Below are 115030 nucleotides of genomic sequence, written 5' to 3' on the forward strand. Positions count from 1 at the left end.
AACTGTTCAGAATTGTTCCGACAGTTCTGGGGGTTCGTGTCGTGCAAAGAATGCTGGACGAGGAAACACGCGTGGAGCCTTTCTTTGGCTTTTCAACCGGTAACCTGGTATTGGGCAAGCATCCGTTCTAGTGTTATTTGTCATATGAGTGCCTGCGACTTTACATCTTTCGTCGCAGGCAGGGCCCACCGATAATAAAGCCGAGGTGGTCAGATGAATCCTTGGCATGACGTCGACATGGGCGAGAACGCACCAGAACTGGTGAACGCTCTTATTGAAATTCCCAGATTTTCCAAAACAAAATTTGAACTTGATAAAAAATCCGGTCTGCTGATGGTGGACCGGGTTTTGTACAGCTCTGTTCATTATCCGGCCAACTACGGCTTCATTCCCCAAAGCTACTGCGGTGACCATGACCCTTTGGATATCCTGGTTCTGGGCCAAGCAGAGGTGTATCCGCTGTCCATCATGAGGGCTCGACCCATCGGGTACATGCACATGATGGATCAAGGGGAGTCAGACGACAAAATCATCGCCGTGCATGCCGATGATCCGGAGATGGTCACCGTGAACTCCATCAACGAACTGGCGCCGCACATCCTGAAAGAGATACGGAACTTTTTTGAAATTTATAAAAATTTGGAAAACAAATCTGTCGAAGTGCGGGATTTTTACGGTAAACCCGAGGCCTGCAAGGTGATCCTGGAGGCCCGGGATTTATATCAGAATATGAAAAGTGAACTGATAAAATAATGACTTATAGAAACAGGAATCCGGCAGAGATCACCACTCCAGAATAAAGCAGTGTGATCAGGCAAAATCCCATAATGTCACGGGCACCTAGTCCCGCAATTCCCAAAGCTGGTAACGCCCAGAAGGGTTGAATCATGTTTGTCCAGGCATCACCCCAGGCAATGGCCATGGATGTTTTCGCAATGGACACTCCCAACTCTTGCGCGGCGGGTAGCATGATCGGCGCTTGCACCGCCCACTGTCCACCACCCGAGGGAACGAAGAAGTTCACGATGCCGGCGGCGATAAATGTAAAAAATGGGAAGGTGGTTTGTGTTGAAATATCCACGAAGAAATTCGACATCGCACCGGCAATAGAGACTCCGTTGTCACCTTTGACCACCATTAATCCCATAATCCCCGCATAAAATGGAAACTGCAGGATGATGCCACTGGAACTGGTTGCAGCATTGCGGATGGCGATCAAATAACGGCGAGGAGTTCCGTGCAGTAGCACACCAGTGAACAAAAAGATGAAGTTCACGATATTTAAATTCAGATCCAGACCCTTCGTGAAAAAGTAATTCACGATATAGATCAACGCGATCCCTGCCAGCACCAGCGAAACCCATCGTCCATTTTCAATGCGATCCGCCCAGGTCGCGCCACTTTCATCAATGTCCATGTTTTCTTCCACTAACAGCTTCGGGTCCACCGTGACCACTTCATCAGCGCGCGGATGCATAAAGCGATTCAGAAAGGGAACTGTCAAAAATAACGCAATCACAATGAACAGATTGTAGGTCGAGAACAAAGTGTCAGAGACAGGGATTGCTCCGCTGACCACATTGTTGGAGGCTTTGGCTAAAGCACCATCGGTGGCAATGGTTAGCGGGATGGAGCCGGAAAGTCCCCCGTGCCAGATCAGAAATCCCGTGTAGGCAGAGGCAATCAACAGGCGGTAGTCGACATTCTTAACTTTCCGTGCGATTTCCTTCGCAAAAATGGCGCCGATTACCAAACCAAAACCCCAGTTGAACCAGGAAGCTGCCAGAGAGACGAACGACACCACAAGGATGGCTTGTGAAGGGGTGTGTAGTTTTGAGGCTATAGCGGACAGTGCTCTGGCGCAGGGGCGGGAGTTCGCCAAGGCGTGCCCCAGAACCAGCACTAAAATCATTTGCATCGAAAATCCCAGCAGACTCCAGAAGCCCTCATACCATCCGTTGATAATCTGCATGGGCCCCATACCAGTCACCGGGAATGCTGCGATAAACACGATAAAAGTAAGCAGCGCACAGAATATGAATGGATCAGGTAAGTATTCATTTACGACTTTGACAGATAAACTGATCAGCCTGCGAAAGATGCCATTGCGGGGGGATTTTGTATTCATGGTGCAACCTCTTATGTGAATAGTTCTATTAAATATTTTTGTTCAAAGTCTGTCATGCAGGAAGTTGGTGGAGTTGTTTGTTACGAGTGTTAATTTGCAGGACCAACCATCTCTTTTATTCACAAAGGATCCTCATGATTAAGTAGACTGATGTACGATAGAATAATTGCAAGTCTCGCGTTGCTGTAAAATTCCCATAAAATCCCTAAAGTTGGCTCGGCATCAGCCCGAAGTTTTTTTGACATCAATACATCAACGAGGAGTCCGACGTGCGCAGCCGAAGTTTAAATTTCAAAATCATGGGTATAGTCGGAGTTATGACCGTGGGCGCTCTGTCGATCACTGGTGTGGGTTACTGGGGTATGGCAAGTTTGAATGAAATTCTGGAGCGGGCCACTCAAGTGACGGCGCAAAGAAGTCACAAGGACCATTCTTTAAACTCATTATTTCAGGATCAATTGATTCAGGAACGCAATTATTTGTTGAATCCGTCTGCTGAGGCTCGTCGCGAAGGTAAAACCAAAATCACAGATGGTGATAAGGCCATTCGCGACATGGTTGAATCCCGTAAAAAAATATCAGGTCCTGGTGGTTTGAAAGACCTGGCTGATTTTATGGCCCCCTATGAAAAATGGGTTTTGCTAAACCGCGAAATTATTAATCTGGTCGATACGGATCGCGCCTCCGAGGCTGTCGCCTTGCTGCTGGAGAAGGGTCGTCCCATCCGTATTGCTACCACTGCAGTGACTGACCGTATGATCGCAAGTGCGGCCGAAGATATGGCCGCCGATAATAAAGAAGCGGAAGAAGAATACGCTCGCGCCAATTCCTTGATGACCGTGGGCGCGGCCGTTTCAATTTTGTTGGGTCTATTAATGTCAGGCTTGGTGCTGCGTGCGATTGGGCGCTCTATCAATCGAGTGATCTCGGACCTTAACTCCAACTCAACGCAAGTAGGACAGGCTTCGCAACAGATTGCCAGCACCTCTTCTCAGTTGGCGGAAGCTTCTTCAGAGCAGGCGGCTTCACTTGAGGAAACCGTGGCGACTCTTGAGGAGCTGTCTTCAATGATTAAGACAAACGCAGCCAACGCAAATCAAGCCGCCAAGATGTCAGCAGACACTGAGGTTATTGCTGGCAATGGCGACAAAGCGATTAAGAAGCTTAAAGAATCCATGAATGAAATCTCCAAGGACTCAAGAAAGATTGAGGAGATCATTACAGTCATTGATGATATCGCATTCCAGACTAATCTCTTGGCGCTGAACGCGGCCGTTGAAGCTGCCCGTGCTGGGGAGCAGGGAAAAGGTTTTGCAGTCGTGGCTGAAGCCGTTCGTGCTCTCGCGTCCCGCAGTGCCACCGCGGCCAAAGAGATCTCAGAATTGATCAAAGGCAGCGTTGATAAAATTGAAGTGGGTTCCAGCGAAGTGAGCTCCAGTGCGGAAATTCTGCAGGAGATCGTGGCTTCTTCCCATAAAATGACCGAAATCAGTCGTGAGATTGCCTCTGCCAGTGACGAGCAGGCCAACGGCGTCGCCCAAATTGGCAAAGCGATGAATCAGCTGGATCAAGTGACGCAAGTGAATGCGGCAACATCTGAAGAGGCCTCGGCGGCTGCGGAAGAGTTATCAGCACAAGCAGACCAACTGAATCAAATCGTGGACCTTTTGGTAACGACGATCAAAGGCGGCGACGCGACTATCGAGATCAAGGCGGAAGGGACTTCGTTTCATTCCCAAGAGCCGCGTGTGCATGCAGAAAGAATTGCTGCCTAATTAGATTGATCTTCTTTTAAACATTGGAAATCATAGAAACATGGATTCACCTGTTAATGATCTCCTTTGGATCGAAGAGCTTTTGCCGCCCGGATACGATGCCCATCCCAAACATGGCGGCATGGCATATTACGTTGATATGAAGCTTGTGATGATTCTGGTGGAGCGTCGCGGGCTTTATGAACACAAAGGTGTGTCTTATCCTTTCGAGCTTTGGAACGGTGTGATCTTTCCTGTCTTAAAAAAAGCCCAGAATGCCTTTTTTCTGAAGTATCTGTTTTTGGAGAATCATCCGGCCAATAAAGATTGGCTGTATATTCCTGCGGACCAGGATGACTTCGAGGATCAGGTCAAGCAGATGATGCGTGAGATCTCGAAGGCAAATCCGTTGTTGGGACTTCCGGTAAAAATGGATGCGCCTGATTCCGCGGAAAAGTCAGCAGCAGCCAAGAAGAAGACCGCCAAGAAAGTTCGCGCCACCAAGAAAAGTGAAAACGCGTACTTTCTGTCTATCGCCAAGAAGCCTAAATAATTCAAACTAAGTCTTAGCCGCCAACAAACAAATCTTTTCCGCCAATTCATAGGATTTTACAAATGAAGGGATTGGCAGAAACTCGTACTTTGAATGAAAGTTCAAAGCGCCGGTGAAAAAGTTGGGCGTCAGAATCCCTTTTGCCGACAGGGCCGCACCATCGGTGCCTCCGCGCATCGGGATGACTTTGGGCTCAACGCCAATTTCCTTAAGTCCGGCAAAAATCAAATCAATCGCCCTGCGGTCTTCGCCCAGGGCACTGCTGATATTGCTATAAGTGTCAGTGATCTTACTGCTGACCGAAGCGGTCGGGTATTTCTTCTGAATTTCTGCTGTGGCGTCGGCAATTTTCTTTTTGCGCATGGCAAAACTGTTTAAGTCAAAATCGCGAATGGAAGCGGTCAGCTTGGCTTCTTGCTGAGTGGCCGTCATTCCATTAAACCAGATATAACCCTCGCGACCCGCGGTGTTTTCCGGGGTTTGGCTGCGATCAAAGAGGCTGATAAAATCCTGAGCCATTAATATTGGATTTACCAAAACACCCTTTGCTGACATCGGGTGAGCGGTCACTCCAGTGAACGTCAAGTCGGCCGTTGCGGCATTGAAGTTTTCATACACAACCTCGCCAAGTTCACAGCAGTCAATGGTGTAAGCGAAGTCCACATCAAACCGGGACAGATCCATGGCCTTGGCTCCTAAGAGTCCGATCTCCTCGTCAGGAACAAATGCGACGACGATATCGCCGTATTGCTGTTCCTGGGAAAGATTCGCAAGCAACGTCATCACCACCGCAACAGCGGCTTTGTTGTCAGCACCCAGAACACTGGTGCCATCACTGAAAATGACGTCCTGATTTTTGTAGGGCAGGATCTCGGGGTGTTCGGCGGTGCGCAGCCAGATATTTTCTTTTTTATTCAGGCATACATCCTCACCCGTGAATTTCAGGATTTGCGGATGGATGTGCGGACTCAAACCCACGTCAACCGTGTCGATATGAGTGATAAAGCCAATGCGTGGGCCGCCCTTTTTAGTGCCGGGCTTTACCGCCGTCACCGTGGCATTTTGATCGATCACAATGTTTTGCAAGCCCAATGATCGAAGTTCATCGGCCAAAAGTTCTGCAAGCTTTTGTTGTCCGGGAGTGCTGGGAAGTGATGACGCATTGTCATCGCTCTGTGAACTGACGGCAAGATATCTAAAGAAACGTTCCACTAATTGTTTTTCAAGGTTCTGAGTCATGTCGATATTGTGGATTGTCTTTTTAAAGACTGTCAACGGGGAGTCTTATACAGAAGACGACCCCGCTGTGGAAATTTAAATTCTTATTGGATTTTACCGCGGATTTGGCTGGCGCGTTTTTTATCTGAAGACAGCGCAGCAGCTTTTGTGTACATGGCATTCGCTTTTACAGTTTGCGACTGCATCGAATACGCATCCCCCAAATGTTCGGCGATAATGCTTGCCGAGGATTGCTGCGCAAAGGCTTTCTCCAGCACTTGCACGGATTCAGCAAATCTTTTTTGCTTAAACAACACCCAGCCCAACGTATCCATCACATAGCCGTCCTGCGGGTTCAGTTCCAAAGCACGACGGGCAAGTTTTTCGGCCTCAGGCAGTTGTTGATTCATTTCCGCCATTGAAAACGCCAGGTAGCTCATGCTTTGCACGTGATCGGGCTCCAGCTCCAACACTTTTTTCATTTGTTCAATCATGGCAGTTTTTTGGCCCAGTCGATCCAATATCAAGGCATGCTGAAACAACAAGCCGACGTTGTGGGAGTACTTGGAGAGACCTTTTTCCAATACACGAGCAGCCCCCAGGTAATCGGCCTTGGCATCAAGCAGGGAGGCATACATCGTATACATCTGTGCTTTGCCGGCATTCGATTTAAGACCATTTTCAGTCAGAGTCAGGGCCTGATTAACCTTGCCCTGGCCTTTGAGTAAATAAGCCGCATGCACGATCGAGTCACTGAAGTGCTCGCTGGTTGCAGGGACCATCATAAAGTTGCGAATCGCGTTTTCCGCATCCCCCAACTCCTCATAGACAGCGGCCAGGTAATAACGAGCGGCATGGGCACTTGGGCTTTGCGCCAGAATGTGCTTCAAGCTTGCGATGGCCTGAGGGTGGCGTTTTTGTTTAATCAAAATAAGCGCCATTTTCATCTGTGCTTCCAAAGAGGAGTTGGCACCTCCGGCAATGACTTCGAATTGTTCATAGGCTTTATCCATATTGCCATCGTCGATATAGATCTGCGAAATTTTGTCGGCAACACTGGCCACGAAGCCATGTTGTTTTTGGAAATCAAGGCACAAAGCAAGGGCTTTGCCGCGGTTCTTCTGTTTTAAATAAAGATCCGTCAGGGAGACCAGGGCATCTTCATAGTCGTCTTTGGACTTTAGCGCTTTTTTAAATGCCGCTTCAGCCGCCGCTTCATGCTGTGCACCTTTTTGCTCCAAGCGAATCAGACCCAGATAATAGTGAATTTCATGAGGGGCCGAGTACTTTGAATCCTTTAACAGGTTGTTGTAGTACTGCTCTGCCTTGGCGTATTCTTTTTTATCAGCATAAAGTGCACCAATATAAACGGGCGCATCAGTATTCTTTGGATCAAGTTTCAACACCGTGTTGTATTCAGAGATGGCCTTGTCATAGTTTTTTTCTGCAGAATAAAGCTTCGCCAGAACCAGGCGTGCTTCGATATTGTTGCCATCTTTTTGAACGGCAAGTTCGGCGTGCTTAAGGGCTTCTTTATTCTTTTTGGTTTTCTGATACTCAGTGGACAGGCGCAGATGAACGGCTGCGGAGTTTGGATCCAAAGCTGCCACTTTCTCGAAAAATTTAATGGCTTGCGCGGGTTTGCCCTCGCGGCTGTAAACATCACCGACAATGAATTGATAGTCAGCTTGGGCCCGCACATTTAAAGGATCAACAGGCGAGTTGGGAGCGTTGATGCTTGCTAGTTGCTGGGACTCCAACGATTTCGTGGACATTCCTGCGCAAGCGGTAAGGGTAAGCAAAAGACCAATACTTGCATTTGTTTTAACGAAAGAAAGCATCTGTTCTCCTTGTCAGGATACAGTGTAAAGAACTTTGCAGATTTATAATAAATTTGTTCTAGATCGGGGAAAGTCCTCGTCTTTTAGCCCGCTCTTTGTCGCCTGAAACTGGCCATGGGTGCGGTTTGCGTGGTTTATTGTGAGGGATGCTGTAGTAATGGTTCGGGTCAAAGGTGGTGTGTTGACTGTATGGACAGTCAGGAACTCTTTGCAAATGATCAGAACTTAAAAGGCCATAAGAGCCGGATTTGGTGTATTGTGCCGGCTTTAATATGACTCCCGATATGAGGTGATTTGTGTTTCTAAAATTTATGGTGGCAGGACTTTCTTTGAGTTTTGGTTCAATGGCATGGGCTCAGTCCGGTGTGCAAAATTTTGTAGAGAACTACGCGAAACTGCCCAAGTCCTATGATGCAGTTCAGTTTCGGTCCGAAGGATCCAAGCTTGGTAAAGGGTGCACGCTTTCTATGTCGGGCGGGTATCTGCTGGACGGAATGAAGTACCTGCAACTTGCAAATGATTTGGGCGAAACGGTTTTTGTCGCGGTTGACTCCAAGCAGACTTATTCGGGGAACACACTGAAGCTAAAACAAAGGGACGAAGAGCCAAATGAGTTCGGCGCGCCTTATCAAGTTATCAACTCTCTTAAAATTAAAGTTGATGATAGTGGCTTTCCGTTGAAAGCTGAAGGCCGAATTGATCGTCAATTCCCATATCGTGACACTAAAATTTCCTGCGAAGGTTTTCAGATTCGCTAAAAGGCACTATGAAGTTAATGGGCCACCGAGGATCCCGCGACCGGGCTCCTGAAAATACGATGCGCTCCTTTGAGGCGTTGCTTAAATCAAAAGTCACAGTGGTGGAGTTTGATATTCACCAGTGCGCCGACGGGGTGTGGGTGGTCCATCACGACGACACCCTGGATCGCACGACAACCTCATCCGGTCCTGTCGCTGTTAAGTCCTGGGAAGAGCTTTCCCAAGTTCGCACCAAAGAGGGTGATAAGCTGCCAAAGCTCGAGGACGTGCTACAACTTTATAAAAGCTCCGCCATGGAGTTGCAGATTGAAGTGAAGTCCCCAGGTAATTTTGCGAAGCTTGGCGAGTTGCTAAAACAACGGTTTGATATTTCACGGGTGACCGTCATTTCCTTTAACCATAATTGGTTGCATGAATTCAAAACCACGAATCCGGAAATTAAAACCACCTGTTTGCTTTTTGGATTACCGATGAATCCGGTGGAAATCGTTCGCGCGGCAAAAGCTGACGGGATTTCCCTGAGCGTAAACTGGATTGATGAGTCCGTTGTTAAGAAATGTCATGCACAGAACCTTAAGGTCACCGCTTGGAATGCCAACGACATTGAAGTCTTCAAAAAGATGAAAGCCCTTGGTGTTGATTTCCTTGGAACCGATACTCCATTTACTGCCATGGAGTGGGGTTGATCCCTGCCTGTTGAATTTCAGTTAAGAAATGGTTCAGTATGAAGGCCTGGTCCAGCTAGGTCTTCGTCCAGCGATTATCGTCTAGAATATAAATCAAAATAAAATCAGTATGTTATGCGACAGGGAGAAATATGAGAAATTCTAAACATGAGGTTGGAAACAGTTTGGATTACGTTCTTTGTTTGTTTCTTAACAGCAGGTGAGAAGGCCTGGGCGGTAGCTATTGAAGTTTCCAGCGGCGACACCCTCAGCGCCGTTGCGCAAAGATACAAAAACGACAGCGAGCGGATTTACGGTAAACATGGCTTCCTTGCACAGATTCTTTCCTTAAATCCTCATATACAAAATCCACACAGCATTGCACCGGGCACTCGAATCACATTACCAGAATCCGTCAAGATGACTCGCATGGTGGCCGCTGAAGAGAAATCAGCAGAGCCGTCACAGCCCGAATCGCAACCTCCACCGCAGATACAACCTTCACCTCAGCCTCAAGTCACAGATTTTGTATGCAAATCTGAAAAGACGCTGGATCGGGATGTCGCTTTTGCTTTGGGGATTGATTTTGTATATTCCAAAATCGAAGCTCGTGATGTGTTAAGTGGTGGCAAAGCAAGTTACGTGTCTGATTTGATGAATCGATATCGTCTGTCCCTGGTTATGGAGATCGTTCCACAGATTCTATGGAAGACTGAATTCTCCATTCAAAAAAACAAATACCTTTCACCGGACGCGACGATCACATTGAACGATGCGCCAGATACCAAGCGCGGTGAAGTTTCGCTTGAAAAAATCTGGGACAGCGGGTTTCACGCACAAGTTTCAGGTGGCATTCGTCAGCAGATATTTGTGCGCAGAGAATCCGCGAGCCTTTATCAATGGGACCTTTCAACTATACCGTTTATTGGATTGGGAATTGGCTATGATTTCGCCAATTGGCGAAACCATACATTGGGGGTTTCAGGTCGTTTCAACTATCTTATGTCTCAAGGGTCGGGAGTTCAAAAAATTCAGGAAGGAACTCAGTCCGAGTTTGATCTTCATCTGCGGACACAAAAGAACGGTCTTCTTTTGCAGCAACATGTGGGGGTTTCTTATGAGTCCCAGGATTCTGAAATAGTTGAGCAAAAGATGACCGAAGTGCTTTTCGGATTTTCATTGGGGTATGCATTCTGATGAAATATAAATTCGGTACATTTCTTATTTTAGCTTTTGCAATTACCGGATGCAGCAACCCCCTGGGGGATTCATCGAAAGCCGATACTGCATTTTCCCCCGGTTACGAGTCGCCGGCGCCAACACCGACACCATCTCCAACTCCCACACCATCTCCAACGCCTGTGGCGGTGGCAGTTGCCGTGGTTACGGATCCGACCGACGCAGTTGCAGATAATAATTTATCCATGACTGTTCAGATGAAGGACTCTGGCGGAAATGATATCGCTACTTCCGGAGTCGTAATTACCGCAGCCCTCAGTGCGGGGCCATCCGGTGCGGTTTTGGAAGGAACGACCACCGCAACTACCAATGCCTCGGGACAAGCGGTGTTCACCAATCTGCGAATTAAAAAAGCGGGAAGTGGGTACGTACTCACTGCCTCAAGTTCTGGTTACACCTCAGATACCTCATCGACATTCGCGATTTCACCGGACGCGGCCTCAGCATCGACTTCGTTAATTTCCGCTTCTGTAGCGAATATTCTTCCTGACGACGTCGATGCCTCTGTCGTGACCGTGACCTTAAAGGACGCCCATGGAAACACTATCAGCGGGCAAAGTGTCACTCTTGCGACTGGTTCAACCGGAGCAGCCCTCACTCAGCCGTCCGCAGTGACCAATGCCAGTGGGGTAACCACAGGATCTGTCACGGGCACCACTGCCGGAAGCAAAGTCATCAGTATCAGCAACCCGGTGGGATTAAGTTCACTCACAGCGACGGTGACGGTGCAGGCTTTAAGCCTAAATCAAACGTGGAATTTTAATTCCGCAAATTCAGCAAGCTATACACTGTCTGATACAAGCCTTGAGTACACGGCTTCCCTTTTAAGGCTTCGGGATCTCAGTGTCGATAACAGCAATGACACCTCTTTCGGATTTGGTGCTGCTGCCAGCACCACGAACACGACATGGACCAGCCCCAATGGGTTACACCTAAACGCCACCGGAATGAGCAGTGGCTCAGGAAGTTTGACCTCGCGACACTTTACTTCGGCAGCGAACATGGCATGGACAGGGCTTTCGTTTACGTCTCTGATTCCCGCCGGTAAAAAGCTGCCCAACAATCGTGGTGTGGAGACCGGCTATGGCTCGGGCAACGTCGATATGAGCAGTAACTTATTGCTGCTTCATCTTGATGAAAGCAGTTGGGCCGGGGGGACTACATACGATGTCACGGACAGTTCCGGTCGCGGGCACACTGCCAAAATTACCGGAGCGGTATCGGTCAGTAACAGTGGAAAGTTTGGAAACTCGGCAAACTTAAACGGCGGATACATCGAAGTCCCGGCGCACACAGAACTCTCGGGAATGGCTGATATGACTTTTGAGGCGTGGATCAAACCGGCAGTCGGCGCAATCAATGGAAATCCAGCGCCACTGGCATCGTACCGCGTGGGTTCGGGTGGTACGAACTACGCATTTGCGATCTTTGCCTATACCAGCAAGTACCTGAATATCGACATCAACTCATCGACCAATCGCTACACTTCAACCTATGTGGTTCTTGAAAATGTTTGGCAGCACATCACCGTGACATTTAAAGGGTCAACGAAAGTGCTGACGTTATATGTGAATGGCGTCAGTGTCTGGACTCAGACGACGTCACAAAGTGCGATTTCGACTCCGGATCCAACACAAGCCTCTTTTTATATCGGAGCGATGAAAAGTAATACCAACTACTATAAAGGTCTGATTGACGAAGTCGCATTCTATTCCCGCACTCTGGGGTCAACCGAGATCCTGGATCGCTACCAGCGGGGCGCCATGCGATCCAAGTTCCAAGTTCGGGCCTGCACCAGCAGTTGCACCACAGAACCTTTTGTGGGACCGGATGGTTTGTCGACCAGCTTTTATTCTGAGTTTAACAACACCACGCTGTCGAACATCACCAATTTAACGATACCGGGATTTACCGCCGAAAAAGACTTTCAATATAAAGCGACTCTGGAAACAGATTCGGTTTCGTTGACTCCCAAAATCAGTTCGGTGTCGGTGACGCCAGTGGTGTACAGTATTTTAAGTCCATCGGTAACCAGTTCTGAGATCACTTACAGTTACCTGCACAGTTTTGCCGCCAGCAGCTCGGGCACTGGGGGAGTGAAGTATCAGTTACTTCGCAATGGCAATCCTTACTATCATGATGGCAGCGGCTGGGTTGCCGCCTCGGGAAGCTTAACCGCAAACACGGTGTCCGAAGTGAATGCCAACATCAAAAGTTTTCATCGTGAAGTGGGCACGGGGGCTTTAAAGATCCGCGCTTATTTTACCTCGGGAGTATTTGGCACAGACCCGATGTCCCTGTCGAATGCAGTGGTTACGGGGATTCCGTAGTTTCCATGGCATCTTTAATCGCGCGCAACAGATCTGATTTATTGATTGGTTTTGTCAGGTGGGCATTGCAGCCGGCTTCCAGGGATTTTTCCACTTCCTCGCGCAGGGCATGAGCCGTCAGGGCGATGATCGGTTTCTTATATCCTTGCTCACGCAGCTTGGCGGTGGCCTGCAGTCCATCCAACCCCGGCATTTGAATATCCATCAAAATAAGATCGAATTCCTGAGCTGTTGCCAAGCGGACCGCTTCAAAACCGTTGTTGGCAAAGGTGACGTTGAAATTATCAGAATTCAAGTAGGCACGAATCAGGATTTGATTGTCTGGTGTATCCTCGGCCAGAAGCACGCGAACTGTCTGACCGGCAAAATCCGCCAAGGTCACTGTTGGTTTTGGTTTTTTAGTTGTTGGGATATTCGCAGAGTTCAGGTTCTCTTCGGCCTCGGTGGTCAGAGTGAAAAGGAAGGTGCTGCCAACTCCCACGGTGCTTTCAAGTAAAGACAAATTTCCACCCAGGGCGCGGGCAAAGTGGCGTGACAAGACAAGTCCCAGTCCGGTTCCGCCGAATTTTCTGATGATCGAAGAGTCCGCTTGTCCGAAGGCCTGAAAGATCTGTTTTTGTCCGTCTTCAGAAATACCGATCCCGAAATCCTGCACTTCAGTGAGGAGGCGGACCTTGCCGTTCAGTCGTTCAGCTTTCACCCGGATCTGAATGGGACCTTTTTCTGAAAACTTCACGGCATTGCCAATCAAGTTTACCAGGATTTGGCGCACTCGCACGGGATCCGAATAGATGTAAGCAGGGAGTTCTCCCGTTTTTTCAACTTCAATGGTGATTCCCTTTTTTTGCGCAAGCAGGGAAAGGGATTTTGTCACATCCTCGACCAGGCTGTAATAGGGCATCAGGGACTTTTCAATCGGCATTTTGCCGGCTTCAAACTTGGATAAATCCAAAATGTCGTCAATGATGCGCAGTAAAAGAGTACTGTTGTTTTGAATGCGGGCCAGAAGGATTTCCTGTTCGGCATTCAGTTTCTCTGCTCCCAATAAATCTGCAAAACCCAGAATCGCATTCATCGGTGTGCGAATTTCGTGGCTCATATTAGCCAGGAAATTCATTTTGGCCTTGGTGGCATCCTCGGCTTGTTCTTTGGCTCTTTTTTCCCGAATCAGAGCTTGCTCCAGATCAGCAGTGCGTTGTTGCACGCGAGTCTCAAGCTCCGCCTGTGTTTCCAAAAGTCTTTTCTCAATTTCTTTACGATCTGTGATGTCCTGAGTGGTGCCGACAATTTTCAGGACGTTACCTTGCTCATTCAGTACAACCTGGCCACGAGTTTGCACAAATTTAGAGACGCCATTTGGAAGTCTGATTGCATGATCGAAATTGAAAGATGTTTTGCTTTCAACAGCGTTGTGTATGGCCTGGCGAATATTTTCCAGGTCCTCGGGAGCAAAGTGTTCATTGAAGGAGTGCGAGTTTACCGTCGTGTTTTTTTCGAGCCCATAAATATTGTACATCTCTTCGGACATACTGATCGTGGATCCATCGATACTTCGCTCCCAACTTCCCAGTTGGGCAATCTGTTGCGCCTCTTTTAATAAAATATCACGGCTGGAGATCGCTTCACGGGCTTCTTTTGCTCTGCGGACCAGGATTCGCGCAAATCCGGAGGCGATCAAGGCTACAAATAAAATCATGAAGGTCGCGGCAATAACCACGTTCGCAACCGATTGCGTTCCAAGGACCACACCTTTGTGCAGAGGAGTGAGCTTGTCTTCGTAAACGAACTCAGCCGCAGCCATTCCCGTATAGTGCATGCCGGAAACTGCAATTCCCATCAGCAAGCTTGAAAACACATGCAGCAGATTGATTCTTTTTGTGGTTCGGAACATCAGCGATACGCCCAAGGCGGCAAACGACGCCAGGGCCGCAATCAAAACCGAAAGAGCGACTAGGTCCATGCGCCAGATAATTCGTGCGGGCATTTCCATCGACGCCATGCCGATGTAATGCATTCCCGAAATTGCGACCGCCATCGAAAGGCCACCTAGAATCAGGCTCAGGATTGAGACCTTGACGCGGTTGACGATGTAGAAGGCCACCAGGGATGCGCCGATTGCGACGACGACGGAAAGAATGGAAAGTCCCAGATCGTAGCCGATGGTGACCCCGGGCATCTCCATGGCCAGCATGCCGATAAAGTGCATACTCCAAATGCCCAATCCCATAGCAATGGCGCCACCCAGCAGCCAAAGGGGATTGTTTTTTTCTAGGGACTCTTTGATTCGAAGAACGACATTCAAGGCAACAAAGGCCCCTAGCGTCGCAATCAGAATGGATAGGGCGACGAGCTCCTGATTGTAGGCGTGGGTCATGACTTCTCCGAACTTAAAACCGCCGCACAAAATGAACTCCTCGATACTTTGTTGTCTTCATTAAATTAACCAAATGAACACGGGTAATCAAACAAGATAACATTTGATTCATGTAATGAATGATCCGCCTAAACTAATCCTTAGTACGGGACCTTTATAATGGTAGTGAACTGCTTTGAGGTAGCTATGACGGACGCATGAAGATGTCTTCACATCGGAGCGGTGCAAAACCGAACCGAATGGCTGGTCTTGAGACGAGACGGTACCTGTTGCTTTAGGAGACAGAGACCCTCTCTGGGGGGCTAGCTGATGCCAAAAAAAAAGCCGCTGGGTTCCAGCGACTTTTTTGTTTTCATATTTTTCCGGCGTTCCTGCAGAAAATTATTTGCAGGAATATTTTGCCCAAGTCGTTCTGTCATAGATGCTGCCAAGTTCCACCATATCAAGAATAGATGCAGAACCTTCGGAAGTTGCAAACCAGTGGGCAGTTGAAAACGTCATGCATTTCAAGTTGGCCTTACCATGTTTGGACATGCCATCATAGGTGATTCTAGTGCCGTAGTGGCCATCAGTGCCCTGATACTTAACCTCACCGATACAAGTCCCAGTCGTCTCACCTTGGTAAGCAATCATGCCGTCTTTAAATTGAATCAGAATTTCTGCATCAGCCTGGACTGTGCGATCAGCCATTACCAGAGAGCATACATAGTACGGCTTGGCAGCAAGAGCGGTAGAGCTAAGTCCCATCATCAATAGAGCGCAAAATAACTTTTTCATTTAGAACTCCTTTTTTAATATTTTGAATTGAGCCAAGTGCAATATGCCCTGGGAGTTAGTCTAAAAACAGATAGATGTTCTGAATTAATGTACTAAATGTTCATATTTGGTGTACAGTTGTCTAAACTCTGATCATGGAAGGGCTCGGGCTCTGATGAATATATTTGAATACAAGTCCTATAAGACATTTTTGAAGGCGTATTGTGAATCTGAACGCGGGGCCCTTACTCGTTTGGCGGATGCGGCGAACACGCAAAAGTCATATTTGTCGGGCTGCCTAAGGGGGAAAGGGCAGTTAAGCCTGGATCAGGCTTTTGGGATTGCGGGATACATGAATCTTTCGGACCAAGAGCAGGATTATTTTTATCTATTGGTCGAAAAGGAGAAGGCCGTTGCTCCGGCACTTCGACGGCGCCTTGAGGGCAAGGCCAAGGATATGAGTCGCGAGGCCTTTAGGCTTAAGAATCAGCAAAAGGACTCGTTGATTGTGAGCGAAGGGGATTCAAACATGGGTCTCTACTATGCAACCTGGATGTCCATTGCCGTGCACACCCTTGCTTCTGTGCCTCAGTTTCAAAGTATGGCAAGTCTGGGGAAAAGATTAAGTTTGAATCAGGAAAGCATCGCCATGATTGTGAACTACCTGGAAAAGATGGAACTTATTAAAAAAAGTGGTGATAAGTACCGCTGGAATTCTTCAAATTTACACTTGGATGATAAAAGTGTGTTGATCAGTGGGCATCATACGAACTGGCGGGCCCGCGCCATCGACAATATTCAAAAAAATGACCGCGAGGCCACTCATTACAGTGCCGTTCAGTCTTTTTCCGAAGAGGATTTTGAGAAGTTAAAAAAGAAAATTGCGTTATTTATCAACGACTTCAATAAGGTTGCAGACCCCTCGGAGCCTGAAGACGCCTTTTGCTTGAATATCGATCTTTTCCGCGTGTAAACGAAAGTCTCAAATTGAGACACGGCTCCGGCACGTCCTTTGTATTACCTTTTGCTAGAGAGCTTAAAGTAATGCAAAGGACTTTATGATGGACTTCAGACATTGTGGCGCAAAAATTTTAATCACCTGTGTGACGCTTTTTGCCTTTAATGCATTGGCGGAAGAACCAGCGCTAAAGCCAAAGATAACAGCCCCTGAGGCGGGTCCTAAGGCGGCGATGATCCTTGATAACTCTTTAAGTAAGAATCTGAAGGACCTTAAAATGAAGCCTCCGGTTGAGGGGCCTCGGTCCGGCGGGGGAGGAAACTCCTGTGCGCTGTCAATTCATCAAAACACGGAGAAGCTAATAAGCCTTCTTGCCGATATGCCGAACCTTTTGACTAAAAATCAAAAGGATACTCTTTTGTTCAAGATTTCAGAGGCCAAATTCTATATCGCAGACAGCCTGAGCTTGGATGGGCAGCTTAAGGATGCGATTAACTATCCGAATACCAATGAGATATTCATCACCAACAGGCTTTGCGGTTTGGATTTGCTGGAAGTTCAAAGCCGGGCGATGGCAATTCTTCTGCACGAGTACCTGGGACTTGCACGAATCGATGATCGTGAATACCAGATCTCAGGCGCATTCCTGCAAAACTATGATTCTTACGTTGCCAAAGGTTATTCTTTTACGGCGAACAATTCGTACATTGCGAGTACTGGCCAATGTGTTCAGTCGGTATTGCATATTCAGCAAATTGGAAACAATCTGATTGTTGCCTCAACGTCAAAGTCCAGTGCCAGAATCCTGGCGTTGTCCAAGGATAAAGTGGCAGAATTTAGAGCGTTGGCGAAGCGGGTTGCGGGTGCGCCGATTTCGGTAAAAGTTGAAGATAAGTCCAACGATATGGAATTGGAATTCACCAGCAAAAGCTGTGGCAATACCAGATGTGACTTTTTAACAGTCCAGAATTCCGAAGGCCTACTCGGTGTATTCAAAAATGCTCTCTATGGCTTGGCAGTGGTTGATTGCAAGTGATTGGAAGCCTTTAGAAAGTCCAAGGACCGCCAGCTTGAATATAAAAAACTGTTTCTTCCGGGCCGCGAGCCACATCCAAGCCCATTTGGAATCCAAGCAGTCTGGCGATCAGGTAGCGAAAGCCCAAGCCATAGGAACTTGCTGTTTCAGCCGAAGATAAATCACTAAATTCATCACCCGCTTTACCTACGCCACCAAATCCCAGAATTTGCCAGCGAGGGTGGGGACTATAGCGGGCCTCTCCTTCCAAGGAAGTTGCGACATCGCCTTGATAGCGCATTTTGGGGATGCCACGCAAATTTATAAATGGCTTGGCATAAAAGGGCCCATTGTCATCAATCCAGTTATTCAGCCAACGAGTCGCCAAGCCCCACTGGGGATTGACGCGAAAGTATCCCTGCAAATCCAAATCTTGCGTATGATAGTTCAGATCACCACCCAGGTTTTCGCTATAGATATTGTAGCGATACTCGGCAAGAAATCCATTGTCTGGGGAGAGGGTGTTGTTGCGACTGTCATAACTGATCAGTACCGAAGCGCCCCCATTTCGATTTTCTTGCTCTGGGTCCAAGGCGGCAAGGGGAGGCGGCACGTTCTCAAAACTAACGTTCAAATCAGAGTAAATATAGCGCAGGCCCAAAAAGAAGTTGCTGTCTTCAAAGCGTCGGCGCAGGTCGTGAAACATAAGCCAGCCCTTCAAATTGTATCCTAAATCAAATTGCCGTTGGCTTTGGAATCCGGAGTTGCCATAAAAATCCAGGTTGATTGAAGCTGCCATCGCGGCCCCCAAATATCGCCAATGATCATGATCCCAGTTATGCATAAAAAAGCCGCCCCCTAATTGGGTGCCGTTTTCAGTGGCCGCACCCAGAACTCCGTAGACCGTAGGAGCGATGAATTTTTGCGCGGTGCTGTTTTTAGAATCCTCGGTCTCATGCATGAAGACGAGCGCAACCCCTAAGCCATAGCCAACAGCGGGCTCAGTAATAATAATCGGTACCGGCAAAAAGCCCTTGTGCTTCAGCAGCCACTCGCTGCCATCCAGAAAGCCATCCTGGGGATCGATAAAAATAGATTGGGCCTGAGCTGTTGAAAAAAACGTAAGAAGCAAAAGAGCCACTATGAATTTCATGAACGATCTCCCCTGCTTCAGTGCTGAAACATATTGGAATAAAACCCAGGGGAAACCGCAAAAAGTATTGTGGGATAGTGGCAATAGTCATTGGGGGATTATTGGTGTGGGTTTTGTTCGGCGAGTCTCTGGAAACTAAACAATAAACTATATTTTCGTTTTAAATGGCTTACCATTTATCAATGAACTACTTCGTGTGTATTTTACTTTTCTTGGTATCAAGTGTTTCTGTGGCTCAGGATGTTGGTGTTCTTTTGGGTTTTGGGAAGCATCGTGGTGATAGCGGATATGCCTATGAAACCTATTGGTTGGGCATGCGGGACGGAAAGGCATTTGTTGCGGGGCCGTTAAATGATTTGTTGGTTCCATCTGGAAAAGGGTTTTACCGGGTTGGTACCAAGGCAGGCTGTAATCTTGATTTGAGTATCGGCAAAAGTCAGTACCTATATGTCGTACCCAAGGATGAGCAGCCAGTGGTGTCACTACTATCCTGCGCGGAAGCAGAAAGACTTCAAGCAAAAGCAGAAAAGAAAAGAAAGAAGAGAGCCGCAGCCGAAGGGGAGGAGTGTCTAGATTGCGATGCGCCAGGCACCTATGAGATGTCTACTTGGATTAATTTGGTCACAAGTAAGTCAGTGCTGTATGCCGAATCAGTATACTATGACGGCGGTGTTCATCCTGATCAAAGTTTCGACTATAAAGTTCGGTCCATTGGAGCGGATAAGTCAGGATATTTTGATTCTATCGGCGGCAATGAATTTCTTAAAGAAGCGAAATCTATAAAGCCGGGCGATGAGAATGATAAGGAATGTCTTGCTAATGCTGAGTACGATAACATTGGTTGGAGCGTGAAGCGCAGTAAGTTCACTTGGGAGTTTGAAGGCTATTTGCCTACGCATCGATTATGTGGCTATGGAACCGACTTTTCATCCAAACGAAAGGTCGACACACTAGAGGTGGGTCCACTGGTGCCGGAGGGATTAAGATCACAACTAAAAGGCAAAGAAGATGCTTTTATTTCCCCGGATGGACAAACTGTGATCGGCGTCGGCAAAGCAGGATTTGAAATATTCACCGTTAAAGATGGCAAGCTTGTCGCTAGATTCAAAAAGTCCACCAAGTTGGGGAGAATCGTTCTGCAAGAGTGGGCGTCCGGTCAGTATGTCGGCAAATGGGATAAGATATTTGCGGACCTGCTTAGAAATAAATGGAAGGAACCCAAATACGAAAAGTACGATCCTAAAATCCATCTCGGACAGTGATGGGCATTCCGTGAGCTGGCATTAGAATTTCGATCTCACAAAATAAAAAACCACGGTTAGAACCCGTGGTTTTTTACATCAACATGAGTATGTAAAATTAGTGGAAGCGGCAGCCAGTGACTTCTGTGCTTTGCATTCTTGACAATGAGAAGGACGTGCCTTCCATTGGGTAGACCTCATCTGACATGCCATCTGATCCTTGGGTTGCTCTATCGATATGCAGAATGTGAACTCCATGTGGAGCACCCAGGTCAAATTTCACGGTGATATAGCGATAGTTCACAGAAACATCCAGAACGGTTGTGTTTTTCTCGTAAACGCCATCTTCCGAAGTAACTGGGTCTCTATAAGTTACGATGTCACCTTCGGAGAAAATTTGTGAGCTGTCACCGCGGTATACTTGTTTGCCCGTGATAGTGATATCAAAGAATGGCTCTGTGAACGAACAATTGATTACTGGACGGCTGCCTACTGCGGGCTCTGCATACTCTCCTTTGGCGAAGGATGAAATGCCCAATGCCATAACAGCTGTGAAAAGAACTGCCTTTGCTACTTTCATAAGAACTCCATTTTTAATCGTTTAAGTTTGTTTGTCTCAACGAATGGAGTTGTAGCACGGGCTTTTAAATAACCGCTAACTTTGAAGTCGCAAAGTGCGGCAGATTTGCCGCACGTGGGGCGTTTTATTCAGCTGTGAATTGCTCAACCGGGTAAAGACCTAGTTCTGTAGCCTCTTCAATCGACATATCGAATTCTGGGTACAAGCCTTTAGACATTGTACAAACCACGTCTACGTTCGCATTGCCTTCAGAAGTGTTAGCTTGCAAAGTTCCTTCGTAAGATCTTGAGGAACGATCGAACCTGGCTTCCAAGCGACCAGAGGCACCATTGCCTGTTGCCGTTGCACGGATGTATTGGCCTTCTTGAACATCACTTGAAGTTACTTGCATCGCGATTTGTTTGCTGGATCCGCCACTCACAGTAACAATAATATCGCTTACGATTTGATTGCCAGACGTGATCGCATCCGCTTTGAAGTTGTACCAGTAGTAAGAGCCTTCGCAGTGAATTTGCGCAGCCTGCGCCAAACCACCAACCAATAAAATCGCACCAGTCAAAAATAGACTTTTCATAAAACCCTCCATGAACATGCACTAAAGGTGACCGGACTAGAGTAAAAGGTCAAAGAAAGACCATGACTCCGCGCTCAATACAAATGTTTACTAAACTGGTGGTCTTTTGCAGCATAGGAAAGTTGTATTTCTGATACCGCTTTGATTGAAAGCCTGAGTCGAAAGTTCATCCGGGTTGGTGATTTTAGAAATCCACCTTGGCTCCCATCGCTTCAATTAAAACCAGGGCTTCGGGCACAGAAAATTGAGCGTCTTTGATTTTTGTGAATTTGGGATCAATAAAGTAACTTCTGGCTCCCCTGAAGTCAGCTTTCTCAATGTTGGCATTTGAAAATGAAGTCCCCGAAAGATTTGCTCCAGCAAAGGAAGACTTTGTTAAATTGGCTCCCGAAAAGTCGGCTTCTCGAATTACGCAATTATTAAAGTTTACACCGCGAAGATCCACAGACTGGAAGCTGCTATAATCAAGTTTGCAGGTTAGGAACGAAAAGCTGCCGTTCTTGCGAACTTCAGTCCAATTGATGCCCATTAAATTGCAATCTTCGAAATCCACACCTCGAAGGGCGATGTTTAAAAAAGAGCAGTTTGCAAAGTTGCAGCCGGTAAATTTGCAGTCGATAAAGACGGCACTTTTCAAATCCTGCTCTGTCAGATCCAATTTTTCAAATTCAAAGCCAGAGATTTCGGATCTGCTTTCTGCAAGCAGATTGATCAAATCATTTTCGTTCGCCGAGGTGTATTTCATGTGGCCTCCTTCTACAGGGTTAGCATTGAAAGTCGATGGGGCTAAGGGAAATATTTTGAGAACGGGGACTGCGAAGGAAAAGGATGGTCATAGGTAAAGACTTGGTGATTTTAGAAATGCCAACCGCTCTAACTTCCCGAATACCGGGTTTTTTGCACCCCACGATTTGCGCCGATCTCTGGTTTTAAAAATAACTGCAGGACGCGGGCTTTGTGCTTCATTAAAGGGCCAAAAAAAAGATATGGGAAATGTCGTTTTAACACAAAGCGTGTTAAGTGACTTGTAAGGTGTTGATAGGTAAAAGTTGATATGGGTGGAATAAGGCCAAAAGAACTCAAAAGCTCTCGTCTTTGCCTTCGTCAGGAAATGAATGGCGATGCAAGTCCTTTGTTCCTTCATTATTTCGGTTCTATGGAGTCGTCAAAATTCCTGGCGCGGCAACCGTATCGTTCGGTGGAACAAGTCGAAACATTTCTAAAGAAATGGACTCGTGATGCGTGGGTTTCACCGGGTGAGCCTTTTGCATGGGTCATTTCAAAGATCGACGGATCTGAGCCCATTGGTATTTTTCTGGTATTCATTAAACTGCAAGAAGCAGAAATACATTATGGAATCTCTGCTGAGCACATTGGATGTGGATACGCCTCGGAAGCTTGTAGCCTCGCGACAAACTGGCTTCTTGAACAAGATGAAGTAACATCTATCAGCACTGCGGTGGATATTGAGCATATTGCCACTCAACGAGTGTTAGAGAAATCTGGTTTCCTCAAAGTTGAAACTTTAAAAGACCGACTGGTGCTTCCGGCATTTGGATCAGAGTCTCGGGATGCTATTTCTTATCGTAAAACGACCAGATCAAAAATCATATAAAGTTTCAAGGCATTGAGCCGGTCGATTTTTAAGGGTCTTAAAACTAAAAAACCACCTTGCGGTGGTTTTAAATGGATGGGGTAGCAGGACTCGAACCTGCGAATGACAGAATCAAAATCTGTTGACTTACCAACTTGTCGATACCCCAACAAGATGAACGGTTGAATCGCTAAACTACGGATTTTGCGTGAAGATTGCAATCAGTGACGCGGTGCGAACTGTGGGATAGCTTAAGAATCCGGTCGAAGAGTGGGGATTTTTCCAATAAAAAAGCCCGCTAGTGCAGGGATTGCTGCAAGAGCGGGCAAAACTGTCCTTGGGTTTTGAAGCCGCCTCCGGTTTCAGAGCCTCCACAAATGGTTCCGAAACTTGGCGTGTGAGCAGGGTTCTTCAAACTCCTGGTGAGCGCGTTTGTTTAATACTCGTCGCTGCCGTAATCGCTGCCTGGCGCCTTCTGGCGTTTCAGGTTCACTAGGGTTTCGCCCATGGACTTTAATTCGTTTTCATATGCTTCAAAGACCATATCCTCGATCATCTGGCGCGTTTCCTGGTTTAGGGGATGCGCGATATCGCGGAATTGGCCGTCTTTTCTTTTTTTGGAGGGCATCGCGACGAACAGGCCGCTGGTGCCTTGGATGACTTTCAGATCGCGGACCACGAAACAACCATCAAGCGTGATGGAGACGTAGGCCTTGAGGCGATCCTCGTTGACCGGGAAAACTTTCACTTCGGTGACTTTCATAGAGTCCCTTTCTAGGTGCTGATCTTGTTGCTACCAATGGAGCCATACTATGGTCCGATCTCTATTTCGGACGGTGCTGCGAAAACCTGAAGACCTAGGTCGAGGAAAGTTCCAAAATATCGGGTCTTTGATAGATTTTGTCTCAGCTTGAAACACTTTCCCACTTACAAAAGGGCGATCGTTAAGCATCTACGTCTGGAAGCGGTGTTCAACTTGGTTTGGTGATGGGGACAAGCCAGGGGAGGGTTTGGGCAACTGGCAATAAATTCAGACGCCTTGGGGGTAACGTGACTGAAACAGGGTTGTGTGGGAATTCTTACCGTATTCAAGTACACATTTTAATTCGGAGTAAATCATGAAAACGCTTTTGGCTTTATTGTTAGTTGTTGTTGCGACATCTCAAGCTCACGCTGCAAGCCCGTCCCTGGACTGTATGCAAACTCACACTAACGATTCGTTTTTGCCAAATCACGTGACCCTGTATCCGGCTCAGGATGGCAACATAGTTCGTGCAAAATTCTATATCGAAAATGATCAACGCGAAGTGATCGCAAACAAAGTTGCAGAGGACGAACAAACCATCCAATTCGGCCATGTTCGTTTGCTTGAAAATGGCGCACCTAAGGGCGGTCCTATCGGGATCAAGTACTCCCTTAAAAAATCAGCGTTTTCTCAACGTGGCGAGCTTACCTGGAAATACTTTGACGGTTCTGAAGCGACCTACAGCTGCTCTTCCAATTAATTTTTTTCTGACAAGATGAAAATGAAAAATCCCCGGGTGATGAGTCGGGGATTTTTTATGTTCGAATGATGCCTTCGGTTAAAAGCCTCGGAAATTTCTCAGGTCAAATTCGTCCGGAAACGGTTGCTGAAAACAGACGAGGGATGCTGGGAGAGTGTCGTCAATTGCAGTGTAATAAACAGTTACTTCAAACTTCGCAAAGTCTTGTATAGCTTGAAATACCACGGACTCACCAAGGCCCACGTTCATTTGCCTATTGACGGCGAAATACACCGCCGCGCCATCAAGAGGACCTTGCTCGAGTTCCAAGCCGACGATATTTACATTCGCTCCATAAAAGTTGGCAGCCTGTATTGCCCAGCCAGAAGATGAACTAATATTAAATTTCATTGCCAATACTTGTTTGCCGGGAATCTCTGTATGGCCGAAATGCCATTTGCCGCCATTGTTCATACGGACAGGAAAGATATGTCGGTTGTTCGGAAGGTCCGGGGCGACATCCGCCTTTGCCAAAGACGCTGTTAAAGTCATTGCGATCGTTAGAATCAGTGTGCTTAGTTTTTTCATTTTCGTTCTCCTAGTCGTGTTCGACACATATAGGTATCGCCTTATTGATCTATCTCCTCAATTAACTGATTTAAGGGATTAAAATTTGATACTTTTTGACGGAATTCGGATAGTTTGAACGGGCAGAGGGGCTAAAAAAGAAAAACCCGGGAGGTCCCGGGTTCTGATTTTGAATTTGGTTTTTGGGGCTTTTTAGGCCGCTTTTGAGTTCGCTGCGTGTGCAGTTTTTTTATTTCCGTGAACCAGCGACTGCAATTCGGTCACAATTCCATTCAGTGCCTGGGCTTGGGTGGACATTTGCTCCGATGAGGCTGCCACTTCCTCAGACGATGCGGCGTTGCCTTGAGTGGATTGATCCAGATGATTCATCGTTCTTGAAATCTGCTCGATGCCTTTGGCCTGCTGAGTGCTGCCGGCGGCGATTTCCTGGTTGAGGGTGGCCACCTTTTTCACTGATGTCAGAATTTCCTTAAATACAATTTCGCTATTGTTCGCAATCGCGGCGCCGTGTTCGCTTTTTGCGACGTTGTCCTTGATAAGGGAGTTGATGCCTTTTGCAGAATCCGCACTCTTGTGTGCCAAAGTTCTGACAGCATCAGCCACCACGGCAAAGCCTTTGCCTTGTTCACCGGCGCGGGCGGCTTCGACAGAAGCATTCAGGGCCAACAAATTCGTTTGAAAAGCAATGTCGTCGATCACGCTGATAATCTCTTCGATCTTTTTGGATCCTTGGGCGATATCGGTCATGGCCAAGAGCAGGCGCTGGATTTCCTGTGTGCCTTTTTCAGCTGATTCGTGGGAGGTGCGCGACAGGGTGTTGGCCTCGAGCGCGTGCGAGGTGTTCATCTTAACCATGCTGGAGAGTTCTTCAATTGAAGCGACAGTCTCTTCCAGGGAAGCCGCAGCTTCCGTGGCGCTCGTTGATAGATGTGAGCTGGCTGCCGCGAGGTGAGATCCGCCGCTGGCCGTTTCTGAGGCCGCGCCGAAGATGTTATCGCTGATGCGATTCAGTGATTTGGAAAGGGAGTTTGCGACCAGATAACCCAGCACGCAGCCAAAGATGCTTCCGGTGATCATCACCAGGATAATAATCATGATGGCCTGATCACGAGTGGTCTCTGCAATTTTGACATTTGCTTCTGCAGTTTTGCGATGAAACTCTGAAAGGTCAGCAACGGCAGCGGCATAGGCCTGTGCTCTTTTGGGGCATTCATAGAAGAAAATATCCAGCATCTTGGCTTGGTCTTCAGCACTGTTGGACTTTTGCAGTTTTAGAACTTCAACTCCGGTGTTCTTAAATTCGCCCCAGGCTTTTTCCAAGTGACTGTAAACTTCCTCTTGGCCAGGGACGAAACCCAATTGCTTGTACAACTCATCCTGCTTTTCATAGTCAGTGATGGCGGCAAGGACGCCGGCAATACTTTGCTCAACCTGATCCTGTGGCAAATTTGGCAGACCCAGGCTTCTTAGGTTGATGCGAATTTTTCTGAAGTTCAAATTCATCTGATCCAAGTGATCCATCTTGGGCATGGACTTGGTTACAATCCATCCGTAATCACGGCTGACGGAAGTGAGCGAGAGATAGCTGGTCACACCTATGGCGACGCTGACTCCACACAATGCAAGCGTAAGAAACAGTAACTTTGATTTCAAACTCAGGCCACGCATAACAAGAACTCCTCAAAACAGGGACCCGATTGCATTTGCAGCAAAGGACCTTGGCCTTTTTGTTATCGGTGGAGGAGCAGTCGACTTGATATTTTAGTAGCAGGATACAGATTTTTTGTTCGGGGAACGAGTATTACTCGGGATTATTCCCAAAGCCCTTCGCAGTGCAAAGGGCTCTAGGAGTCTTAAGGCGGGGATTAAGGCGTATCGATATTGATGATCATGATGCGATTGTTGCGGGCCACGCGCAAAGTGTTGGTGCCCTTTTTAAGCAGCTTCAACGCCTCTTTGGAGTTTGCAACAGCTTGCTTGTTCACATCCAAGATCACATCACCCACAGAAAGTCCCGCTTTGCTGGCAGCAGAGTTGCGAGCTGTTTCAATAACAATAGGTTGCTTCATGCCTTCAGCCAAACCCCATTCGCTGCGAATCTGCGCGGTTGGATCCACGATCGTGAAGCCCAAATTAAGCGGTGCTTTGTGACCGTCGTATTTTTTGGTTTCCACTTTTTGCGGAGCCCCATCTTCAGGGCGCTCTGCCACCAACACTGCCACAGTCATTGGTTTTCTTTCGCGGATAATTTTGAAGGAAGCGGTTTTGCCAATCGGAGCATCGCTGACCGCATCGACCAGGCTCAAAGAGCTATCCACCGGTTTTTCATTCACAGAAGTCACGATGTCATACACACGAAGACCTGCGCGAGCCCCTGGGCCGCGTGGATCCAACTGTGTGATCACCGCACCAGTTTGTTCGCCCATACCAAGATATTCCGCCGCTTCTGGATCCAGGTCGCCCAGCAAGGCGCCGATGTAACCACGAGCAATGCGACCCTTGGCTTCCAGTTGTGGAATCAGGGCTTTCACTTCATCAATGGGAATGGCAAAACCAATACCCTGTGCGCGGGCATCGATCGCCGAGTTCACACCCACCACCATGCCTTTGGTGTTCACCAGTGGACCACCGGAGTTCCCCGGATTGATGGAGGCGTCAGTTTGGATAAGTGGAATTTTATTGATCTCCGCAATGCCGCGGCCTTTGGAAGACACGATGCCTTTGGACATCGAGTGGCCGTGACCAAATGGATTACCGAAGGCTGCAACCCATTCGCCAACTTCAAGTTCCTTGGAGGACCCAAGAACTGCCACAGTCAGTTTGCTTTTTGGTTTGATCTTGATCAAGGCAATGTCAGTGCGCTCATCACGTCCGACAACGGTTGCTTCGTAAAGATCTTTGGAGTCTTCGCTTAATTGAACCTTGATTTGGTCAGCACCAGCGATCACGTGATTATTAGTCACGATCAAACCGTCTTCGCGAATGATGAATCCAGTTCCCAGTCCCATCATCTGCGGACGCTGCTGTTGTTGTTGGGGAGGCTGTTGCATTTTCATTCCATACAGCTGCTCCAACATATCCAGCATCGGATCGCGACCGCGTGGCATGTTCTTGGGAATGGCTGATGTGGAAATATTCACAACCGCCGGATTGATCGCTTTGCTTAACTCAACAAAAAGATTCGCCGGCAATGTGGCACCCAGATTCAATTTTGGGGGATCTTTAGGTAAGCTGGTGGTTTGCGCATGAACGGGAGCAGCCATGGAGGCCGCCAACAGAAGGAATAAGAACTTCTTCATAAAAACACTTCTCCTTGCAAATACAAGAGTATCAAAAATAACGAAAAACTCCAGCCGGAGCTGGAGTGAAATTTCCTTAAACGGAAACAAATTTTAATTGTAGATCACTAATTAGGTTATCTAAAAACTGCGCTTCGTCAGCCGTGAGATTCCCTTTGGTTTTTTGCTGCAGGACCACCAGTAAATCGATATTAAAACGCGCCATGTTCTTATCTTTTGATGTTTGGCCTGTTGATGGATCTGGTGCCAGGCCCATAGCCATCACTGACGAAGAGGCCAGCGACATGATTAGTACTGAGAGTGAAGCTTCCATTTTATCTTGCATAAAAAACCCTCTTTGAAAGTGAGTTCGATTTAAAAAGTGTCAAGTTAGATTGGATAATATCCCATCAGCTTTTGCAGGCGTGTTTCAATAGGCGGATGGGATTTCAAAAATAAATTTCTTTGTCTAAAGCCTTCAGGATTCACAATAAACAAGTGACTGGTGCAGGCCGGGATTTCCAAAGGCTGTGTTTGCGCCAAACCTTCCAAACGCCACAAAACCTCGCCCAAAGGATGGCGATTATTTAATAATTCAGAGGCCATCAGGTCATTTTCATAAAATGACTTTTCACCAACCACCACTTTAATAATCAACCAGCCAAACGGGGACAGCAGGGGCATGAAAAATTGCAGGCGGTATGGCAGGAATGAATCCAGAAATTGACCCAAGCCCACAACGGAGTTTGCCAAAGTGGAACTGACGCTAAATGCAAAAGTATCCAGACGACGAATATGACAAAGTTGATGGGCCACGACCGCTTCCAATTCTTTGGCACTTAGTTTTTGCAACAGTCCCAAAGTAAAACCCAAAGATCCATTTTTCCAGGAATGACCAACACAGAAAGCATTGGCAGAGCCGTGAGGAGTCATAAATACCGCCGGTGTCGGCATACCCAGCTGACGGGACATGCGCTCGACCATATCCAAAATACCCCAGGCATCCTGGCCCTTTAAGCGCTGTGCGCCGAGTTTGGAGAGAACGCGGTTTTCTCCATAAAAGAAAACGATGAAGTTTAACAAAAGTGCAAGCAGGAAGCCGACAATCAAACCCAGACGATCACCGAATTGGTAACCCAAAACCAGCAACGCCAGTGAAGTCGAAAGAATAAAAATCCACACCTTGGTATTCGTGTTTGCCATGATTCTTTTTGTCCCATCGGTAAGAGTGAATTTCAACTTCTTACTAAAGGCTAGGACTGTGACATAACAATTGCAAGTTTTTGCTCTGCCGACGCTATGAGAAATTTAGGTCTGGAGAGAGGCGGTTAAGCTTGCCGCAAGCGAGCTAAGAGAGTGAAATAGAAGGGATATTTCCCAAGGAGGACGGGTGAGCGAAGTTGACATCATGGCGTTAAATGCCGCGATCAAGCAAGAGAGTCAATTCATCGAAAAGATGATGACTGAGATCAACAAGGTTGTGGTCGGACAAAAGGAGATGGTCGAAGGGATCATGATGGGCCTTTTGACGGGCGGCCATATTTTGCTGGAAGGTGTACCGGGGCTGGCAAAGACTCTGACGATCTCCACAGTTTGTAAATCCATCTCTCTGGATTTCCAACGTATTCAGTTCACTCCCGATCTTTTGCCGACGGATTTGATTGGTACGATGATCTTTAATCCGAAATCAGGTGAGTTCGCTCCACGTAAAGGACCTGTTTTCACCAATATCGTCTTGGCCGACGAGATCAATCGTGCCCCGGCAAAAGTGCAATCTGCACTTCTTGAAGCCATGGCGGAAAAACAAGTCACCATCGGTGAAGAGTCGTACAAACTTGCGAACCCATTCCTGGTGCTGGCAACACAAAATCCATTGGAGCAAGAGGGGACTTATCCTCTTCCAGAAGCCCAAATGGACCGTTTCATGTTCAAGATCAACGTGGTGTATCCACAAAAAGGCGAAGAGCTTGAGATCCTGAACCGCATGGGTACGAATGAAAAGCCGACGGTAAATCCGGTGATCTCTCGCGAAGACCTTTTGCGTGCATCCGAACGAGCGGATCAGATTTACGTTGATAACAAAATCAAAAACTACATCGTGGAAATCGTGATGGCTTCCAGAAATCCTGGGGAATACGGCCTTAGCCGTATCGCGAACCTGATCAATGTGGGCGGTTCACCGCGTGCAACGATCTGTTTGTTCCGCGCAGCCAAAGCTCATGCGTTCCTTCGTGGTCGTGGTTATGTGACGGCAGAGGACGTAAAAGCCATTGCTTATCACGTGATGAGACATCGTCTGATCCTGACGTACGAAGCAGAGGCTGAGAACATCAAGTCTGATGACGTGATCAAAGAAATCCTAAGCCAGGTTGAGGTTCCATAGTGGGATTGCCTCCTGAGGTCTTAAAGAAAGTCAAACTCTTAGAGTTGAACACAAGGAAACTTGTGAACAACCTCTTTGCAGGCGAATACCATACCGCCTTCAAAGGGCAGGGTATGACCTTTGCGGACTTCCGTGAGTACGTACCGGGCGATGATATTCGTTCCATTTCCTGGCCGTTGACGGCGCGCACAGGAAAAACCTTTATTAAAACTTTCGAAGAAGAGCGTGAGCTGACTTTGATCATTGCGGTCGATGTCAGTGGCTCCAGTGATTTCGGAACGGGTCCTTATTTTAAGGGCGAAGTGATGACTCACATGGCGGCTCTTTTGGCATTTTCAGCAGTGAAGAACAACGACCAGGTCGGTTTGTTGCTATTCAGTGATCAGGTCGAACATTTCGTGCCACCGAAAAAAGGCCGCGGCCATGTACAGCGACTTTTGCGTGATCTTTATTACTTTAAACCTAAAAGTCACAACACCAAGCTTGCCAATGGCTTTAGCTTTTTGCAGGGCGCTTTGAAAAAGCGTGCGACGATATTTTTGTTCAGCGACTTCATGGATGAGGGCTTTGATCAAAGTCTGCGTCTGTTGGGGCGTAAGCATGATGTGGTGGCTTGTGTGGTGAATGATGCGGCCGAGTATTCGCTTCCCAGCATGGGTGTGATTGAGGTGCAGGACGCCGAAACCGGTGAAGTGCTGACAGTGGATACCTCGTCAGCAAGTTTCAGAAAAGAATATGAGCAGGCAGTGCAAGTCCGCAAAGAAGCGCGCGACAAACTTCTGCGCAAGTCCCAGGTGGATCGGGTGGATGTAAAATCCAGCAACGATTTCATTGATCCCCTGGTGGCGTTTTTTAAGAAGAGAAAATAATGGCAGCTATCCAGTGTAAAGTTGAAATTCCAGGTATCAGCGGATTGAAGGACGGGGAACTCACGGTCGGCCGTGAGTTTTTGCTGGTCTGTGACGGTGATTTTCCAAAGGACCTGCAACAGGATAAACTGCAACTGGTATTGGCGCCGGAACAGAAATACTCCATCAAGCTTCAGGGCTTTGAGTTTCGTTCGCCAACCCAAGCCGATTTGAAAGTCGTCTCTTACACGGCCGGCAATCCCGTTAAGTTTGATAATCTTCAGTTAACCGATGGCACGCAAACTCTGGATTTGGGTTTGGTGCAGTTTCAACTGATCAGTGTTTTGCCACCGCCGCCGCCTCCGGGAAAGCCGGGCGAGCAACCTCCCAAGCAAGAACCCTTCGGTCCCATTGGTCCGTTGAATATTCCGGTGCCACCGGTGTACTGGATTATTCTTGCTGCGGTTTTGGGTGTGGTGGCTTTGTTCGTGGCAACCAAAGTATTCAGATCCATTCAACGTCGTAAAATCATTGAGCGTCTTAAGGAGCATGATTCCGCTCTTTCACCGATTGCCGAGTTTCACCAGAAATTCCGTCGTATGCAAAGAGCCAATACAGTCTTCTTTGGCGGCACACCTCAGCCCGAGGACATTCCGACGGCTTTGGATGAAACGCGCCACATGTTGAAACTTTATATCACTCGCCGTTATAAAATTCCGGCTCTGGAGTGGAGCCCGCGTTTGATTTTGAAAGACCTTAAAAAATATCATCCTAAAGTATATCAGGATACGGGTGTTGAACTTGAGAAGCTGGTTAAAGAGTTTCAGCACGCCGTTGAAGATAAAGCCAAGTTGAGTAAGTCCGACGTCTTGAATCTTTCCAAAAGAGCCCGCCTGTTGGTGGAAGATATGGAGAGGTTGTCATGACCATTCATTCTCCGCTGGCCTATTGGTTGATTCTTCCCCTGATCGCAGTTGTGATCTGGGTTTTGTGGCATAAAAAAACCAAAACTCCCACATTGCAGTTTGGTACCGTGCAAATTTTGAAGTCCGTGAATCCAAGCCTGCGCACACGTTTGTTGAACTTGCCGCTGCTGTTAAAAGTCCTGGGAATTGCGCTGGCGATTTTTGCGCTGTCGCGTCCGCAGGAAATGAATACCAAAATCAAAAAGAATGTCGAAGGTATCGACATCGTGATTGCTCTGGATATTTCAGATTCCATGTTGATCGAGGACATGAGGCCTTTGAATCGTTTGGAAGCAGCCAAAGAAACCATCAAGCAATTTATCAGCGGCAGAAGCTCGGACCGCATTGGTCTGGTGATTTTTGCCGGTGAATCCTTCACGCTGGTTCCACCCACTTTGGATTATCAATTGATCCTTTCCAGAGTTGACGAAATCACGACCGCTGCCAGCGCCCGCATCAAAGACGGAACCGCACTGGGTGTGGCCCTGGCAAATGCGGCTGGCCGCCTTAAGGATTCTCAAGCAAAAAGCCGTGTTGTGATTTTCATGACGGACGGGGAGAACAACTCCGGTACTATCGATCCGGAAACGGGGCTTGAGATCGCCAAAGGTTATGGCATTAAAATCTATTCGATTGGTATCGGTAAAGACGGTCCAACCAGAATTCCAATTTACTCCCGCGATATCTTTGGTCAAAAGGTTAAAACCTATCAGCCGTTTGATTCCACGGTGAATGAGGATCTTTTGGGGCGTATGGCCAGCGAAACCGGTGGAAAGTTCTATCGCGCCTCCAAGGAAGATTCACTGAAAGGTGTTTTTAAAGACATCGACAGTCTTGAAAAAACCAAAATCGATATTAATAAGTTCACCAACTATACAGAGAAATACCCTCCGTATCTGGTACTGGGAATTATTCTTTACTTGGCAGGATTGCTGTTGGGTCGTACGTGGTTAAGGAGGGTGCCATAATGTTCAGATTTGAAAACATGGCCGCTTTTAACTATTTGTGGATCATTCCAGCCATTATCATTGTGGGTTACTTCTTTGATCGCAGATCCAAGAAGGCCATGGAAAACGCCATTGGCTCAAGACTCTATCCGTTTCTTTCAAGTTCGGTATCCGCGCAAAAGCGTCGTATTAAAACGATTTTGCAGGTGCTGGTGGTGTTCTTCTTTGTGCTTGCCTTGGCCAGACCGCAGTTCGGTCAAAGCACCCAGGAAGTTAAAAGCGAAGGTGTCGAGATCATTTTTGCGGTCGACGTTTCAGACAGTATGATGGCTGAAGACGTTAAGCCGAATCGTTTGACCCAGGCAAAAACTGAGTTGAATCGCCTGGTCGATCAAATGCCGGGGAATAAAATCGGCATCATGGCCTTTGCGGGTTCCGCGGCTTTGTTATCACCTTTAACCAACGATCCAAGTGCCGTGAAAATGTACATCGATGCATTGGATACAAATTCCGTTTCAACTCAAGGTACGAACTTTCAGGATGTTTTAAGCAATGCCAAAGATGCTTTTGAGCGTGGCGGTGTTTCAACAGATGACACGGTCAAAGTGACTCGCGTGATTGTGATCGCATCAGACGGTGAGGATCATGAGCAAGGTGCCATAGAGGCTGCGAAAAAACTGGCAGAAGACGGCACGCGCATTTTCACCATCGCCTACGGTACTGAAAAAGGTGGCGCAATTCCTGTGCGTGATGGCATGGGGTTCTTAAAGGGTTACAAAAAAGATCGTCAGGGCCAAACGGTTATTACGACAGTCAAAGGTGACGCACTCAGAGCCTTGGCCGAAGCTGGCAAGGGAAGTTTTTATACCTCCACCGTTGGCGGCGATCAGGTACGACTGTTGATTGAAGACATCGGCAATTTAGAAAAAACACAATTTGATACGACGATGGCGACCCAGTATGAGGAGCGTTTTCAGACGATCCTTCTGATTGGTATTTTGCTTGCCATGGTGGAGCTGTTCATTGGTGAGCGTCGTAAGGGCTTCCGCTTCTGGAAAGGCCGTTTTGAGGTGCCTGCAGAATGAAGAAGTTTATTTTAATCTCTTTATTGTTGGGCTTAAGTGGATGTGGTGATCAACCTCATCTGAAAGCGATTTCCGTCAATCGCGAAGGCAACAAGCTTTTGGAAAAGCAGAGTTTTCAAGCCGCCAACGATAAATATATTGAAGCCTTAAGGTACAATCCATTCTTGTCCCGTTTGCACAGCAACCTAGGGCTGACCTTTGAAGGATTGCAGCAGGCTGATAAAGCCCAGCAGTCCTATGCGGAAGCGGGGCGACTGGCTGATTTAACTCGTGACCAGGATATGAAATTCGTCGCGCGTTTTAATGAGGCGCAGCTTTTAGGCAAAGCCAAAAAGGTGGATGAAGCGATCGCGCTTTATCAAAAAGCTCTGGAGATCATTCCCTCCAGCAATGAAGCGAAAACCAATATTGAGTTGCTGATTCAACAGCAGCAAGGTGGCGGCGGCGGTCAGGGCGACAAAAAAGAGGATCAAAAGGATCAAAAAGGTGACCAGCAACAGCAGGGTCAGCAAGGTGATCAAAACCAAGAGCAGGATCAAAAAGACCAGGACGGCAAAGACGGCCAGGAACAAAAGGACAAAAAGTACCAGGATTCTCCGAAGTACAAGCCTCGTCCTTTTGCAGGCAAAGAGCTGTCTGAGGGTGATGTGAAAAAGATCCTGGGAGAGATTAAGCAGCAGGAAGGAAAAATCCGGTCTGACTATAATCGCAAAGAATCGAAGGAGCAGCCTCGTGACAAAGATTGGTAGTCTTATCATCTTTCTGAGTTTCATTTTGAATGCAGCGGTATCTTTTGCTGCTGGCACTACGGTGAACGCGGTGACCGATCGAAATGAAGTGGGCATGGGAGAGACCTTCACCGTGACCGTTTCTGCGGTGACTTCTGATGATGTGAATATTCAGGACCCGCGTGTTCCGGAGCTGGATGGCTTTGATTTGTTAAATACATCCACTTCCACGGCTGTCGCACAGAAATTGGTGCCAGGCAAAGGTGGGATGCAGTTTGAAACTCAACGCCGCAAGGACTACAGCTATACTTTAACTCCGCAACGTCAGGGGACTTTAAGTGTTTCCTCCTTTGAAGTTATTGTCGGTGGCAAGGTTTTCAGAACTCAACCGATCGTGATTAAGGTGGGCAACACGGGCAGTACCATTCAAGGTGGTAATCAACGTCAAATGCCTCGTCGTCCCCAGATGCCAGGCATGGATGATCCTTTTGATTCCATGGACCGCGCCGAAGAGGAGATGTTCAATCAACTCTTGCAACAACGTCAGCGTCTGATGCAGCAAATGCAGCAGCAGCACGGTGGCGGCATGCCGGATGACCAGTTCGGTGGTGGACCGTCATCCAGCACTATCGACAATCCCGCATTTAGAAGTTTACCGACAAACCCCAACGATGCTTTTTTCATTGGTGTCGAAGTTGATAAAACAGAAGTGTACGAAGGTGAGCAGGTCACTGTGAACTGGTACATCTACACGCGCGGCCAAATGGAAACCCTGGATCGCTTAAAGTTCCCGGATCTAAAAGGCTTTTGGAAAGAAATCATTGAAGAAGTGCCAAGCATTCAATTTTATGAAGTGAATGTCGGCGGGGTGCCGTGGAAGAAGGCGTTGCTGGCCTCCCACGCTTTGTTTCCTATCAAGTCCGGCTCTTCAACGATTGATCCTTACAAAATTAAATCCCGGGTGCGCACTTTGAGTCAGTACGGCATGATGAGCAAGCCCTACGAATACACAAAGAGCTCTGCGAACGTGCCAATCAAAGTAAAGCCCTTGCCGGTTGAAGGACGACCTTCTGATTTTTCAGGCGCGGTGGGACAGTTTGATGTTCACACCTCGGTTGAGGGATCGAGCTTCCCGGTGAATCAGCCGCTTAGTTTGAAAGTGCGCTTTGAGGGTTCAGGCAATGCAAAGCTGATTGATCTGCCTCCGATGACATTGCCAGCGGGACTTGAGCAGTACGATACAAAATCGGATTCCAAGTTCTTTAAAAATGGCCGCGCCTACAAGGAATTTGAAGTTCTGCTGATTCCTCGTCAGGAGGGCGACATGGTTTTCCCAGAGTTGAGTGTCAGCATGTTTGATCCGGCAACGGGCAAGTACTACACCAAGAAGACCGCGCCGATCACTTTGAAAATCGTGAACAATCCCAATGCGCCAGTAGGTTCTTCGCAAAGAATGTCTGGTACTCCGGCACCCGCAGCTGCGAAAGTTGTTGAAAACAAACTTCCCGATGTGATCATGGCGTGGCAGCCCTCAGCGCAGGCCAGTGTGTTGGCGCGTCCGTGGTTGTGGCTGGTGATTTATGCGGGCGTGTTTGTGACCCTCCTGGTAAAGGCGCAACGTGAATTCGGCTGGGGCCGTCGTCGCAGAACTTTGAAAGAACAAGTCGGCAAACGCTATAAGGTTGTCGATCAGGCGGTGGGTAAAGACGACTATCGTAAAGTCGGCGCCGAGATGACGAATATCTTTTATATGGTCATGGGACAGGTGGCCGGGGAGTCCGGGGCTTCGCAAAAAATCGAAGACCTGATGGCGCAAATTCCACCAAGTCTGCGCCGCGATCACGGGGATGAGATCACCAAGACATTTGAGATCTTCCAGACGATGTCTTTTGCTCCGGATGAAATGCTGGGAAGCTTGAAAGAAAAAGCGACGATGAAGCAAAATATCGAACGCGGCAAAAAAGTGATCAGCGAATTGATTTCATCAAAAGAAGAATAAAAAAAGCCGGATGATGAATCCGGCTTTTTTCTTTTTAGTAGTTAATGGCCCTGTTAACGTATGATGGAGAGAAGTACGTCGTATTTAAAGTAGTGGTCAGCATATCGACGCCAGAATCAGCAAAACCCCATTCACCAGCCACAGATCCACCAGAGCACATCAAAACTCCACCCGTAGTCGTCGCGCACATACCTGTGTATGTCGTCTGGACTTTCGAGAAAGTAGTTCCGCTGGCAACAGCGACGGGCGTACTGAATGTTAAATGTGATCCGGCTTCGACAAAGGTATACTGATTTGGCACTGTCGCGTAACCCCAGCATTTCATAGTGCCATCTGTTTTAATACCGCAGCCATTCGAGCTCGACATTGACACAGAAGTATAAGTCGCACCGCCATCAATCACCGTTGGAACATAGACGTAGTTTGTTCCTGTACCGTTTCTTGGGTCACCCCAGCATTTTACTGTATCGGTGGCCGTGATCGCGCAAGTTGCTGAAGCACCAATGCTTAGTTTTTTATAGATGGCACCAGAATCCACGGTGAATGGAGTAAGTTGGGTTGAAGTGCCGCCATTACCGACAGATCCAAAACCATTTGCTCCCCAGCATTTAATTTGGCCGGCCGTGGTGCGCGCGCAGGTGTGATAAGCGCCGCGACCGATTTCAGCGTAAGTGACGCCGGTGTCAATGGTTTTAAATGCAGTGACATCGGTAGAAGTGCCATCACCAATTTGCCCACCGGAATTACGACCTGAACAGCGAAGCTCGTCGGCTGTGGTGATTGCGCAAATTGTACTGTAAGAAACAGAGACGGCCTTGTACGTCGTACCCGGATCAACATTGGTTGGAATATAAGCGGTGCCGCCAACAGCGACGGCGGAGCCGAGCTCGCCGTGGTCATTTTTACCCCAGCATTTTAAGTTGCCGGCGTTATCAATAGCACAGTTGTCGTTATCATGTTGAGCAGCCAGAGTCGTGTAAGTTGTGGTTGGATCAATCGCGATAGCTGCCGGATAGCGATAGGCGATTCTGGAAGCATTGCCGAATACAGTGGATGCACCCCAACAGAATAATTTTCCTGATTTAAGTCCACAGGATTGTGATGAATTCGAGCTGACGTTATTCGTGGCAGGAGTCCAGGAATCCCACTGAGCCAATTCGTAGTTGGTGTACCATTTATTCCAGCTGCCAATGGATGGAGCGTAACCGGCGCCGGCCAAATTAAGTGATTTTGTGCTGTCATACGTAAAGTTACCCCAGCACTTCAATGCGCCACCTGCTGCCCCCGCGGTGACACCACAAGCGCGCTGACCTGTTACTGAAATACTGGTATAGGTTGTGCCTGCATCAACATTCACTGCAGTTGTACTTTGAGTCAGAGTTCCGTTCGCTAGGAGTGCATTGGCATTGCTACCCCAGCATTGCAGGGCTCCAGAAGATAGTAGGGCGCACGTAGTGGTTCTGCCGCCGCTAGTGCTTAGGTCGTCGTTCACTGAAACTGACGTGTATGTTGAGCCGGAATTCACAGAGACCGGAGTTGTGCGATTTGTTGTCGTGCCATCACCAATGGCACCGGTTCCATTATAACCCCAACATCTTAAAAGTCCTGTGGTTGTAACTCCGCACGCGTGACCTGAGCCGATGGAGACATTGGCAAAATTATACGTGGAATCGACGTCAATCGGTGAAGTGGCATTTGTGGTTGTTCCGTCTCCAAGTTCGTTAACTGCATTGTGTCCCCAGCAGCGAAGTTTGTCAGACGAAGTAATTGCACAGGAGGATTTGGCCCCTACTGAGACGTATTTATAGTCATTAGCTGCATCGATTTCTGTCGGAATGTTCAAATTTCCCGTGCCGCCTTGGCCGAGTGCCCCATGCATTCCCTGACCCCAACAGCGAATTTTACTTCCAGTTGTAAGGCCGCAACTGTGGTTCTCGCCGGAGCTGACAAAAGCGTAAGAAACTCCACTATCAATAAGTTCCGGAGTATTCTTATCGACCCCGGCACCATTGTTACCAACTTGTCCGTTTGCATTGCGGCCCCAGCAATAAAGATCGCCATTCGTCGCAACAGCACAAGTGTGTTCATTACCGACGCCGACGTCTTTAAAAGATGTGCCCGGGCTAATTATAATGGCTTCAGATCGGAAAGTCGTAGAAGCATCACCAATTTGTCCGTAGGAATTAAAGCCCCAGCAGCGCAATGAACTGTCACTCATAATGGCACAGCTGTGCTTGCGACCAATAGATGCTTTCGTAACTGTCAAATTCTTCTCGTCATCGGCAATAAAGAACTGCGCCTGGTAGTTATTTGTAGGGTAGGCCATCTCTGTGCTTACATTTGAAATACTAAAGTTAAGAACGCGCTCTCCGCTTGTCAGAGCATTGTCCGGGAAATTGATCGTCACATTTGCAGAAGTGGAGCCGGCTGGAATTGTGACAGACCCGTCAATAAGATCATGTTGTGAAGGATAACTTGCATCACCAGATACTCGATAGTTTGCGATGACATCGTACACTTTTGTGGCGTCCATTGAAATCGTCACGACTTGTGCGCCAGATCCTTCCATGACACGATTCATACGCGATGATGAAATTGACAATGTGTTGTAGGAATCCCTGATCCAAGTCGCGCTGGTCGCAGCCGAAGCCAATTGAAAATTGCCCGAGGCATCGCCGCCCAACACGCACAATGTAACCGGGCCATTAGGGTGCGAGAATACGGTTGTATTGATAGGGGTTGCAACCGCGATTGCTGTTGTGTAGCTGGAGGTCGCGCATGTTCCAGTGGATATAACGTTGTACTTATATTGAGTAATATTAGTACCGCTCACCGTAACGTTGATAGCGCTGCCAGTGTATGTGCCTGTCGGTGCACCCGTAAGGACAGCTACTGGAAGTGGAGCATTGATCACGATGGATTTTTGTCCGGCAAGTGACCCGGCAGATCCTGCTGCAGGCAGAGTACGGGTTGCAGCATTGAGCAGAGCATCGATCAGTGTGCCGTTAGAAATTGTCGCCGCAGATGTATAATCCAAGTCTGCTGACATATCCCCAATGGCAACGGTATAAGTAAAATTCAGGGTCGTCGTACCGGCACCGCTCGCATAAGTCGCATAGCGGGTGGCTCCGCCAACTTCCATTGCGATACGAGGAGATCCAGTTACATTGACGTTTTCATTAAATGTAACGCTAACGTTGATAGCGGCGTTCACGCCATAAGTGCCATCCACCGTCGATGAAGCAATGGATTGTGGGATGGGGCCGACGCTATCTCTGGTCCAAGTGGTTTCGGCCGTTGCTGCTGAATAGTTTCCGTTAGCATCACGTCCAAGGACGCAAACTTTGTAAAGACCTTGCTCCGTTAAACTGCCTGTGATTTTTGTCGCGATTGCGATGTCAGCGCCTGTATAGGCTGCCGTATTTGTACAAAGTTCTGAGCCGCTCGGTGGCACTATAAAATAGCGATAGTGTGTAACACCTGTGCCGCCCACAGTGATATTCAATGTGGCTGCTGTATTTGTGCCGGTTGGAGCACCAGAAATTGTTGCGGTACCTGGTGCTACTGTGTCTTTATAAAAGTTTCGGGTCGGTGAATGAGTATTTCCATTTAGTGCAGTCAATCTGGCAAAGATCGAAAAAGGTGTGCCGGAAGTGTCAGCTAGTCCGGAAAGATTTAAATTTGCAGTCCAGGTGCCAGAGTTACAAGTGGTGGAATTCGAGATTCCCTGGTCCACAGCGCCTAAATAAACCATAAAGTCGACAGTGCGACCGTTCAGGTTACAAGTACCGGAAACCGTGAACGACGAGGCGTTGTTGGAATTGATATATGAAAGATTGGTGGGTGTGGACCATGCCAGAACAGGATTCGAACCATCATGCGTGATTGAATCCGATACGCAGTTTGATTCATTACCAGCGACGTCGCGGGTTTTGAAATAGGCAGTGTTTAAACTATCGGCCGTAGTCAAAGTCCAAATTTGCGCCGTCGTATAGGATTCCCAAGTGCCTCCAGTTAAACATAAGGCATTGTTGGTGATATACATTTCAGTAGCACCCGTGGCAGCGATGGTTACCAGATTCGTCAAGTTGCCAGTATACAGATCATCATTTTTGATTACGAAAGTTTGAACAGTAGGGGCGACAGTGTCTTTTGTATAACTTTGTGAAGCGGGAGTTGCATCCACTCCAGCTGAGCGGCTGTGATTTGCCGTGAATGAAATGGAAGCGTCACTCAATGATGATACGTCAATGGTTTTGCTCCAAGCACCGCCGGAGCAGGTCGCGGACTGAGCACTTAAGCCTGTGATCGTCAAATCCACGGCATTGCCATTTTCAGAGCACGCACCAGAAATGGTAAATGCTGTTGCGTTACCCAGATTGATATAGCTTCCCGACGCCGGAGAGGCAATTGTCACAGTCGGAACAGCTGAAGAGTGATCAATGGAATCTGAATAGCAAGTCGATTCGTTGCCGGCTAAATCTCTAAATTTTGTATAGACAGTATTAGTGGCGTTCGCCGTCGGAAGAGTCCACGATTTTGAGCCAGCAAAGGTTTCCCAAACTCCACCGCTCGCGCAGCCTGAAGTGTTGGTGACGTACATCTCACCACCTGAATCTGAAGTGGTCAGTGTTAGGTTTGCAGAAAGGCTTGTGGTGCCAACGTTACCGTTATTGATTGAGATGGTACCAGTCGGTAAGCCCGTGTCCTTAATGTAAGTCGGCGAAGTGCCGGAGCCACTGTTGCCTGCGACATCTGATATCGCGGCATCCAGTTGGAAGCTCCCTTGCGCAAGGGACGAAAGATTCAGAATTGCAGAGAAGGCAGAGCCCGAACATGTTGCTGTCGAGGTAAAGCTGCTTGGGCCAGTGATGGTGATCGAGCGACCGTTCTCAGAGCAAGCACCGCTAATGGTGAAGGCTGCTACGTTGGCGCTATTGACATAGGAACTTGCAATTGGGGAAGTGATGGAAACAGTGGGATTGATGTTGTCATGAAGAATGTCGTCGCTTACGCAGGCCGTTTCATTTCCATGGCTTTCTCTGAACTTAACGTACACCGTATTGCTGGAATTCGCAGAGGGCAAAGTCCAGGCTTTTGCCGTGGCAAAGGCTTCCCACGCACCACCGGTGGCGCAGGTTGCAGAGTTGGTGACATACATTTCAGTTGCGTCTGTGACATTCAAATTAAAAGTCGCTGAAAGGGAGGTCGTCGCAGCGGTACCTGCGTTAAGGGCCACAGAAGTGATAGTCGGAACAGTGACGTAGCGAGTGGTGATTACAAATTTAGAGCGAGTGTTAGTGTAAGAGTCAGCATGGGTCGCTGACAACGTGATGGTATTGCCCGTTAAGCCAGTGACATCCAGAGTTCTGCTAAAGCTACCACCGGAACATGTGGCCGTGGTGTTGATGGAGCCAATGGCAATCGCCACAGAGGCACCATTTTCAGAACAAGTTCCGCTGACTGTATATGCAGATTGATTTGCCGCTGTTATGCCGACCGCAGATGGAATATCCACTGTGGGAGGGACCGTGTCCTTATCAATGGCGACAGTATAAGCTTTCGGTGTGCCTCCGCCAGATGGAGTGACCGTGAATGTAACGTCGCCGGCGTAAATGCCACTGACAGCACTAAGATCAATGCCGCGAGTCCATGTACCAGTTGTTGCGCAAGTGAAAGTTAGAATGTTTGCAGCAGAAGGGGCCGACACGGTCACTGAAGCGCCCTGACCACAACGACCAAAGAAAGGAACTGAAGCAACATTGGCTTCATTAACCAGGCCACCTGCCGCAGTCGTGTTTACTGCAAACGAATCCTGATAAATAACTGGAGAAGAACAAGCCGAAGGAGTGACCTTGCCGGTGACATCCATTGAATAGACACGGAATGTATATTGTTGGCCTTCATCTTTCAGGAAGGAAGCAGTGTTTTCACCAGTGTCTGCGCCAAGCTGAATGGAGGGGAGGATCGGGTCCTCGCAGCTCGCGCCTTTATAATAGAGCAGTTCCTGTTGTACGATTTTTTCGCTGGTCGGAGCGGCCCATTGAGCTTGCAGGTCACCGGATGAATTTAGAACTTGTTGGTCCCAGGCCAAGGATGAGGCTGAATTAGATGAAAGCTCTTCCAACGAAAGATCTATGGAGCAACCCACGAGAAGTACTGGGGCTAAACTCAATGCGAGCTTTAGGATACAGTTATTTAAATACGTTCGGGTATGTTCCATGAATAACTATTCGGTGTTACCAGAATATTTATTAGATTTTGATTGGGTTAACTTATTGAAGTCAGGTCAAAGTTTCACAATTGTAACCACGAAGGTGAATAGTGGTGTTTCAAGTTGATACACTGAGCGGAGTTAATTTGTGTTTATTTATTGTTTCACAAACGGCAGTCTTTCAGTCATCTGATAGCGAGTTTGTGGAGTCTTGCCATCAAGCTCACTGCTGGCTGTGCCCATGAACATCAAAAGGGGAGTCTGCGCTTTTATCTGGTAAGTGGAATAAAGAATCTCGCCCTCATCCGGATTTTTGTATTCATCACAAACAAGCCCGGTGACCACTTTTGGAGTGCCGGTTTTCCAATCCTCAAAACCACACCAGTTGATCAGGTTTAAGGCTTCGGTGACGCCTTCAGTGAGGCTGGTGTAAGAAGTCTCCACGGTGGTCATATCGATAAACCGATCCACGGCCTTCACTTTATAATTCACCTGATAAGTCAAATAAGCCTTCGTGCACTTCTCATCCTCATAGGCTACATGGGAATACTTCCAGGCAGCACCTTGAACCGACAAAGTCGAAATCAAAGAATCATCCCCCATCAAGTAGCAGCCCTTCACGTACTCTCCATCAACATTATTATGAGCCTGAGGAGCCGCGAACAAAATCTGAGTCAAAAAAAGCGCAAGTCTAACCATCCCCAAACCCTAACAGGCGCCTGCCAGTTTTTTGATACGCGCCGCTCCACCATCCCAAAACTGGCCAAAATGTGGCTGCCACTTTTTGGTCGGTTTTCAGTGAGCTTTCGTTTCCGCATTTAAGCCGAGATCGCTTGAATTGGAATTTAGGGGCAGGTAGGGTCCGCCCATTAAAAAGGAGTCCGATATGCGTATTTTCGCTATGGTTATGACGATGGTTCTTTCTTCTGCAGCTTTTGCTGGCACAAACATGTGCGCAACTTACAAATCTGAGCGCATGTTGAATGCGATCAACACCGTGGCCGCTCGTGAAGAGATGAGCTTCGATGAATTGTGTAACTTTGCGAAACTTTTGGGAGTTGAAGCAATGCCATCGCAAATCGTAAACGTAAAGGGCGAAGCAATTCCTTACACACGCGTGCAATTACACATGTCTGAAACAAGCTGCCTGTACATGGTTCGTGACGCTGACCAAGTGATCACAGAGGCCCGCTGCTACTCCGCTTGGTAATAAATTCCAACGCACCGCAGGCCCCAAAAGTGGCAGGCACCTTTGGGGATTTTTTTTGGTGGGTTCCATAGTTGTTCAATGGTGTTTTTGTAGTCTTGGACTATGAGCTCGCAGATGATTGCGGGTTCTGGTTGTAAGGATAGGACTATGGAAAGAATATTGAATGCGCTTTTGTTTTCGATCATTTCAATGGCCGCTGCCGCAGCGATAGGTGCTCAAGGGCAGTCGCCGCAAAAACCTGCAGGGGAGGGGAACGAACTTCTTCGCTGCATTTACACTTCCCAGGCGGATCAGCAAAGTTCCTCACTGGCGACGGTGAAGCTTGGCTTCAAATTTCTTCTGCAAAGAAACAACGACAATCACATCGCTGTCGACACCTATACGCTGAATGATTCAAGTCAGCTGGTGAAACAAATAAGCCACGCGGAAGTAATCAGTTCCGTCGCCGCAATCAAGTCGACCACCAAAGCCTCCGATCTGGTGTCCGGACTGACTTTGGCAGAGGATTCGCCTTTTGATTTCCAGATTGCACTCGATTCAAGTGCTTCAGACAGTAACGGCAGATTTTCTGCTGTCGTCGGCACCGTCACAACGTTCGCCGGAGAAGTGTACTCGAATCTTTCAGTAAATTGCCGCTTGCCTCCAGCCGCAATCTCGCCGCAAGCGCTATCGCCTTCGCAGTCCCAAACGCAAAGTCTGCCCTTGAATTAGCAATCAAAGTCCCAGGATTTGTTGAACGAGCTTCGGCACTTCAACAGAAGCCGCTCCGATTAGATGCTGATCAAACGCGCGGGAGATTTCGGTGTCTTTGACATTGATTTCAATCTTGCGCGCCTTCCAGGCCAATTGCACAAAACCGGCGGCCGGGTAGACGTTGCCGCTGGTGCCGATCGAGATAAAATAATCCGCCTGCTCCAGGGCAAAATAAATTTCGTCCATGTGGTGAGGCATCTCGCCGAACCAAACGATATCGGGTCTCAATGCGCCCTTGATCCCACACTGAGGGCAACTCTCATTTACTTCTAAATCTTCATTCCAGACGATCACTTCTTCGCAAGACAGGCAGCGAACTTGGTCCAAACGCCCATGCATGTGCAGCAGATTTTGCGAGCCAGCCTTTCGATGCAGATTGTCGACATTCTGGGTGACCAGCAGGAAGGAGCCCTCCCACTGACGCTCTAACTCTGCCAAAGCGAAATGAGCGGCATTAGGCTGCACATTGGGGTCTTTCAATTGAGATCGTCTCGCATTATAGAACCGTTGAACCAACTCTGGGTTTCGATGAAATGCCTCGGGAGTCGCCACGTCTTCGATGCGATGATCCTCCCACAAACCGTTTTGATCTCTGAAGGTGCGAATTCCAGACTCCGCGGAAATGCCCGCTCCTGTTAGAATAACGATGTTTTTGAAGAGGTGAGAGTTCAAATTTATGCCTCGTGACAAGGTGTTCAACTCGTTGAGCTTTCAACTGATTTTCATTAGGATGTGGCGTTCTTTACAGAAAGGCAATTACAATGGCTTCTAAAATCGAAACTACACCGGATATGGTGCAGGCCGTTTACAAGAAGACAGCGGAGCGTATCGCTGTTGTTGGTAAACGTTTGAACCGTCCTTTGACTCTTGGAGAGAAAATTCTTTTTGGTCACTTGGACGACCCACAAAATCAAGATCTAGTTCGTGGCGAAAGTTTCTTGCTACTAAGACCAGACCGCGTAGCCATGCAAGATGCGACAGCACAAATGGCTTTGTTGCAGTTCATGCTTGCAGGTAAAGATGAAGCAGCGGTTCCTTCCACTGTTCACTGTGACCACTTGATCCAGGCTTACAAAGGTTCTGGCGTGGACATGACAGTTGCCAACCAAACAAACAAAGAAGTTTATGACTTCTTGGCAACAGCTTCTTCCCGTTACAACATCGGCTTCTGGAAACCAGGCGCTGGGATCATCCATCAAGTAATCTTGGAAAACTATGCATTCCCAGGTGGCTTGATGATCGGTACTGACTCTCACACTCCGAATGCGGGTGGTTTGGGTATGTGTGCTGTGGGTGTTGGTGGTTCTGACGCTTCTGACGTGATGGTTGGTCTTCCATGGGAAGTTAAAAATCCAAAATTGATCGGTGTACACCTAAAAGGTAAACTTGGCGGTTGGGCTTCTGCAAAAGACGTGATCTTGAAACTTTGCGGAATGCTGACTGTAAAAGGTGGTACGGATAAAGTTGTTGAGTACTTCGGTGAAGGTACTTCTTCAATCTCTTGTACTGGTAAAGCGACGATCACGAACATGGGTGCGGAACTTGGCGCAACTTGCTCTGTATTCCCATACGATGACCGCATGGGTGCTTACCTGAAATCAACTGGTCGTGATGAGTTGGCAAAAGTTGCTGACGCTCATAAAGACCTATTAAGCGCTGACGCTGACGTTATCGCGAACCCAGGCAAATACTTCGACGAAGTTTACGAAATCGACTTGTCTGCATTGGAACCACACCTTGTGGGCCCGCATACTCCAGACTTGGCTCGTCCTATCTCTGCACTTAAAAAAGAAGTGGCTGAGAAAGGTTACACAGTTAAGATTTCTTCTGCGCTTATCGGTTCTTGCACGAACTCTTCTTACGAAGATATCGGCCGTGCCGCTTTCGTTGCGAAACAAGCGATGGAAGTTGGTTTGAAAATGGAAGCTCCATTCTTGGTGTCTCCAGGTTCAACACAAATCCAAAACACGATCGAGCGTGATGGCCAAATGGCGACGTTCAATGAAGTGGGCGCGACAGTTCTTGCGAACGCTTGCGGTCCTTGTATCGGTCAATGGAGACGTGACGACATTAAAGCTGGCGAGAAGAATACAATCGTAACTTCTTTCAACCGTAACTTCCGCGCACGTAACGATGCGAACCCAGAGACTTTGGCGTTCATCGCTTCTCCTGAAATCGTAATGGCGTTGGGTCTTGCGGGTCGTTTGGATTTCAATCCTGCGACTGACGAATTGGTTGGTCCAAAAGGCACAATCAAATTGCAAGCTCCAGTGGCTCCAGAGTTGCCTGCTAAAGGCTTCATCGCTGACACTGAAGGTTACCAAAAACCAGCAGGTGCAACAGCTCAAGTGGCTGTGAATCCTTCTTCAGACCGTTTGCAACTTCTTTCTCCGTTCACTAAGTGGGATGGTAATGACTTCGTTGACAACTTGGTTCTTGCGAAAGCAAAAGGCAAATGTACAACGGATCATATCTCTCCGGGTGGTAAATGGTTGAACTACCGTGGTCACTTGGACAACATCTCTAACAATATGTTGTTGGGTGCGGATAACGCATTCACAGGTGAAATCGGTAAAGGTAAAAACCAACTGACTGGCGAAACTGGTATCGAGTACGCGCAAATCGCACGTAACTACCAAAAAGCTGGTAAAGGCTGGATCATCGTGGGTGACGAAAACTACGGTGAAGGTTCTTCCCGTGAGCACGCAGCGATGTGCCCAAGACATCTTGGCGCTTCTGCAGTAATCACGAAGTCTTTCGCTCGTATCCACGAAACGAACTTGAAAAAACAAGGTGTGTTGGCTTTGACTTTCGTAAATCCAAAAGACTACGACAAGATCCAAGAAGCAGACAAAGTTTCCCTGGTAGATCTTAAAGATCTGGCTCCAGGCAAGAACGTGAAAATGATCCTGAAGCACGCTGATGGCTCTACAGAGACTATCGAAGCGAAGCACACATACAACGCAGAACAATTGAAATGGTTCCGCGCTGGCTCTGCGCTTAACTTGATCCGCGGTCTTTAGTCGATACTCCGGCGCTGCCGGAGTTCTTAAATGCTAAAAAGAAAAACCCACAGTTTGAAAGAACTGTGGGTTTTTTATTTTCGACGTAGAAGGTAAGTCCGTACCTAGATTTTTTTGATGACGATATCTTTCGGCAGGCGGAAGCGTTCGCCCCAGAGGCCTTCGGGATCGCGGCGGCCGACGGAGATGATCATCACCACACGGGCGCGACAGCTTAAACGCAAAATCTTTTTCACGCGTCTCTCATCGAAGCCTTCCATCGGGCAGGTGTCAAATCCTTGAGCTGAGATTGCCAGCATGAAGTTTTCAGCGGCAAGTGCCGTGGATTTAACGGCGACCTCTTCGATATCCCGCGAAGACCAGGGCTTGCGCGGCATTGGTTTGAAGATTCCCATGATGTTGAACATCAGCCACTTCACCGGAGCCAAAATTCTCCAGGAATACACAAAAGGCATCAGCTTCGTGTAATAGGTCTTCACCGCCGCCGGAGCATTGGGGCCTAGATGTTCCAGGTTTGCCAGCTGAGCGATCTTCCACGTTGTGGGATCTGCCACAAAGGCCACCAACTCCTGGGCAGTGCGAGCCGCTCCCTGATTCATACAGGCAAGGGCCGTTTCTTTCTTGGGACCTTCATTGTGAATCCAGTAAATCCGCCAGGTCTGCATATTCGAGGAGTTTGGCGCCAGCAGGGCGGCATCCAGGGCTTTATTCATCACCTCGGACGGGACAGCTTCCGGGGTGTACTTGCGAATACTTCTACGGGCATTGATAGCATCAAAAAATTCCATAGCTTTATTAGAGGCCTGAGTATTGTCAGAGGCAATATGTTTGGAGCAGTTTGTGTCACTGAACTCAGGTTTTAGGCAGTCGATCCACGTGGTTTCAATAAGTTAACCTGCCTAATGAGTGGCCCTTAATTTGCTCTTTAGGCTGCGATTATGAAAAACACAGTACGTTTTCTCATTTATATTACATTGATGCTGGTCCCGGCTTTCTATGCTTTTGCAGAGGAGCAGATCCCGTCACAGGAAACTGTTGAAACGGAACTGGTCGAAAAAACTTTGGAACCTGCCAAGGTAATCGACAAGGATCACACCGTCATTAAGCTCTCCGATACAAAAGTATTCACCTTGGATGCTTATCCCGATGTTGAGGTGATGAAGGAAGCCCTGGGTTTGAATGTTCCAGAGAAGGTGCGTGCTCAGGTCCTTGCTCGTGGTGGCAAGATCGAAGACGTGAATCCCTTGGAGGCTTATGAAAAGCTCTCCGATGAAAATAAACAAAAATTCCGTGAAATGCGTCTGCATTATTTGACCAATGCCGCCCAAGTTCTGAACTCCACAAAGTTCGCTCTGGGTGCTGGAAGCCTTGTGGGCAATGGCTTTAGCTTTATCAAAGTTAAAACCAAGCAGGCTTTTGGAAAAGAGACTCCGCAAACGGAAAAATTGCATCGTACATTCGCTCAGCGCAGTGATCAGGCTATTTTGTCTGTATTAAAAGGCATGGATTACAAGCTGTGGTCACAGGCTCCGTTATTGATTGATTCCAATGAGATTGGTCTGAGTGCCTCCGTCGGTATCGTTGCTGAAACAGGAGTTATGAAAAGGGGCGCAGGCGGAGCTGAGGAAATGGGCCTGAGCCTTGCCTATAACAAGACCAAGAAAGCCTTTGTATTTGAGATTTTCCATAACACCGAGAGATTTGATAACACCAAAGCCGCGATTTCTGTGATTGGTGTAGTTGCAAAAACCGGAATGACAATGGGACATCGTGAAGGGGCTGAGACTTTAAAAGGTCATTCCTTTTATCCTCCGGCGATTCCTGGTTTTAGTATGAATTCCCCGGAATATTTCGCAGCAGGTTTCAGCAGCAGTCTGGGTTTGCCGCCGCCACCACTTGCCGATCTTTTGACGTTCACGAATAAGTTTGAGCGCCACTCCCTGATTCGCGTGACCGTGTCACCTGTCGTAAAGGGCTTTGTTCGAATTCAGTTTGGCGATGTGAAGGGTTCATTTAAAACAGTCGTTTATCGTTTCGCTGATATGTTTAAATCGATTGCTTATAAACTTCATTTGCTAAGACGCCCGGGACTGTGTTCTGCTGTTTTTGTAACCGCAGCATAAAGGAAGTCCCTCGTGCCCGAAGTCATCAAAAACCCAGCTCTTAGAACGGCCGTTTACTTGCTGGGTGTGGTGTCTTTGATTTTGGGAATTATCGGCGCCTTCCTGCCAATTCTTCCCACAACTCCTTTTGTAATTTTATCCGCGTTTTGTTTTGTCAGAAGCTCGCCCAAAGCGCACGGCTGGCTGTACAGCCAACCCTTGTTTGGAAAAGCACTTAGTGACTGGGATCAGCACAGAGCGATTTCAAGACGCGCCAAGATTCTGGCTGTTTCGATGATGGCTTTGTCGGCGTTAATCATGTGGTCACGCGTGAACAATGTTATTCTCAACACAGTCATCTCCCTAATTCTATTCAGTGTCGCTGTATTCATAGTTTCCAGAAAAGAGATTTGAAATGAGTCTTGAGATTTTTTTTAAGCAACTCATTCAAAAGACCGAAGCCTCCGAGGAAATCACCAACGCCGGAACGGACGAAGAAGGGTTCTACAAGCCCACACGCACGATTCTACTGCGACATTTGCAACTTTTAAAAGACCTGCATAAAAAGCCGCTGGCAAAACCAATGCTGCGCCAGTCTTGGGAATATGTCGTCGAACATTTACCGGCAGAGTGGCTTGTTCCAACTGACAAAGCCGATCAGGAAGAGTTAAAAAAAATGCTTTGATCAGCTAAGATCTCAGCATGTGTTTCAAATTTTCCTTCTTACTGCCGTTATCACTCTGGTTACTATTTGAATCGGCTTCTGCTCAGCCGACAACGGGTCCTGCCGCGGTGACTGGGAAGACTGTCACATTCATTGCCTCTAATTTGCGTAATGGAGGTGTGAAAACCGTCAGTGATTCATTTGTTGAAGCAGCAGAAAAATTAAAATGGCGCGTGCAGGTGATTGACTGCGCCGGCAAGAAGAACAGTGTTGTTCAAGCCATGGAAAATGTCGTGAAGGGTGGGGTTGACGGCATTATTTTGGGAGGATTCGACGGCGCTGACCATCGGGAACTTATTAGAAGAGCACAAAAGCAGGGAATAAGAATTGTCGGCTGGCATGCGGCTGCAAAGCCAGGACCCAATCAGTATATGTTCACCAATATCACCACCGACCCCGAGACCGTAGCGCGATCAGCCGTGGAGCAGATAGCTCACGATGGAGGAAAAAAGGGCGGTATCATTCTTTTGACGGACCGGGACTATTCGATGGCGACCGCGAAAACTCTGGCCCTGAAACATGCCATCGAAAAAATACCTCATTTTAAATTGCTGCTTATCGAGGACCTACCTCTTTCAAAATCGGATCAAAAAATTCCGAATCTGGTAAAAGCCTGGAATCAAAGATTCGGCAGTTCGTGGACTCATACCGTAGGGATCAATGATCTTTACTTTGATCATATGGCGCGTGCATTGCGAGCTGTGGACCGCGAAGATGTGGTGGGAATTGCCGCAGGGGATGGGGCTCCGGAAGCCATCCAAAGAGTCACGGAGCAGGAGTTTCCGCAGTTGGTGACAGTGGCCGAGCCCTTACGCACTCAAGGTTGGCAACTGGGGGACGAGATGAATCGGGCTTTTGCAGGCCAGCCCCCCAGCAACTATCAAACAGAACTTATTGTCGTGAGTAAAAGAAACTTGGATGGTTTGAAGCCCGATAATATCGAAGCCAATATTCCTTATCGCAAAGCCTACTTAAAAATCTGGTTTCCCAAGGGCAGTGTTAAGTAATTGGACACGGCCTGAAATTACTACCCAAACAAACTCCTTAGCAGGCCAACATCTGTGCGGTGAAGTATAACAGAGCTGCAATGAAAGCACTTCTGATCACCACCATTATCACTCTTTCCTTTGGGACTTCTGCTCAGGCTCAGGAAGAATCCTTCGTCACAGTTTCTGCTGTGGGCGATGTTATGATGGGGACTGATTATCCGACGGACAAGCTTCCTGCTGATCAGGGGCGAAAACTTTTTCGATATGCTGAAAGCTACATCAAAACCGGTGACGTGCGCTTTGCAAATTTTGAAGGAACTTTGTTTGACGGAGTCAAAGGAGCCGGAGCCAAAAGCGAAGGCAGCAACCGCCATTTATTCCGCACGCCCACAGAGTTTGCGCGCACCTTTGCAGATGCCGGCTTTAACGTTGTCAGTTTGGCAAACAATCACGCGAATGATTTCGGTTCGGAAGGGCTGTACTCCACTCAGCAAACTTTGCGTTCCTATCAAATTCAGTCATCAACCAAACGTGGTGCTGAGGTTGCTTCCTTCAATGTGCGTGGTTTGCGAGTGGCGGTGATCGCCACGGATTATTACCCAGGAGCGCGTAGCATTTCGTCTCCCGAGAAAACCTATCAAGAAATTCGCGAACTAAAAAAACGCTTCGACATTGTGATTGTTTCCGCGCACGCCGGGGCCGAGGGCTCTGATGCTTTAAGAACCCTGAATCAGACGGAATACTACATGGGAGAAAACCGCGGAAACTCGGTGGCTTTTGCCAGGGCAGCCATTGATGCTGGTGCGAGCTTGATTCTGATGCATGGACCGCATGTGCCTCGGGGGCTGGAAGTTTATAAAGGTCATCTGGTCGTTTACAGTCTTGGAAATTTCGCCACCGAGCGTGGGATCAGCGTGCAGGGGACAGCAGGCCTTGCCCCATTATTGCTGGTTAAACTTGATTCCAAGGGCCGCTTTCAAAAAGGCTCCATCACGTCCTTTGTGCAAAACCGCGAAAAGGGTGTAATCTACGATAGAACCCAGGCCGCTTATAAGCTGATGCAAAACCTGTCTTATAGTGATTTTAGCGCTTCAGCCCCGTTGTTTGACCCCTCCACAAGTATGATATCTCCGCGCTAAATTGCGGTTATTGCGCCTAGGTAACGAAGCGTGAAATAACTATATTCCCCACCTGTGGTATTTAAATTCCGGCCGCATAAGTTTACAATCCGCGTCAATATGCGTTGGATTCCCTTACTACTTTTGATCGCTGTGCTTTCCGCCTGCAATTCCGAAAAACCGGAAACGCGCGAGGATAAATTGAATCAAGGTTTTGATTACCTTGATCAGCACAACTACGACCAGGCGATTTCGTATTTTCAAAAATTACTGAAGCAGGATCCGCATCCCCAAGTACGTATGGCCCTGGCATCGGCTTACGCTTCCCGCGCAGGCGTGCGTATCGAAAACATTTATAATTTTGTCGTCGTAAAACACCAGCCACAAATGCGCATGCAACTTTCCAATTTAAACTTTTCGGCGCAAACCAATGAAGTGATTCATGGGCTTGAGGATTTCATCGCCCAGTGGGAGCAGGTGCCTTCGGTGTCGGCGACAGGCCGTCGCGATTTGGAAAAAGCCGTGGGTGTACTGGCCGAGACCGACAACGCCGGAGCGCGATTGTACAGCGCAGTTCTTAGAGTCGTTGCCTTGAAAGCCAATGTGGCTGATGGAATTTTGTCGTGGGACCTGCAAACGCAAAACAAAAACAAAAAGCTTTGCATCCAGGATGTGCGTCCTTGGTGGGAGTGGACTGAAAAAGTCATTGGTTCCCTGGATATCCTAGGGGCGGATTTGGCCAAGGCCTTTCCACAAAAGAAAACTGAACTTGAGGGCTATCTGGCGCAACTGGCGCAGGTAAAAACACAGATGGCTCTGGTTAAAATTCCAGTGGGGGAGCAATGCTTCTAAAAGTATTCGCTTTCCTATTGCTAAGTTCCTCGATAGCTCAGGCAGGATCACTGCCGGGATATCTGCGTGATGGCAGCAGTCGCTTTTTGTATCGCTCCTTTGGATCCGCTTGTTATTCCATGGACAGTATCGAGCAAGGTCTTCCTTGTAATCCGGCCTTTGTTGCCAAGAATGAAAAGCGTCGCTTCGGCAGTGATTTATTTCTTGGTACCAACATGGACTACCTGAGCGATATTGATGATCTGGTGAATGGCCGTGCAACTCCTGAACAAGTGGGCCGCATATTTTCCCGCCGGGATGCCTCCCAGGCTGAAGGGTCACTGCAGGCCTCGTTTCAAGCAAACACCTGGGGCGTTTCGATCGAGCCTTATCGTGTCGTCTTCTACACGGATATTCACAATTCTGCTTTGCCGGCGATCAACTTTGTTGCGGCTGAAGAGCAAAATATCAAGCTGCAACTTTCCTCTTACGTCAGAGAAAACTTTTATGCCGGTGTTCAACTGCGCTACTCCCACGTGCGTTTCGTGGGCGACTACCTCATGCTGACCGAAGCCTTTGCCGGGGACTCGGCTGAAATCTTTCGCGCGCGCACACAGAATTTGTTTTTCATCGAGCCAGGCGTTGTCTATGCCTGGGATGATGAATCGTGGCAGCCGCAGATTTCCGCGATGCTTTCGCAGTGGGGTTTTTCAGATGAAAAATCTGATCAGTACCCGGTAAAACCTCAAGGCATGGTGGGCGCGTCTATTAAGCCTCCGGTGGGCTTGGGCGTGTTCGAGGTCGGCACTCAGTTCGCACTTAATAGCGATACTGAACATTGGCAGGAAGCTTTCAGAGCGGCCATGGCCTATCAAATAGGAATTCTGCAACTTGCTGTCAGCGGTGGTCAAAGGGATCACTCCGCAGGATTTAATCTGGTTTATCAAAACATCACCAGTGGTCTTTCCTACTGGGGTGAAGACCAGGATAACGGCGTTTATATCTCTTTCGGAGTTAAGCTATGAAGTCGTTATTCATTGCTTTCATAACGATGCTGCTTTTGTCCGTGCATGCCCACGCATTCATGAATAGCGACAACGGTTACGAGGGACTTCCTGAGTGGTCGAATTTCCGGGAGTTCGTGAAGCTGCAGCAGGAAGAGGACGAGCGCATGGGGATCAGTTATATGATCTCTGGTGGTATTGCTGCCGTCGGTGGGGTTGTGGGGTACGATCTTTCCAACGATCCACTCAGCCGCAGTGTTTATGCGCTGACTTCGACGGTGGGGATTGCTGCCATCGGTTTGGGTGCGAGCTACTATTGGACCGGAAACGAATACGACAGTTTTTATTTTGCTTTGGAAAATTCCAGTATTTCCCTTCAGGAAAAAAACCGTATTCTGCAAAGGTTTCTGGAGCGTGAACGTGATAAGCGCGAATCGCGCCGCTGGATTCGTGTGGTGACCCACTCTTTGATTGCGGCGGCCAATTTCTACAGTGCTTCGCGGGAGACGAACGGGGATGTAAAGCCCGTGTTTGTGTTCCTGGGAACGGTGAACACGGTACTGGCGGTTAGCTACGCATTCTAAAATATGCGTTGATAGCTAAGTGACAGATTTCCGCGGGCATCGGGTGTGGATTGAGTCTTAAAGCGTTTGGTGCTCATCTCGTAACTGTAACCCAACTCAACATCCCAACAGCGAATCACAAAGCCCGCGCTGCCTGCAGTGACCAGAGGGCGTTTCTCGACAGAGGCGCTGTTGCCATCGGAGTTACCATCCAGGAAAATGTCGCGAATAACGATTTTTTCGTAGAGTCTGAATACCGTAAAGATTGAAAAATCACCTTCGTAGGCATTGATCGTGCGGTAGCCCATATCATCTGGGATATTGTAACCCCAGCGCAAAATACCACCGACCTCAAGGTGAGTGTCGACATTCCCCAGGGATCCACCATAGAAGTAAATAAAGTCGGAATCAGCAGCGCCCTCGTAACGATACGGCATCACGGACTGCTTCATTTTAACATTGAGACCCAGTTCATTGTGCAGTTGATAGTCCCAGCCTTGAGCCTGATCCACGCCAATTACACGATGCCAGAGGTTCTGAGTTTCCTCTCCCAAAGCGGCAGGCCCCACAACACCTAAATCTATTGAATAGACATTAAGTAGATTCCCTTCACGTGTGCCCATGGATGTCGTTAAAAACAACCAGCCCGCATACGGTTGGTCATCGGGATCAGGGATCGGAGCTTCTGTATCTTCGGGAGTATAGATGAACTGCGAAAGAGCAAAGCTTGAATACAATTTAGTGGACGGTGAGAAGTTGTCTTCAAAGCCCTTGGTAAAACCGAACAACCCACTTTGTATAATACCAACAGATAAATTGCTGGTGAGATGGCGATCTGTGTGCTCGGGACCCGTGAAATAGTCGTTCCCAATATCTAAAACAATCTGTCTTCCGCCTTCGTCAGCATGTGCTGAAAATTTAAGCAGTATAAATAAAGATAAAATCAATATCGAAAGTTTTCTTGGAGTCACAAGTCCTCGTATCTATTGGTAACTTTACATTACATAGGACACTTTTGCTGTAATGTTAAATGGAAAGATTTCATAAATCAGGTGAAATTTACGCGGCAGGTAAAATCGAATTGTCTTTGTGCGTAATCGAGAGCATTAAGACCGCACAACAAAAAACATCATTCCAAACTACAGGAGAAAAGAATGAAAAACATGATCCTTGCTATCGCCGCTCTTATCGTTGGTCAAACTGCTAACGCAGCTATCTCTGCTAACTCTTCTTGGGAACAAATCTTCGCTGCTAAAGGTCCATACCAAATCGTAGCTCCAGCTGTATACATGGGCCGCGCTATTGATTACACTTTCGTATGTGTTGATGGTAACGAACTACGCACTCAAAAACCAGTAGACATCGTTGTTACTAAACAACCAACTAACCAAAACGGTCGCACAGAGTTCGAAGTTGTTGGTTCTGAAATCCTTTCTACTCCAATCAACTACACTCAAACTGAATCTTTCTGCGATTCTTCTAAAGGTGACAAAACTGTTTGCCGTGACGTTACTTACACTGGCACTTACCCATTGACTGTTAACGTAAAAGTTTACTCTCAAGTTGGTAACGAAGCTCCAGCTCGTTTGCTTTTCACTAAAGCATACACAGTTCCAGCTTGCGAATCTGCATCTGTTAACTAATTAATTAGTTAAATTGAACAAGCTTAAAAAGCCCGCTCTCGAGCGGGCTTTTTTTTTGCCTAAAAGGTGCCAGGTCCTACTTCTTGGCACACTGCTTACGTAAATAGGACCTGGCACCTTTTAGAAGTGCCAGTTTTCGATTTGCAGGTATTCGCTGTTATTGTGACCGGTCATCTCGTAGCCTTTTAGGCCCTTGGGGATGATCGAGGTGTTTGAACGGTAGTAGCTTGGCAATTGCGGAAGTTCTTCGGTGTAGGCCGCTAGGACTTTACGCATGAATTCGATGCGCTTGGCGGAATTGAATTCTTCAGTTGCTTGCACCAACAGTTTGTCTACTTCTTTGTTTCTCCAACCCGAACGATTGTGGCCGGACCAGCCGTTGCCTTGTGATGGCACCATGGTGGAGCTCATCGTACCCAGTGGCACCATGTTCGGGGATTCCACCCAAGTCAAAGCGGCCATTTCAAACTTTCTTTGGCGTAGAATTTCGCCGAAGAAGATTCTTGCTGGGAAGCTTTTTAGAACTACTTCCAAACCCAATTGTTTCCACTGATTTTGTAAGTAAACCGCAATCATCTCGTTCATCTTGTTGTCGGCCACATTGGTCATCGTGAGCGACATCTTTTTGCCGTCTTTGTAGCGATAACCATCCTTTTCCATTTTCCATCCCGCTTCATCCAGCAGGCGTTGTGCTTTGATGCGACTGTAAGGGTAGAGTTTTATGATTTTTGGATCTTCGGTGTACCACTCGTCAAACGGAGTCGAGAAATGCAGTGCCGGGGGCTGCTTACTGTCGAAAAAGGACTTGGCCATCTCGCTTCGATTGAAAGAGCAGTTTAAGGCCTGACGGACTTTCAGATCTTGCAGGATGGAGTTGTCCAGATTCAGTTCAATATGGGCATACATGGAGCCGGCCACGTATCTGACTTCATAAGGAAGATTCTGGGATTTTACTTTTTTATCGAAGGCCAAAGTCTGATCAAAGCTCATACCGGACGAGGAGGTCATGTCGACATTGCCGCTCATCAGATTGGCTTCCATGGAAGTGGAGTTCAGAATGAATTTAAAGATCACTTTCTTAAAGTAAGGCTTTTTGCCGTAGAACTTTTCATTCGGAACCAAAACGATGTGACTGCCTTGCTTCAATTCGCTGACACGGTAGGGACCGTTGTACAGGCCGGGCTCAGTGATTTTGGATGAGTAGAGGGAGTTGCGTTCGTAGGTCAGCACCTTGCCTTTGTATTTTTCAAAGACTGGCATCTCCAAATGTGCGGGGATCAAGCGCGGCATTGAAACATAAAAGTTGTATTGGGCCTTATCAAATACGACCGTACATTTTTTTGGATTGGCTTTATCGATGACGATGTCTTTGACGTTGTCATAGTCATCGCGATTGGGCGTTGCCACCAAGTCATCACTGCCGATTTTCCAGCCGGCTTCGAGGTCACGACAGGTGACGGGTTTGCCGTCGCCCCATTGAGCGGATTCGATAAACTCAATGTCTGCTTTTAAGTGGGTACCGGTTTTAGCCGTGAAGATCTGAGCCTTCTTGTTTTCAATCGTCGGGATTTCCTTGATCAGCACAGCCTTGGGTTTTCCTTGCGGAGTGATCATGACCAGTGGGCGCATGATCGCATCCTGAACCAGGCCTCCCGCAGCCATGGTGTTTACAATCGGATGGATGGTGTCGAATTCGGCATTCACGGCAATGCGCAGTTCGTCTTTGGGATTGGCCAGTGCCACTGGCGATAGCAGAAGTGCGATGGATGTGATGACCCATGAATGTAGCATTATTAAATTCCGTTCTTCCAGGTTCGAGCCATGAATCGCGCGGTCTTTCCGGATAACACTTCCAGTGCTTTTTCCAGGTTGCGATCTTTGGCTTCTGTTGATTTTAATTGGCTGAAATATCTTAATACTTCTTTTTGTCGGCTGGGCGGGAGATTTTTCCAATTCGTTTTTGCTGTCGGATTTTTTCCCAGAGCTTTGGAGAACCATGGAGGCATCCGATGTTGAGGTCCGTTTTTATATTCCGAATTGAAATGAATTTCGACTGTGACTGTGTCTCCTACGGTGGTGTTGGAGGCTTTGCGGACGGCACCGTGTAAATACAAATAGAAGCTGCCATCGCCGACCGGCATCATGTTGATGGGCCAAGAGCCTTTAGGCTGACCATTGATTGTAATTAAGACCGGCAAAGGCTTTCGCCAGCCGGGTTTTAGTTTTGTGGCGCGAGCCGCACTTACCAAAATATAGGGATTACCGATGCGAATCTCAATGGTTGCCTGAAACTTCATCGTCTCAGCATAGGTTGAAAACCGTTTTAGGTAAATTCAAAAAAATTGCCCCCCGCACTGGAGAGATACGGGGGGCGTACCGCAAGGGAACTCGCACTGGAGAGAGCAGCAAGTTCCCAGTTGAACCTAATAAATCATGATTAAGAAGATCAATGCCAAGCCCAGAATTGCGACTAGCTGGACGAGTGCGTAGGGGGATGGTTTAAACGTTTGCATGTCATACTTCCTCCTGTCTTCCTTACAGTTAAATTATAGTTACAAAGGAGAATTTTCCTGATGATGGCGGTCATCTTTGCTACCGATTATTCGGATTTGGCTGCGATGAAGATCCAGAAAATAAAAAACCCACCCGCGATTAGTCGGGTGGGTTTTGAGTTAAGCTAAAATTTATTTAGACTTTAGTTGATGCTGGCTTGCTTCGGAACTTTAGAAGCATCCACAGTCACTTCAATTTCAACACGACGGTTTTTAGAGCGTGCTGCAGCTGTTTTAGCTGAATCGATTGGATCTGCTGCACCCATGCCTACAGATGAAATTGTCTCTGCAGGTACGCCACCCAGGATCAATTGCGCGCGAACTGCTTCAGCGCGGTCTTTGGAAAGTGGGTTGTTTTTCATCGCTGTGCCGGTGTCATCCGTGTAACCGCGGATTGTAAGTACGTTTTCAGGGTACTTTTTCATGATTTGCGCTAGCTGTGCAATGTTAGATTGCGCTGCTGGTTTCAAGTTAGATTTGCCAGTGTCGAACAGAATGTCTGATTTCAATTTAGTGATCAAACCTTGTTCTGTTCTTTTAGTCTCAGCAATGGCAGCAAGCTCTTTCGCTTGTTTATCCATGCGGTGACCGATACCACCACCGATACCTGCTCCAAGAGCTGCACCGATAAGTGCGCCTTCATTGCGGCGACCTGTTTGGTGACCGATAACAGCACCAGCAACAGCACCAATAGCCGCGCCGATACCAGCACCTTTAGCAGCATTTGGATTTTCTTGTGTAGTTGCACAGCCAGTTGCGATCATCGCTACAGCTGTTCCGATTAGAACTAGACGTTTCATAAATAGGACTCCTTCATTTATTTGTGAACAGACAAAGTTTGCCAAGGTGCAGGATATTCGTCAATCCCTCTGGAGCTCATATATGTTTTGTTTTATTCTGAGAGGCATCAAAGCGAAGGAGCGTTATTATGAGAAAGCTATTAGGTATCTTACTTTTGTCTGTCACACTCTGGGGCGTTATGGCTCAAGGAGCAGATCGTATGATCGTAGTCAGCGGAACTTCTGAAAAAGGCTTGGATCCAAACATGGTTAGTATGACTGTGGAGATCTGGAGCAAGGCGCAAACTGCGAAGCAAGCGCAAACTCTGGCAGCGAATCAGTTTAAAGACGTCAAAAAAGTTTTCGATGAATACAAAATCAAAAAAGAAGATATTCAAACAGACAACTACGCTCTGAACCCAGAATACGTCTATGACCAAAAAAACCGCGCCAATAAAATGGTCGGCTTCCGTGTCGTGCAGACTTTGCTTGTGACATTGCGTAAGGTGGATGATGCCGGTAAATTCCTGGATGCCTTGGTTACGGAAAAAGCAACGACCGATGCGGGTGTGAATGTGAATTCCATCAATTGGGATTCTGATAAACGCGATCAAATGGAAACAGCGGCATTGGCGGATGCGGTTCGCGCAGCCAAAGTAAAAGCAGAGGAAATTGCGAAAGCGGCTGGAGTGAAGATCAAAGGTGTATCCCGTATCAGTCATGGATCCCAGTCTCATCAGCCACCAATGCCGGTGATGCGTAATTTTGGGATGAAGGCGGCGATGGCAGACTCTGCTCCGACAGAGCTAAGTGCTGGTCAAATCAAAGTGCGCGTTGAAGTGACTGCGGAATACGAAATCAACTAGTACTTGCGGGGTTTCAGATAGAAGCCCATAAGTTCACTGGTACTGACGAAGGATCCGTCTTTAAAAGTACAGCGATCCAGGCGGTGCCAGTCTTTTCCCACCTTGAATTCCACGATCTGTGGTTTTCCATCAAGTTCCCGGCAAATGTTAAAGCCGGGATTGCTGGTTGGGTTCATAACTTTCTTTTTATCAATCAGCTTATTTGCATTAAAAGCACTTTTGCACTCCAGTGTCTTGCAGGCAGGGGAGGTCAAAATGTTTCGATCTTCGTTATAGCAATACGTTGTTGCCACTTCAGTGGTTTTGCCATTGGTTGTTTCGCGCAGGAAACCTTTTTCACAAACCAGTGGAGTTTGGGCAAATGTGGTTAAGGTTAGCAGCGTTAATAAACTACTTAACATAGCTCAACCCCCAGGTGCGTGACATGAGATCCGGTTTCGGCATCCATATCATGCCTTTTTTGCATTCAAGAGTGCTGTCATAGCCAGAGCAGCCGGCACCGTAAGAATTGCGCAGCAGGTATTCACATTGGCCCGTTGAATCATTGAAACGACGTCCAACGACTGATAACGCATGAGACGCGGAGTTTTCGTAGGTCGTTGCCGGAGAACGACGATCACTCAACCCATTGGCGTCAATCGAGACACCGACAGGATTCTTGTTGCTAAGCTGTTCATCCAGGGCCTGCGCATAGTCCAATTCCGGACTGTTGCGAGCGAGTTTGTCGTATATCTTTTTATAGTAACCCTGTTTGGTGATAGTGACGACTTCGTATTGTGCAGGAATTCGCTGCTTACAGGACTTCTCGCGAAGGTTGTTGATGAAGTCTCTTTTGGAGGATGACTTTACAACTTCCTGAAGATCCGAAAGAGTTGCGCCAGGAAAAAGTTTTTTTGTTTCTGCATAAAGACTGTCGCATTCCTGGCGTTTGGCGGCAATGGTAGCCCGGCCCCAGGAATCCAGACTGCGTAAAGAGTCCGCGAAAGTTCCGCCACTATTGTCTTCGCTGGACAGGTCCTTTTCCAGACAGAGTCCTTTTCTTTGCATGCTTTGCAGTGAATGACTGAACCAGCCGCCGTTGAAATCCGCGGCCGTGGATCCCTTGACTCCTCTTTCAATACTGTCGAGCCAGTTGTCCTGATCCTGGAGTGCGATGTCAGCGGCAGAAATATTTTTCTTCATTTTATATGAAAGTAAATCAGCAGCGGTAAAGGCATAACACCAACCCACGGAATCCTGGTTGCGGATTGGCGGCATCTCTTTACTCATATCCACGGGTGAACACGATTTCTTTTCGTTCGCAGCCGCGGCAAGTCCTTGTGCTTTTTTCTGGGAAAGATAAGCTTCGTAATCGGTGTTGCCGGTTTTCTTTGCGTAGTTGATAAAGTCTTTTTCGTGCTCTTTTATTTCGCCGTACTGGGATGCCTTTTCCAGGTTGGTTTTGATTTTGCTGAATTCTTTTTCACGGGATTGTTTGGCCATGGAATCCAAAAAACCGTCGTCCACATTTAAAACGTCCTTGGTTGTTTTGCCGCATTTCTTGATTTGGGCTTTTAACAAGGAGATGGAAAACGTCGAGTCCGTCTTGTCGTAGCTGTCTTTAAGGATGCTGAAAAATTCCTGAGCGCTGGAATCCGCGCAAGGGTCCTCGCCAAACGGGCTTGCGCCGGTTTGGGCTATGGCCCCTAAAGAGCCCAGAAAAATGAGGACGAAGAACACTAAATTCATGGAATCATTATCGGTTCCTTAGAGCCAACAGGTGAGGGGTACGTCCAAGAAATTAACAAATTTGAATGCCATGGAAGCACCACGTGAGAGGATTTCTGTAGTCAAAACCTTAGGGCTCCTTTAATTTCATTTAACACGACTAAAGGAGTGCTTTTCAAATGATCGAAATGCTATCGAATCCACAAATCTGGATCGCGTTTTTCACACTATTCGCCTTGGAACTTGTTCTGGGGATCGACAACGTTATTTTCATCTCCATCTTGGCCGGCAAGCTTCCAAAAGAGCAGCAGGACAAAGCCCGCGTGACGGGTCTGGCTTTGGCCGTTATCACGCGCGTGATCTTATTGTTCTCGCTCAGCTGGATCATCGGTTTGACGGAACCATTATTTGCAGTGTTCGGTCAGGAAATTTCGGGTCGTGATTTGATCCTGCTTCTGGGCGGTCTGTTCTTGATCGTGAAAAGTACCATGGAGATCAATCACAAGCTTGAAGGTGTTGAAGGCAGTCAATCCAGCCACGTCGCACACTCTTTCAGTGCCGTGATTTTCCAGATTCTATTGTTGGACGTGGTGTTCTCTTTGGACTCCGTGATTACAGCGGTAGGTATGGTTAGTGAGATCAGCGTGATGGTCGCAGCGGTGGTAGTTTCAGCAATCGTGATGATCGTTTCTGCAAAATCCATCAGCAACTTCGTGGATTCCCATCCATCACTTAAGATCCTGGCTTTGAGCTTCCTGTTGATGATCGGGTTCACGTTGATCGTTGAGGCTTTGGAAGTGCACATTCCAAAAGGTTACGTCTACTTTGCGATGGCGTTCTCGGTGGGTGTTGAGATGCTGAACATCAAGATGCGTAAACAAAAGCCGAAACAGCCGGTTAAATTGCGTGAACGTTTTACTGATGAAGAAGCAGTAAAAAAATAAGAGTCTTAATATTCAAACTAAAAAGGCCTCCTTAGGGAGGCCTTTTTTTTTGCTTAAAGACTTACTTCGCTTGTACCGGGAACAAATAAGTCGTCGTCATCGCAGACTTCTCAGTGATCGAATGGATTTCATAGATCTCGATCGCTGTCGCAGTTTTTGCCAAACCTTTTTGCTGAAGATATTCTTCAACACGTGGATATACTTTCAAAGGTCCGATGCCCGGGGAGCCTGTGAACACCGCCACCACGTAATGGCTTGCTGGAATTTCGCCTTCTTTCATGTTTTCTGGAACATCGGTCGGCATGGCTTCGATCAGGCAACCTACTCTTGAGCGCAGGCGCGCTTCTTCAACCTGGCGAGGATCATCCAGGTATTCACCGAAAGTGCGTTGGCAAACAGTGCCTTTGCTGGCCATGAATTTTTCAACTTTTTCGATCACCTTGTTCACTTTGTGGTAAGGGCCGACATGTTCAATGTAGAGGGTTTTAAACGGACCTTGCTGAGCCTCGGAAATTTCCACACCTTTAAACGCCCCTAGGTAAGTGGCAAGGTAACCGCCGAAAGAGGCAACCATCACGATAACAAAAACTATAATATATCTCATTGTCTTACTTCCATTTGATTGAGCAGCCCATGGAGGCTGTCTGTTCTTCAGATACTTTTTGATTTTTTAAAAGAGTTTGCACGGCATTGTACAATTCACGCTCGGTGACCTTGCTGGCATCCTTCCAGGAATTATCCAAGCGGCCACGGTAGGAAAGTTTCAAATCGCCATCGTAGACGAAGAAATCCGGTGTGCAAACCGCACCGAACGCTTTGGCCACTTCCTGTGTTTCATCCACCAGGTAAGTGAAAGAATAGTTTTTTTCTTTCCAGCGTTTTGCCAGGGCCTCAAAGGAATCTTCAGGATGATCCTTCGGATCGTTCGAGCAAATGCCCACAACATGAACGCCATCTTTTTTTAAGTCAGTTCCAAGCTGGATCAAACGCTCTTCAACCGCCTGCACATACGGGCAGTGGGCGCAAATAAACATAACCACCAAAGGCTTCCCATTGGAAAAGTCCTTCAGGGAATATGTTTTCCCATCCACCGCCGGAAGTTTAAATTCTGGTGTCGAATTTCCTAAATCAGGAAAAGGAGTAAAAGTCGTCGCCATTACAGTTCGCTCCAGTTGATCTTTTTAGCGCCCATGTACAAAGAACCATCCGCTTCCATCGCCGTGTACTTTTCTTTCAACAATGGGTGAAGATTCAAAGCGTGCAACAAGGACAGTTGATCCGTCGGACTTAGTGGCTGATCACAGTGTGAAGCCGCATCGGAGAGTTCAAATACCAAGCGGTCCAAAAACGCTGTGTAGTCCTCACCCAATAGGGGCGCGCCCTCGGGCAGGGATTGCAAAATACTTGTCGATGTTTCCACATTTGCCGGTGATGACGTCACATTGACACCCAGACCGATGATGAAGCGGGCTTCATCACTTTGCGCGACAGTTTCCAGCAGAATGCCTGCCACTTTTTTGTCGCCGATGTAGATGTCATTCGGTGCTTTTAGATTCCATTTCAAAAAGGGCCAAGTTGTAGAGCACGCGCGATACACCGCCAAGCCCACCAGGCACGAAGCCGTTGGTTGTGGCATCATCGGCAAAAGGTATGACCAGGAGCTTAGTAGTGAAGAACCCGCTGTGGAATCAGTCCACGTGTTTTTACCACGGCCACGGCCAGCTGTTTGATGATCTGTTACGAACAGGCACAAAGCCTCTTCCAGTAAATCCTCCTCGAACGCCAATTCTTTGGCAGTGAGGTTGGTGCTTTCCTGCTGAGCTTTGTATTCCACGTGCAGGTGATTGTTGCGCGCCCATTTGGCCGTCACATCACCGATGCGGATTTCGCTCATGGGATTTTCGTTCACAGTTTTTCCAGCCACTATTCCTCCCACGCGAAGATAAGGCTTACGTCAGCAACCGGTGCTGAGTGTGTCAAAGCTCCGACGGAGATATAAGTCACGCCAGTTTCAGCGACCGAACGCACGCGCGCCAGATTCATATTGCCGCTGGCTTCAGTTTTCACACCTTCAGGGATCAATGCCAAAGCTTGTGTCAGCATGTCGTTATCCATGTTGTCCAAAAGCAGGTGAGTGACGTTCAGACCAACGGCCTCTTTCACTTCAGCCAAAGTGCGGGTTTCCACTTCCATCGGCAGATTGCTGTGCTCACGCACGCGGTTTACTGCATTGGTGATGCCACCCATGACGGAAATATGGTTGTCCTTGATCAGGATTGCTGAACTTAGATTCATACGATGATTCACACCACCACCATGGGCGACGGCTTTTTTCTCAAGCTCGCGGTAACCCGGAGTTGTTTTGCGAGTATCGAGGATTTTGGTTTTCGTATGTTTCACCTGATTTACAAAACGGCGAGTGACTGTCGCGATACCGGACAAGTGACCCAGGAAGTTCAAAGCCACGCGTTCAGCTTTCAGAATTTGTACAAGATCGCCTTCGATCGTGCAGATGATCTGACCATTCAGAATTTCGTCGCCTTCCTCAAAATGCCATTTCACGCGGCAGTTCGGTTCCAGCATTTGCATGGTTTGTTCAAAAGGTGCAGCACCAGAAAGAACGATGTCTTCCTTGGCCTTCAGGCGTGCGCGGCCGGATTTTGGAGTTAATGCGAGTGACTCAGTTGTGACATCGCCTTGGGGCATGTCTTCTTTGATGGCAGCACGGATCAGATCAATAAGTGTCATAAGACCTCACATATAGGGCGTACCTTGATGTGAGGCCAAAGAGAAAAAGGTACTAGATAGATTTCTCGGTTTCGCGCATGAGTTTGTTCAACTCTTCGCGAACGATGCGCTCCGCGATCTCAGGAAGGAGTTTCCAGCAAACGGATTCAATCACTTCGCGAGCTTCCTCACGAACAATCTTTTCCATCATTTCGCTGGACAAGTCCATCTTGGATTGGGTTTTGGGCTGAGCATTAGTGGCAGCGGGTTTTGCCCCTGCAGCACTTGGTTGCGCTTTGCCAGTGGAAGGCCCTTTATTCAGGGTTTCCATCATTTGATCCTTGACGGATTTTTCAACTTTACCCAGGAAGGAATCCTCTGGCGGTTTCGCTGGAGGCGCTTTAGCTGCTGCTGGAGCCGGTTTTTGTACTAAATCCGGGCCATTCTCATCAAAGCTGATTTCCTCAAAGTTCCCTGAAACTTCAATGTGGGCATTTGATAAATCCTCGTCTTGAGGAATTACAAATTTAGACGCAAAGTCGTCAGGTTCATTCTGTGGGATATTTAATTTAAATTTTGTTAAATCCTGGTGAGCCCAGCCGCCCTCGTCCATTTCGTCCTGACCGCGTGGTGTGGTCAAAGGAACCGATGCGAATTCTTCGCCCGGGACATCAAGGCTCATCGCTTCGTCTTCGCTGATTTCAGGGATTGCATCCAGGGTGTTGTACTCTGGATCAGCGGCAGAGATGCCGGCGTCCATTTGAGTTTCGCCACCTTCAGAAGGCATTTCCTCGAATTCAGGCATTTCAGGGAATGTTAAATACTGGCTGACAGGATTTTCCGCCGTTTTTTTTACCAACTTGTTCACCAAACCACGCAAGTGTTCTGCATCGAATGGTTTTTCCAAGCGGTCATCGGCTCTGGAATCAGTGACCTTGTTTTCGTCGATTTCCATGAAACCACTCCACATAAGTACAACCGGAATATTTGTGGTTTCAGAATCGTTTTTAAGTTCCAGGCTGACATCGTAGCCGTTTCTTTTTGTCAAAAGTACGTCTGCAAAAACAATGTCTGGCTTAAAGCTTTTAGCGACAGGTAAAACATCAAGACCCACTGGGACCGCTTTCACCTCAACGGCGAAGTCGGACAATGCCAGTTGCATTACCTTTTTGATTGTGGAACTCTCATCTGCAAGTAAGACGCGTAAAGCCATAAGCAAAGTTAAATAGGATTTTGGACCTGAGTCAAGGAAACTCTAAGAATGAACAGAATTGATCGATATACCTCTTGGCTTTTCTTTGGCTACTTCCTGGGTGGCCTTTTGATATTCCTGACTTTGTTCACGGCCGTCGACGCGATGTCGACGATTTCCCAATACAAAGACGTCAGCACGGCGACCTTTTTTAGTTATTACCTTTACTCTTTCCCTGACATTATTTCGAAATTGCTTCCGGTTGCTTGTTTGTTGGGCACGATTTTGACCCTGACAAACCTGAACAAGAATAACGAACTCGTTGCGTTATTTTCTGCCGGAATGAGTTTGTTGCGTATTTCGACCCCAATCCTGCTGTGGGTGATTCTGATCTCCGCCGGCGGTTATTTGATGACGGACCGCCTGGTGCCTCGGGCGAACACGCAGAAGAATTATATTCTCTATTATGAACTGAAAAAAGAACCGCATCGTTTTTCGACGGTGAAAACCAACAAGATCTGGTATCGCACCAAAGACTCCATTTTCAATATCAAAACCCTGAGTGCCAAGGGCGACCGCGCACAAGGGCTGACGATGTATTTCTTTAGTGATGACTGGGATCTGGTGCAGATGATCACGGCGCACGATGTGGTTATCAACGGTTCCCAATGGCTCTTGGAAAAAGGAACAGTGACCTTGTTTACCAAGGACTCCAGCTTTCCTTTGACCACGGATTTCAAAGACAAAAGCATCGTGATGGCAGAGGACTCCAAGGATTTGCAAAGTGCGGGGCAAACCGCCGAAATGATGTCCCAAGGGGAGCTTAAGCACTTCATCAAAAAGAACAAGGATGCGGGGTTGGATACGGTTGCCTATGAAGTGGGCTACCTGTCTAAAATGAGCTTCGCCTTCGCGGGCCTGGTCATGAGCTTGTTGGGCCTGCCTTTTAGCGTGGGGAGAGCTCGTTCCGGGGGCACCATGTTGAACCTGGGTATCTGTCTGGGCTTGGTTTTCGCCTATTACGTATTCTATTCGTCAGGGATTACCCTGGGGAATCAGGGGGCAGTACCTCCGGTGGTGGCAGCTTGGGCTCCGAATATCTTAATGGGCGCTTTGGCCTTGGTCCTTCTCAAAAGGCTGAAACGCTGATATAATGGGGGCCACTTTGGAGGCCCTATGATCATGAAAATCCTCACTTTCCCAGACCCGAGACTTCGCGAGGTTGCTGACCCTGTGAAGCCTTCCGAGTTCGGTACGCCGGAGCTGAAACAGCTTCAAGAGGACATGATTGAGACCATGTACGATGCCCACGGTATCGGATTGGCAGCGCCTCAAGTCGGCGAACTTCGCCGCATGATCGTGATCGACACTCGCCCTAAAGACGACAAAGGTCGCCGCTACAAAGATGAAGAGATGACTGATCTTGAAAAACAAGTGGTGCAACCACTGGTTTTGATCAATCCCGAGATCGTTAAAGGTGAAGGCAAAACGACTTTTGACGAAGGTTGCTTGTCAGTGCCAGGTTACTACGAAACTGTTGAGCGCTATGACTACATCGAAATGCGCGCTTATGATGTGAACGGCAAAGAGTTCGTCGTGAAAACTGACGGTCTACTGGCAATTTGCATGCAGCACGAGTTGGATCATTTGGAAGGTACTTTGTTTATCGACCACTTGAGTTTCGTAAAATCCAACAAGATTAAAAAACAAATTCAAAAACACGGCTATCCTACACGTGAACAAATGGAAAAGGCCCGCAGCAAAGAACTAGAAGGCGAAGAGCGTGAGTAAAGTCCGCGTCTGCTTTCTGGGAACTCCAGAATTTGCTGTAACATCTTTGAAAGCTCTTCTAGCAGATAACCATTTTGAAGTCGTCGGAGTTGTGACTCAGCCGGATCGTCCGGCGGGTCGAAAAATGCAACTCACGCCCAGTCCGGTGAAAGTGCTCGCACTTGAACACGGTTTGAAAGTTATCACTCCTGAATCCCTTAAAAAAGATCCTGAAGCCGTCGCTGAAATTCGCTCCTGGGGAGCCGAAGTTGGCGTGGTTGTGGCCTTCGGGCAAATCCTTACGCAAGACTTTATGGATTCCTTCAAGTTTGGCTGCGTGAATGTGCACGGTTCGATTTTACCTCGTTGGCGTGGGGCAGCCCCGATTCAGCGTGCGATTGAAGCGGGTGATGAAGAATCCGGTGTGGCTTTGCAAAAGATGGTCAAAAAATTGGATGCGGGGGATATCATTGGTATTCGCCGTGTGAAGATCACTCCCGAAATGCATGCTTTGCAGTTGCACGATGTGCTGGCTGATTTGGGTGCTGATTTGTTGCGAGTGGAGTTGATGGATTACGTGCGCGGAAATCTGGCGCCGACTCCGCAGGATGAATCTTTGGTGACGATCGCTCCTAAAATTGACAAGGCCGAGTCACAGGTTGATTGGACCAAGTCTGCAAAATCCATTGATGGAAAAGTGCGCGGCTTTGTTTATGGCCCGGGTACTTACACTTTGCTTGATGGTAAAAAATTGAAATTGCATGTGGTGCGTCCTTTGCCAGCTTCTGGTGCGGCAGTGCCAGGCACCGTGACTGCGGTGGATGCGGATTCCATCACTGTCGCAACGGGTGATGGACTTTTGAAATTGCTTGAAGTTCAGCCGGAATCCCGCAATCGTATGAAGGTGTCTGACTTCTTAAAAGGACATGCACTTAAACCCGGAGATAAAATTGGCTAAAATGGTTGCTCCCTCTATTCTGTCCGCTGACTTTGCTAATCTTGAAAAAGAAGTCAAAGCCATTGCGGCAGCGGGAGCTGACTGGGCCCATGTGGATGTGATGGACGGGCACTTCGTGCCGAATCTGACCATCGGTATTCCTGTTGTTAAAGCACTTAAAAAAGTTTCTCCGATTCCGCTGGATGTTCACTTGATGATCACTGAGCCGGAAAAATATATCGCAGACTTCATCAAAGCCGGTGCTGACTATTTGACGATCCATGTGGAAGCGACTCGCGATCCCGCGTCGGTGCTTCGTCAAATCACGGCGTTGGGTGCAAAAGCGGGGATCACTCTTCGTCCTGGCACTCCGGTGGAATCTGTTCTGCCGTTATTGAATTTGTGTGATTTGGTTTTGGTGATGACCGTCGAGCCGGGGTTTGGCGGACAATCCTTCATGCACGATCAAATCGCGAAGATCTCCAAACTGCGCCACGAAATCGACCAGCAGGGTCTTAACTGTCTGATCGAAGTCGACGGCGGCATCACTGACGTCACAGCCAAGCTTTGTCACGAAGCCGACGTGTTTGTGGCAGGCAGCTACGTCTTCGGCAAAGACTACGCCCAAGCAATCGCTTCCCTTAAGTAAATCAAAAGGTGCCAGGTCCTGAGTCAAGATGTCATACGTCGCTGGACTGTCTGGTTTATGGCGGTTATGTCCTTAGCGATTAAGATCGTAGTTACTCTTCTCCAATGTTTGTAATAAGCTCTCCTTATGAAGCTGGTTCCTCTTGTCGGTTCATTGGTTTTTTCCAGTATGGCGGCGATGGCAAACACTGGAGCACTGAATACTGTCGTACCCGACGGTATGGCTGCACCATTGTTGAATGAACAAAAATCCGGAGAAGTCGAGGGCATCATTGCCGACTACAACAGGGCCCTTTTTAGAATACTTAAGAGGGACGGGAATGTGTCAGTAATGACTCGCTATCGACTTCAAGAATATCTGCTAAATGGAAAAGTGGATTACATTTGTTACGCATCCAAAGTTTGGGTCGAGGATACGGAAAAATTTATTTGGACAAAGCCTTTATTCACTAAACGTGAAGTTCTTCTTGGGCCAACTCCGATGCCAAAAGATCCTAAAAAACTTAAGGGCAAAACTATTGGAACCATACTTGGCTATGTCTACCCCAAACTGGATCCGCTATTTCAGTCGAAATGGCTTCAGCGTGAGGATGCCTCGAGCGAGTTTTCGAATCTCAATAAGTTAAGATACGGACGAGTCAAATATGTAGTAACCGACGAAATTTTTATAGAGTACTACAACTTTCTAAACAAAGACCAATCCCTCGATGAGGGTCGACAAAGAATACCTCTGCAAAAGTACGATGTCTCTTGCTTAATAAGTCGCAAGAGCTCACTGACAGTTCAGGAATTGAATCGGGCCATTAGCAAATTAAAATCCAGCGGCGAGCTAAAGAAGATATTTAAAAAATACGGTGTCGATCTCCATTAATAACTGGAGGTAACAGTTCCCTTTTTGTACTGCGATGCGGAACCGCTGCGGTTCCGCGATGTGTTGGTGTCAGCTTAATTACGAATTACACAGTTTACGGGGAAAGTCTGTCCCATGACGAAGAAGAAGCCCTGCATTTGGTTTTCGAAACCACTGGGTGTCAGGGATACGAGGAATGCGCCACGCTCTGAGGTCAGGTTCAGACTCATGCTGCGATTGGCTAGCAAACGACTGACTTCGGTCTTCTTAATGGCGATTTCATTTTGATCAGCGTATTGAATCACTCCCTGCGCAGTTCTCAGGTGAGTAGAGAAGCTCACCTTCAAGGATATTTGCTCTTCCGGTAAATTACGGCCGATGAAGATTTCTCCCCAGCCATAACCTTTATCTGACTTGCACAGCACGCTGCTGATCGCGAATGAGCGAATTTGCAACAGTCTTGTGGAAACCGAATAGGTCGAGTCATTGATTCCCATAACTCCCAGGTATTCATGAAGTACCAGCAAAGAGCGGAGCTCCAAGTTCATTTGGGACCAGGCTTTGCGATTGAAGATGATGCGCTTTTGACTTGGATAGTTGATGGCGTCTTTAGGCACGCCGTCCAGGATCAATTGTTCATCTGTGGATTGAATTTTTGTGGAAGCAATGGCTGCTTCCAAGGAGTCCACGTCAAAGTCTTTATGTTCTGAATAAAGAATCTTGTAGTAAACCTGACGAGCCAGCTCGACAAACTCCAAAGAAACATGATCGCCACCGTTGCCAACGACACGTGGTCCCGCCTGAGCCGCAAGTGATAGAAGAATTAGACATGCTGACAGAAGAAGTCTCATACGCTATTCCCTTTTTTATCCATGCGGAAGAACTGCATCGACATTTGATAAATCGAATCTTTGTTGTCGGTTTCCTGATAGAATTCTTTGGAAAAATAATTTTGAAACTCACGAATGGCCTTTTTTGCCTCGGCCATGCGATCGGTATTGAAGGCTAATGTCGTGCTCATAAATTCACGCTGATCGACTATTTGCTCGTGTAAGGCGCGTTGGCCCAGTTGCAGTATCTGTTCGTGAAACTGGCGGATAGCGATACTTGGAATATCCATGTCGGATTCTGACTGGGCGGAGACGGCCTGCATTTTACCGTTTTCAATCTTTAAGTGTCCGTGTGAGACCAGCTCATCCAAAGCGCGGCTGACCGTGGATTTGGGCAGGCGCAGTCTTTGCGCGATATCCAGTTCATGATGTTTAAAGTCGGGGAGTTCTGTAAGCTCCAAGATCGCCAGATGGTACCAGCAGCCAGCGCGTGCAAACTCCTGGGCTTTTACTTTGCGTATTTTTTTAGGCTGAATTTGTTTTAATTCAGACAAAGCACGCGCGCGCTCCGCACCTGAACGTGCATGAGCTGCGCGAGAACTGAGTTTGAAAAGTTCAGCGTCCTGGCGGCTGAGCGACAGGATTGTAACGATTTTTTCAGCAGTGGCTTCGGACAGGCCCTTTTTTCCAGCCAGGAATTCAGAAAGCCACGAGTGGCCCACGTCAAGATCCCGAGCGAAAGATCGCAGCGAGTAATGCGGATTGACCTGCATTCTTTTTGCGAGCTCCTGCTTCAGATATTCATGATGGAAAAAGGTTTCTGTCTTACTCAAGGTCTTAGTCCCAAAGTTTTTTGTAGCCTACGATTTCGCAAACAGGAGTGCTGTCAGCGTCCCAGGCAATAGCGCGAACTTCGTAGCCATTATCCATAGCTTCAACTGTGAATACTTCTGCAACAACGGAAGGGTCAGCAGAGTTAATGGCAGAAGCCTTCGTGATACGAAGAGCTTGTTTGAACTCTGGGGTTGCATCTTGAGTCAAATATTTAACAAGGTTCAATGCCTTTGCGCCGCAAAGTGCCTGGCCTGCGTTAGCGGACATAGAGAAAGTCATAGCGATTAAAACGAAGAATACGGATTTCATATTTAGCTCCTGGTTAGTGTGTTTTTTCTGAACTCAGGTGTAGCATTCAGTATCATGAAATCGCGATACTTCAGAGATCATTGTGGTCGCTGATCTCTAAACTCAGAGACCACCTGTAAAAACTCCACAACCGTCCATGTTTTAGACGGTGCCAGGTCCTACTTCTTATTGCGATGCGGAACCGATGTCGGTTCTGCGATGAGTTGTATGGGTTTGGTGAGTTGCGATTTTAAAGCGGCAAATCCCGCGGCGGAATCTTTCCGTCTTCAAGGTAAACCATAACATAGTTTTCAGTCACCGCTTTCAGTGCACTTTGCACGCGTCGGGAAACCGAAGGAACCAACATCGAATACGCGATGTTCATGTCGACGAATTTAAAATCTTTGGTGTTCTTTAAAGATACCGAAATGTTTTGCGCTTGTGATTCATTCAAATCCACGGCGCCAAACAAGAAACTTAAATACTCGCCCTTGATATCTTTGTTGGGGATGTAGTCGATCGCCAAGACGTGGGTCGGGGTGATGATGATACCGAGGTTTTCCTTCACTTCGCGAATGAGTCCTTCCATCGGCGACTCTTCGGCTTCAACTGTGCCTCCCGGCAAAATCCATCCTGCGGAGTATGAAGGTTGCACCAGCAGAGCCTGGTTTTTATAGAACACCAGTGCGCCGGTGCTAATGCGTTTGCCAGGGAGTGATTCATAATATTCTTTGTCGTCTCTAAAGGCGGGTCTAGCCATCGGGTCTCCTTGACCTTGTACTCAGGTGATTCCAGAATTGTAGAGCAAGTGTTTAGAATTTTGGTGTTACAAAAAGGAGAAGTTATGAAAAAAATGTGGCTAGTATTAGCACTGATGGTTGGATTCTCAGTAAATGCAAAAGCGGATATTTTGATTGAGCCGTACTTGGGTTACGAGATGGGTTCGCATACAGATTATAGCCCGACAGGTAAGACTGAGTTAGTAAACATGGGCGCGCGCCTAGCTTACAAAACTCCGGTTATGTTGTGGGTGGGTTTGGATTACAACTTGGGTGTAAGTGGTAAATATAAACCAGATGGCGCGTCTAACTATGATGCAAAACGCAACACTCTTTATGCAGTAGCAGGTATTGACCTTCCAATCTTGCTAAGAGGTTGGGTTGGTTATGGCGTGATGAGTGAAATCAAACTCGATGGTACTGGCAATCCAAAAATCGAAGGTAAGCCAGTGAAAATCGGTGTTGGCACAACACTTCTTCCATTCATCTCTTTGAATCTTGAGTACACAATGGAAAACATCGACAAAATTAAAACAGATTCTGGCGATGTTGCGGATAAAGGTAAAATGGACTCATGGATGCTTTCTGTGTCCCTGCCTCTTCAATTCTAATTTCGATTTTCAAATATCGATTTTCTAAAAAGCCGGCCCAGCGCCGGCTTTTTTCATTTCACCCCACAAAAAACGCACCGCATCCCCAAAAACCGGCTGGCGCCTTTTGGATGCGCGGTGCGTCTTTGTGGGTCGGCCGTGCCTTTTTCGGGGGTGTTGGGCTAGGATCGGGACCTTGTTTTTACGAATGAAATTAGGAGCTCCCGCCATGCAATTGACTGGTGAAAATATCACGATCGAAAATCTCTATAAAGCCGCACACACACCTTCCATGAAAGTGGAGTTGGCGGATTCTGCTCGCGCGGAAATGAAAAAGTCCCGCGACTACATCGAGGGTCGTATTTCCAGCGGTGAAGTGATGTACGGTGTGAACACCGGGTTCGGTGCTTTCTCTTCCGTTAGAATTTCTGATTCCGAAATCGAGCAACTGCAAAGAAACCTGATCCGCTCTCATTGTATGGGCATCGGTGCTCCATTCACGAAAACTGAAACTCGCGCGATGATGATTTTGCGTGCGAATGCTTTGGCGAAAGGCCACAGCGGTATTCGTCCGACAGTGGTTGATAAAATTCTGGAATTCCTGAACAACGACATCATTCCTGTGGTTCCATCCCAAGGTTCTGTGGGTGCTTCGGGTGACTTGGCTCCGTTGTCTCATTTGGCTCTGACAGTTATTGGTGAAGGCGAAGCGTGGGGTAACGATGGCAAGCCCGTTCACGTGACTGAGTTATTGAAACAAAAGGGCATAGCCCCGCTGGAGCTGAAAGCGAAAGAGGGCCTTTCCATGATCAATGGTTGTCAGGTGATGACATCCATCGGTTTGCTTTCTTTGTGGGAAGCGCGTCGCTTGTTGTGGATCGCGGACCTTGCCGGAGCGATGACTCTGGAAGGTATGAGAGGTTCCAGAAAACCATTCGATCCATTGATTCAAGCAAGCCGCCCGCATGCGGGTGAGGGTAAAACCGGTCGCAACTTGATTAAAATCATGGGCGCAACCAGCCCGATCGGTGAGTCCCACGAAATACAAGACAACCGCGTTCAGGATGCGTACTCCCTTCGTTGTATGCCAGCAGTTCACGGAGCTGCCAAAGACGGCGTTCGTTACGCTGTTAAAGTTTTGGAAACTGAAGCGAATTCTTCCACGGACAATCCGTTGGTATTTGCCGATGCAAATAAAGTTCTTTCCTGCGGTAACTTCCACGGTATGCCTGTTGCGCACGCAATGGATTTCGCAGGTATCGTGATTTCCTCTCAGGCAAGCATTTCTGAGTGCCGTATTTCCAAATTGATCTCGACACAAATGAGTGAGCTTCCACCATTCCTGACACCAAACGGTGGTTTGAACTCCGGTCACATGATCGTGCAAGTGGCAGCGGCATCACTGGTGAGTGAGAACAAAGTTTTGGCACATCCAGCGTCCGTTGATTCCATTCCGACTTCGGCTGAAAAAGAAGACCACGTTTCCATGGGAACTATTGCAGCAAGAAAATTTGCACAAATCCTAAGAAACGCAGAGCATGTGATTGCGATGGAACTTCTTTCCGGCACTCAAGCAATCGACCTGTTGGCTCCACTAAAGCCAGCGGCAGCGGTGAAAGCCGTGCATGAGCACATCAGAAAAACAGTTCCGTTCGCAAAAGAAGACCGCATTTTCCACAAAGACGTCGAGGCTATCAAAGCCATGATGGTGTCCGGCGAGTTGATGGCGGTAGTAGAAAAAACGGTCGGCGAACTCGAGTGGTAAAAGGTACGCCGTACCTTTTGGAAATGCAGTGCGGAACCGCCGCGGTTCTGCACCGTGTATCAAAAAACCGGCAGGCGCCTTTGGGAATGTAGAGGAGTTAAGATGAAAGCATTGATTGGTTTTGTATTGATGAGTTTCTTGGTGGTTCCGGCGTTTTCAAAGACGATTTGGGTGACGGGGACAGGGAGTGCTTCGGGTTCTTGCAAGGGCGGAGATAGTTTCTGCGTTCGCAATATCGAAGATCGTGCGGAAAGAGCTGCCGAAAGTAACGCTCGTTCCACTTGCTATATCAAACAGGGCACGACTTATGGAATACCTTCTTGCTCAACACGTTGTTCGCCAGGGTATATCGCTCCGGGGAATACGGCTTGGGTTAGTTGTAACTCCAACTGTCGCTTGAACTGCGATGTTAAAGATCTCTACGACGCAGTCGAAGAATACGAAAATTAGATTTTAATACTGCGACCCTCCAGGGTCGCTTTTAGTTTTGCCTCATACAAATCCATCAAGGCTTTGCGTGCTTCAGCTCCTTCGGTAATTCCGAACGCTTCCGCAATCGCTTGCAAAGTCGCCATGCCCTCAGCTGTTGTTTCTGCGCGCATGTGATGCAAAGACTTGTTGGCTTCCTTAATCATCACTCGTGGCACCTCGGCCAATTCATGGTGACGGTAGTGGACTTTACTGGCCTGGCGCCAGTTTCCATCGGGAACAATCAATTGAATCGGGCGAGGATCCGCCGCGACAAATTCAGCATTCAATTCCAAGGCATTTTCAGATGGATAAAACAAAACCGTGCGGTATTCAGGCACCAGAAGATCACTAAGATCGACTGCATCGCCCTCGACTCCGCGGATGCGCATTTCGCTATTCGTAAGGGCGGTCACGGCCAAGCGACCCGTGTTGGTCGTGCGCTTCAGTTCCTTGGCGTGAACCACCAGGCAGAGGCGGGTTTTCAGAGTTAATTTTGGAATGGACGCGCAAATGCAGCGGCTTTTATTTAAAAAGCACACAGGACAAGGGTCTTTCGTCTTTCTTTTGCGTTCCAGAGTCATGGGCGCACTATTGATGCATCGCACTCCATTGTCAATGCCTATGGCCTTTGCTAGGTTCTAGCTCTTGTAAATTCAAAAGGAGAGCACATGTCTCGCGTCGTAAAAGCCCCAACTGGCAACAAGATGGTTTGTAAAGGCTGGCTGCAAGAAGCCGCCTACCGCATGATTCAAAACAATTTGGATCCTTCAATTGCTGAGCATCCAGAGAATCTGGTTGTGTATGGTGGTATCGGTAAAGCTGCTCGTAACTGGGAATGCTTCGATAAAATTTTGGAAGCCTTGAAAGAACTTGAAAACGACGAGACCTTGCTAGTTCAATCCGGCAAACCAATCGGTATCCTAAAAACTCACGAAGATGCACCTCGCGTGCTGTTGGCGAACTCCAACCTTGTACCTAAGTGGTCCACTTGGGAAGTCTTCAACGAACTGGATAAAAAAGGTTTGATGATGTACGGCCAGATGACGGCGGGTTCTTGGATTTACATCGGAACTCAAGGCATCATCCAAGGTACTTATGAATCATTCGTTGAAGCTGGTCGTCAGTATTTCAATGGCGATCTTACAGGTCGCGTGATTCTGACTGCGGGCTTGGGCGGTATGGGTGGAGCACAGCCTTTAGCAGGTGTGTTCGCGGGAGCATGTGTGCTAGCCGTTGAAATCGATCCAACTCGTATTCAAAAGCGTCTTGAAACAAAATACATCGACGAAGTTGCAACAGACATCGACGATGCAATCGCTCGTATCAAAAAATACACAGCAGCGGGCGAGGCGAAATCCGTGGCCCTTCAAGGCAACATGGCGACCGTTATTCATCAACTGATGGACAAAGGCTTCACGCCGGATCTTTTGACGGATCAAACTTCTGCCCATGATCCATTGGTGGGTTATATCCCTGAAGGCTACACAGTAGAAACTGCAAAAACTTTCCGCGAAAAAGATCAAACGGCGTATTTGAAAGCCGCTTATGATTCCATGGCAAAACACGTGCGTGGAATGCTGGCAATGAAGGACAAGGGAGCTGTGACTTTCGATTACGGCAACAACTTGCGCGCCCGTGCTCAAGAAGCGGGTGTTGAAAATGCATTCGATTACCCAGGTTTCGTTCCGGCGTTCATCCGTCCACTATTCTGTAAAGGTTCCGGTCCATTCCGTTGGGTGGCACTGTCTGGTGATCCGGCTGATATCAAAGTGACTGACGATGCGATGAGAAAACTATTCCCGCACAAGAAAGATCTTTTGCGTTGGTTGGATATGGCTGAAGAGCGAATCGCTTTCCAAGGCTTGCCAGCACGTATTTGCTGGCTTGAGTACGGCGAGCGTGCGAAGGCAGGTGCTATGCTGAATCAACTGGTGAAAGAAGGAAAAGTGAAAGCACCGATCGTGATCGGTCGTGACCACTTGGATTGCGGATCTGTGGCTTCTCCAAATCGCGAAACAGAAGCGATGAAGGATGGCTCTGATGCAGTCAGTGACTGGGCGCTTTTGAATGCGATGGTAAACACAGCTTGCGGAGCTACATGGGTCAGTCTTCACCATGGTGGTGGTGTGGGTATGGGTTACAGCCAGCACGCAGGACAAGTGATCGTTGCGGACGGTACTGAAAAAGCAGCGAAACGTCTTGAAAGAGTGTTAACTGCCGATCCAGCAATGGGTGTATTTAGACATTTGGACGCAGGCTATGAGCTTGCAAAACAAGTGGCGCAAGAGCGCGGTGTGAACAGCTGCTGGTTATAGTTACTTTACTGGCCGAAGTTTAAAAAACTTCGGCCTTTTTTCTCATATTCGTATTGTCTCCGCTTGATAATTTCTCTCTCATATTCAGTCTGCTTAATCTCAGTTAATTCATGTTTGCATTCTTTTGCCATCGGGCAGACCATAAAGTGTTGGTCCTAACCATGGAGGTCAGAAATGCTATCTCACAAATGGATTCTCAGCGTTGTTCTATCATTAGCACCTTTAAGTTTCGTGCAAGCACAGCCAAAAAAAGCCCCAGATCTAGTTCGAGTCGGAAATTTGAAATTCGCCCATTATGGTGCGATCAGTTACCTTCCGGAATTCTGCGGAAAGTATAATTTGAAAGTCACTGAAAGAGTTTTCGCCAAGGGCATCGACATCATGCCGGCAATTATAGCAGGAGAAATTGACGTGGCCGCCAGTGCTGCCGATGCTGCTATCGCAGGAAGATCAGGCGGAGTGCCTATCTATGCAGTTGCAGGTTTCGCTGAAGGTGGAGCGCGCATCGTGGTTCGTCCCGAGCTCAATATTAAGTCGATCAAGGATTTCAAAGGCAAAAAAGTTGGCGTGGCCCGCGGTGGGGCGCAGGAGTTGTTGCTTCTTGCAGAGCTTGCGAAAAACAATCTGACCTGGTCGGATAAAAAAGGCAAAGACGTGCAAATCGTCTATATGGCCTTCGCCGATTTGAACCAGGCCCTGCAGGCAAAACAAATCGACGCCATGGCACAGAGTGAACCGCAATCATCCCAAGCCATCAACAAGGGTTGGGGCGTGGAGCTGATGAAGCCTTACGACACACCAATGGGTATGCCGATTCGTACACTTGTGATGACCGAGAAAATGTATAACGAGAAAAAAGATGTCGCCGAAAGATTCATGAAGTGCTTCGTGGAAGCCACAAAACTTTTCATGGATAAACCCGAGATCGCAGAAAAATTCGTGGTAGAGAAAGTCTTCAAAGGGCAAATCACTCCACAGGATTTTAAAGATGCTATCGGGAACTCTCCGTATGCTTATCACTTAACAGTTGAGCACATTCAAATCACCACGGACTTTATGCATAAGTACGGGGTCGGTCGCATGGAGAAAGTTCCAAAAGCGGCAGACTGGGTGAAAATCGATCTCTTGGACGATGCCAAGAAATCCTTGGGTGTAAAATAGCGGGGAGACTGAATGGCTAAGGCAAAGGTTGATTTTAGCACACGTATAAAAGGAATTTGGGTGCCACTACTGATGGTCGCCGTGTGGGAAGCCGTGGTCCGTTTGGGCTGGGTGAATCCACAGGTGTTGCCAGCGCCGTCCGCGGTGATCACACGTTGGTATCAATACCTTATGCCGATGGAGGCCTATGATCCCGCAGGCGAAATGTCGAAACTTGAATGGATTTTTTCCGGCGAGTTGCTTCATGACCTGTGGGCCAGTTTTTACCGTGTGCTGATTGGCTGTTTGATCGGCGGCGTTTTGGCGCTACCGTTAGGGCTGGTCATGGGTGCCAGTCAAAAAGTTTACGACTATATGAATCCACTAGTGCAGGTACTTCGTCCCATCCCACCGATTGCTTACATTCCATTGGCGATCTTGTGGTTTGGCTTGGGTAATCCCCCGGCCGTGTTCCTGATCGCCTTGGGAGCCTTCTTCCCGGTGTTGATGAACACTATCGTGGGCGTGCGTGCGGTGGATTCTATTTATATCCGTGCTGCCCGCAATATGGGGGCTGGATCATTTCTGATGTTCAGAAAAATCATCGTTCCGGCAGCGATGCCATACATTTTGAGTGGCGTGCGCATCGGTATCGGGACAGGTTTCATCTGTATGATCGTGGCAGAGATGATCGCGGTGAACAGTGGACTGGGTTACCGTATTCTGGAAGCGCGTGAGTACTTCTGGTCGGATAAGATTATTGCCGGGATGTTTTCGATCGGTCTTTTGGGACTTGCGATTGATACGGTCGTGGATAAATTAAACAACCACTTGCTGCGCTGGCATCGAGGTCTTGAATAATGGCTGAAACACTAACTCAAATCAAAGTTCAGAACGTTGACAAGATTTTTCACGGCGGTGACGAGGGTAAAGACGTTATCGCACTTAAAGACATTAACCTGGAAATCCCACGCGGGCAGTTCCTGTGTTTGCTGGGACCATCGGGTTGTGGCAAGAGCACTCTGTTGAATGCTATCGCAGGATTTTCAATGCCCACGAATGGGCAGGTGTTGGTTGAAGAAAAGAAAATCTTTGAACCGGGACCTGATCGCGGCATGGTTTTTCAGGAGTACGCGCTTTTTCCCTGGATGTCGGTCGAAGACAACATCACCTTCGGATTAAGAATCAAGAAAAATGTCCCTGAAGAGCAAATTCAAAAAACACTGAACAGCCTGCTTGAGAAATTAAAACTCACAGAGTTCCGCAAACGTTTTCCAAAAGATCTATCAGGCGGCATGCGCCAACGTGTGGCTATCGCTCGCGTATTGGCGTTAGATCCACCGATTATGCTGATGGATGAACCGTTCGGAGCCTTGGATGCCCTGACTCGCAGAAGCTTGCAAGACGAATTGATCAAACTGTGGCAAGAGACTAAAAAGACCGTGGTGTTTGTAACTCACAGTATGGAAGAAGCCATTTACCTTGCCGATAGAATTGTTGTGATGACATATCGACCGGGGACAGTGAAAAAAGATCTGATCGTGGATCTACCTCGTCCAAGAAATCCAGCCGCTAACGATTTCAATGCCCTTAAGCGCGAAATCAGCGACATGGTCATGGCCGAACAAAACCGCTTCCAAGACGCGCAACTGCGCGGTTCAACAGGCGACTAAAAAAAAAAGGGAGCTACCAAGCTCCCTTTTTCATTACTGTCCACACTGACAATCTTTATACAAGCAAGATAAGACCTTGCCATGATTGTTAAACTGAAACTGGAAAATCGTGTTGTCATGCATTTCCAAAGAAGCCGTGGAGTCGTCTTTTAACAGCAACTCCATTTTCTTCTCAGCACGAGCCACTTTCCCGGTTGCCAATAGTTTCTCAACTGTATCGCCTTTGCTTAGAGGGATCTCCTCAGGCAGTTCTTGTGCATCCAGTTTATAGAACTTCACAATCTTTTTGTCTTTGGAGTTGGTGTTGTCGTCGCCGATCACATGAATGCGGCGTTTGGCACCGTCTGGCAGAACCAGGTGATAGTTCTCGACCAAAACATTTTCAGACTTAATCCCCAGGCTTTTACGAAGGTACTCGATCAAAGCTTCTGGAGTTCCCACCGCTTGGGCTGCGATTTCAGGCGCACACGCACGCAAGGATTCATTGAAAGTGTCTTTGCCAGAGTCCGCCACGACAGCCGCTGTTCCGGCTTCGCCGTGCAATGTGCTGTCAATGTGAGTGGCTGTGGCCATGGCGCCTGGTGAAGGCTGCTGATCAGTCACAGCTCCGTGCAGGATGTCCTGCTTAAGCGGGAATAGAATATGCAAAAAGTAATAATCGGCGGCGCCACCTAGAGTGAACAAAACGACAGCCGCGATAAGCCAGTTTTTTAATTTAATATCGTTCATAGTCCTTTAATCCTGTTTCAGATTCGGAACCCAAACATCCCATGATTGACAGCTTCTTGCACGCTGCGAAGGTCCACGGAGCTGGCCCCAACGGTATTGGGCTTCGTCCATAGGGTTGTTTGAGATGAGTCCCGCAAATAGGCGGCGTTTGAACTCGGCCAGATCAATATATTGTCCTGACAGGTATTCGGTGGTGCACACTGAAGTGCCATCAACCCCGGTTGCCGCCATTTTACGCGTTTCGCTGGCCATGGTTTCTTCGATGAACGGGAAGATCTTATTCAAACGGACACGCATGTCCAAACTTAACTCTGCCGCATTATTGGCAAGCACCAAATCACGATACGTTTTTCGCAAAGTCACGTAGTCGTCAAAAATACGCTGATCGCGCGAAGGCGTCGAATAGGTGTCATAGTCTGCATACTTCATGCATTTTTTTGTCGAGCGCAAGGCATTCAAGCCATCATTCACCGCGCTCACTCGGCCTTGAACACCTTGGCATGTCACTTTCATCAAGCGCGCCATCAACTGTTCATCAGTTTCACGACGAAGTGCCAAACGTCCTTGCGAATACTTCACCCAACGTTTCAATGGAACTTTGTATTGCTCTTCGCTGTAGCCAGGAACTTTCCACGCGGGTTGGCCGATGTATTGTGCCGGTTTCCAGTAGCGGAATCCTGCATTGCCAGCCGGCGTTTGATCGCCCTCGAAAACCCATTCAGGATTTGGCCAGGATTGACGTTCCTGCAACGTCGCACTTGAAGTTGCTCCAATGGTGGAGTTGTAAACCAGATGAGGCACGCCAATCGGTAACATTTCTTTGATTGTCCAGGAGTGATGATTCACCGCTGTTGTCAGAATCAAAGAACCCGCACGTACAGTGTTGCGTGAGATCGCGATCGGATACGTGTCGTTCGGAAGCGACTTGGTGCTGGTCATGTTATAGATGTACACCAAAAAGTTTTTGATTCGGGCTTGTTCGTTCTGACGATCCCAACGCGCCATTTTGTTGGAGATCGTGCGACCTGATGCCGTTGGATCCTGAATGACGAACGGTAATTTATTTTCATACGCGAAAATAAGTCGCATGGAATAAACAGTGTCAGCACAATCGGTGCGCAGTCCGTAGTAGGGATTGCTTTGCCCATTTGGTAAGCGTTTGCGGGCAAAGAAGTCTACTTGCCAGTTATTTTCAACCCACTCAGAAAAGCGATCTTCCCAAGTTGGAGACCACTCATTGACCTCTGTCCACACCGCAGCGCGAGCAAAATTAAAGGAAACGAGCACACTAAGAAGCAAAATCAGGCGTTGCATAAACTCTCCGTACATTACCGTACGAAAACGTATATTGCGTGTTTTTAAGATTCAAACAAAATGCCCCGCGGCCAAAGTTTGCTTTGTGTCATAAAGCTCGGGCAAGTGCGTATTGAATTTTAAATCGCGAATTATAAAATGATGTTACAGGTCGAATCCTTAAGGGCTCGGCGTTCTGGAGGCGTTATGAAAAGCATGAAGTGGGTTGTGGGTCTAGTGTTCCTGGCGGGGGCGGCTCAAGCAGCCACTCGAGAGGTTCCAGTGTACAGCGGCCGCAGTTTACGTGCACAAGTAGATACCTATGCGGAGCTTTTGCAGAAAGAAATGCACATGGCAAAGAACAACAAGGAACGTTTTCGCGCCATTCGCCGTGTCACTGACGAAATTAAAGTCGTTCGTGAAAATAATATGCCCCAGTCCCAGGCCGATGAAGCCTACATGGACTTAATGATGGCCGTTTTCGAGTCGGTTCCTTCAGAGAAAAATTTCAAAAAAGGTGACTGTTCTCGCTATGAAAACGATATCTTAAATCAATACGAGCCCACGGCGGATATAGAGCCGGTAGAGCCCGCTGTGAAGCCGGCTTGGGTGGCCCTCACAACACTCTGTAGATAATGCCCTTGTGATTTTCGCTCAAATACCTTATCTCCTTGGGGGAGCTTAGTTATCTAAACCTTACAAGGGGATTCAGAGTGAAAAAGTACGTAGTGATGATCGCATTGATGGTGTCTTCTTCCGCTTTCGCGCAAACCAGCACACCTGAATTCGTTGATAAATTGGTGGACACGATCAACTCTCAGTTGATCGTGATTAATAAAGAGCGTGCTCAAAAGGGTAAAAAACTTTACTGCTCTCAGTTGAACGAAGATCAAGTATTCCTAATCGCAAAATACTTCCGCAGCAAAGATAAGAAGGCTTGGTTAACTCTTGATTCGGTTTCTGCTGACCGCTTTGTGGATCTTGCGGGTTTCAATCTTTCTTGTTACCCAAAACCATGCCCGAACTACGATGACCTTGTGAATGGCATCTGCAACATGAAGTCCTACAAAATGGATCGTGATCTTTTGGATTCCGCTCTTGAGAAAATCAAAGGTGGTAAGTTTACGATCAATGAAACTATGGCGGACATCGCACGCTAAAAGGTACGGACTGACTTTATCCATAAAAATTAGTTTAAGAAAAAGGCTCCTCTTGGGAGCCTTTTTTTATGTGCTCCGTGCCTGCCGCTTAAAAGTCCACTGCACCATCGTGCAGACTCTTACCTGAAATATAAGTCTTTAGGACCTATTTATTTAACGCCTTTAATCCAAGCACTGTGTTTTCCCTACGGGTCTTGTTCTGCCGCTGGGGCGGTGAAACCATCAAGGCAACGGAGGTACACCATGGATTTTGGAGCAATTCTTACCACGCTTCTTTCTGGGTTGGCCGGCGGTAATATCGCCGGATCTTTATTGAAGAAATTGAACCTCGGACCTGCAGGGAATTCCATAGCCGGAATTGTCGGAGGCTTTCTGGGGGGACCAGCAATCACGGGTATGGTGAATCCCATGACTCAAGGGGGAGCGATATTCAGTAATATCGCCGGCTCCGGTATCGGGGGAGCGGTTGTTATGATACTGGCAGGTCTTGTGAAAAACTGGTGGGACAAACGCCAGGCACAGACGAAGTCATCGACCTTTAGAAAAGACCAGGACATCTCTCAGTCCTATACGAAAACGCCTCCTCCTCCTAAATCAAGAGATTATCAAGAGGGGCCACGTCCTTAAAAAAAGAAAGGGAGCCATATGGGCTCCCTTTATCTTCGGCGGAATTGGTTGGTTAAACTAGTAACCAAGAATGTCGACGTAAGTGATACCTTTGGCAACGCTCGAGGAAACTTTCGCGCGTTGTCCTTTGATCACGATACGACCATCAAGAAATAGTTGCTTGAAAGTCGTGCGAGTGATGTTGAACAGGTTCAGATTTTCTTTTTGATTGCGAAGAGCATTCAACAAAACCACATCCAGGCGCTTCGCGGAACGGTGAAGTTCGATTGTCACGCGGAATGATTTTGGGGGTTGTGGTGGAACGTGATTAACGCCTGCGTATTCTTCCATGGGCTCTCCAGATTGAAATAAGGCTGGAAGATGCCATATCTGATGGTGATTTGTCCACGAACTTGGCCAAAGGCCCCTCCTTGGGGGAGAGACCTTGGAAAAAGGTAAAATCTAGCGATAAATTCGGCGGTCAGAGCAAACGAAGGCCAGCTTCGCGCCTTTTTTCAGAGACAAAGCTTTCTCAAGTTTTGGGGAGATGCCGACAAGCTTAACGATTCTAACTTCGCTCACAGACTCCTCGGACCAGTTTTCTTCTTCGTGAATCTCATTCTTTTCAATGGTGGTTTTTGAAATGGTTTTAAATACCAGTTCGCTATTTACTCCATAGGCTTCACTGTAGGCTTGACCAGCAAAAGTGGTGAATCTTTCTTCGATCTCCAACCCTTCGGCTTCCACTGTATAAGGCATCGTGGGAACTCCCATGTGGTTCAAGCGGATTTCATTGCCGTTGGCTTGGATGGCCACACAGCTGCTATCCATGCTGATGCCAGCCATTGCTGTGGAAGTTGCCAAAAGAACTGTAAGGGTAGCGATAACGTTTCTCATAAAATCTCCTTTAAAAGTTTTCTGTGTATGTCTTCGTTGGAGAGGGTTTTATGATAAATAACGCAGCGTGTAAATTAGAAGGTTTCGAAGGTTTTGATCTAACCTTTAGAAGGAAAAGGTGCGGGGATCGTTTTAATTGAATCTGGTGATATATTGGCAGCGCTGGCAAAGGTTTTCAACCAGCTTATTGTTTTTAAAGCCCTTTAAAATACTCATGGAACGTTCGGAATTCAGGATTTCCAGAACCGTGAGGTCCTTAACATTACCCAAAGGGATCTTACCCTCTTTATCCAAACAGCAGGGAACCACGGTGCCGTCTGCCAGCACGCCAAAGTGGCTGGAAAGGCCATAGCAGGTGCCCTTGGTACCAAGGATAGGTAAGTCCACCGAAGGCCATGTGAACTCGGTATCAAAGTGCAAATACAGACGATTATGAATGCGCACGCTTTTGTTTCGGCGCACGTCGATGGCTTCGTTAAAGTTAAACCCAAACTCCGTGCACACGCGATCCAGCATGGATCTGTTGTGAGCACCCGTGCCCAACGGGGCATCCAGATTCCACAGGCGATAGTTGAGATATAAATCAGGACGCTCTTCCAAAGCGCGACGGGTGTAGCGGAAGATTTTGTTTAAATAGATCGTCGGATCCTTGTCGCCGTAGTTATCATGAAAGCTGTGCAGAGAGAAATTCACCTGACGCAGGATCGGGTTCAACAGCAGTTCTTCGCGGACTTCATTCATCAACACGCCATTGGTAACCAGGAATACCGGCACTTGGTGGTTAGCGCAGATTTCGATGAATTGAGCAAGCTTCGGATGCACCAACGGATCGCCCATCAAATGCAGGGTCACCTGATCGGTCAGGGGAGCCACTTGGGAGACCACGCTCTCGAAGGTCTCCAGGGTCATCATCTTCTTCTCACGCTCCACAGGCGGACAAAAGCTACACTGCAGATTGCAGACGTTGCTGATCTCGATATTCACTTTATGAAAGCGTTTGGTGGGTTTGATAGATTCGGCCCTTTTTTAAGTTGGAAAACCAATACCTGCTGAGGCCTTTTTTATCAACCCGCAAAGGGCATCCCCCGGCACGGGACCTGCATTTTAGGAAAACTTATAAATTAGGAGAGTTATATGCGTTTTGGAGCAGCCTTGGGCCTAAAATTGGTGACCTTGTCTATGGTCTTTACAGCACCTTCCTATGCACATACCGAAACTCAGTATCCGAAGATCGAAGAGACCAATAAAATCGCGCACTCGCTTATGACGGTTTTAGGGCAGTGTCCAAACCGCTTGTGGCCGGATCTTAAGCTGCAAAGTATGGATATCCTGTTGATCAATAAAGAGATGACCCGCCAGATTCTGGTGTCTCCTAAGAGTCAGACTATTTCGACAATACCGAATGAAGAACTGCCGCCTCACGTTTTTCAAACTTCCTATTCGCGCATTCCTTATCAGGGGCGTGAGATTCTGTATGTGGACAGCCAATTTGGTGTTTTTAAGCCCGGTCTTCCCAGCAAAGCCCTTGAGTTGGCCATTCATGAAGGTTTTCACATGGTCGATCAAAGATCGTGGGCTGAAGAAAAAGCTCGAGTGCGTGGGACTTGGGTTCCATTGTTGGTTCAGCCGCGCATTGCTCGTGCGATGTTGTACAAAAATTTAGTATTGGTTGCAAAATCAAAAGGGGATGTTCAGGTTCATCTACAGAATGCTCGTTATTGGTATGACGAATGGCTGAAAGCTGACCCTACAGAAAAAGCCATGTCAACCGATCAACGGGAAGGAACAGCTCGCTATGTTGAAGCTGTCGCTGAAGTCCTGAAAGCACGGGGATGTAGTGCAACCGAAGAGGAAATCTCGAAGGATATTATTAATTCGAGCCTGTTGAATGGTCACCATGCCGTTGGCTTCAGAGAACTTGATACTGAAGGTTACTTTGTTGGCGGCGTTGCGAGTTTCATTCTTCGCAGCCAGTATTCTGCGGTAGACTGGCAAAGTCGCGTTGCTAAAGGCGAAACTCCAGTCGAAATTCTTTTAAAAGACATCGCGCCATTGGCGGAGACTGCTGATTCCTCGTTGGTTGCCGGAATCAATAAAGAGCTGAAAAAATTAAATGATAGAATCAGTGAAGATCTTGCGCCAACCCGCAATTTGTTGAAGCAGGAAGATGTTGTATTTGTTTCTGTGCCAGCAGCGGCGCTGAAGACAAGCTTTTCACCCAAGGGTTTTTACCTGGGCCGTGATGAAGGGCTTCGTTACACTCCGCTGGCTAAAGAGTTAAAGTTTCAATTTCAAAATCAACAGAACAGTTTGTTGGCAGACCCCAATTCCGTCTTTATTCGCTTTCAAGCCGGCGTGCCTTGTGAGTTGGGTTGGACTTTCGCTTTGAAGTCTGCAGATGTTATTGCTCGGGCAGGTGTGTTTGAAATTAAATCTGAACTTTTCAGTGGAAGAGTCGAGGGAGTTGTGATGAAAGACACTTCGAATCGCCCTTGGATTTGTGTGCAGCCGTAAAACCGGCTACACGGGCGTATCTAGTCGTAGGCTTCCATTGTTTTCAGCAATGGTGAGTTGTCGCCGGCAGGGTAGAGGCGGTCCTTGCCGATGCGTTTTTCCGCATCTTCAATATCTCTTAGTAGAATCATCTGTCTTTTTTGCAGGGCTTCGATTTGTTTGTCAGTCAGATTGTCGCCCACGACTTTACGCCATTCTTCCGCCGTTGTTTGGCGCAGTTTTTCAACGACCTTTTGATGCGGCATGAAGGCATTGATATTCATCTGCAGCTCTGAAGCGTCATCTTTCAAGTCTTTTAATTCCTGCTTAAGCGCGGCCTCCCGGCCTTTGCCCTGGGAAAGTTTGGCGGTGATCTCGGCCTGTTTTTTTAAGTTTTTTTCCAGTCGATCCACGCGATTGTTGAAATGCGCGAGGGGTTCCGTGGATTTTCCGTTGTCAAAAGCAAGGCCGTGATCGATCGCCACAACTTTGCCATCTGATTTTTGCAGATAGTTTCGTCCGTGACGGTCGCCATTGGCGATAAGATAGTCTAAGAAACCCAGTTCTGCAGGGTCGCCCTCGTAGTCTTCACTGTTTTTGAGTTTTTTAAGATCTTTCACGCGGTATTGGACGGCTCCTTCTCTGCCATTCATTTCTTTTTTAACTGTGACAGGCACCGATTTTAAACCAAGGTACTTATCAACTTGATAGGCCGCCACTTCATTGTTTGCGGTATTTGAAACCCACGAGTTGTCGGTCGCTTTCCAGACACCTTCCATGCCGTTATCGTACTTAACATACTGGGCTCCGAAGGTCCCTTCGCCCACGGTTTTTCTGGAGATAATGGTACCTTCAGATAATTGCTTCTCCAAGGCAGACATGTTGCTGGAAGTTTGAACTGAAGCCTTGCTGGCCTTGCCGGAAGCCGGCGTCGTTGTCGAGACCGATTTCCAATTATTGTCAGCGGCATCAAGTAAAGCATTGCGCTTTTCGGTGGCGACCATGGTTTTAATATGCGTAGACAGTTCGTTCACCAAGCTTTGTGGCATCGCGCCTAGTGCCAGAAGCGAAGCCGACAGCAGACAGTTGTCCTTTTCGACTTGCTCGGCTGTTGGCGCACTCACGCAGGCGTTGGCTGCCTTCAGTGTAGAGAGCTTTTCACTGAAGCAGGCTTGATGAGTCACTGCCGCCATACTTGCGAAGTCAGCACCGAGTGCGGCTGACTTTAATATCTTCATTCCGTTCAGCGAAACCATTCCTGTGGTCCGTGCCAACGTGGAGGTTTCAACTGCACGAGCGGTGGCGGCGCCCACTTTTCCTAGTACGGCAGCGCCTCCGCCCATCAAGAGTGAACCCACCATCACGCTGTTATTCAGGTTGTCGGCACCCTCGCCATAGCGGGCATTTGCATGACATGCCACTTCAGAGAACGCGGGATTGGATTTTAGAATTGCCGCACTTAACGCTGGATCGGCAAGGAGTTCGTTGCGGGCCGCACGGTCCAAGCCTTCGGCGCCTTTTTCTTTTAAAGCGCTCTTAAGCAGATCGCGATTTGAATCAAGAATCTGCTGGGTTGAGGAGTAAGCATTTTTCAATTCACTTTGCAGTTGTGAAACCGGTTTTTCATCCTTGCTGCTGGCATAGTCCTCAATGACTTTCTTCAGGCTTGGTGAACCGGATAAGGGAATCGCGCTTAAGATAGCCTGATAGGACTGACGGTAGCCGATCCATTCTTTGCAGGCTTGGTAGCTGGCACCCTTAGTGGTGCCTTTGGGGTATTGACCTTCCAAGGCTTCAAAACTTTGTGGGCACACGGGAGTGGAAAGTGTTGGATCGCTGACGATCTTTTTTCCAAGCTCCTGGGCTTTTTGTCTGGCGAATCTTGCCATCGTAAGTTTTGATTTTAAGTCACTGGCTGCAAAATTCTTGTCGAGGTCTTTGACTGCAGATTTTGCAAAGTCACTTGCACACTGCAGTTCGCGCCCTTGTTGCTCGGCCAGTAGCACGAAGTAGTGGTCTTCCTGGCTTTCAGAAATGTTTTGGCTGATTTTACCAAGTTCTTGCGAGGATTTTTTTAGGGTATTATTTGCGGGCTCGCAGGCGGGGTCCACAGGTTTTGTGGAAACTGGTTCGCACTTTTTGCCAGTCAGTTTGTAGGCCTGTTCAGAAAGGGCTTCCAAAGGACCCGCTTGCACGGGTCCTGAAAAGATTGAAATCAGGCAAAATAAGAATGAAAAAGAGTTCCGCATTCAAGGAAACTCTTCGGAAATATTCATTGGTTAGATGAGCTAAGATGGTGTCTTATTTTGAATCATGTGAGTTGTGATAGCTGATATTTCCCTCGGGTTTGTCCGGATTTCTCGAGTAAATGCTTTTGCCTTCTTTGATGGTTTCCAGAACCTTGATGTTAATCAGTTGTGCCGGTGGGATCGTTAAGGGGTTCTCGGAAAGGATCGCGAAATCCGCCAGTTTCCCCACCTCCAACGATCCTTTCGAGCCTTCCTCAAAATGTTGGTAAGCTGACCAGAGGGTCTGGGACTTCAATGCGGTCAATGGATCCACTCGCTGCTCGGGACCCAGGACATAGTCACTACGGGTTGTGCGATTGACTGTGGATGCCAGGACGCGAATGGAATCTGGAAAAACCACAGGGGCATCATGATGGGAGGTAAACTTCATATTTTCTGCCAGCACCCAACCTGTCGGTGAAATATTTTCGGCACGCTCTGGCCCCAACACCGAGGTGCGATGCCAGTCACCCCAGTAAAAGGTGTGCATCGGAAATAGGGACGGAAATATTTTAAGCTTTTTTAGATCAGCAATCTGATCCTTGCGTAAAGTTTGTCCATGAATTAGTACCGGTCTGACATCGACACCGGGATATTTTTTTTCGGAGATTCTTATGGCAGTGATCAATTGATCAATCGCGCGATCACCATTCGCATGAGTGATGATCTGCCAATGGTTTCGTAGGGATTGTTCAAGTACTTCGAGCACCTTGGCGTCAGGAACCACTTCGTAACCTGAGTAGTTTTTAGGAAGGCCTTCGGGAACTTTATAATACGGCTTAGTGAGCCATGCCGTTTTTGCCTGTGGCGATCCATCCAAAGTCAGTTTGACACCGCCGATACGAAAGCGATTTTGATACTTTGGTTTTTGTGTGGTGTCGTGAAAGTACGGGGCCTTCATCAGCTCCTCTGTTCCTGGAGTGAGAACGTCAGGATAAGAGACGATATCCACATCAAGTCTTTTGGATTTGGCTGCTGCGATGTTGGCGGCAATCTGTTCGGGAGAGCTTCGTCCGTCTTGAACGGTGGTGTAGCCATAACTTTTATATATTTTTATTCCGGCTTCCAGCATTTCTATTTTCTGGGACTCGGTCATCTTGGGAAAAAGTTTTACCAAGCTTAAAAAGAAAGCGTTTTCTTCCAGGACGCCATTGGGTTCAGAATTGGATTGGCGACGAATAACGCCTCCTGGGGGATTCGCAGAATTTTTATTCACGCCAGCCATTGCCAAGGCCTTGCTGTTTGCTACACCAAAGTGTCCTGACTGATGCATGATCACAATCGGTACTTCAGTTGAAACTTTGTCCAGATCCTGGCGTGTCGGGTGGCGCTGTTCTTTTAGCTGGGCATCGTCATAGCCCATACCCAATACCATCCCGTACTTTTTCGGGGTGGGGGAGGCTTTGATGTATTCAGTCAGAGCTGCCTGTAAATCAGGAATGGAAGTGATGGGGCCATCCGGAGGGGAAAGTAGATTTGCGCTGATCGCCTGTTGTCCCACCATGGATACGTGAGAGTGGGCATCAATAAAGCCGGGCAGCAGAGTTTTCCCTTTAAGGTCAATCAGGCGGGTGGCTGCCGATTTGGTTTTTAAAAGATCTTTCCTGGCACCCACCGCGGTGATCTTTCCATCACTGATGGCAATGGCTTCGGCCTGGGGAAGTTTGTCGTTCATAGTAAGAATCGGACCGCCGTACCAAATGGCATCCGGTGCTTTGGCGTTTGCTTGAAATCCCAGGATCAGAGTAATTGCTGCAATCAATCTCATGGTTACCACCTCAGCTTATTCCCTCAAAGGCGGTACGGTTTGTAATCAGATTTAGTGATGTAGTTTTGCAAAAGTTGTTATAAGGGTGGCAAAAAAAAAGCCCCCGAAAAATTCCGAGGGCTGGATTGAACTCATGTTGTTGAGTGAAACTATTGAACAGCTGGTCGAGAGTTGCCTTTGTTGCTGTTGCTATTAGTATTATTTTGCGTCGGAGCACTGTCTTCGGATTCCGTATCGGCGCGGAATTCTTTGCAGTAGCGGTCGTTAAAATCCACCATGACGTCCTTCATGTTGCCCAAAAGATCGGAAGCGTTTTCCACTGAAGTTTGCAAATCCAGGATTGTTTCCTTTTTGATTACACCACCTGATCGGTAAAGAAGGGTTGCGGTCAGTTGTTGGGATGTTTCGGCGCCCGTGTTTTTTGCGTCATAGGCCTTTACCTTTGCCAGGATTTCTTCTGGAGAAAGACCGTCAGCAATTCCTTTGTCGAAGATGGCCATTTTTTCTTTTGTGGGATCTTTGGATTTAGAAACGCCACCTTTTCGAGTCGTCTCTTTCGATGCAATGGAGTATTTGATTATACATTTTTGAGGAAACTCTTCCGCTGAAACTGTGTTGTTAACGGCTTGAAAGGTTTTCTTTTTCAAAGTTTCAGCATCCATTCTTCCGACAGGAGGTTGCGCTTTCTTTGTGCCAGACTTCTTTATCTTAATGGATGGTTTTTTTTGAAGTGCAGAATCGATAACATCTGCAGCAATTTCTTCTGAGGCAGCATCGGGTTGAATAACTTCGCCGTCGCAGATCGCGACACCGTTATTGATTAAAAGGCTTGCGCCGTCTTTACAGGTATATTTTTTTCCATTAATAACGGCTACGTTTTCTGCGGATGCGATTGAAAACGCCAGCGTTGAAGCTGCAATTAATGCGATCTTTAGTTTCATAAAGCCCCTCTTTTAACCAATGTTAACAATAAGGGGGGCGGGCTTAAAGTTTGTCGAATGGAACTGGACTTATTTGGTTGTTTTAGCGGTATCTTAAAGTAAAAAAAAAGCCCCCGGGGTCTCCGAGGGCTTCGTATGGATTTCAAATTTTTGAAAGCGATTACATCTGACGAGCGCGCTTTTCAACCGCAAGGGCCGCTTCCCGCACGACCTCAGACAAGGTCGGGTGGGCGTGGAAAGATCTAGCCAGATCTTCGCTGCTGCCGCCGAACTCCATACAAACGATCACTTCGTGGATTAGCTCAGAAACACTTGGACCCACCATGTGGGCGCCCAGGATTTTGTCTGTTTTCTTATCCGCGATGATTTTCACGAAACCTTCCGTGAAGCCTTTCGCGCGAGCACGACCATTGGCCATGAACGGGAATTTACCCACGTTGATTTCGATGCCTTTTTCTTTGCATTGCTCTTCAGTTAAACCCACTGTCGCCACTTCGGGGTGAGTGTAGATCACGCCCGGAACTGTGTTGTAGTTTACGTGACCTGCGCCACCAGCCAGCATTTCTGCAACTGCCACGCCTTCTTCTTCCGCTTTGTGCGCAAGCATTGGTCCTGCAATTACGTCACCGATGGCATAAATGCCAGGAACCGTTGTTTGGTAGTGGCCATCCACTGTGATGCGACCTTGTGGATCTTTTTGGATACCAACGTCTTCAAGCCCCAAGCCTGTTGTGAATGGTTTGCGACCTGTCGCCACAAGTACGACTTCAGCTTTCGCCGTAGTCGCTTTACCATCCGTCAAAGATTCATAAGTCACTTCAACACCGTCACCAACAACGTTGGAGCCGGTCACTTTGGTAGAAAGAAGGAACTTCATGCCTTCTTTTTCCAAGTTGCGCTTAAGCACTGTCATACAATCTTGATCAGTCGGTCCACCCAGACGGTTGGTGTACTCGATCACTGTCACTTCAGCACCCAGGCGTTGCCATACTGAACCAAGTTCAAGGCCGATCACACCGCCACCAACTACGATCATTGTTTTTGGCACTTTAGGAATGATCAAGGCACCAGTATTGGAAACGATTCTTTTTTCGTCGTATTTCAAGAATGGCAATTCAACCGGCACGGAGCCGGAAGCGATCAGGATTGCTTTTGTCGTCAACACTTGTGTGTTGCCGTCGTCGCCTTTGACTTCGACTTTGCCTGCGCCCAGGATTTTGCCGAAACCGTTGAAGCCTGTGATTTTGTTTTTCTTGAAAAGGAAGCTGATGCCATCTGTGTTGGCTTTAACGACTTTGTCTTTACGACCCAGCATCGTTTCAAGATCCAGCTCCACCTTTGGAACTTTGATACCGTGAGCAGCGAAATCATGTTGAGCTGCCTGGTAGTGTTCAGAGCTTTCAAGAAGAGCTTTGGAAGGGATGCAACCTACATTCAAGCAAGTGCCGCCATAAGTTTTGTCTTTTTCAACAACCGCAGTTTTAAGACCCAGTTGTGCCGCACGAATTGCGCCCACATATCCGCCGGGACCAGAACCGATAACAATAAGATCAAATTGATTGTCTGCCATAAATGTAAATTCCTTTGATGAACACAGAAACGGACCTATTTTACTCAAAATAAGTCCGTTCCATATATACGCTATATTAGCACTGATGGTCACTTAGAATTCATGACACGCGTCATGATGTAGTGTGAAAAAACAACCAAATTACAGCTACTTAGGTGGTTGTTTGGGCTTTGGGGCTTATACCATAGTCTTAAGCAATCCACCGTCGACTCGCATCGCGGAGCCGGTGATGGCAGAGGCCTCATCAGATGCCAGGAAAGCCACCGCATTGCCGATCTCTTCCGTGCGGATAAACCTTTGAATGATTGAAGTCGGGCGTGCTGTTTTAAAGAATCCCTCTTCCACCTGTTTTTCGGTCAGTCCATCTTTTTCAGCGAGTTGTTTCAGGAAGGTCCCAACTCCTTCGGATTTTGTGGGGCCGACCAAAACAGAGTTCACAGTGACATTCGTGCGCGTGGCCACTTCAGCCATGCCGCGGGCTAAGGCGACCTGTGCGGTTTTTGAAACTCCGTAGTGAATCATCTCGGTGGGGATTTGCATCGCAGATTCGCTGGAAATGAAAATCACGCGGCCGTTATTCTTTTTGAGCATGCGCGGGAAGTAGTGGCGGGATAGTCTTGCTCCCGACATAAAATTCCCATTCCACATTTTTTCCCAGTCCGCATCCGTGATGTCGGCGAATTCTTTGGGTTCAAAGATGCCAAAATTATTTACCAGTACATCCACTTCAGGAAACTTTTCAATTAATTTAGAGGTGCCAGCGGTGGTGGTAAGATCTGCTGCCACACCGTGAAGGGAGACTTTGTTTGCGCCGGTTTTGATCAGTTCGTTGATGGCATTATTGACACGTTCTTCGGAGCGTCCATTGATGATCACATCGAAACCTTTTTTGGAAAGGCATTGTGCAATTGCGAATCCGATTCCTGCCGTGGAGCCAGTGACTAAGGCTAATTTGTTGCTCATGCTGCACCTATCTTTTTCTGACGATCACGTCGATGGAGTAGTGGTTGTAGTTCAGGAAAAACAAAACCACGGTGTAAAGCAGAATGTAAATCATTTGGATTCCCACCATGTCCCAGTTTTGAATCAGGCAGCTTCCCGCCATGAGCATGATCATAAGGGCAAGTCCCGCAATCAGCGTCGGAAAAGTGAACAGACCCAGAATTAACAATAAGCCAATGGCTGCCTCTAAGGGTGGAATGGCATAGGCAAAAGCCACAACCGACCATTGTGGCAGGGGAGCATCCTTAAATGTGTCCGTGATCCAAGTGATGAATTTGCTGTAATTGGCTCCGAAACGAACGACGCCATGAAGAAAAATGTTAATCCCCAAAGCAATCCGCAAAATAGAAACAGCAATATCCTGATGGTTCAAATTCATGATGGGTCTCCTATCCATAAAGAGATAGTAGACCTATAAAAAGGCGCCTGCAAACTCGCACGTTTTTTGATACGCAGTGTGTATCAAAAAACGTGCGAGTTTGCAGGCGCCTTTCCGGAGATTGTCCGGGGTGTTCGGTTGGCGGCGGTTAGTAGGAGGAGACTAGGCCGCGGCTGTCGGTGTATGTTTGGACGGCGACGAAATCGAATTGACCTTTCTTGGTCAGGTCGCTGGCGATGTAGGCCACAGTGCCTGGATTTTGTGGATCCACTTTGGCCAGGTGATAACCGACATATTTGGGAGTCTTGATAGTTAGTGTGTAGCTATTTGTGATTTCCCATTTAACATCCACTTCGAAGTCGACGATTTCCTCGATGATCCCCGTGTTCAAGGCGATCAATCCACCTTTGGAGTCTTTAAATTGGAAGCTCATTCTGTCGACTCTTAAAGCCTGACGGATGAAACTGCCATTTTTGGTCAGATAGTTCATGCAGGCTTGAGGGAAGTAGGACGAATAAACCCAGTCGTAAAATGCCAACTCGTCCAGGTACTCCACTGTTGCGCCCTCGATGTGCACATCCAAAGTTTTTAGTTTGGTGAAACCTGTTTTGATTTTAAAAAGGGGAGTTCCGTTCCCCGCGATAATATTCGCGTCCATCCCGGCGCTGAGTGACATGTTTTTGGCGATGTCTGGCATTTCTGCCGCTGTGGTTTGATAAAGATTTGTCGGCATACCTTCAAATGTTGAAGGGAAGCATGTTTTTGATGGAGACACCAAGCGCAGTTGCTCTGGTGAACCAGACAGTAATGAGCCCACGCCCACATCTGCCAAAGGCTGTTGAAACGGGATGTAGCCTTGATCCGCAATGAAGTTGTCATATTGTGTTTTCGGACTGCATGCGATCATGCTACCAAAAGCCAAGCCTACTAAAATTACCTTTGTTCCAACTGTTCCCATCGTTAGTGCCTCCAAGCAGGTGGAACTATCGGCGAGAGTTTTCATGACTTAAGTCTGGCTCGTTTTGTTCAAACATTTTACAGGACGACGCGAGAGTTGAATAAATTCGAGTTGAGTCAGTATCAAAGTGGAACTCGAAATATTTCGATCAGAGTTTAGATAGAAACAAAAACATTCAGTGCTAAGTAATCACTGCATATAAGGTAAATTTTAAAAATATTTTTGAAGTGTCGTGATCTGAATAGTTAACGTGATCGAATTTTTGAAATGTTACTATCGAAAAAACAAAACCCCGCGGGGTGCGCGGGGTTTTCTATTTTATACTTCTAGTAGTAGTCTTTCAGGATCTTCCACAAGCTCCTTGATCTTAACCAGGAAGCTAACGGCTTCTTTACCGTCGATGATTCTGTGGTCGTAAGTCAAAGCCACGTACATCATTGGGCGGATTTCAACTTTACCATCGATCGCCATTGGGCGGTCTTGGATTTTATGAAGACCCATGATTGCTGATTGTGGGAAGTTCACGATTGGCGTTGAAAGTAATGAACCGAACACGCCACCGTTTGTGATGGAGAAAGTACCGCCACCCAAATCGTTTGGAGAGATCTTGCCATCGCGGCCCTTAGCTGCCAAATCACGAATCGCCAGTTCAATACCTGCCAAAGACAAAGTATCTGCATCCTTAACGTTTGGAACCATCAAACCCTTCTCTGTCGATACCGCGATACCGATGTTGAAGTAGTTGTGGTATTCGACGTCAGTGCCAGTGATCCAAGCGTTCACCGCAGGGAAGGCTTTCAAAGCTTCAACAGAGGCTTTTACAAAGAAGCCGTTGAACCCAAGATTGATTCCGTATTTTTCTTTGAACTTGTCTTTGTACTTCGCACGAAGCTCCATCACTTTCGTCATGTCGATTTCGTTGAAAGTCGTAAGAAGTGCCGCAGTGTTTTGCGCTTCTTTTAGTTTTTCAGAGATACGTTTGCGGATCGTCGTCATCGGAACAAGTTTTTTATCACCTTGTTTAGATGGGCCTGTCGCAACCGGTACCACTGTTGGTGCCGCCGCTTTTGCTGGGGCTGCAGAAGGTGCTGCTGCTGGAGCTGATTTTCCTGCTGTGCCTGGAGCGGCACCAAGAACATCACCCTTAGTCAAACGACCATCTTTACCAGTGCCAGCCACTTGGGATGGATCGATCTGGTTTTCAGTCACGATTCTTTGAACCGCTGGAGAAAGATTAGGATTGGATCCAGCAGGGGCAGCCGCAGGGGAAGCAGATGTTTGAGCTGCAGGCTGAGCAGGTGGCGGAGGAGGTACAGAACCTTTTTCCGCTGGTGCTGCCGCAGGGGCATCTGCAGAGGCTTTAGCGTCTGTATCCAAAGTAGCTACCGTCGCACCGATCAATACCGTTGCGCCGGCTTCGCTGCCAGGAAGGATAGTCAAAACACCATCGTTTTCAGCGACAACTTCAACGCTCGCTTTATCAGTTTCAAGAAGCATCAAAACTTCGTTACGTTTTACGAAGTCGCCGGATTTTTTCGTCCAGCTGCCAATCGTCGCTTCAGTGATCGATTCGCCTACTGCGGGAACTTTAATCTCTTGTTTCATGTTGCTTATCCTTTAGCTAAAGATGCTTTTAATAATGTCAGCTTGTTCCGTTTTGTGTCTGTGGATGGATCCCACAGCCGGAGACGCCTTTTCAGGACGGCCCGCGTACTCAAAACGCAGTTGCAAACCAGCTTTTTGTACCACTTCAATGAACTTGAAGTAGACGTGCTGGAAGGCACCCATATTTTTCGGTTCTTCCTGAGCCCAGATAAGTGTCTTCGCTTTAGGATAGCCCTTAAGGATTTCCGCCACTTGACGAGCTGGGAATGGATAAATCTGCTCAAGGCGAACCAGAGCGACATTATCCTTTTTGGATTTTTCTCTTTCATCCAGAAGTTCATAGTAGAACTTACCGGAAACAAACACCACCGTGTCCACTTTGGATTTGTCAGTGTTATCAGCCAGTACCGGTTGGAAGGAACCATTCGCCAGATCCTCAATTGGTGAAACCGCCTTTGGATGTCTCAACAAAGATTTTGGCGTCATGATCACCAGAGGTTTTCTGAAATCACGAACCACTTGGCGACGAAGAGCATGGAAGATCTGTGCTGGCGTCGTCAGGTTGCACACTTGCATGTTGTACAAAGCACAGCTTTGCAAGAAGCGCTCAAGACGGGCAGAGCTGTGCTCTGGTCCCTGGCCTTCGTAACCATGCGGAAGCAAAAGAACCAAACCGGACATTTGCTGCCATTTGGATTCTGCCGCGGCAATGTACTGGTCAATCACGATTTGCGCGCCATTGACGAAGTCACCGAACTGGGCTTCCCACATCACCAAAGTGTTTGGATCCTGTACCGTGTATCCATATTCGTAACCCATTACGCCGTACTCAGACAGAATGGATTCTGCCGCCAAAAGTTTTGCGTTTGGATTTGTATCAGCCAGAGGGAAGAATGCTTTATTTGTTTTTACATCGTACATACCCGCGTGACGGTGAGTGAAAGTACCGCGCACGCAGTCTTCACCAGTCAAGCGAACGGATTTGCCTTCAGAAAGCAAAGAACCGTACGCCAACAATTCGCCCATACCCCAATCAACCGAAGTTTTACCGGAAGCCATGTCTTTGCGGCTTTCCAGAAGTTTGATCAACTTAGGATGCGGAGTAAAGTCAGCCGGGTAAGAAGCGGCTTTTTCACCGATCTGTTTTAGTTTCGCCAGGTCAAAGCCCGTGTTTACTGGTTTATCAGCATCGGCTTCAACACCTTTGCGAAGTCCTGACCAGTTGCCATCGAACTTGAAGTTCTTAAGCTTAGGAGACGCTTTTTTGGTGTCTTCAAAAATCTGTTGCAGACGATCCATCGCTTTTTGATAAAGTTCGTCCGCGGTTTTTTTATCAATACTGTTTTCGCCAGCCAATTTCGCGGCATAGATTTCGCGAACTGTCTGGTGGGCTTTGATCAGATCGTACATCAATGGCTGAGTGAAAGCAGGTTCGTCACCCTCGTTGTGACCGTATTTACGGTAACAGATCAAATTCACAACCACGTCTTTGCCAAATTGCTGACGGTAGCGAACCGCGATGTCCATCGCACGAACACAGGATTCAACATCATCACCGTTACAGTGAAGGACCGGTGTGAAAGTCATTTTTGCAGCATCAGAAGCATAGCGAGTGGAACGAGCATCTTTAGAGCCCGTCGTGAAGCCCACCTGGTTGTCGATGATGATATGGATTGTACCGCCAGTAGTATGCGAATGAACGGCTGCCATTTGCATTGTTTCCTGGATGATACCTTGGCCCGCGAAAGCGGCGTCTCCGTGAATCAATACGCAGACGGCACCTTTTCTGTCGCCACCGTTCAGGTCTTGGGAGGCACGAGTGATCCCCAAGGCTACTGCATTCACAGTTTCCAAGTGAGAAGGGTTGTAAGCCAGAGTTGCTTTAACGGAAGAACCGTTAGCCGCTTTCTTCTCGGATTTATACCCCAAGTGGTATTTTACGTCGCCATCGAAGTCTTCGATTGGTTTTTCAAGTTCCAACGGACCATTGAAATCACCAAAGACGTACTCTTCGCCCTTGCCGAAGAAATTCACCAGCATGTTCACGCGTCCACGGTGGGCCATGCCCATGTGGATCTCTTTCACGCCAACCGCAGAGCCACGCTCTACCACGGTGTCCATCATTGCCAGAACTGAATCCGCGCCCTCAACAGAGAAACGCTTTGTTCCCACGTAACGGGTGTGAACGAATTTTTCCAAAGTTTCTGCCTTCGTCAAAGAAGCCAGAACATTTTTCTTTTCTTCAGGGGATAGTTTGAAGGACGGAGTTTCAAACTCTGCCAATAACCATTTGTATTCTGCTGCCGTAGCATCAGAAGCTTGCAATGCGATTTTACCGCAGAAGGATTTTTGCAAATGCGCGATCAATTCTGCCAGGGTTGCATTTTGTTTTCCAACCAAAGCACCAATTTGAAATTTTGCATTCAAATCTTTGTCGCTCAATCCGAATGTCTTCAGATTCAAAGCTTCGTTGGCTTCGGGTTTGTAAAGGGGATTCAAATCCGCTTCAAGATGTCCTTGCGCGCGGTAAGCTTGAATCAACTGAAAGACTGAAAGCTCTTTGTCGGACATCCCGAATTTGCCGGATTGAGCAAACTCTACTCCCTCAAAGAAACTTCTCCACTCTGGAGCTAGCGTTTCAGGCTTTGCTTTGAAGTCACCATAGAGTGCTTCAATGTATTCAAGATTTGAACTGTTGATACCATTGTTGTTCACGGAATTCCTCACTTTACGCAGTCCCTTGTTTTTTCCAAAAACTCGCGCATTTGTAACGCATTAATGCATAGCAAAAATTCAGAGTTTTCATATTCAAGGATGCACGGTCATGATAGCTCTGATTTTATTGAAATAGAAGGAGTTTAAGCGTGTATAAGTTGGTGCTAATTCGACACGGTGAGAGTGTTTGGAATCAAGAGAATCGCTTCACAGGTTGGCAAGACGTTGATCTTTCCGAAAAAGGTCGTGCCGAAGCTGCAAAAGGAGGCAAATCACTCCACGAAAAAGGCTTCCAGTTCGATATTGCTTATACAAGCGTACTAAAACGCGCGATTAAAACCCTCAATTTCGTTTTGGACGAGATCGATCAAGTGTGGCTTCCTGTCCACAAAGAATGGCGCTTGAACGAACGTCACTACGGCGCTCTTCAGGGACTTAACAAGGCAGAAACTGCAGCCCGTCATGGGGAAGAACAAGTTAAGATCTGGCGTCGCAGTTACGATGTTATGCCACCTGCTATGGAAAACAATGATCCCCGTCATCCTTCGCACGATCCGCGCTACAAAAATGTGCCCCCGGGACTTTTGCCCAGCGCAGAATCCTTAAAAGAGACGGTTGCGCGCTTTCTGCCGATTTGGAACGAAACTATTGCTCCTAAAATCAAATCCGGCCAAAAAGTCTTGATCGTGGCCCACGGCAACAGCTTGCGTGCTTTGATGCAACACCTTGAAAATATGACACCAGATCAGATCATGGGCGTGAATATGCCGACGGGTATTCCGCTAGTGTACGAACTCGATAAAGATCTAAAGGTGATCGGCAAGGAATTTGTCGGTGATCCGGATGAAGTAAAGGCAGCGATGGAAGCTGTCGCAAATCAGGGAAAAGCAAAATAGTTTTCATAGGGGGATTTTTAGAATCCCCCTTTTTTTTTGACCCCGCCTTGACAGTTTTTGGATCGATTCCATAGTTAATTATGAGAAGTGATCCGGAAGCTTCCTCGATTTTAAGCTAAAATCTCTCTGACAATGTCAGAGCAATTTTGAATTTATTAGGAGGATTTTATGTCAATGCGTTCATTATCACCATGGTCAAACCGTCGTCCATCTAACGATATCTTCAGTCAATTTGAAGAGTTCTTTAATGATGTGGATCGCGCTCGGACTGGTGCTCCTACTCGGGCAACGATGGATTTTTCACCCTCCGTAGACATTGAGGAAAATGAAAATGCCTATATCGTAACGACTGATTTGCCGGGCTTTAAGAAGACATTAAAATTGAAATGGCCGACAACGTTCTGACTATTTCAGGTGAACGAATGAAGGAAGCCGGAGATAAAAAATACTCCGAGCGATCTTACGGCAAGTTCCAAAGAACTTTCTCCCTGCCAGTGCATGTGGCGGGTGACAAGATCGAAGCTTCTTACAAAGACGGCGTCCTGGCTGTGACTTTGCCAAAAGCCGAAGGAACAAAAAGCCGCTCGATCAAAGTACAATAATCCGCCTTCGCCAAGGCTACGGCGTGACAGGCCCGCTCCGTGCGGGCTTGCCACGCCATAGCTCGAAGAGCGACGGCGGGGAGTGCTTAGCTAAAGTTTGAGGTTGGTAAGGCAAGTCTGCAGGGGTTTCACCCTCCAGAGGCTGCAATGCTTTTCCTCCAATCTCTCCCGTGCGTTTCGTTGTTATTCTCCAATCCTTCCTTCGACCTTTTTGGCCTCGAAGTTCCTCAGACCTGCCTTATCAATCATCAAATTTTAGCTAAGCACTCCCTCATTCCGATGCTAAGATCGGAGTGCGGGGGGATTTTATGGAAAAAACGCAGAAAGAAAAAATGTTGGCGGGTGAGTTGTACATGGCGGATACAGCCCTTCAGGCAGAGCAAGTATTGGCTCAGCAGGAAGTCATGGAATACAACCAATCCAGCCCTGCAGATTCAGAACTTCGCAGCAGTCTATTAAGTCGAATTTTTGGAAGTGTCGGGGAGCGGGTGGTGGTTCGTCCTCCGATTCAAGTTGATTACGGGTTCAATATTTCCGTCGGTTCACGCACTTTTATCAATTTCAATGCGGTATTTTTAGACTGCAACAAAATCACCATCGGCGAGGACTGTCAGATTGCTCCTGGAGTGCAGTTTTATACGGCCACTCATCCACTAGACGCAAAAACCCGTAAAAGCGGTCTTGAGTCAGCGTTACCAATTACGATTGGTAACAACGTTTGGTTAGGCGGAGGCGCCATCATCTGTCCCGGCATCACAATCGGTGATAACACGGTTGTTGGAGCTGGTTCCGTTGTGACGAAAAACCTTCCAGCTAACGTTTTGGCCGTCGGGAATCCTGCAAAAATAATTAGACAACTGGATTAGGTCCTTTCAAGAGTTAACAGTTCCCTTTTGTATTGCGCTGCGGAACCGCAGCGGTTCTGCAGTGAGTTGATCAGCCATACATACATGGTACGCGCGTTCATTCTTGGAAGCTGCCTTCCGAGCAAAATCAACATGCATCTCATTGGTATGGTTATTTGTCGCCACGAGTGTTGCTGAGTCGTTGCAAACTAAGTTCCATTTTTTGAATGCATCCGAATTCAATTCGATTGGACTCTATAGAAGGGAACTGTTACCTTTGGGGCATGGTTTTAATTCGTGATATTTCCACTCTATTGACAATGGCGGGGGCGGCATCCAAAGAAGGGCGTCGTGTGACGGAAGCTGATTTGGGGATTTCCCAAAAGCAGGCGATCTTAATCGACAAAGGCGTCATTCAATGGATCGGGGCTTCAGGCAAAGTTCCAAAACAATACACGAAATCTAAAATCAAAGAAATCAGCGCCAAAGGTTTGACCGTGTTGCCGGGTTTGATCGAGTGTCATACGCATTTGATTTATGCTGGTAATCGCGCGGCTGAATTTGAAATGCGCAATCAGGGAGTTTCTTATCAGGAGATCGCTGCTAAGGGTGGCGGTATTTTGTCGACGATGAAAAATACTCGTCAATCTTCTGTCGCAGAACTTGTTCGTACGGGACAAGAGCGCATGGATCACTTTGTTTCTCAAGGTGTGACGACGGTTGAAATTAAATCTGGTTATGCTCTTAATTTAAAAGACGAGATGAAGGTTTTGCAAAGCGTGCAAAAGCTTGAGGGCGCTCGCACAGTTGCGACGTTCTTGGGGGCCCATGCTCTGCCACCTGAATTTAAAACTTACGAATCCTATCTTCAACATTTGGGCGATGTGGTTTTGCCACAGGTTAAGAAGAAGAAACTCGCTTCACGTGTTGATGTGTTCATCGAAAAAGGATTTTTTCCCTTGGAGGAGTCCGAAAAATATCTGCGTAAAGCGCAGGAACTTGGTTTTGATATCTTAATCCATGCAGATCAAATGACATTGTCGGGTGGGGCGGATTTAGCGGTGAAGCTGGGCGCTTTGTCAGGTGACCATCTTTTGCAGATCACTCAAAAAGAAATCAAAAACTTGGCGAATTCCAATGTCACTTGTGTGATGTTGCCAGCCGCTGACCTTTATACAAAAACAAATTATCCAAAAGCCAAAGAACTGATCGAAGCCGGCGCTCGCGTGGCCCTTGCGACGGATTTCAATCCAGGCACTTCTCCCACACAGGATTTGAATTTGGTGGGCTTGCTGGCACGTCTGGAAATGAAGATGACTTTGCCACAGGTGATCGGTGCCTACACAGTGGGTGCGGCTCATGCATTGAATATGCAAAACGAAGTGGGTTCGTTGGAAGTTGGCAAGTCTGCTGATATTTTGTGCATTGACCAGAGCTGGGATTGTTTATTCTATAGTGTCGGTGAACGACCTCAAAAGATGGTTTTCTCTCGAGGGAAGAAGATCTATGACAGTCTTAAATAACCCATTGCGTCAGAAAATTTAAGAATCTTACATAAATTATAAATTTTTGTTTGAACTCTATGCTCTTTTCTTTCTAGTCTTGTGGTGTGACCGGGGGGGAGCAACTAGTGAGATCATCATATACGACATTGATGCAGTCGAAATATTTTAATCCTGCGTTTAACAGCGCTATATTCGACGGCCCGGTTCGCATTTACTTTGCGCAATTTCATGAAGCACTGGCTTTGAAAATTTACTTCATGGTGCAGCAACAGCTGTTTCAAGAAACAGCGAAAGCCAAAGAGGCAGCCAAAGCATCTGGCGCCAATATTCTGGTAATGATTTATCCGACTTCTGACAGTTTCCAATTGTCCTTCGAAAATGCCAAATCCGAGAATCCTCTTGAAGTTGAAAAATGGGGCGAGGATGTGGTCATCGGATTACGTGGACCGCTCGAAGATGAGAATCTGGATCTATTAATCGATACCTTGCGCATGACAATGAACAACTGGAAGCCAGCTAGTCTAGTTCGTTCTAGCAGCATTCAGGAACTGTGATACTATTATCCCTATGAATAAACGTGGTCAGATCGTGGTGGAGTACGTGCTCCTCCTCGTCATTGCAACAGGTGTGGCGGCTCTTTTAGTCAGCCAACTCGTCAGTCGTAACCCTGACGATCCTGGCGCTTTGACTTCGAAGTGGCAGTCGATTCTTTTGGCTGTCGGCGCTGACGTTCCCGATTCAAATAAATAATATTTAAATCTCATGAATTAACTAAAGGAACGGGTTGCCTCGGTGGCTGATCTCTTCCTCGATGGCGGCTTGCATTTTTTCCTGAATATCCTGGGCGATTTCATGCACCAGCTCGGCGTCATCGACGGCGCTGGGTTTATAAGGCAAATGAATGGGCTCCAAGAAACGAATGCGCCACTTTGCCGGCAGCGGCAAAATATTCAAAGGCAGTGGTATAACTGATCCTTTCAGGAACTTCGTAAATTTCAACTTCTTCAAATTGATGTGAGTTTCCTCTGCTCCCAAAATCACCACAGGCACGATCGGGGATCCGGTTTCCAGTGCCATGCGCACGAAACCGCGTTTGAACTCCTGCAATTGGTAGCGTTTCGTCGTGGGCTTGAAGTTTCCCGCTTCACCTTCTGGGAAAAGGACGATGGCATTTCCTTTTTTAAGCGCATTCACACCATTTTCGTAAGTCGCTTCGGTAAAGCCCATTTTGTGGGCCGGAATTGCGGTGGTTTCCGTCAGGAACCAAAAATGATGGGTAAGCACGCGAGGCACGCGCTTGCCTTCTTCCTGAACGATGTGGCCCAGCAAAAATGCATCAAAACCTGAAAAACCAGAATGATTGGGAGCAATGACGACGGAGCCACGGCGGGGGATGTTTTCAGCTCCCAGAATCTCCATGCGGAAATACTTGCGAAGGATTTCCAACAGAAAACGCGGCAAGACTCGAAAGATCAATGTGTCCTTGTCGAGGTTCTTCAAACCGAAAATTTTTTCGTTGGGTTTCTGCAGGAAATTCTTCATGATTATTCCTATACCTAAACCTGAGGTGAATAAATATGACTTCTAGTTTTATCATGGCCATCGACCAAGGGACAACCAGCTCCAGAGTCTGTATTATCAATCAAGCCGGAGGTCTTGTCTCCGAAGCGCGTGAAACTTTTAAGCAGATTTTTCCGGAGCCAGGATGGGTGGAGCACGATCCTGAGGACATTTGGTACACGACGCAAAGATCAATGCGAATGGCGATCGAAAAAGCGAAAATCAAAGCATCAGATATCAAAGCGATCGGTATCACCAATCAGCGTGAAACCGTGATGGTTTGGGATAAGAAAAATGGCAAAGCCGTTTACAATGCCATCGTTTGGCAGTGTCGTCGCACGAAATCACAATGTGAAAAACTGAAGAAGGCGAAAAAAGAGAAGATGATCACCGCGAAAACCGGTCTGGTCTTGGATCCGTATTTTTCAGCAACCAAAATTCAGTGGATTTTGAAAAACGTAAAAGGCGCCAAAGAACGCGCACGTAGCGGGGATCTGTTGGCGGGGACGGTGGATACCTATTTGCTGTTCCGCTTGACCCAGGGTCAATCGCATAAAACAGATGTCAGCAATGCTTCGCGAACGATGTTGATGAATATTCACACCGGCTGGTGGGATGAGGATTTGACGAAACTATTCGGAGTGCCTGAAGCCATGCTTCCGGAGATTTGTCCTTCCAACGCGGACTTCGGTGTTACGCGCGGACTGGGATTTATGCCGGATGGAGTTCCTATTTGCGGCATCCTGGGCGATCAGCAATCCGCATTGTTTGGGCAGGCCTGTTATGACCTGGGTGATTCCAAATGTACTTTCGGCACCGGCAGTTTTCTATTGCTAAACACCGGCAAGAAAGCGGTGAAATCAAAGAACCGTCTTCTGACCACGGTCGCGTGGAAGTTGAAAGATGGTGATATGACCTATGCCCTCGAGGGCGGAGCATTCGTTTGCGGAGCTGCGGTTCAGTGGCTGCGTGACGGCTTGGGCTTGTTTCAGCAGTCCTCAGAGATCGAAGCCCTTGCCAAAACAGTCAACACCACGGATGGGGTGGAGTTTGTTCCGGCATTGACGGGATTGGGTGCACCTCATTGGAAGCCGGATGCCCGGGGAGTCATCTGTGGACTTACCCGTGGTTCCACCAAGGCACATATTGCGCGCGCCACTTTAGAGGCGATGGCTTTGCAAAACGTGGATATTCTGGTCACGATGGAAAAAGATCTGGGTAAGAAATTAAAATCCGTTCGCGTGGACGGTGGTGCGGCCGCCAACGATCTTTTGATGCAGATGCAGGCCGACTATACCGGGGTTAACGTCATTCGTCCTAAAAATTTGGAAACGACAGCTTTGGGGGCGGCATTTATGGCCGGACTGGGGTGTGGTTTGTGGAAAAATATGGCTGAAATCAGAAAAATTTGGGCGACGGACAAGGAATTTAAAGTCAAAATGGCATTGAAGGACCGCAAAGCACGACATGTGCGTTGGCAGGAAGCTTTGAGCAGAGTGTAAAAAATGGTTCAGATGACACAGAATATTTTTAAAAAAGTGCCCGTTTCTGAAAAGAAATTTCTGTTTCGAGAAATTGCACACGACAAACTTCAGATCAATGTGAAGGGGGATGATGATTCCTTCTTCAACCTGATTGCGGTGCAGACGGAAAAAGACGTGGATCTTCTGTGTCATCACACCTCCAATTCGCAGCTGTTCGAAAAGAACCAGTCTGTGATGGTGAACTTTGCCTTTAAAGATGAACGCTATTTCTTTCGTACAGAGTTAAGTTTTTCCACGGGTTGGGCGCATTTGAAAATTGATGTGGATTTGTTTCAACTACAACGTCGCGCGAATGCCCGCATTGATTTGCCTAAAAAATATGATGGTGTTTTCAGGCTGACCAAGCATGGCGCACAGAAGTTCTTTCTGGATTCCAAGATTCTGGATGTCAGCGCAGGCGGTTTAAAAATCGCATTTCCCCATGAGCTCCCAGCTCTTCAGGTGGGTGATAAAGTCCAAGGGTCGATGCGCTTGGGGATTCGTCGTCCGATTGATTTTGACCTGGAAGTGCGTTTTGCCTCTTTAAAGGATGGAATTCAAATCGCCGGGATGCAGTTTTTAAACGTCGATACCCGCATGGAAAGTCGGCTTTTAAGTATGATGGTCGATTTGCAGCGCGAGATTTTTATCAAGTTCTCCTCTGAGGATTGATTCTGCTATTCCCTTCCCATCCTGACTCAAAAGGCTTTTTCAATATCACGAATGAGGGATTGATTCATTTCCATTGGATTTAAAGTCTGTGCGTTTTTAATATCCTGAAAATTTGCTTCAAAATGGTTTCCAATGACTTGCAATAGCTTGGCAAGAATTTGCGGTTGTTCTGCGGGATTGCGAACCTTGTTCTTAATTGCATCCCAAATTGCTGATCTTGCTGGCGCCAATAAAAGGTAAGGGTGCATTTCTTTGTTTGCGATAGTGGCGGAGATATCCTTTTGCCACTGCTGCAAATTCGCGGGTCCCCAGCTCTTATCAAACTGTCTGTTTTCCAAAGTAATCCGCTTCAAATCTTTTTCCGAAAATCTAACGGCATATGCTGTTGCCGGATCCTTATACATCTTAACAGAACTGGCAATTAGCGCATCCCCAGATAAGGACTTAAATATAATTCTTGGATCTTGAAAGCGAACTACAGACACCGTATCCGCAAACATCTCATTGTAAGCGGTCATGATTGTTAACATCTTTACCAAGTCAGTCCCACGCTCGCTGGATACTTTAATTTCGGCGAAGACTTTTGCTTTATTGGCTTCTGCTGCAGCCTTTTCTTCCGGAGTTTTGGCGTTGCGTAGCGCATTTAACGCTTCCACGGTATCTCTCATTGCCTTCTGAGCACGTTCCGCACTGCCAGTGCGTTCGGTTTCGTAAGAGTGCCACAACTTGGAATAATCTTTGATATTTTGGTTCAATACAGCATGCCCGTATTCGTGGGCCAGAATGGCCGTGGTAAACTTAGGATGACTGCCTTTGCTTTCGCCATATTTTAAAAATGAAGTCGGAACGGCAATGAGGTTTCCGTCCTTAGAAAATACACCACCAACTCCAGGCTCGGTCATGGTGACCTTAAGGTTTTCAGGTGCCTTCAGAGGTCCCAGCAATCCATCAACCGAATTTAAAAATTCCTGATATTGTTTTTGAGTCAGAAGGGCCGGGCCAGTTACCTCAAGAGTCCTGTTGAAAACCTCGCCGAATACGGCTTCACAGCGTTCCGCCGCGACGACTGGTTGGGAAATAACCGTCAAAAGAATAGACACATTCAGAAGGGGCTTTTTCATAGGAATCTCCAATGAGTTTCCTATGAGCAAATCTTAAACCACCCTCGGAGCGAATAGCTTTCATTGCACCTACTCAAGCATTCGACAAGTGCTCAAATTTGCCATATTTTAGAATGAAAGAGGCCCGTATCTAGGCTTGTTGATCTTTCTGATCATCCATCATTTTTTTCAGACGGCCGACAAAGGCTTTTAGCATGCAGTTTGCCCACACCGGAAGATCGTTCAGTAACTCCTGAAAGCCATCTTCAGATACACGGACCACAACCACATCAGTTGCGCACTTTGCAGAAGCAGAGCGGGGAGCATTGTCCAGCATCGCAAATTCACCGAACGACTCACCCTCATTGATAGTGCTGATTTCAACTTCTTTACCACTGCGATCCATGGTGCAGATTTTCACAGTGCCGGACTCGATAATGTAGAAATGTCTTTCCACATCTCCTTGAAAGAAAATAAATTCCCCGGCTTTGAATTCCTGCTTATGAAGCTGCTCAAATGCTGACATTCGTGTCTGCCCCTCTTTAATGATGATGAACTTTCATTCTAAGCAAATTTAGGCGGCAGCGGCAAGGATGTTGAAGAACCGTCTGGGGGACGGTAATATAAAGATATGAAGTGGATTATTTGCTTTTCAACCTTATTGAGTGGCAGCTTAGCTTGGTCAATGAATGCGTTATTCATCGGAGACTCGAATAGCTATGGAAAATTCGGCGGTGAGGTTGACACCTACTTAAGGATGGTCTCTCAGAACGTCACCTCCATGGCTAGCTGCGGATCATCGCCCTCTACCTGGATGGCGCAAGATTCAAAATTCAAAAGCACCAATTGCGGATACTGGCGCAAGGACTTGAAGGGTCAAGAGACGCGAGTCAAAGAGCATAAGATTGATTCTTTTCCCAGTGAAATGGGAAAACTGCATCCCGATCTGACCGTGATCGCCTTGGGGACTAATGTTTTGGCGAGTACTGGCAACATTGAATCCGAATTGAAAAGTATCCGCTCCATGTTGGACGTCGTTAAAAAGAGTCATAGCGAATGCATCTGGGTCGGGCCGCCAGCATTGGGTAAGAATCCCTTCAAGGCTAATCTTGCCCAAGGAGTGGTGAAAATAAAAGACGCCGTGGAGAAAGCAGGTTGTGCTTACATTGATAGTTCGAAGCTGACTACATATGCCCAAGGTAAAGGTGACGGAATTCACTACGGGCCGAAGGATTCAGCAAAATGGGGGCGGGACGTGGTCGGGCAAATGCAAAAGCTTCCGCAGGTCATTCGTGCCCGAGAAAAACAGAATTCTTTTGTGCCAGAGAATAAAGGAAAGGATGCCGGAGGTCCCGGCATCCAATAGTCTTAAATAAGGCGACTTAGATCCTTAACGTTCTTGATATAAGAAATTTTCTTATCACCAGAAATTTTCAGATCCGCCAGATGTCGTTTGTTCGAGTAAGGAATCACGAAGTGCTGGAATCCCAGCTTGTCAGCTTCCTTGATACGGCTTTCCACGAAGGAAACGCCGCGAACTTCGCCGGTCAAGCCGATCTCGCCAAAGAATACGGTTTTAGCGTCAAGATCGCGACGACCTTCTGTCGACAAAATGGCAGCGGCCACGGCCAGATCCGCAGCGGGCTCGATCAGTTTCAATCCACCCACGACATTCACGAAAATATCATTGCTAGACAGGCGCACATCCAGGTGGCGATCCAAAACCGCCGTCAATAAATGCAGACGATTCACATCAATACCCAAAGAAGTACGACGAGGCATGGCCATGTTCGTGGATAAAGTCAGAGCTTGCACTTCACACAGAAGCGGACGAGTCCCTTCCATCGACGCAAAAACCGCAGAGCCGATCAGTTGATCGCCACGCTCCTCCAAGAACAGCTCAGAAGGATTCAGAACTTCTTCCAGGCCTTTCGAATTCATTTGGAATACGCCCAACTCGTGAGCCGCTCCAAAGCGGTTTTTCAAAGTTCTTAACAAACGGAAATCATAGGAAGTGTCGCCATCAAAGGACAGCACGCAGTCCACCATGTGTTCCAAAACTTTGGGACCTGCGATGGAGCCATCTTTAGTCACGTGACCGATCAGGATCACCGCGATACCGTCTTGTTTTGCCAAACCCATCAAGTGACCAGCGCACTCGCGAACCTGGGAAACAGAACCCGGTGCCGCCTGCAAGTCAGACAAATACATGGTTTGAATCGAGTCGACGACCAGAACATCCGGTTTTTTATGGCGAGCCAATTCCATCACGTTGTGCAAGTTGCTTTCCGCACCCACTTCGATCAGCGGGGAGCGAATGCCCAAGCGATGTGCGCGCGATCCCGTTTGAGAAACGCTTTCCTCGCCAGAGATATAAAGAATTTTGCGCTTGTCACCGGCAAGACCGCCGGCCATTTGTAAAAGCAAAGTCGATTTACCAATACCCGGTGATCCACCCAATAACACGAAGCTTCCGCGGGCAAGACCACCACCCAGCACGCGATTCAATTCTTGGAATCCCGTATCAAAGCGATCCAATTTAATCGCCTCGAGGCTTTGGTCTAGAGAGACGGGTTTACCTGCTCCAGGGGCAGTGCTTGTTTTTTCGACACTTCCTGTGGACCATCCTCGGGTTTTAGGCTCTTCCAGCTGCAATTCCTCGACGAAAGAATTCCACGCGCCGCAGTCAGAGCATTTGCCCTCCCAGCGAGGTCGCTGCGCCCCACAATTTTGACAGGTATAGACAGTTTTATTTTTCGATTTTGCCATAGATATTCGGTATCATTATTAGGAGATGGTGACAAGGATGACGCCATCTGTGATACGAGGGAGTGACGGGATGCGGACTAAGTCTGTTTTGTTTTCTATTCTATTAGCAGCGCCTTTGGCGATGGCCCAATCTGGCAAGGACGAACTGGATTCGTTTAAAAAAGCCTTGGAGCAATTTAAAGCCAGCAAGTACGAACAGGCGATTCCCGCGTTTCAAACTATCGCTCAAAATAAAACCGAGATGCAGGAGTATGCGCGTTATTATTTGGCACAATCCTATTTGAAAA

114 protein-coding genes and 1 tRNA gene (2 of these 115 cut by a window edge) are annotated in these 115030 nt (G+C 47.6%); 61 read left to right on the plus strand and 54 right to left on the minus strand.

The features are described 5' to 3' along the window. Both AAAA73_RS14645 and AAAA73_RS14650 read left to right on the plus strand, forming a co-directional pair. On the plus strand, positions 1-131 hold the 3' portion of the coding sequence (locus AAAA73_RS14645; RefSeq protein WP_340599218.1) for a hypothetical protein. The gene continues 2701 nt to the left of window position 1, outside the view; only the last 131 of its 2832 coding nucleotides appear in the window; its start codon lies off the left edge, out of view; it ends in the stop codon at positions 129-131. An 82-nt stretch (positions 132-213) separates the two neighbouring features. Next, positions 214-753 (plus strand): inorganic diphosphatase, encoded by a 540-nt coding sequence (locus AAAA73_RS14650; protein ID WP_340599219.1) that lies wholly within the window; start codon positions 214-216, stop codon positions 751-753. A gap of 4 nt (positions 754-757) precedes the next feature. Here AAAA73_RS14650 and AAAA73_RS14655 read toward each other — a convergent pair whose 3' ends face one another. After that, positions 758-2128 (minus strand): short-chain fatty acid transporter, encoded by a 1371-nt coding sequence (locus AAAA73_RS14655; protein ID WP_340599220.1) that lies wholly within the window; start codon positions 2126-2128, stop codon positions 758-760. A 269-nt stretch (positions 2129-2397) separates the two neighbouring features. Here AAAA73_RS14655 and AAAA73_RS14660 point away from each other — a divergent pair, with 269 nt between their 5' ends. Both AAAA73_RS14660 and AAAA73_RS14665 read left to right on the plus strand, forming a co-directional pair. Next, positions 2398-3903 carry a methyl-accepting chemotaxis protein gene (locus AAAA73_RS14660; protein ID WP_340599221.1) on the plus strand — a complete coding sequence of 502 codons (1506 nt, stop codon included), beginning with the start codon at positions 2398-2400 and terminating at the stop codon, positions 3901-3903. Between the two features lie 40 nt (positions 3904-3943). Then, positions 3944-4435: a hypothetical protein gene (locus AAAA73_RS14665; RefSeq protein ID WP_340599222.1), complete on the plus strand. Its 492-nt coding sequence runs from the start codon at positions 3944-3946 to the stop codon at positions 4433-4435. Positions 4436-4441: 6 nt separating this feature from the next. Here the strand turns inward: AAAA73_RS14665 and pepT are convergent, their stop codons facing one another. Continuing rightward, a complete protein-coding gene (pepT, locus tag AAAA73_RS14670; RefSeq protein WP_340599223.1) occupies positions 4442-5674 on the minus strand; it encodes a peptidase T in 1233 nt (410 codons plus the stop codon). A gap of 83 nt (positions 5675-5757) precedes the next feature. Beyond that, entirely contained in the window at positions 5758-7494 is a 1737-nt protein-coding gene (locus AAAA73_RS14675; RefSeq protein ID WP_340599224.1) for a tetratricopeptide repeat protein, read from the minus strand. 296 nt (positions 7495-7790) lie between these two features. On the opposite strand from AAAA73_RS14675, the gene AAAA73_RS14680 reads away from it, so the two are divergent. The 4 genes from AAAA73_RS14680 to AAAA73_RS14695 all read left to right on the plus strand — a co-directional run bounded on the left by AAAA73_RS14680 (position 7791) and on the right by AAAA73_RS14695 (position 12486). Next, positions 7791-8252, plus strand: a complete 462-nt coding sequence (locus tag AAAA73_RS14680) for a hypothetical protein (protein ID WP_340599225.1) — start codon at positions 7791-7793, stop codon at positions 8250-8252. Between the two features lie 8 nt (positions 8253-8260). After that, on the plus strand, positions 8261-8938 hold the full coding sequence (locus tag AAAA73_RS14685) for a glycerophosphodiester phosphodiesterase (protein WP_340599226.1): 678 nt from the start codon (positions 8261-8263) through the stop codon (positions 8936-8938). 147 nt (positions 8939-9085) lie between these two features. Then, positions 9086-10114 (plus strand): LysM peptidoglycan-binding domain-containing protein, encoded by a 1029-nt coding sequence (locus AAAA73_RS14690; RefSeq protein WP_340599227.1) that lies wholly within the window; start codon positions 9086-9088, stop codon positions 10112-10114. Further along, on the plus strand, positions 10114-12486 hold the full coding sequence (locus AAAA73_RS14695) for a LamG-like jellyroll fold domain-containing protein (protein ID WP_340599228.1): 2373 nt from the start codon (positions 10114-10116) through the stop codon (positions 12484-12486). Before AAAA73_RS14690 ends, AAAA73_RS14695 begins: the two co-directional genes overlap by 1 nt. On the opposite strand, the gene AAAA73_RS14700 is transcribed toward AAAA73_RS14695, so the two are convergent. Together AAAA73_RS14700 and AAAA73_RS14705 are read right to left on the minus strand one after the other, a co-directional pair. Further along, positions 12470-14890: an MHYT domain-containing protein gene (locus AAAA73_RS14700; protein ID WP_340599229.1), complete on the minus strand. Its 2421-nt coding sequence runs from the start codon at positions 14888-14890 to the stop codon at positions 12470-12472. The genes AAAA73_RS14695 and AAAA73_RS14700 overlap by 17 nt on opposite strands. Positions 14891-15241: 351 nt before the next feature. Continuing rightward, entirely contained in the window at positions 15242-15637 is a 396-nt protein-coding gene (locus tag AAAA73_RS14705; protein WP_340599230.1) for a hypothetical protein, read from the minus strand. Positions 15638-15791: 154 nt separating this feature from the next. On the opposite strand from AAAA73_RS14705, the gene AAAA73_RS14710 reads away from it, so the two are divergent. Together AAAA73_RS14710 and AAAA73_RS14715 are read left to right on the plus strand one after the other, a co-directional pair. Continuing rightward, on the plus strand, positions 15792-16589 hold the full coding sequence (locus AAAA73_RS14710; RefSeq protein ID WP_340599231.1) for a DUF4423 domain-containing protein: 798 nt from the start codon (positions 15792-15794) through the stop codon (positions 16587-16589). 85 nt (positions 16590-16674) lie between these two features. After that, positions 16675-17610: a hypothetical protein gene (locus tag AAAA73_RS14715; RefSeq protein ID WP_340599232.1), complete on the plus strand. Its 936-nt coding sequence runs from the start codon at positions 16675-16677 to the stop codon at positions 17608-17610. Between the two features lie 10 nt (positions 17611-17620). Here AAAA73_RS14715 and AAAA73_RS14720 read toward each other — a convergent pair whose 3' ends face one another. Further along, positions 17621-18742, minus strand: coding sequence for a BamA/TamA family outer membrane protein (locus tag AAAA73_RS14720; protein ID WP_340599233.1), 1122 nt, complete (start codon positions 18740-18742; stop codon positions 17621-17623). A gap of 182 nt (positions 18743-18924) precedes the next feature. Between AAAA73_RS14720 and AAAA73_RS14725 the strand changes: the two genes are divergently transcribed. Continuing rightward, positions 18925-20004, plus strand: a complete 1080-nt coding sequence (locus AAAA73_RS14725) for a hypothetical protein (RefSeq protein WP_340599234.1) — start codon at positions 18925-18927, stop codon at positions 20002-20004. Between the two features lie 97 nt (positions 20005-20101). Here AAAA73_RS14725 and AAAA73_RS14730 read toward each other — a convergent pair whose 3' ends face one another. The 3 genes from AAAA73_RS14730 to AAAA73_RS14740 form a co-directional block, all read right to left on the minus strand. Then, positions 20102-20563, minus strand: a complete 462-nt coding sequence (locus AAAA73_RS14730; RefSeq protein ID WP_340599235.1) for a hypothetical protein — start codon at positions 20561-20563, stop codon at positions 20102-20104. Positions 20564-20687: 124 nt separating this feature from the next. After that, on the minus strand, positions 20688-21137 hold the full coding sequence (locus tag AAAA73_RS14735; RefSeq protein ID WP_340599236.1) for a hypothetical protein: 450 nt from the start codon (positions 21135-21137) through the stop codon (positions 20688-20690). Positions 21138-21321: 184 nt separating this feature from the next. Further along, on the minus strand, positions 21322-21882 hold the full coding sequence (locus AAAA73_RS14740) for a pentapeptide repeat-containing protein (RefSeq protein ID WP_340599237.1): 561 nt from the start codon (positions 21880-21882) through the stop codon (positions 21322-21324). Between the two features lie 309 nt (positions 21883-22191). On the opposite strand from AAAA73_RS14740, the gene AAAA73_RS14745 reads away from it, so the two are divergent. Then, the gene (locus tag AAAA73_RS14745; RefSeq protein WP_340599238.1) at positions 22192-22752 is read left to right on the plus strand and encodes a GNAT family N-acetyltransferase; all 561 of its coding nucleotides are present in this window, start codon (positions 22192-22194) and stop codon (positions 22750-22752) included. 72 nt (positions 22753-22824) lie between these two features. Here the strand turns inward: AAAA73_RS14745 and AAAA73_RS14750 are convergent. Together AAAA73_RS14750 and spoVG are read right to left on the minus strand one after the other, a co-directional pair. Further along, positions 22825-22900: transfer RNA gene (locus tag AAAA73_RS14750), tRNA-Gln, on the minus strand. Positions 22901-23167: 267 nt separating this feature from the next. Beyond that, complete coding sequence (gene spoVG, locus AAAA73_RS14755) at positions 23168-23494, minus strand: septation regulator SpoVG (protein ID WP_340599239.1); 327 nt, start codon at positions 23492-23494, stop codon at positions 23168-23170. 355 nt (positions 23495-23849) lie between these two features. Between spoVG and AAAA73_RS14760 the strand changes: the two genes are divergently transcribed. Beyond that, on the plus strand, positions 23850-24236 hold the full coding sequence (locus tag AAAA73_RS14760) for a hypothetical protein (protein ID WP_340599240.1): 387 nt from the start codon (positions 23850-23852) through the stop codon (positions 24234-24236). A 78-nt stretch (positions 24237-24314) separates the two neighbouring features. On the opposite strand, the gene AAAA73_RS14765 is transcribed toward AAAA73_RS14760, so the two are convergent. From AAAA73_RS14765 to AAAA73_RS14785, 5 genes are all read right to left on the minus strand, one after another. Then, a complete protein-coding gene (locus AAAA73_RS14765) occupies positions 24315-24803 on the minus strand; it encodes a hypothetical protein (RefSeq protein WP_340599241.1) in 489 nt (162 codons plus the stop codon). Positions 24804-24995: 192 nt separating this feature from the next. Next, entirely contained in the window at positions 24996-26471 is a 1476-nt protein-coding gene (locus AAAA73_RS14770; RefSeq protein ID WP_340599242.1) for a HAMP domain-containing methyl-accepting chemotaxis protein, read from the minus strand. 197 nt (positions 26472-26668) lie between these two features. Next, complete coding sequence (locus AAAA73_RS14775; protein ID WP_340599243.1) at positions 26669-28102, minus strand: trypsin-like peptidase domain-containing protein; 1434 nt, start codon at positions 28100-28102, stop codon at positions 26669-26671. A 76-nt stretch (positions 28103-28178) separates the two neighbouring features. Next, the gene (locus AAAA73_RS14780; protein WP_340599244.1) at positions 28179-28427 is read right to left on the minus strand and encodes a DUF1844 domain-containing protein; all 249 of its coding nucleotides are present in this window, start codon (positions 28425-28427) and stop codon (positions 28179-28181) included. A 44-nt stretch (positions 28428-28471) separates the two neighbouring features. Continuing rightward, positions 28472-29284 carry a M48 family metalloprotease gene (locus AAAA73_RS14785; RefSeq protein WP_340599245.1) on the minus strand — a complete coding sequence of 271 codons (813 nt, stop codon included), beginning with the start codon at positions 29282-29284 and terminating at the stop codon, positions 28472-28474. A gap of 205 nt (positions 29285-29489) precedes the next feature. Between AAAA73_RS14785 and AAAA73_RS14790 the strand changes: the two genes are divergently transcribed. From AAAA73_RS14790 to AAAA73_RS14820, 7 genes are all read left to right on the plus strand, one after another. Beyond that, positions 29490-30464: an AAA family ATPase gene (locus tag AAAA73_RS14790; RefSeq protein ID WP_445292045.1), complete on the plus strand. Its 975-nt coding sequence runs from the start codon at positions 29490-29492 to the stop codon at positions 30462-30464. 62 nt (positions 30465-30526) lie between these two features. Beyond that, complete coding sequence (locus AAAA73_RS14795; RefSeq protein WP_340599247.1) at positions 30527-31333, plus strand: DUF58 domain-containing protein; 807 nt, start codon at positions 30527-30529, stop codon at positions 31331-31333. Then, complete coding sequence (locus AAAA73_RS14800) at positions 31333-32238, plus strand: hypothetical protein (protein ID WP_340599248.1); 906 nt, start codon at positions 31333-31335, stop codon at positions 32236-32238. The genes AAAA73_RS14795 and AAAA73_RS14800 overlap by 1 nt, the downstream gene beginning before the upstream one ends. Beyond that, on the plus strand, positions 32235-33245 hold the full coding sequence (locus tag AAAA73_RS14805) for a vWA domain-containing protein (RefSeq protein WP_340599249.1): 1011 nt from the start codon (positions 32235-32237) through the stop codon (positions 33243-33245). The genes AAAA73_RS14800 and AAAA73_RS14805 overlap by 4 nt, the downstream gene beginning before the upstream one ends. Continuing rightward, on the plus strand, positions 33245-34309 hold the full coding sequence (locus AAAA73_RS14810; RefSeq protein ID WP_340599250.1) for a vWA domain-containing protein: 1065 nt from the start codon (positions 33245-33247) through the stop codon (positions 34307-34309). Before AAAA73_RS14805 ends, AAAA73_RS14810 begins: the two co-directional genes overlap by 1 nt. Then, positions 34306-35058 (plus strand): tetratricopeptide repeat protein, encoded by a 753-nt coding sequence (locus AAAA73_RS14815; protein WP_340599251.1) that lies wholly within the window; start codon positions 34306-34308, stop codon positions 35056-35058. The genes AAAA73_RS14810 and AAAA73_RS14815 overlap by 4 nt, the downstream gene beginning before the upstream one ends. Further along, a complete protein-coding gene (locus AAAA73_RS14820) occupies positions 35042-37036 on the plus strand; it encodes a BatD family protein (RefSeq protein WP_340599252.1) in 1995 nt (664 codons plus the stop codon). Before AAAA73_RS14815 ends, AAAA73_RS14820 begins: the two co-directional genes overlap by 17 nt. Positions 37037-37070: 34 nt before the next feature. On the opposite strand, the gene AAAA73_RS14825 is transcribed toward AAAA73_RS14820, so the two are convergent. After that, positions 37071-43259: an RCC1 domain-containing protein gene (locus AAAA73_RS14825; RefSeq protein WP_340599253.1), complete on the minus strand. Its 6189-nt coding sequence runs from the start codon at positions 43257-43259 to the stop codon at positions 37071-37073. Between the two features lie 147 nt (positions 43260-43406). Further along, on the minus strand, positions 43407-43949 hold the full coding sequence (locus AAAA73_RS14830) for a hypothetical protein (protein WP_340599254.1): 543 nt from the start codon (positions 43947-43949) through the stop codon (positions 43407-43409). Between the two features lie 187 nt (positions 43950-44136). Here AAAA73_RS14830 and AAAA73_RS14835 point away from each other — a divergent pair, with 187 nt between their 5' ends. Then, positions 44137-44460 carry a hypothetical protein gene (locus AAAA73_RS14835; protein ID WP_340599255.1) on the plus strand — a complete coding sequence of 108 codons (324 nt, stop codon included), beginning with the start codon at positions 44137-44139 and terminating at the stop codon, positions 44458-44460. A gap of 147 nt (positions 44461-44607) precedes the next feature. Beyond that, complete coding sequence (locus AAAA73_RS14840) at positions 44608-45171, plus strand: hypothetical protein (protein WP_340599256.1); 564 nt, start codon at positions 44608-44610, stop codon at positions 45169-45171. 3 nt (positions 45172-45174) lie between these two features. On the opposite strand, the gene cobB is transcribed toward AAAA73_RS14840, so the two are convergent. Next, positions 45175-45885 (minus strand): Sir2 family NAD+-dependent deacetylase, encoded by a 711-nt coding sequence (cobB, locus tag AAAA73_RS14845; protein ID WP_340599257.1) that lies wholly within the window; start codon positions 45883-45885, stop codon positions 45175-45177. Positions 45886-45974: 89 nt separating this feature from the next. Here cobB and AAAA73_RS14850 point away from each other — a divergent pair, with 89 nt between their 5' ends. Next, complete coding sequence (locus AAAA73_RS14850; RefSeq protein ID WP_340599258.1) at positions 45975-48236, plus strand: aconitate hydratase; 2262 nt, start codon at positions 45975-45977, stop codon at positions 48234-48236. A 104-nt stretch (positions 48237-48340) separates the two neighbouring features. Here AAAA73_RS14850 and AAAA73_RS14855 read toward each other — a convergent pair whose 3' ends face one another. Then, positions 48341-49024 carry a nitroreductase family protein gene (locus tag AAAA73_RS14855; protein ID WP_340599259.1) on the minus strand — a complete coding sequence of 228 codons (684 nt, stop codon included), beginning with the start codon at positions 49022-49024 and terminating at the stop codon, positions 48341-48343. Positions 49025-49174: 150 nt separating this feature from the next. Between AAAA73_RS14855 and AAAA73_RS14860 the strand changes: the two genes are divergently transcribed. The 8 genes from AAAA73_RS14860 to AAAA73_RS14895 all read left to right on the plus strand — a co-directional run bounded on the left by AAAA73_RS14860 (position 49175) and on the right by AAAA73_RS14895 (position 55588). Beyond that, complete coding sequence (locus AAAA73_RS14860; protein WP_340599260.1) at positions 49175-50359, plus strand: hypothetical protein; 1185 nt, start codon at positions 49175-49177, stop codon at positions 50357-50359. Between the two features lie 12 nt (positions 50360-50371). Further along, positions 50372-50752 (plus strand): YbaN family protein, encoded by a 381-nt coding sequence (locus AAAA73_RS14865; protein WP_340599261.1) that lies wholly within the window; start codon positions 50372-50374, stop codon positions 50750-50752. Between the two features lies 1 nt (position 50753). Further along, positions 50754-51023 carry a hypothetical protein gene (locus AAAA73_RS14870; protein ID WP_340599262.1) on the plus strand — a complete coding sequence of 90 codons (270 nt, stop codon included), beginning with the start codon at positions 50754-50756 and terminating at the stop codon, positions 51021-51023. Positions 51024-51040: 17 nt separating this feature from the next. Next, the gene (locus AAAA73_RS14875; RefSeq protein ID WP_340599263.1) at positions 51041-52069 is read left to right on the plus strand and encodes a substrate-binding domain-containing protein; all 1029 of its coding nucleotides are present in this window, start codon (positions 51041-51043) and stop codon (positions 52067-52069) included. Positions 52070-52149: 80 nt separating this feature from the next. Next, positions 52150-53190 carry a CapA family protein gene (locus AAAA73_RS14880; protein ID WP_340599264.1) on the plus strand — a complete coding sequence of 347 codons (1041 nt, stop codon included), beginning with the start codon at positions 52150-52152 and terminating at the stop codon, positions 53188-53190. A gap of 99 nt (positions 53191-53289) precedes the next feature. Beyond that, the gene (locus AAAA73_RS14885; RefSeq protein ID WP_340599265.1) at positions 53290-54021 is read left to right on the plus strand and encodes a hypothetical protein; all 732 of its coding nucleotides are present in this window, start codon (positions 53290-53292) and stop codon (positions 54019-54021) included. Further along, positions 54012-55025 carry a hypothetical protein gene (locus AAAA73_RS14890; RefSeq protein ID WP_340599266.1) on the plus strand — a complete coding sequence of 338 codons (1014 nt, stop codon included), beginning with the start codon at positions 54012-54014 and terminating at the stop codon, positions 55023-55025. Before AAAA73_RS14885 ends, AAAA73_RS14890 begins: the two co-directional genes overlap by 10 nt. Further along, complete coding sequence (locus AAAA73_RS14895; protein WP_340599267.1) at positions 55022-55588, plus strand: hypothetical protein; 567 nt, start codon at positions 55022-55024, stop codon at positions 55586-55588. The genes AAAA73_RS14890 and AAAA73_RS14895 overlap by 4 nt, the downstream gene beginning before the upstream one ends. On the opposite strand, the gene AAAA73_RS14900 is transcribed toward AAAA73_RS14895, so the two are convergent. After that, positions 55585-56514, minus strand: coding sequence for a lipid A deacylase LpxR family protein (locus tag AAAA73_RS14900; RefSeq protein WP_340599268.1), 930 nt, complete (start codon positions 56512-56514; stop codon positions 55585-55587). The genes AAAA73_RS14895 and AAAA73_RS14900 overlap by 4 nt on opposite strands. A gap of 207 nt (positions 56515-56721) precedes the next feature. On the opposite strand from AAAA73_RS14900, the gene AAAA73_RS14905 reads away from it, so the two are divergent. Further along, complete coding sequence (locus tag AAAA73_RS14905; protein ID WP_340599269.1) at positions 56722-57210, plus strand: hypothetical protein; 489 nt, start codon at positions 56722-56724, stop codon at positions 57208-57210. A gap of 120 nt (positions 57211-57330) precedes the next feature. Here AAAA73_RS14905 and AAAA73_RS14910 read toward each other — a convergent pair whose 3' ends face one another. The 3 genes from AAAA73_RS14910 to AAAA73_RS14920 all read right to left on the minus strand — a co-directional run bounded on the left by AAAA73_RS14910 (position 57331) and on the right by AAAA73_RS14920 (position 60562). After that, positions 57331-59001 (minus strand): peptide ABC transporter substrate-binding protein, encoded by a 1671-nt coding sequence (locus AAAA73_RS14910; protein ID WP_340599270.1) that lies wholly within the window; start codon positions 58999-59001, stop codon positions 57331-57333. A 2-nt stretch (positions 59002-59003) separates the two neighbouring features. Then, a complete protein-coding gene (locus AAAA73_RS14915) occupies positions 59004-59507 on the minus strand; it encodes a YdeI/OmpD-associated family protein (RefSeq protein ID WP_340599271.1) in 504 nt (167 codons plus the stop codon). A 398-nt stretch (positions 59508-59905) separates the two neighbouring features. Further along, the gene (locus tag AAAA73_RS14920; protein ID WP_340599272.1) at positions 59906-60562 is read right to left on the minus strand and encodes an OmpA family protein; all 657 of its coding nucleotides are present in this window, start codon (positions 60560-60562) and stop codon (positions 59906-59908) included. A 128-nt stretch (positions 60563-60690) separates the two neighbouring features. On the opposite strand from AAAA73_RS14920, the gene AAAA73_RS14925 reads away from it, so the two are divergent. Next, entirely contained in the window at positions 60691-61407 is a 717-nt protein-coding gene (locus AAAA73_RS14925) for an SIMPL domain-containing protein (RefSeq protein WP_340599273.1), read from the plus strand. Here AAAA73_RS14925 and AAAA73_RS14930 read toward each other — a convergent pair. After that, positions 61404-61808 carry a hypothetical protein gene (locus tag AAAA73_RS14930; RefSeq protein WP_340599274.1) on the minus strand — a complete coding sequence of 135 codons (405 nt, stop codon included), beginning with the start codon at positions 61806-61808 and terminating at the stop codon, positions 61404-61406. The genes AAAA73_RS14925 and AAAA73_RS14930 overlap by 4 nt on opposite strands. After that, a complete protein-coding gene (locus tag AAAA73_RS14935; protein ID WP_340599275.1) occupies positions 61798-63135 on the minus strand; it encodes a C1 family peptidase in 1338 nt (445 codons plus the stop codon). Before AAAA73_RS14935 ends, AAAA73_RS14930 begins: the two co-directional genes overlap by 11 nt. A 158-nt stretch (positions 63136-63293) precedes the next feature. Between AAAA73_RS14935 and AAAA73_RS14940 the strand changes: the two genes are divergently transcribed. Further along, complete coding sequence (locus AAAA73_RS14940; RefSeq protein ID WP_340599276.1) at positions 63294-64058, plus strand: TerC family protein; 765 nt, start codon at positions 63294-63296, stop codon at positions 64056-64058. A gap of 61 nt (positions 64059-64119) precedes the next feature. Here the strand turns inward: AAAA73_RS14940 and AAAA73_RS14945 are convergent, their stop codons facing one another. The 5 genes from AAAA73_RS14945 to AAAA73_RS14965 are packed head-to-tail and all read right to left on the minus strand — an operon-like array spanning position 64120 to position 67998. Then, complete coding sequence (locus AAAA73_RS14945) at positions 64120-64662, minus strand: GyrI-like domain-containing protein (RefSeq protein ID WP_340599277.1); 543 nt, start codon at positions 64660-64662, stop codon at positions 64120-64122. A gap of 4 nt (positions 64663-64666) precedes the next feature. Next, positions 64667-65215, minus strand: a complete 549-nt coding sequence (locus AAAA73_RS14950; RefSeq protein ID WP_340599278.1) for a thioredoxin family protein — start codon at positions 65213-65215, stop codon at positions 64667-64669. Then, positions 65215-65982, minus strand: coding sequence for a biotin--[acetyl-CoA-carboxylase] ligase (locus tag AAAA73_RS14955; protein WP_340599279.1), 768 nt, complete (start codon positions 65980-65982; stop codon positions 65215-65217). Before AAAA73_RS14955 ends, AAAA73_RS14950 begins: the two co-directional genes overlap by 1 nt. Continuing rightward, the gene (gene nadC, locus AAAA73_RS14960) at positions 65982-66806 is read right to left on the minus strand and encodes a carboxylating nicotinate-nucleotide diphosphorylase (RefSeq protein ID WP_340599280.1); all 825 of its coding nucleotides are present in this window, start codon (positions 66804-66806) and stop codon (positions 65982-65984) included. Before nadC ends, AAAA73_RS14955 begins: the two co-directional genes overlap by 1 nt. Before the next feature lie 52 nt (positions 66807-66858). Continuing rightward, positions 66859-67998, minus strand: coding sequence for a response regulator (locus AAAA73_RS14965; RefSeq protein WP_340599281.1), 1140 nt, complete (start codon positions 67996-67998; stop codon positions 66859-66861). 48 nt (positions 67999-68046) lie between these two features. Between AAAA73_RS14965 and lptG the strand changes: the two genes are divergently transcribed. From lptG to AAAA73_RS14990, 5 genes are all read left to right on the plus strand, one after another. Then, on the plus strand, positions 68047-69126 hold the full coding sequence (gene lptG / locus AAAA73_RS14970; RefSeq protein WP_340599282.1) for an LPS export ABC transporter permease LptG: 1080 nt from the start codon (positions 68047-68049) through the stop codon (positions 69124-69126). A 27-nt stretch (positions 69127-69153) separates the two neighbouring features. Then, positions 69154-69768, plus strand: a complete 615-nt coding sequence (def, locus tag AAAA73_RS14975; RefSeq protein WP_340599283.1) for a peptide deformylase — start codon at positions 69154-69156, stop codon at positions 69766-69768. Next, complete coding sequence (gene fmt / locus AAAA73_RS14980; RefSeq protein ID WP_340599284.1) at positions 69761-70705, plus strand: methionyl-tRNA formyltransferase; 945 nt, start codon at positions 69761-69763, stop codon at positions 70703-70705. The genes def and fmt overlap by 8 nt, the downstream gene beginning before the upstream one ends. Position 70706: 1 nt before the next feature. Beyond that, the gene (gene rpe, locus AAAA73_RS14985; protein WP_340599377.1) at positions 70707-71333 is read left to right on the plus strand and encodes a ribulose-phosphate 3-epimerase; all 627 of its coding nucleotides are present in this window, start codon (positions 70707-70709) and stop codon (positions 71331-71333) included. Positions 71334-71459: 126 nt separating this feature from the next. Beyond that, positions 71460-72203: a substrate-binding periplasmic protein gene (locus AAAA73_RS14990; protein ID WP_340599285.1), complete on the plus strand. Its 744-nt coding sequence runs from the start codon at positions 71460-71462 to the stop codon at positions 72201-72203. Between the two features lie 74 nt (positions 72204-72277). Here the strand turns inward: AAAA73_RS14990 and AAAA73_RS14995 are convergent, their stop codons facing one another. The 4 genes from AAAA73_RS14995 to AAAA73_RS15010 form a co-directional block, all read right to left on the minus strand. Next, positions 72278-73033 carry a hypothetical protein gene (locus tag AAAA73_RS14995; RefSeq protein WP_340599286.1) on the minus strand — a complete coding sequence of 252 codons (756 nt, stop codon included), beginning with the start codon at positions 73031-73033 and terminating at the stop codon, positions 72278-72280. Beyond that, positions 73030-73845 carry a DUF4423 domain-containing protein gene (locus tag AAAA73_RS15000; RefSeq protein WP_340599287.1) on the minus strand — a complete coding sequence of 272 codons (816 nt, stop codon included), beginning with the start codon at positions 73843-73845 and terminating at the stop codon, positions 73030-73032. Before AAAA73_RS15000 ends, AAAA73_RS14995 begins: the two co-directional genes overlap by 4 nt. Before the next feature lie 4 nt (positions 73846-73849). Then, complete coding sequence (locus tag AAAA73_RS15005) at positions 73850-74155, minus strand: hypothetical protein (protein ID WP_340599288.1); 306 nt, start codon at positions 74153-74155, stop codon at positions 73850-73852. 229 nt (positions 74156-74384) lie between these two features. After that, the gene (locus AAAA73_RS15010) at positions 74385-74894 is read right to left on the minus strand and encodes an NUDIX hydrolase (RefSeq protein WP_340599289.1); all 510 of its coding nucleotides are present in this window, start codon (positions 74892-74894) and stop codon (positions 74385-74387) included. Between the two features lie 84 nt (positions 74895-74978). Here AAAA73_RS15010 and AAAA73_RS15015 point away from each other — a divergent pair, with 84 nt between their 5' ends. The 3 genes from AAAA73_RS15015 (at position 74979) to AAAA73_RS15025 (ending at position 77718) form a co-directional block, all read left to right on the plus strand. Further along, a complete protein-coding gene (locus tag AAAA73_RS15015) occupies positions 74979-75524 on the plus strand; it encodes an outer membrane beta-barrel protein (RefSeq protein WP_340599290.1) in 546 nt (181 codons plus the stop codon). A gap of 208 nt (positions 75525-75732) precedes the next feature. Further along, positions 75733-77268, plus strand: a complete 1536-nt coding sequence (gene hutH, locus AAAA73_RS15020) for a histidine ammonia-lyase (RefSeq protein ID WP_340599291.1) — start codon at positions 75733-75735, stop codon at positions 77266-77268. Positions 77269-77370: 102 nt separating this feature from the next. Next, a complete protein-coding gene (locus AAAA73_RS15025; protein WP_340599292.1) occupies positions 77371-77718 on the plus strand; it encodes a hypothetical protein in 348 nt (115 codons plus the stop codon). Here AAAA73_RS15025 and AAAA73_RS15030 read toward each other — a convergent pair. Continuing rightward, positions 77715-78278, minus strand: coding sequence for a tRNA-uridine aminocarboxypropyltransferase (locus AAAA73_RS15030; RefSeq protein ID WP_340599293.1), 564 nt, complete (start codon positions 78276-78278; stop codon positions 77715-77717). The two genes, AAAA73_RS15025 and AAAA73_RS15030, sit on opposite strands and share 4 nt — an antisense overlap. 129 nt (positions 78279-78407) lie before the next feature. On the opposite strand from AAAA73_RS15030, the gene hutU reads away from it, so the two are divergent. From hutU to AAAA73_RS15050, 4 genes are all read left to right on the plus strand, one after another. Beyond that, a complete protein-coding gene (hutU, locus tag AAAA73_RS15035) occupies positions 78408-80054 on the plus strand; it encodes a urocanate hydratase (protein WP_340599294.1) in 1647 nt (548 codons plus the stop codon). 174 nt (positions 80055-80228) lie between these two features. Then, on the plus strand, positions 80229-81215 hold the full coding sequence (locus tag AAAA73_RS15040) for an ABC transporter substrate-binding protein (RefSeq protein ID WP_340599295.1): 987 nt from the start codon (positions 80229-80231) through the stop codon (positions 81213-81215). Between the two features lie 12 nt (positions 81216-81227). After that, on the plus strand, positions 81228-82055 hold the full coding sequence (locus AAAA73_RS15045; protein ID WP_340599296.1) for an ABC transporter permease: 828 nt from the start codon (positions 81228-81230) through the stop codon (positions 82053-82055). Further along, complete coding sequence (locus AAAA73_RS15050; RefSeq protein WP_340599297.1) at positions 82055-82867, plus strand: ABC transporter ATP-binding protein; 813 nt, start codon at positions 82055-82057, stop codon at positions 82865-82867. Before AAAA73_RS15045 ends, AAAA73_RS15050 begins: the two co-directional genes overlap by 1 nt. A gap of 33 nt (positions 82868-82900) precedes the next feature. Here AAAA73_RS15050 and AAAA73_RS15055 read toward each other — a convergent pair whose 3' ends face one another. After that, the gene (locus tag AAAA73_RS15055) at positions 82901-83596 is read right to left on the minus strand and encodes a hypothetical protein (RefSeq protein ID WP_340599298.1); all 696 of its coding nucleotides are present in this window, start codon (positions 83594-83596) and stop codon (positions 82901-82903) included. Positions 83597-83602: 6 nt separating this feature from the next. Beyond that, positions 83603-84910, minus strand: a complete 1308-nt coding sequence (locus AAAA73_RS15060; protein WP_340599299.1) for a hypothetical protein — start codon at positions 84908-84910, stop codon at positions 83603-83605. A 186-nt stretch (positions 84911-85096) separates the two neighbouring features. On the opposite strand from AAAA73_RS15060, the gene AAAA73_RS15065 reads away from it, so the two are divergent. From AAAA73_RS15065 to AAAA73_RS15075, 3 genes are all read left to right on the plus strand, one after another. Further along, positions 85097-85525 carry a hypothetical protein gene (locus AAAA73_RS15065; RefSeq protein WP_340599300.1) on the plus strand — a complete coding sequence of 143 codons (429 nt, stop codon included), beginning with the start codon at positions 85097-85099 and terminating at the stop codon, positions 85523-85525. A 77-nt stretch (positions 85526-85602) separates the two neighbouring features. After that, on the plus strand, positions 85603-86049 hold the full coding sequence (locus AAAA73_RS15070) for a hypothetical protein (RefSeq protein WP_340599301.1): 447 nt from the start codon (positions 85603-85605) through the stop codon (positions 86047-86049). Positions 86050-86292: 243 nt separating this feature from the next. After that, on the plus strand, positions 86293-86676 hold the full coding sequence (locus AAAA73_RS15075) for a GlsB/YeaQ/YmgE family stress response membrane protein (protein WP_340599302.1): 384 nt from the start codon (positions 86293-86295) through the stop codon (positions 86674-86676). Positions 86677-86733: 57 nt separating this feature from the next. Here the strand turns inward: AAAA73_RS15075 and AAAA73_RS15080 are convergent, their stop codons facing one another. The 3 genes from AAAA73_RS15080 to AAAA73_RS15090 form a co-directional block, all read right to left on the minus strand. Beyond that, positions 86734-87006, minus strand: coding sequence for a hypothetical protein (locus AAAA73_RS15080; protein WP_340599303.1), 273 nt, complete (start codon positions 87004-87006; stop codon positions 86734-86736). Positions 87007-87117: 111 nt separating this feature from the next. Then, positions 87118-87552 (minus strand): hypothetical protein, encoded by a 435-nt coding sequence (locus AAAA73_RS15085; RefSeq protein WP_340599304.1) that lies wholly within the window; start codon positions 87550-87552, stop codon positions 87118-87120. A gap of 132 nt (positions 87553-87684) precedes the next feature. After that, positions 87685-88536 carry a radical SAM/SPASM domain-containing protein gene (locus AAAA73_RS15090; RefSeq protein ID WP_340599305.1) on the minus strand — a complete coding sequence of 284 codons (852 nt, stop codon included), beginning with the start codon at positions 88534-88536 and terminating at the stop codon, positions 87685-87687. A gap of 150 nt (positions 88537-88686) precedes the next feature. On the opposite strand from AAAA73_RS15090, the gene AAAA73_RS15095 reads away from it, so the two are divergent. Further along, the gene (locus AAAA73_RS15095) at positions 88687-90066 is read left to right on the plus strand and encodes a hypothetical protein (RefSeq protein ID WP_340599306.1); all 1380 of its coding nucleotides are present in this window, start codon (positions 88687-88689) and stop codon (positions 90064-90066) included. A gap of 20 nt (positions 90067-90086) precedes the next feature. On the opposite strand, the gene AAAA73_RS15100 is transcribed toward AAAA73_RS15095, so the two are convergent. The 9 genes from AAAA73_RS15100 to AAAA73_RS15140 all read right to left on the minus strand — a co-directional run bounded on the left by AAAA73_RS15100 (position 90087) and on the right by AAAA73_RS15140 (position 103271). After that, a complete protein-coding gene (locus AAAA73_RS15100; protein ID WP_340599307.1) occupies positions 90087-92294 on the minus strand; it encodes a hypothetical protein in 2208 nt (735 codons plus the stop codon). 52 nt (positions 92295-92346) lie between these two features. Further along, positions 92347-94101, minus strand: coding sequence for an amidohydrolase (locus AAAA73_RS15105; protein WP_340599308.1), 1755 nt, complete (start codon positions 94099-94101; stop codon positions 92347-92349). 149 nt (positions 94102-94250) lie between these two features. Then, complete coding sequence (locus tag AAAA73_RS15110; RefSeq protein ID WP_340599309.1) at positions 94251-95042, minus strand: hypothetical protein; 792 nt, start codon at positions 95040-95042, stop codon at positions 94251-94253. A gap of 160 nt (positions 95043-95202) precedes the next feature. Beyond that, positions 95203-96612 (minus strand): dihydrolipoyl dehydrogenase, encoded by a 1410-nt coding sequence (gene lpdA, locus AAAA73_RS15115; protein ID WP_340599310.1) that lies wholly within the window; start codon positions 96610-96612, stop codon positions 95203-95205. 177 nt (positions 96613-96789) lie between these two features. Further along, the gene (locus tag AAAA73_RS15120) at positions 96790-97575 is read right to left on the minus strand and encodes an SDR family NAD(P)-dependent oxidoreductase (protein ID WP_340599311.1); all 786 of its coding nucleotides are present in this window, start codon (positions 97573-97575) and stop codon (positions 96790-96792) included. Between the two features lie 7 nt (positions 97576-97582). After that, positions 97583-97993, minus strand: a complete 411-nt coding sequence (locus AAAA73_RS15125; protein WP_340599312.1) for a DoxX family membrane protein — start codon at positions 97991-97993, stop codon at positions 97583-97585. Positions 97994-98141: 148 nt separating this feature from the next. Further along, entirely contained in the window at positions 98142-98996 is an 855-nt protein-coding gene (locus tag AAAA73_RS15130) for a hypothetical protein (protein ID WP_340599313.1), read from the minus strand. A 273-nt stretch (positions 98997-99269) separates the two neighbouring features. Next, positions 99270-100556 carry a 2-oxoglutarate dehydrogenase complex dihydrolipoyllysine-residue succinyltransferase gene (gene odhB / locus AAAA73_RS15135; protein ID WP_340599314.1) on the minus strand — a complete coding sequence of 429 codons (1287 nt, stop codon included), beginning with the start codon at positions 100554-100556 and terminating at the stop codon, positions 99270-99272. Between the two features lie 12 nt (positions 100557-100568). Beyond that, positions 100569-103271, minus strand: a complete 2703-nt coding sequence (locus AAAA73_RS15140; RefSeq protein WP_340599315.1) for a 2-oxoglutarate dehydrogenase E1 component — start codon at positions 103269-103271, stop codon at positions 100569-100571. A 149-nt stretch (positions 103272-103420) separates the two neighbouring features. Here AAAA73_RS15140 and gpmA point away from each other — a divergent pair, with 149 nt between their 5' ends. The 7 genes from gpmA to AAAA73_RS15175 all read left to right on the plus strand — a co-directional run bounded on the left by gpmA (position 103421) and on the right by AAAA73_RS15175 (position 107869). Next, complete coding sequence (gene gpmA / locus AAAA73_RS15145; RefSeq protein WP_340599316.1) at positions 103421-104167, plus strand: 2,3-diphosphoglycerate-dependent phosphoglycerate mutase; 747 nt, start codon at positions 103421-103423, stop codon at positions 104165-104167. 168 nt (positions 104168-104335) lie between these two features. Further along, positions 104336-104572: a hypothetical protein gene (locus AAAA73_RS15150; RefSeq protein WP_340599317.1), complete on the plus strand. Its 237-nt coding sequence runs from the start codon at positions 104336-104338 to the stop codon at positions 104570-104572. Continuing rightward, a complete protein-coding gene (locus AAAA73_RS15155; RefSeq protein WP_340599318.1) occupies positions 104554-104769 on the plus strand; it encodes an Hsp20/alpha crystallin family protein in 216 nt (71 codons plus the stop codon). The genes AAAA73_RS15150 and AAAA73_RS15155 overlap by 19 nt, the downstream gene beginning before the upstream one ends. A gap of 308 nt (positions 104770-105077) precedes the next feature. Next, positions 105078-105635, plus strand: coding sequence for a sugar O-acetyltransferase (locus tag AAAA73_RS15160; RefSeq protein ID WP_340599319.1), 558 nt, complete (start codon positions 105078-105080; stop codon positions 105633-105635). Between the two features lie 263 nt (positions 105636-105898). After that, positions 105899-107137, plus strand: coding sequence for an imidazolonepropionase (gene hutI, locus AAAA73_RS15165; RefSeq protein ID WP_340599320.1), 1239 nt, complete (start codon positions 105899-105901; stop codon positions 107135-107137). A 107-nt stretch (positions 107138-107244) separates the two neighbouring features. Then, positions 107245-107673, plus strand: a complete 429-nt coding sequence (locus AAAA73_RS15170) for a hypothetical protein (RefSeq protein WP_340599321.1) — start codon at positions 107245-107247, stop codon at positions 107671-107673. 13 nt (positions 107674-107686) lie between these two features. Beyond that, positions 107687-107869, plus strand: coding sequence for a hypothetical protein (locus tag AAAA73_RS15175; protein ID WP_340599322.1), 183 nt, complete (start codon positions 107687-107689; stop codon positions 107867-107869). A gap of 21 nt (positions 107870-107890) precedes the next feature. Here AAAA73_RS15175 and AAAA73_RS15180 read toward each other — a convergent pair whose 3' ends face one another. Continuing rightward, positions 107891-108661, minus strand: coding sequence for a lysophospholipid acyltransferase family protein (locus AAAA73_RS15180; RefSeq protein WP_340599323.1), 771 nt, complete (start codon positions 108659-108661; stop codon positions 107891-107893). Positions 108662-108696: 35 nt separating this feature from the next. Here AAAA73_RS15180 and glpK point away from each other — a divergent pair, with 35 nt between their 5' ends. After that, positions 108697-110181: a glycerol kinase GlpK gene (glpK, locus tag AAAA73_RS15185; RefSeq protein ID WP_340599324.1), complete on the plus strand. Its 1485-nt coding sequence runs from the start codon at positions 108697-108699 to the stop codon at positions 110179-110181. A 3-nt stretch (positions 110182-110184) separates the two neighbouring features. After that, complete coding sequence (locus AAAA73_RS15190; protein WP_340599325.1) at positions 110185-110874, plus strand: flagellar brake protein; 690 nt, start codon at positions 110185-110187, stop codon at positions 110872-110874. Between the two features lie 26 nt (positions 110875-110900). Here the strand turns inward: AAAA73_RS15190 and AAAA73_RS15195 are convergent, their stop codons facing one another. Then, a complete protein-coding gene (locus AAAA73_RS15195) occupies positions 110901-111995 on the minus strand; it encodes a hypothetical protein (protein WP_340599326.1) in 1095 nt (364 codons plus the stop codon). A gap of 130 nt (positions 111996-112125) precedes the next feature. Continuing rightward, positions 112126-112500, minus strand: coding sequence for a Crp/Fnr family transcriptional regulator (locus AAAA73_RS15200; RefSeq protein WP_340599327.1), 375 nt, complete (start codon positions 112498-112500; stop codon positions 112126-112128). 105 nt (positions 112501-112605) lie between these two features. On the opposite strand from AAAA73_RS15200, the gene AAAA73_RS15205 reads away from it, so the two are divergent. Then, entirely contained in the window at positions 112606-113340 is a 735-nt protein-coding gene (locus AAAA73_RS15205; RefSeq protein ID WP_340599328.1) for an SGNH/GDSL hydrolase family protein, read from the plus strand. Positions 113341-113342: 2 nt separating this feature from the next. On the opposite strand, the gene radA is transcribed toward AAAA73_RS15205, so the two are convergent. Further along, on the minus strand, positions 113343-114743 hold the full coding sequence (gene radA / locus AAAA73_RS15210) for a DNA repair protein RadA (RefSeq protein WP_340599329.1): 1401 nt from the start codon (positions 114741-114743) through the stop codon (positions 113343-113345). 70 nt (positions 114744-114813) lie between these two features. On the opposite strand from radA, the gene AAAA73_RS15215 reads away from it, so the two are divergent. Further along, positions 114814-115030 carry the beginning of a transglycosylase SLT domain-containing protein gene (locus AAAA73_RS15215; protein ID WP_340599330.1) on the plus strand. It continues 2165 nt past the right edge of the window, so 217 of the gene's 2382 nt are visible here — the first part of the coding sequence; its start codon is at positions 114814-114816; its stop codon lies beyond the right edge, outside the window.

It is taken from the genome of Bdellovibrio sp. GT3 (assembly GCF_037996765.1).
In the GTDB taxonomy this organism is placed as follows: domain Bacteria; phylum Bdellovibrionota; class Bdellovibrionia; order Bdellovibrionales; family Bdellovibrionaceae; genus Bdellovibrio.

Coding starts and splice junctions, on each gene's coding strand:
- AAAA73_RS14835 (WP_340599255.1), top strand. CDS start 44,137: ATGCGTATTTTCGCTATGGTTATGACGATGGTTCTTTCTTCTGCAGCT.
- AAAA73_RS15125 (WP_340599312.1), bottom strand. CDS start 97,993: ATGAATTTGAACCATCAGGATATTGCTGTTTCTATTTTGCGGATTGCT.
- AAAA73_RS14925 (WP_340599273.1), top strand. CDS start 60,691: ATGAGAAAGCTATTAGGTATCTTACTTTTGTCTGTCACACTCTGGGGC.
- AAAA73_RS14880 (WP_340599264.1), top strand. CDS start 52,150: ATGAAAGCACTTCTGATCACCACCATTATCACTCTTTCCTTTGGGACT.
- AAAA73_RS15155 (WP_340599318.1), top strand. CDS start 104,554: ATGGCCGACAACGTTCTGACTATTTCAGGTGAACGAATGAAGGAAGCC.
- AAAA73_RS15205 (WP_340599328.1), top strand. CDS start 112,606: ATGAAGTGGATTATTTGCTTTTCAACCTTATTGAGTGGCAGCTTAGCT.
- AAAA73_RS14720 (WP_340599233.1), bottom strand. CDS start 18,742: ATGAAATTCATAGTGGCTCTTTTGCTTCTTACGTTTTTTTCAACAGCT.
- AAAA73_RS14780 (WP_340599244.1), bottom strand. CDS start 28,427: ATGCAAGATAAAATGGAAGCTTCACTCTCAGTACTAATCATGTCGCTG.
- glpK (WP_340599324.1), top strand. CDS start 108,697: ATGACTTCTAGTTTTATCATGGCCATCGACCAAGGGACAACCAGCTCC.
- AAAA73_RS15150 (WP_340599317.1), top strand. CDS start 104,336: ATGTCAATGCGTTCATTATCACCATGGTCAAACCGTCGTCCATCTAAC.
- AAAA73_RS15095 (WP_340599306.1), top strand. CDS start 88,687: ATGCGTTTTGGAGCAGCCTTGGGCCTAAAATTGGTGACCTTGTCTATG.
- rpe (WP_340599377.1), top strand. CDS start 70,707: ATGGTTGCTCCCTCTATTCTGTCCGCTGACTTTGCTAATCTTGAAAAA.
- AAAA73_RS15100 (WP_340599307.1), bottom strand. CDS start 92,294: ATGCGGAACTCTTTTTCATTCTTATTTTGCCTGATTTCAATCTTTTCA.
- AAAA73_RS14765 (WP_340599241.1), bottom strand. CDS start 24,803: ATGAAAAAACTAAGCACACTGATTCTAACGATCGCAATGACTTTAACA.
- AAAA73_RS14830 (WP_340599254.1), bottom strand. CDS start 43,949: ATGGTTAGACTTGCGCTTTTTTTGACTCAGATTTTGTTCGCGGCTCCT.
- AAAA73_RS14770 (WP_340599242.1), bottom strand. CDS start 26,471: ATGCGTGGCCTGAGTTTGAAATCAAAGTTACTGTTTCTTACGCTTGCA.
- nadC (WP_340599280.1), bottom strand. CDS start 66,806: ATGACACTTATTGATCTGATCCGTGCTGCCATCAAAGAAGACATGCCC.
- hutU (WP_340599294.1), top strand. CDS start 78,408: ATGTCTCGCGTCGTAAAAGCCCCAACTGGCAACAAGATGGTTTGTAAA.
- AAAA73_RS14910 (WP_340599270.1), bottom strand. CDS start 59,001: ATGCTACATTCATGGGTCATCACATCCATCGCACTTCTGCTATCGCCA.
- lpdA (WP_340599310.1), bottom strand. CDS start 96,612: ATGGCAGACAATCAATTTGATCTTATTGTTATCGGTTCTGGTCCCGGC.
- AAAA73_RS14825 (WP_340599253.1), bottom strand. CDS start 43,259: ATGGAACATACCCGAACGTATTTAAATAACTGTATCCTAAAGCTCGCA.
- AAAA73_RS15180 (WP_340599323.1), bottom strand. CDS start 108,661: ATGAAGAATTTCCTGCAGAAACCCAACGAAAAAATTTTCGGTTTGAAG.
- AAAA73_RS15005 (WP_340599288.1), bottom strand. CDS start 74,155: ATGAAATCCGTATTCTTCGTTTTAATCGCTATGACTTTCTCTATGTCC.
- AAAA73_RS15015 (WP_340599290.1), top strand. CDS start 74,979: ATGAAAAAAATGTGGCTAGTATTAGCACTGATGGTTGGATTCTCAGTA.
- AAAA73_RS14775 (WP_340599243.1), bottom strand. CDS start 28,102: ATGAAGAAGTTCTTATTCCTTCTGTTGGCGGCCTCCATGGCTGCTCCC.
- AAAA73_RS14875 (WP_340599263.1), top strand. CDS start 51,041: ATGTGTTTCAAATTTTCCTTCTTACTGCCGTTATCACTCTGGTTACTA.
- AAAA73_RS15120 (WP_340599311.1), bottom strand. CDS start 97,575: ATGAGCAACAAATTAGCCTTAGTCACTGGCTCCACGGCAGGAATCGGA.
- AAAA73_RS14990 (WP_340599285.1), top strand. CDS start 71,460: ATGAAGCTGGTTCCTCTTGTCGGTTCATTGGTTTTTTCCAGTATGGCG.
- AAAA73_RS14850 (WP_340599258.1), top strand. CDS start 45,975: ATGGCTTCTAAAATCGAAACTACACCGGATATGGTGCAGGCCGTTTAC.
- AAAA73_RS15085 (WP_340599304.1), bottom strand. CDS start 87,552: ATGAGAAACGTTATCGCTACCCTTACAGTTCTTTTGGCAACTTCCACA.
- AAAA73_RS14740 (WP_340599237.1), bottom strand. CDS start 21,882: ATGAAATACACCTCGGCGAACGAAAATGATTTGATCAATCTGCTTGCA.
- AAAA73_RS14930 (WP_340599274.1), bottom strand. CDS start 61,808: ATGTTAAGTAGTTTATTAACGCTGCTAACCTTAACCACATTTGCCCAA.
- hutI (WP_340599320.1), top strand. CDS start 105,899: ATGGTTTTAATTCGTGATATTTCCACTCTATTGACAATGGCGGGGGCG.
- AAAA73_RS15110 (WP_340599309.1), bottom strand. CDS start 95,042: ATGAAACTAAAGATCGCATTAATTGCAGCTTCAACGCTGGCGTTTTCA.
- radA (WP_340599329.1), bottom strand. CDS start 114,743: ATGGCAAAATCGAAAAATAAAACTGTCTATACCTGTCAAAATTGTGGG.
- AAAA73_RS14895 (WP_340599267.1), top strand. CDS start 55,022: ATGAAGTCGTTATTCATTGCTTTCATAACGATGCTGCTTTTGTCCGTG.
- AAAA73_RS14800 (WP_340599248.1), top strand. CDS start 31,333: ATGGCAGCTATCCAGTGTAAAGTTGAAATTCCAGGTATCAGCGGATTG.
- AAAA73_RS14655 (WP_340599220.1), bottom strand. CDS start 2,128: ATGAATACAAAATCCCCCCGCAATGGCATCTTTCGCAGGCTGATCAGT.
- AAAA73_RS14810 (WP_340599250.1), top strand. CDS start 33,245: ATGTTCAGATTTGAAAACATGGCCGCTTTTAACTATTTGTGGATCATT.
- AAAA73_RS15060 (WP_340599299.1), bottom strand. CDS start 84,910: ATGCAACGCCTGATTTTGCTTCTTAGTGTGCTCGTTTCCTTTAATTTT.
- AAAA73_RS14860 (WP_340599260.1), top strand. CDS start 49,175: ATGAAAAACACAGTACGTTTTCTCATTTATATTACATTGATGCTGGTC.
- AAAA73_RS14685 (WP_340599226.1), top strand. CDS start 8,261: ATGAAGTTAATGGGCCACCGAGGATCCCGCGACCGGGCTCCTGAAAAT.
- AAAA73_RS14840 (WP_340599256.1), top strand. CDS start 44,608: ATGGAAAGAATATTGAATGCGCTTTTGTTTTCGATCATTTCAATGGCC.
- AAAA73_RS15025 (WP_340599292.1), top strand. CDS start 77,371: ATGAAAGCATTGATTGGTTTTGTATTGATGAGTTTCTTGGTGGTTCCG.
- AAAA73_RS15065 (WP_340599300.1), top strand. CDS start 85,097: ATGAAAAGCATGAAGTGGGTTGTGGGTCTAGTGTTCCTGGCGGGGGCG.
- AAAA73_RS15055 (WP_340599298.1), bottom strand. CDS start 83,596: ATGAACGATATTAAATTAAAAAACTGGCTTATCGCGGCTGTCGTTTTG.
- AAAA73_RS14730 (WP_340599235.1), bottom strand. CDS start 20,563: ATGAAAGTAGCAAAGGCAGTTCTTTTCACAGCTGTTATGGCATTGGGC.
- AAAA73_RS15050 (WP_340599297.1), top strand. CDS start 82,055: ATGGCTGAAACACTAACTCAAATCAAAGTTCAGAACGTTGACAAGATT.
- AAAA73_RS14725 (WP_340599234.1), top strand. CDS start 18,925: ATGAACTACTTCGTGTGTATTTTACTTTTCTTGGTATCAAGTGTTTCT.
- AAAA73_RS14855 (WP_340599259.1), bottom strand. CDS start 49,024: ATGGAATTTTTTGATGCTATCAATGCCCGTAGAAGTATTCGCAAGTAC.
- AAAA73_RS15010 (WP_340599289.1), bottom strand. CDS start 74,894: ATGGCTAGACCCGCCTTTAGAGACGACAAAGAATATTATGAATCACTC.
- AAAA73_RS14950 (WP_340599278.1), bottom strand. CDS start 65,215: ATGGCGACGACTTTTACTCCTTTTCCTGATTTAGGAAATTCGACACCA.
- AAAA73_RS14745 (WP_340599238.1), top strand. CDS start 22,192: ATGGGTGGAATAAGGCCAAAAGAACTCAAAAGCTCTCGTCTTTGCCTT.
- AAAA73_RS14940 (WP_340599276.1), top strand. CDS start 63,294: ATGATCGAAATGCTATCGAATCCACAAATCTGGATCGCGTTTTTCACA.
- def (WP_340599283.1), top strand. CDS start 69,154: ATGATCATGAAAATCCTCACTTTCCCAGACCCGAGACTTCGCGAGGTT.
- AAAA73_RS14710 (WP_340599231.1), top strand. CDS start 15,792: ATGAATATATTTGAATACAAGTCCTATAAGACATTTTTGAAGGCGTAT.
- AAAA73_RS15075 (WP_340599302.1), top strand. CDS start 86,293: ATGGATTTTGGAGCAATTCTTACCACGCTTCTTTCTGGGTTGGCCGGC.
- AAAA73_RS14915 (WP_340599271.1), bottom strand. CDS start 59,507: ATGAAGTTTCAGGCAACCATTGAGATTCGCATCGGTAATCCCTATATT.
- AAAA73_RS14935 (WP_340599275.1), bottom strand. CDS start 63,135: ATGAATTTAGTGTTCTTCGTCCTCATTTTTCTGGGCTCTTTAGGGGCC.
- AAAA73_RS15105 (WP_340599308.1), bottom strand. CDS start 94,101: ATGAGATTGATTGCAGCAATTACTCTGATCCTGGGATTTCAAGCAAAC.
- AAAA73_RS14675 (WP_340599224.1), bottom strand. CDS start 7,494: ATGCTTTCTTTCGTTAAAACAAATGCAAGTATTGGTCTTTTGCTTACC.
- AAAA73_RS14705 (WP_340599230.1), bottom strand. CDS start 15,637: ATGAAAAAGTTATTTTGCGCTCTATTGATGATGGGACTTAGCTCTACC.
- AAAA73_RS15080 (WP_340599303.1), bottom strand. CDS start 87,006: ATGGAAGAATACGCAGGCGTTAATCACGTTCCACCACAACCCCCAAAA.
- AAAA73_RS14735 (WP_340599236.1), bottom strand. CDS start 21,137: ATGAAAAGTCTATTTTTGACTGGTGCGATTTTATTGGTTGGTGGTTTG.
- AAAA73_RS14920 (WP_340599272.1), bottom strand. CDS start 60,562: ATGAAACGTCTAGTTCTAATCGGAACAGCTGTAGCGATGATCGCAACT.
- AAAA73_RS14695 (WP_340599228.1), top strand. CDS start 10,114: ATGAAATATAAATTCGGTACATTTCTTATTTTAGCTTTTGCAATTACC.
- AAAA73_RS14965 (WP_340599281.1), bottom strand. CDS start 67,998: ATGGCTTTACGCGTCTTACTTGCAGATGAGAGTTCCACAATCAAAAAG.
- AAAA73_RS15200 (WP_340599327.1), bottom strand. CDS start 112,500: ATGTCAGCATTTGAGCAGCTTCATAAGCAGGAATTCAAAGCCGGGGAA.
- pepT (WP_340599223.1), bottom strand. CDS start 5,674: ATGACTCAGAACCTTGAAAAACAATTAGTGGAACGTTTCTTTAGATAT.
- AAAA73_RS14870 (WP_340599262.1), top strand. CDS start 50,754: ATGAGTCTTGAGATTTTTTTTAAGCAACTCATTCAAAAGACCGAAGCC.
- AAAA73_RS14805 (WP_340599249.1), top strand. CDS start 32,235: ATGACCATTCATTCTCCGCTGGCCTATTGGTTGATTCTTCCCCTGATC.
- AAAA73_RS15190 (WP_340599325.1), top strand. CDS start 110,185: ATGGTTCAGATGACACAGAATATTTTTAAAAAAGTGCCCGTTTCTGAA.
- AAAA73_RS15175 (WP_340599322.1), top strand. CDS start 107,687: ATGAATAAACGTGGTCAGATCGTGGTGGAGTACGTGCTCCTCCTCGTC.
- AAAA73_RS14785 (WP_340599245.1), bottom strand. CDS start 29,284: ATGGCAAACACGAATACCAAGGTGTGGATTTTTATTCTTTCGACTTCA.
- AAAA73_RS14790 (WP_445292045.1), top strand. CDS start 29,490: ATGGCGTTAAATGCCGCGATCAAGCAAGAGAGTCAATTCATCGAAAAG.
- AAAA73_RS15195 (WP_340599326.1), bottom strand. CDS start 111,995: ATGAAAAAGCCCCTTCTGAATGTGTCTATTCTTTTGACGGTTATTTCC.
- AAAA73_RS14995 (WP_340599286.1), bottom strand. CDS start 73,033: ATGAGACTTCTTCTGTCAGCATGTCTAATTCTTCTATCACTTGCGGCT.
- lptG (WP_340599282.1), top strand. CDS start 68,047: ATGAACAGAATTGATCGATATACCTCTTGGCTTTTCTTTGGCTACTTC.
- AAAA73_RS15160 (WP_340599319.1), top strand. CDS start 105,078: ATGGAAAAAACGCAGAAAGAAAAAATGTTGGCGGGTGAGTTGTACATG.
- spoVG (WP_340599239.1), bottom strand. CDS start 23,494: ATGAAAGTCACCGAAGTGAAAGTTTTCCCGGTCAACGAGGATCGCCTC.
- hutH (WP_340599291.1), top strand. CDS start 75,733: ATGCAATTGACTGGTGAAAATATCACGATCGAAAATCTCTATAAAGCC.
- AAAA73_RS15130 (WP_340599313.1), bottom strand. CDS start 98,996: ATGAAAACTCTCGCCGATAGTTCCACCTGCTTGGAGGCACTAACGATG.
- odhB (WP_340599314.1), bottom strand. CDS start 100,556: ATGAAACAAGAGATTAAAGTTCCCGCAGTAGGCGAATCGATCACTGAA.
- AAAA73_RS14945 (WP_340599277.1), bottom strand. CDS start 64,662: ATGAGATATATTATAGTTTTTGTTATCGTGATGGTTGCCTCTTTCGGC.
- AAAA73_RS14760 (WP_340599240.1), top strand. CDS start 23,850: ATGAAAACGCTTTTGGCTTTATTGTTAGTTGTTGTTGCGACATCTCAA.
- AAAA73_RS14885 (WP_340599265.1), top strand. CDS start 53,290: ATGCGTTGGATTCCCTTACTACTTTTGATCGCTGTGCTTTCCGCCTGC.
- AAAA73_RS14715 (WP_340599232.1), top strand. CDS start 16,675: ATGATGGACTTCAGACATTGTGGCGCAAAAATTTTAATCACCTGTGTG.
- AAAA73_RS15045 (WP_340599296.1), top strand. CDS start 81,228: ATGGCTAAGGCAAAGGTTGATTTTAGCACACGTATAAAAGGAATTTGG.
- AAAA73_RS14905 (WP_340599269.1), top strand. CDS start 56,722: ATGAAAAACATGATCCTTGCTATCGCCGCTCTTATCGTTGGTCAAACT.
- AAAA73_RS15040 (WP_340599295.1), top strand. CDS start 80,229: ATGCTATCTCACAAATGGATTCTCAGCGTTGTTCTATCATTAGCACCT.
- AAAA73_RS14690 (WP_340599227.1), top strand. CDS start 9,086: ATGAGGTTGGAAACAGTTTGGATTACGTTCTTTGTTTGTTTCTTAACA.
- AAAA73_RS14890 (WP_340599266.1), top strand. CDS start 54,012: ATGCTTCTAAAAGTATTCGCTTTCCTATTGCTAAGTTCCTCGATAGCT.
- AAAA73_RS14665 (WP_340599222.1), top strand. CDS start 3,944: ATGGATTCACCTGTTAATGATCTCCTTTGGATCGAAGAGCTTTTGCCG.
- AAAA73_RS14815 (WP_340599251.1), top strand. CDS start 34,306: ATGAAGAAGTTTATTTTAATCTCTTTATTGTTGGGCTTAAGTGGATGT.
- AAAA73_RS14650 (WP_340599219.1), top strand. CDS start 214: ATGAATCCTTGGCATGACGTCGACATGGGCGAGAACGCACCAGAACTG.